Here is a 115,343-nt window from a genome sequence, read left to right on the forward strand (position 1 = left end):
GCAGCTAGATAGAGATGTAAATGCAAGTAAAAATATATTAAAACTTGGTTTGGGCTAAACCATAGTAAATAGAGTAAACCGCTGTCGAATACTGAAATGTATGAGATAAGTTATGCTTGTTCCTAGAAGCTCGGTACTTTAGTGCTGATGTAAGTCACAAAAAAGACACAAAGAGGATTGATTCATATGGAGCTTAGTGTTAAGAATGTGGGAGAAACAAGTGAATATGCGCGACTTTTGAGTAGTCTTTTGATACCAGGAGATATTATTTTGCTGAATGGTGATTTAGGAGCAGGAAAAACAACTTTTACAAAGGGATTAGCTGCTGGTTTGGGAATCACTAAGAATGTTAAGAGTCCGACTTTTAATCTAATTAAGGAGTATCACGATGGTCGTCTACCCTTATTTCATATGGACTTGTACCGTCTTGAAGGAATTGGTGCAGGAGATTTAGGACTTGAAGAATATTTTAATCGAGATGGTGTTAGTGTACTCGAATGGTCGCAATTTGTAACTGAAGATATTCCATCTGATCACTTGATAATCAATTTAGAAAAAGATGATAAACATGATGATTGGCGAAAGATTGAGTTGATTGCTAGAGGACCGCACTACGAACAATTGCTTAACCGATTTGGTGAATTAGCCGTATAAGGTCGATTCAATTTCTTTCAGTATGCTTTTTGTAGAGAAAATCGTGTAGTAGTGGTTAAGTATAAAATCCTGAATAATGCAGCTTTTTGTTGGATATTGCAAAAAATAAGTAGCTTGAGATTAAGGAGTATGGCAGGCTAGATCAAATAAATTTTGATCTGGTCTTTTTCTTATATTTCGTACGTGGCACTCAAATTTTATATAGTAATCTTCACTTGACTTAGGCATGCATCATTTAGTCTAAAGCGGTCGCGCTTACTTTATTATTATGGCAACATATTCGGATTATAATAAGTATTACAAAGTTAAAAAACAATATGTAGTGTGCGTTCATTTCAATAACACTATTTGTTGTATTACATCTCCTATGAGGATACAATATATATATCGAATTAATCGTAGGGAGGAAACATTGTGACTGTAAATGTAGAAGAAAAGAAGAACGTGAAAAAGCCAACATATTTTGTTAAGCGTGATGGTAGTAAGATGAATTTTGCTTCCTACAAGCTTGGAATAGTATTTGATGAAATGGGTCTGCAGAAGCAGAAAAAAACATTGATTAAAGAGATTTTAAAATCGATTGAAAGCATGGCTGAAGTTGATGCGCATGAGGTTCATCGTGCTGTGATTAGTGTGCTCAATAAAGCTGGTTACCAGACTAAAGCCCTCGACTACATAAATGTCTACAAAAAAAATGAGGAGTATTGGCAGGATCAGACCAATCCGGCTAGTAGACTAGAGCGGCTGCAAGTTAAAGATCCAGAATTGGTTCATGAAAATGCAAATAAGGATAGCAATGTCTTCAATACTCAAAGAGATTTGACTGCTGGCGCGGTAGGTAAGACACTTGGTCTGAAAATGATGCCAATGCATATTGCTAAAGCACATTTACGTGGGGATATCCATTATCATGACTTGGATTATACGCCATGGAGTCCAATGACTAACTGTTGCTTGATTGATTTTAAAGAAATGCTTACCAATGGTTTTAAGATTGGAAATGCAGAAGTAGAGAGTCCTCATTCTATTCAGACAGCAACGGCTCAGATGGCCCAAATTATTGCTAATGTTGCTTCAAGTCAATATGGTGGATGTTCAGCCGATAGGGTCGATGAATTGTTGGCACCATTTGCCAAAATAAATTTTCAGAAGCACGTAGTGGATGCTAAGGATTATATTGATGATAATGATAAACTGCATGAATTTGCAAAGAAAAAGACTAAAAAAGATATTTATGATGCAATGCAAGGACTTGAGTATGAGATAAATACATTATTCTCGTCACAAGGGCAGACACCTTTTACAACACTTGGGTTTGGGCTAGGAACATCTTGGATTGAACGTGAGATTCAAAAGGCTATTTTGCAGATTAGAATAAAGGGATTAGGGAGAGAGAAAAGGACTGCAATTTTCCCTAAGCTTGTGTTTACTTTGAAGCAGGATTTGAATTTAAAACCTAAAGATCCTAACTATGATATCAAGGAACTAGCTGTTGAATGTGCTACTAAGAGGATGTACCCTGATATTTTGATGTACGATAAGATAAAAGAATTAACTGGAAGCTTTAAGGTTCCAATGGGGTGCCGCAGTTTCTTACAAGGTTGGAAAGATGAAAATGGAAAAGAAGTCAATTCTGGTAGGATGAATTTAGGGGTTGTAACAGTCAACCTTCCTAGAATTGCGATTGAAGCCCGAGGTGATAAAAAATTATTTTGGAAGATTTTCAATGAGAAGATGAGAATTTGTAAAGAAGCACTTGTCTTTAAAGCAAAACGGGTAGAACAAGCGATTCCAGAGAATGCACCAATTCTCTATCAATATGGTGCATTTGGCAAGCGACTCAAACCAGGAGAGGATGTTTCAACTCTTTTTAAGAAGAGACGGGCAACGATTTCTCTGGGATATATTGGATTGTATGAAGTAGGTACGGCATTTTATGGGTCTGATTGGGAAAGCAATACGGAAGCACATGCTTTTACAGTTGAGATTGTTCGTCAGCTAAAGAAGAATTGTGTGGCATGGTCTGATGAATATGATTATCATTTTAGTGTCTATTCAACTCCAAGTGAATCGTTGACAGATCGCTTTTGTGTGCTTGATACTAAGAGATTCGGTAAAATCAAGAATATTACAGACAAAGAATACTATACAAATAGTTTTCATTACGATGTAAGAAAGCATCCGTCTCCTTTTGAGAAGTTAACATTTGAGGAAGATTATCCAAAGTATGCTTCAGGTGGGTTCATTCATTATTGTGAATATCCTAATTTAAGACAAAACCCTAAGGCACTGGAAGCCGTTTGGGATTGGGCATATGATAAAGTCGGTTATTTGGGCACAAACACACCAATTGATCATTGTTTTAAATGTGGCTTCGAGGGCGAGTTCAAGCCTACTGCTAGAGGGTTTGAATGCCCTGATTGTGGTAATCATGATCCAAAAACATGTGATTGTGTAAAGAGGACTTGCGGATATTTAGGTAATCCGCTGCAACGCCCAATGGTTCATGGCAGGCACACTGAGATTGCATCACGTGAGAAAAATCTTTTTGATGGGACGGGATACAATGGCTGAAAGAATCAAGAAAGAACGTAGGCCTAAAGACCCGAAACCACGAGAATGGCTGGCAAGTGATTTAAGTCAGGAATTTATTGCTGATTACAAAGCATTTAATTTTGTTGATGGTGAGGGTGTTCGGTGCAGTATATACACAAGTGGCTGTAAATTTGCGTGTCCCGGATGTTACAACAAAGTGGCACAGAATTTCCACTATGGGACACGCTATACCCAAGAATTAGAGGACTTGATTATGACCGACATTGGTGCCGAATATTGTCAGGGACTGACCTTATTAGGTGGGGAACCATTTTTAAATACGCAAGTTTGTTTGAAATTAGTTAAAAGACTTCGTGAGGAATACGGTAATACAAAAGATGTCTGGTCTTGGACAGGATATACGTGGGATGAGTTGATGCAAGAATCAGAAGATAAGCTAGAACTGCTATCATTGATTGATATATTAGTCGATGGACGGTTTGAACTTGCAAAAAAGGATTTGACATTGCAATTTAGAGGCAGCTCTAATCAGAGAATAATTGATGTAAAAAAGAGCTTGAAAAGTAAAAAGGTAGTTTTGTGGGACAAGTTATTACGCTAATATGGTTTCTTTAAAGAAGTGAGATGATTTGTGGGGGGCAGGGACAAAAGTTAACTTTTGTCCCTGCCCCCTGTTTATTCCGTATAAACTTGTTCCATAAGTCAACATTCTCCGACTAACTTCGAATTACTCATAACAAAGGACTGGAATCAGAAATTAACTTTTGATCCAGCCCTGATGATTCAACTTCAGACTACACAAACAATCCATTTCAAGAATTAGCGTTTAAAACAAGGATTAACTGTCAAATAAGTCTAATTCTTTATTGAATTTAAGAATAATCGTTTGGATTGGCTGCTAATGGTTGATAATTATCCATCTCGGAGTCTCTATAGTCCCACCATTCTTCGGAGTATCCTACAAAACCGGCTTTTAACATCGCACTATTTAAAATCTGATAGTATCCTTCTTCTTCAAGATTTCGCTTGAAGTTACGATGAGCACGCTTGGAAAAATCATCAAAGCTGCTTTGCATTTTAACCTCATTTTTATTTGTGTCTACCAAAGTTAAATCAAAGGTTACTCCTTTTTGATGACTAAAATTTGGATTAGGTTCAGCCACGAAATGCGGATCAGGGTAAACAACAAATAATTTTTTTTGTGCACTAACTGGGCGATAGGCATCCCAAACCTTCAAGAAATACCCCTGCTTCTTGACTAGTTCGCTTGCAATAGTTAACTTTTGTGCAGTTCCTGTGCGAGCAATTGCGGTTGTAAAATCATAGACTATTTGGTTAGTAAAATTATCAGTTGTCGCATATTTAAGATCAACTATGATATCTGGGTCTAGTTTTTGAATATTTGTAAATCCTTGTTTGCCTGAATTCATTAGAAATCCCTTCCTTTTTAAATTTAATTATTATGAGAAGTAGGACTGAATTATGAGTCAATGTGCATTTTTCTAGAGTAGGAGCTAGTAGAAGAGTCGTCAGAGGTTGTAATGAAGTTGTATTGTGTTAGCCAATTCTTGTATTGAGCAGTGGTTGCCCAACAAGAGATAACTAAGAAATCAAAGTCGTGGTTAAGCGATTGGCAGAATAAGAATGAAAGAGATTCAGCGGGAACATGTTGTAAAGTAGCTAAATATATTTTTTGTTGTTTTTCATCTAGTGAAAAATGACTAAAGAAATAAGGTGTTTCTTTAATTATATCAAGATTACCATTCAAAATAGAGTAATTGAGATTAGATTTAAAGAATTCTTTTTCATAATCGATTGTCATTAGAGCGTGCTGCTGGGGATTACTTTCACCGGTAAACTGAAAGAACTTTTTCCCCTTATTTTGAGCTTTAATATTTTCAATTACGTACGACGAACCGAAAGTTAAATGAAGTTTTTGCATTGTAGTACCTCCTTGTAAGTAAAATAAATATGTTATAATTAATGTAAAGAAAGGATGATTAGTAATGAAAGTCACGGTTTTAGGGATGTATGGTGGCTATCCTTATGCAGGTAAAGGAACAAGCAGCTACTTGATTCAGAAAAATGACTATAATTTACTTTTAGATTGCGGTAGTGGGGCACTATTGAGCTTAGAGCGGTATCTCAATCCGCTAGAGCTTGACGGGGTATTGCTCTCGCACTATCACAACGATCATATCGCGGATGTCGGAGTTTTACAATATTATTGGCAGTTGAATAATCAAGATGTGAAGGGGAAAAAATTGCCACTTTATGGGCATACCGAAGATCAAACGCACTTTGCTGATCTCACTTGGCCGGGTGCAACAGTTGGAGTTGCATACGATCCTGCTGAAGAGCTAGTTTTAAAGTCTTTAAGAATAACTTTTTTAAGAACTAAACATCCCGTTGTTGCCTATGCTGTCAGAATTGAAGATGTTGTAACAAAGGAAGTTCTTACTTATACAGCAGACACAGCGGAAATTCCAGAGATGATTTCATTTGCACATGATTCTGATTTGTTAATTACCGATACAAATTTTAGTGCTGCTAAAAAAGGGAAAAAGTGGCATATGACATCTATTGAGTCTGCAAGGCTTGCTTTGGAATCAGGTTCGAAGAAATTGATGCTCTCACATTTGCCACAAAAAATTTCTGCTAATCAACTGGTAGAAGAGGCTCAAAGTGTTGTAAATAAGCATGTTAAAGTTTTTCCTGCTTCTGTTGGTTTAAAAGTTAATGTTGTGGGAAATGATTCAAAAAGTAGCTAAAATTGTTAAATTTTTTTACTGTATTTCTGAAATATATTTTGCCTACAGGGCTAAAAAGCCATAATTTTGGCTTACGTCTCTATTTTGTTTTTTAAATATCTTATTGTTATCATAACTTTAATCTGTTGAATAATAATTTTGCTATGAAATGAGTAATTACTGGTATTTAGTATAAGTGTTGATGGTTAGGCGACTATATTGAGAATGTATATTTTTTTTAAAAATAAGCAAAGTTTTTAAAAAAATAAGGTGTTAATTTTTTGATACAAGTGTTATAATAACATTGTGAACGATATTAATTTGTAAATTGTTTTTCATGTAAAGGAGCGAAAGAATATGGTTACTTTATACACATCACCTAGTTGCACTTCTTGTCGCAAGGCACGCACATGGTTAAGGAAGCATGATATTCCTTTTAAAGAACGAAATATTTTTTCTGAACCGTTGAATATCAATGAGATTAAACAAATTCTACAAATGACGGAGAATGGGACAGAAGAAATTATTTCTAAACGTTCAAAGGCTTATCAGAAGTTAAACATTGACTTGGATGAAATTCCACTGAAACAGCTATTTACTTTGGTTCAAGAGAATCCTGGACTTTTGAGGAGACCAATTATTCTTGACGAAAAGCGTCTACAAGTGGGTTATAATGAAGACGAAATTCGCAGATTTTTACCTCGTGAGGTTCGTGCGTTAGAATTAAAAAGAGCACAGGAACTTGCAGGATTTTAAAATTCAATAAAATTATTCAATTGTTTGAGGATCTTGGCGCAAGATAATTGCTTTCGCTAAGGTCCTTTTGTACACTTATAGTACATGCAATCTATCCTTTTATCACTGAAGCCTTGAATCAAGACTTCTATAGTAACTTTCTATCCCACTAGTCCTGTTTTTTAGTATAAAGTGCTTTACAATTCTGTTTTTTTAGTTATCATTAAGCGAGAGGGTATTATCGGAAAGGTGGGTGATCTCGATGGAGATGGAGAAAATCAATGATAACACTATTAGGGTGCTACTTGAAACTGATGATTTGACCGAACGTGGAATTACTGTGCTCGATTTGTTAGGTAATCGTAAAGAAATAGAGAGTTTCTTCTATAGTATTTTAGATGAAGTTGATATCGATAATGAGTTCCGTGAAAATGATGCTGTGACATTCCAGCTGTTACCAAATAGGAATGGACTTGAGTTATTTATTAGTAAGGTAAATCCAAAAGATTTAGAAGACTATGAATATGATGATGAACAAGAAGATCAGAATGATTCAAAAGATGATGACAATGAAGTCGAGAATGAGAAAGATCCAAAAGATGACGGCAAGAAGTCAAGGAAGCTTTCAGATGATGTTCGTTTTACTTTCTTGGAACCAGATGGAAGTGAAGGCCAGGATATCACTGAGATGATTCATGATGAATTAATTAAGAATAGAGCCGAAGATAGTGGACAGAAACATCTGGGGAATGATGGAGATGGAGTCTCTGAATATTTGAATGATAAAAATATTCAACGTAAGCATTATGTAATTGAATTTAGTGACTTTGAAGATTTTGTTAGTTTAGCAAAGCTTTTAAAAAGTGAAAGTTTAGCATCTTGTTTATATCTGCTAGATAACAACTACTATTTAGACTTAATTTTCTTTGTAGATCAGATGAGTGACAGCCATATTAAGGATGTTTTGTCTTTGGCTGTTGAATATGGTAAGCGTGTTAGTTTATCTCATGATATTTTAGAAGAACGTGGGAAGTGTATTCTCTCATCTTCTGCTTTTGAGTTAACAAGATACTATTTTAAATAATTTTTGGAAAGATAAACTCTTAGTGGTTAGTGCGTATTTAACTGCTGGGGGTGTTTTTTTGTTAAAAGCATTAGACGGTAGTGGGAGATGGGTTTGGGCTAGCAATGCGGCAAATAATGAAAAATATTTTTGCCCATCTTGTCATGCAGAACTTTCTACAAGAAAGGGGACATTAAAAAGAAGCCATTTTGCACATCGGAAAAATGAATGCGGTGGTTTTTCTGAGGGTGAAACTCCAGAACATCTGCAGGGAAAAACAACACTTGCAAAGTTTTTCGAAAAGGCAGGATATATCTCGGAGATGGAGAGTTATCTACCAAAGCTCAAGCAGCGGCCGGATATTGTAATTCAAAAGGACTTCCAAAAAAGTATAATTGAATTTCAATGTGCGCCATTGGCAACCTCAAAAATGAAAGCACGTAGCGTTGGGTACAGGAAAGCAAATCTCAAATTTCTGTGGATATTGGGACAAAAATATCTCTTAAAGAAAAAGATGACACAACAAGTTGCAAAATTTCTCAAATGGAACAGAGCACGGGGGTATTATTTGATTTATTATTTAGCGAATAGACAGCGATTCAGAGTGATTTATAACATTCAGCAAACAGATTACTTACCATTGAAATACAAAATAATTGAATTTGGTAATGTAATAGCTCTTAAAAACTTTTTTAATAAGAAGGATATTTTTGAGTTTTATAAAATCTCAAAAAATGAACGAATAACGCAATTTAATGCCTTTAAATTAGATATTTTAAGAAGCAAAGGAGAGTTCAGAAGTTTGCAGATTAGATGTTATTTACAGAGACAAGAGCTTGAAAAGCTCAAAAATTTATTATTTGCTAGCAGATATTCACCACCTATCTATGCCACCAAAGAATTATATTGGAAAAGCGATCTTATATTTATGAAGAAATTGAATAATTTTAGCGATAATATTTTATCTCAGAAAATGATTTTGGAACATAAAAATTATTTGTTCGAAGTACCATTGTTAGATATAAATAGACTAATTGATTTACAAGTAAAAGAGATGAATAGGTTTGTTGATAGTCAGGAAATCTAACTATTAATGTATCTTTTTTTGTAGTATTGTATTCCAGCTCTAACTATGATTTCATTAATAAATAATGGTGGGGAGGAATGTAGCATGACAAATGAAATTTCTAAATTAAAAAGCAGAAATGAAGTACCTGAAGAATTGAAGTGGGATTTAAAAAAAGTATATCAAAATGAAGATGAATTTTCTAAAGATATTAATGAGATACAAGTAAAAATTAAAGAAATTGGTAAATTACAGGGAACACTTGCTGATGGTAGTGCTGCTTTTAAAGAAGCATTGCAAACTCGTTTTGCGGTTGAAAGAAGAACGGTCAAAGCGTATGTATATGCAAGCATGCTGAGTGATCAGGATACGAATGACAAGAAAAATCAGGGCTTATTTTCACAAGTACAACAACTCTATGCTAAAGTTGCTGCAGCTTTTTCTTGGTTTGAACCAGAACTGTTGACATTGGGTAAAGTAAAATTGGATGAGTATTACAAAAATGATCAAGAATTGGCAGGATACAAGCAGTATATAAGCGAAATTATGGTAAAGAAAGAGCATTTATTATCAGAAAGAGAAGAGAAACTGCTGGCGGGAGCATCCGATATTTTTGCAACACCAGAAAATATCTTTGGAATATTGAATAATGCTGATCTTAAATTCCCAATTGTCACAGATGAAAAAGGAAATCAGGTTGAATTGTCGCATGGATTATATGGAAAATTATTGGAATCCAGTAACCGTAAAGTTAGAAAAGATGCGTTTCAAGGATTGTACAAGACCTATAAACAATTCGAAAATACATTTGCAACTTCACTTGCTGCTCATGTACACACACATAATTTCCAAGCAAACGTCAGAAATTATCCAGATGCAATTTCGGCTGCATTAGGAGCTAACGACATTCCTGTTTCTGTTTACGATACATTGGTTGAGCGGGTGAATCAGCATCTAGATTTATTGTACCGTTACGTAAAAGTTAGAAAAGAACTATTACAATTGGATTCAGTTCATATGTATGATTTGTATGCGCCGATTACAAAATTACCTGCGGAAAAGTATAATTATGAAAATTCAAAAAAGATAGCATTGGCTGCATTAAGTATCTTTGGGGATGGCTATGTTCAGACGGTTAAAAAAGCATTTGCGAGTCGCTGGATTGATGTTTTTGAGAATACTGGTAAACGTAGTGGAGCATATTCGTCTGGAATGTTTGATACACCACCATACATTTTGCTTAATTGGCAGGATAACTTGGAAAGTCTCTTCACGCTTGTACATGAGATGGGTCATAGTATGCATTCATATTTAAGTAACCATAATCAACCATATCATTACAGCGATTATTCAATTTTTGTCGCGGAAATTGCCTCAACAACTAATGAGAATATTTTGACACAATATTTACTTGATCATAGTGATGATTTGCAGTTTAAAGCCTATATATTAAATCACTACTTAGACGGATTTAAGGGAACAGTATATCGTCAAACTCAATTTGCTGAATTCGAAAGATGGCTCCATGATCAAGATCAGTCTGGATTACCCTTAACTTCACAAGAACTCAATAATAAATATGCTGATTTAAATAAACATTATTACGGGTCTGCAATTACTAATGATTCAGAAATTGCTTTGGAGTGGGCGAGAATTCCACATTTTTATTATAATTTTTATGTGTATCAATATGCTACAGGATTTGCAGCAGCAAGTACCCTTGCAAGTAAGATTACAAAAGAAGGACCTGAAAGCTATCTTGAATTCTTGAAAGCAGGCAGTTCTGCATTACCGATTGATGTCATTAAGCAAGCGGGGGTCGACATGACAAAACCTGATTATTTAGATAATGCCTTTGTGATGTTTGAAAAACGTTTGAACGAACTTGAAGAGGTTTTGGCAGAGTTGAAAAAGTGAAACGGTGAATTTTGACTTATAAAACACGGTTACTTGTAATAAAGCGAGAGGCTGGTTCAAAAGTTAACTTTTGAACCAGCCTCTCGCTTTATAGATAGATAAGTTAAAATTATCTGTTTGACTTCGAACTTTATTTAAATACAATATAATTTCTAAATCGTGTGGAGTGAAGTAACTGAACCCTTGTGTACCTTGTTGTTCTTGCATAACATGATTTCATCATTTAACTTACCCAAACATAGACTTCTAAGGGTATCATAAGAGGAACAATCTGTTAGAGAGACACCAAAATCAATGTTAGCAAGATTATACAATACCATTGTTGAATGGGTAGTGACATTCATCTCGGCAGCCATTTGTTGATCACGCTTGAACGATTCAATTGTAAATTTGGAATGGCGGTCGCTCTCAAACATTTCACTATCAATACCAATAGAAGTGATAATATCGTGAACCACTTCATCCGAGTATTCCCTATTACCATTGAAGACTTCATTTTGAAGATTCAAAAGGAAGCTACGTCCATGCTTCTTACCTTGAAAAAGAGCAGCTTTATAATCAAGAGAAGCCTGGTAGATATTATTGAAGGCTCTATTCCTGATATCAAGATTATTTAGAGGTAAGTTATGTTCACTTAATACATTGGTAACTGTATTGAGATTTAAGAAAGGAATGAACCTAAAACGAATATCAGTATCAAGATTATTTACGAGTTTTATAATATTTTTCTCTGATTGGTAAGACTTTCTTCCAACCGGATTAATAAATAAATACATTTCTAACACAATTTTTCCCCCATATAAACATACATAATCTTTCCTATGACTAAACGCTATCTATACTTTAACAAAAAAAAAAAAAAATTCAATGATTGTGCTTGTTTTTAATTGGAAATAATCAAGAATTCAGTTTTACTTACAATTATTACGTTTACAAGGGAGATATGTTAAACTGGGGGAGATAATTTAATCTAGATTAGAGGGGATTATTTTGAAAGAAGATTGGACAGATTTTTTATTACCTTATAAACAAACGACTTCTGAGTTAAAGGCGAAATTCACAGCGTTGCGCGAACAATTTAGATTATCGCAGCAACATGTTCCAATCGAATTTGTAACTGCACGAGTAAAGCCGATAGACAGTATTGTTGAAAAAATGCAGCGACGCAACATTCTTGAAGCAAATTTGGAAAATGAAATGGAAGATATTGCGGGCATTAGGATTATGTGCCAATTTGTTGATGATATTTATCAATTAGTGAAGCTAATTAGAAAACGAAACGATTTAAGTGTGATTGAAGAAAGAGACTATATTGCAAATGAAAAAGAAAGCGGGTATCGTTCATATCACCTAATTATAAAGTATCCGATTCAGTTGTTAGAAGGGCAGAAGATTGTGTTGGCTGAGATTCAGATTAGAACGCTCGCAATGAATTTTTGGGCCACAATTGAACATTCCTTGAACTACAAGTATAATGGGCAATTTCCTGCTGAATTAGAGGTTAGGTTAAAGAGAGCCGCTGAGGCAGCTTTTCAGTTAGATCAGGAAATGTCAGCGATTCGAGAAGAAATAAAAGATGCACAGCAAGAGTTCTCATATCGAAGAGGTAATGATACAAGAGAATAAACCCAATTGTAAAATATTTTCTTTTATACTATACTCGTGGGATAATGTGTCTTAGTGATTAAATTAAGAACGAATTTAGAAGAGGTCGGCTATGAAAATCGCGATTTTTACAAATGATGGGCGTCAATCGGTAGAAGTAACTCAAAAACTGCAAAAAAAATTTGAGGACACACACTTTGTTATGGATGAAAAGAATCCGAATATTGTGGTGACTGTTGGTGGTGATGGGACTTTGTTGGCAGCCTTTCATAAATATGAAAATATCTTGGATACAGTGCGATTTGTTGCGGTACACACTGGTCATCTGGGATTCTATACAGATTGGCGCGATGATGAAATCGATGACTTGGTTATTAGCTTGCAATCGGACAATGGGCAATCAGTGAGCTATCCTTTGCTGGATATTAGAATTAAGTATGAGGATGATCAAAGACCAGTTAATCTTTTAGCATTGAATGAGGCAACACTGAAGCGAAACAGTGCAACTATGGTAACCGATGTTTTTGTGGGTGGCGATCTATTTGAGAAGTTCAGAGGCGACGGTCTCTGCATTTCTACCCCAACTGGATCAACCGCCTATAATAAGTCATTGGGTGGGGCTGTGATTCATCCCAACTTAAAAGTCTTACAGATGACTGAGATAAGTTCTATTAATAATAGAGTTTTTCGAACTTTAAGCTCACCAATGATCATTGCACCAAACGATTGGGTGACCTTGGTTCCTACGAGTGAATGTGATTATATTCTGACGGTTGATCAGGATAGTTTTCATGGCAGGAGAATTGAACAGATTAGATTTAAAATTTCAAATAAAAGTATACATTTTGCTAAATATCGGCATATGCAATTTTGGCAAAGGGTGCAAGATGCATTTATCGGAGCAGAGTATGCAAATTAGTTGGCATTATGATGGGAATCAGCCAATAAGAGTAAAAACATTTTTAAAACAAAAGCTAGTATCTCGGCGATTATTGGCTGCAGTTCGTTCTGATGGTGGCAAATTACTCATAAATGGTAATGAGGGCAGAAAAATTGATAAGATGGTAAATGGAGATTTGCTAGCAATCAACTTGCCATCCGAAAAAATCAGTTCTTTTCTTGTGCCTTCATTTGTACCAATTAGTATCTTGTATGAAGATCGCGACTATTTGGTTGTGGATAAACCAGCTGGTGTTGCATCTATCCCTTCGGCACTGCACAGGGAAGATTCACTAGTTGCGCGCGTGCTGGGATACTATCAGATTAGGAATTACCAGGGGATCGGACCTCATATAGCAACGCGACTTGATCGTGATACTTCAGGAATTGTATTGTTTGCAAAACATCGTTATGCTCATGCAATGATTGATGAACAGTTAAAGACACATCAAATTAAAAAAATTTATTATGCGATATTACAAGGAAGTATGGCGGCCAAACATTTGCTAATAAACCTGCCAATTGGTAGGATGCCAGGTTCGCTAGTGAAGAGAATGGTTGTAGAAAAAGGAAAAGATGCAAGTACTGAATATTGGAAAGAAGCTGAATTGCAAAGATATGTTCTTTGCAAGGTTCAATTACATACAGGAAGGACACATCAAATTAGAGTTCATAGCGCATTTTTGGGGATGCCACTTGTTGGGGATACACTTTATGGTGGAGTTAATAGGCTTCCGTTACAAAGACAAGCACTGCATTGTCAGCAGGTGACTTTTTTTCACCCCTTTCTAAATAAAGAACTGACAATTACAAGTAAAATTGCAGCCGATATGCAAATGTTTATAGATAATGAATCTAACAGCAAGAGGTGATTAATTCATGGGAGATAGAGAGAAAAGGGATTCCTATAAAAAAGATCAAATTGTTGACTTACTCGATCAGCAACAGGCGACAAAGTTCCGCGAACAATTTTTAATGCTGCATGTGTATGAACAGGCATTAATTTTTGTTGATTTAGATGAAAAACAAAGGTCAAGGGCATACCGCTACCTCACTCCTACCGAATTAGCCGACACCTTTAATGCAATTGAAGAAGAGCCTGAAGACGTAGCAGAATATTTTCAGGAGATGTCAACTAAGTATGCAGCGGGAGTAATTTCCGAGATGTATACTGATAATGCTGTTGATATTTTGGCATATGTAGATAGTACAAGCTTGAATAAGTATTTGCGACTGTTGCCACATAAGGATGCTGCGGAAATCAAAGAAATGCTGCATTATGAAGACAAGACTGCTGGGGCAATTATGGCGACAGAGTTTGTCAAGATTATTGTCAATCAGACCGCAAGATCTGCACTGCATGTTTTGAAAAAAGCAGCAGTTGATGCAGAGACAATTTACTATTCCTATGTAGTTGATGCTGATGACAAACTTATTGGTGTAGTTACATTGCGGGATTTATTAATTAGTGATGATGACTTATTGATTGAGGAAATCATGAATGATCAGGTGATGTCCGTAAAAGTTGATGAAGACCAAGAAGATGTTGCTAAGACAATTCGTGATTATAATTTTCTGGCAATTCCAGTGACCGATTATGATGAGAAGATGATTGGAATTATTACGGTTGATGATATTATTGATGTTATTGATGAAGAATCTGCCGAAGATTATTCTGGACTTGCTGGTGTTGATACCGAAGAAAGTTCAAATAATCCGTTTAAGTCTGCCTCTAAGAGACTACCATGGCTTGTGACATTGCTTTTTCTAGGAATGTCGACAGCAACATTAATATCACATTACGAGCAACTGGTGAGTGAGGCAAGTATCCTAGCAGTCTTTATCTCATCTATTACGGGGACAGCTGGGAATGCAGGCACACAAAGCTTAGCCGTGGCCGTCAGAAAGATTGCATCTAAGGATGATGATGAAAGCCTGATTAGAACAATTATTACTGAACTATTGACAGGACTCATAATAGGAGTAACTACAGGAATAGCAATTTTCCTAATTGTTGGAATTTGGAAAAATAACTTTGTTTTAGGTTTTGTGATTGGTTTGGCTATGATGTGTGCAATTGTTGTAGCAAATTTAGCCGGCAGTATTATTCCGATGGCGATGGATAAGATGGGGTTTGATCCAGCAGTTGCATCTGGACCTTTCATTTCAACATTGAGTGATTTAACTTCTGTTTTAATTTATTTCAACATTGCGAGTTTCTTTTTATCGTTCATTGTAGGAAAATGAAAGAATTATCTTGAAATGGCAGCAAATTAATATAGATTACTATCATACTCTTCTCCATCTGGTTGAACTCAGAGTCTATATGGGAGAAGAGTTTTTGTACTTGTAAAGCAATTAATTGAAATTATTTTAAATTAGTATTAGAAGGATTATTGACATATCTATAATTTTTTGTTTTAATTATAGATATGTTAGGGAGAAAAAAAACATTTTATTTTTTTATATCTTTTTTTACGATAATATCTATTTTTTCTGCTTCTTTGATGTCTGTAAACGCTTCTGCATGGTATGGTGCACGAATAACGTTACCAAGAGCTGGTGGACAGTGGAGAACTGTCAGCAGAAAATCTACTTCCAAGGTACAGGGGTTAAAAGCAAGTGGAAATGCGTATCAGATAGTGGGGAATATTGAAAATGCAGGAAATAAAACCATTGGTTCATGGCAAACTTTTAATGCACATAATACAATTGCAAAATATGTAGCTACATATTCAGCAGGATCCAGTATAAAAGCAGCTTTTCAGACTAATTCATATAATTATTTAACTACGACTGCCTATTTATCTTGGCGACCATAAAATCTAAATATCACACCTAGCTGAAAGCGTAACTGCTAGCACATATAACAGTTACGCTTTTATTAATGGAAAAAATATTGTTAACTAAAAACTACAGAATTATTTGGGAGAATTTATGAAAAGTAAAATTTCTTTATCAAAAGCAGAGTTATATAATTTAAATTTGTTGTATCAATTAGGTGCAATTGTCATCTTTTGTGTAATTACCTTAATTGCTAATTTACGGATGGGTGCGGGCAATCCTATATATATACGTGCACTTGAACAATATTTATCAACAATTAACTTTTTCTCACTGCTATTGCCTTTGTTACCGCTCTTTCTTTCATACAAGATAATAACTCCATATTGGTTTACAGATTTTCGTGAGTGGCAATTAATAAGGGGGAAAACTCCATTTTGGAAAAAACAGTTTATTGCTGTAGCGAAAAATTGTTTACTCTACACTTTTGGGGCATATTTTAGCTCCCTTTTACTTCTTTTGGCTCTTACTGGAAATGTACGCACTTTACCGGTAACAACAGGGATAGTTTCAATTACAGGTCCTTTTTTAGGAACCATTATTCTTTTAGTTACTATATTTTTAATTAATTATGGAATAATGCTACTTCCATTATTATTAACCTTGGTATTACGAAAATCTTGGCAGGTTTTAGCAATTGCAACAATTCTTTATTTTTTTCTACCAATTATTTTGTTTAGTGTCAGTATCCTTCCAGAACAAATGATGCCAATCAACATTTATTATCAGTTGTTGAATTCTTCGCGCTCTGATATTGAAATCATAGTTAGTTCTGTTGCTACAATTGTTGGTTTCATAGTAATTGAAGTCGGACTTATTTTTACAGTAATTCGAATACAAGAGAGGAAGGAATATTAAAATGAGTAATGCGATTGAGCTAGAAAATGTAGCAATCAGTTATAAAAAAGTGAAACTATTACATAATGTGAATTTAGAGATTCAAACAGGAGATATAGTACATTTGCGTGGGGAAAATGGGGTTGGTAAATCAACTTTCTTGAAAACCGTTTGTGGACTTAAGGTTCCAACAAGCGGAACAATTAAAATCAATGATAAAGTGTTGCATCCAGGAACTTTTGCTCCAAGAACAGGAATATTAATTAATACACCAAGGTTCATTAATAATTTGACTGGGTTTGAAAATCTAAGGATTCTTGCGAATATAAAGAAGGAAGTGTCTAAATTAGATATTGAAAGCTATATGAGAACTTTTGGACTTGATCCTAAAAGTAATACAAAGGTTCGGAGCTATTCTGTCGGTATGTTGCAAAAATTAGGATTAATTCAAGCAATTATGGAGAAAAATAATTTGCTTTTGTTAGACGAGCCATTGAACGGATTAGATAGAAGTTCTAAGGAAAAAGTTCTTGAAGTTCTTGAGAGACTCCATAGTGAGAACCCAAGTTTAACGATGTTGCTTGTTTCTCACGAGGATTTCTTTAAAAATATAGCAGATGTTTTTTATGAGATTGATCAAGAAACTATCATTAAAATGAGGTAAAAAATTGATTTTAAGGAAGAATTTTAAGAATTTAAAAATATTTTTGGGCAGTGTCTGTCTTTTCTTTTCACCATTGCTGGTTCACGCTGTTTATTTTAAACAAACGGCCAGTTCTTCAATATGGGATTTTTTTATCGAGACTTCTGGGACTCCTATTGTACTTTTCTTCGTACTTCCATTAGTTCTTTTAGTAATATTTTTTGATGAGGGTAGTTTTTTCATTACTAATTATTTACAGTACTTATCAGCAAGATTTTCTAGTTTAACGGAGATAATTAGTTCATGGATGATTGATGAATTTTTTTTATGTCTTTGGCTCATTCTGTGCTTATTTCTTGGCAGTATAACGACTGCTTTGAGTGAAAATTATAAAGTTACTTTTATGGTAAAACACCCATTTGCTATCCAATCCAATTTATTCAGTGTGTTTTTGCATTTTTGGTTGCTTTATATTTTCGCTATTAGCATATGTTTAGCTTTAAACTGTTTTTTGATAATTTCTAGAAAAAAGCATGTATCTTTTATCCTTGGGGTATTTTTGTCTTTGGTAATAATTTCTTCTTACAAGATAAGGTTAGGGATTTTTCAAAGTTTTCCAACCATTATGGGGAGTGAACTTTTTTTCCCGAATTATCTCTCAGCCTTTATGCCGGCGATTCTTCCATACTGTAGCCTTATATGGGCAGCAATAGAGTATTTTACACTAAGAATAACATTTAGGAGAATCATTCAATGATAAAAAAAGAGTTTAGATATTACATATTATCAATGGTATCCCTAATTTTTATTTGGAGAGTTGTAATTTTTGTGTTACAGAAACGAGTTGCATTTTTACAGCCTAATCCGTTTGAAAGTACTAATTACTTTTCTTTCGCTATTAATCTCAGTTATTGGTGTGCATTTTTATTTCTTTACCGCTTTATTTGGAGTGAACTGTTGGGGAGTATTTTTGTTGAAATTAGAATTGGAAAACGGTGTCTTATGCAGAGAAATGTAAGTATTCTACAGTTAATATTCGCGGCATCTAATACGCTTTCATATATCGTAGTTGCAGTTCTTTTTGGAGATAGGGTCAGTGGGGGTGTGATAAGCCTAATCTTATTAATCACATTTATAATGATTTTTCTTTTGCAAAAGAGTTTTATTTACTGTGTAGACGAAGGTGTAAGTATTTTTGTGCTGGCTACCATGTTACTGTTAATCTTCCATTTTACAGGTTATAGTACTAGGTAGTCGCTTGCAAATATTAATGAGATAATAAAATTATAGTATTCAAGAAAAGAGATTATCGCCAATTGGAAATGGTTAATCTCCAAAATTTCGATAATCTCTTTTTTTTAAATATAGTTGCAAAGATTTAGTTGAAACGTGCAAACGAAACACAGACACCTTCTGGAACAGGAATCTCTTTTTGAAGTAGTGTAAGGGCGCCATCTGTGCTAGAACGTTCAAAAAGAGTAGCGTTGTCAGTATTTTGATTGGTGACAACCACGAAGTTTTCTGTAGCATCTAGTGCAAAGTCACGCGGAAACTCACCTTCTGTTGATGTATAGCCGGAATGGCTGAGTGTGAAAGCAGAAGTAACCTCGAACACAGCAATTGTATTATGACCACGGTTGGAGACATAGACGAATTTTCCATCGGCTGAAATGCGTATCGCTGCGACTCCATTATCGGCCGGATTGAATGTATCAGGAATTGTTAAAAGTGTCTGAAGTAATTCAAATTTACCTGTTTCACTATTGTAGGATAATGTTGATATATGGCTGCTTAGTTCACCCACTAAATACGCGAATTTTCCATTTGGATGAAAAACGAGGTGACGTGGAGCAAAACCTGGAGCTGTTTCAAAGCCTGCTACTAGGGTCAATTGTCCATCGTTACTAATATCATAGGTATAGACCTTGTCAGACCCTAAATCACAGACAACTAAGCGTTTATCCGGAGTCAAATCAGTAAAATGCACTTTTGCTGTATCTTGTTCTGGTAATGGACCATGACCTGTCAGTTTGACTTCGTTAACAGTTGTTAATTTTCCAGTGGTATCAACTTTGTAGACTGTAATTGTACCTTTATGATAGTTTGCAGTAAAGACGAGATTACGGTTTGTATCTAATCCAATATAGCATGGGGGTGCACCAGCAGCTGTTTGTGTGTTCACCAGTTTTGGGATTTTTTTGCCAGAGAAACTCGCAATTCCCCCCAAGTCATTATCTTTTGCAACAGCGAAAACTATTCCGGCAGAATTGCTTTGCAAGTAAGTCGGATTATCTAGTTGAATAAATAATTCTGGAGTAGATATTCTTTTTTCATCTTCATCGAGAATTGCTTCATAGATACCCTTAGAAGCTTTTTTAGTGTAAGTACCAAATAGAATTTTTTGAGTCAATGTATGTCCTCCTTGATATACTTATTATAATTTATAAGTATATCATATCTTGTAAAAACGGTAACAATTACTTAGTAAAGTTTGACGACAATGTGATACAATAAGCAATAGAGTTGAATACTTAGTGGAGAAGGGGTCAGTTAGTATGTTAGAAGCAAAAGTTGTTGAAATTGGACCAGAAGCTATTTCGAAAGGCGATCCATTGATGATTCTTTTTGATGAAACAGCATCAGTTCAACTAAGACGTGTATCCGTAGTACAACACTTTGTAGATTCAAACAGTAAAAAAAGAGAGCTCAAGAATTTAAAAAAAATTAGTATTGATGGCCAAGTTTATGAAATAAAGCATATCGGAGAATTGGTTCAAAGTAATATGGAGATGATTGGTCACGCTACTTTATTCTTTAAAGCGGTACCTGAAGAGCCGCAGCATAGTGGAATTTATTTAGAACCATATACATTACCAAGTGTTGCAGTTGGAAGTGTCATTAAGTATTATTAAACAACGGTTGACAAATGTGCAGACTGATTAAAAATCACAAATAAGTGTTTTACTGTGAGTAATGTGAAGTTAAACAGTGAATTTTGACTTGTGAAACACGTTTATTCGTAATAAATAAGGGACCCGTCAAAAGTTGAATTTTGACCGGTTCCCTTTTTGCTGAGGTGCTATTTCAAAAGTAGTTATTAGATATTATCTCCATTAAAGATTGAGTTCTTCACGATAACATAATCAACTTTCCTTAATGAATTCAGTTCTCTTCCACCTGCATAAGAGATTGAGGATTGTAAATCTTCATGCATCTCACGCAGGGTATCAGCAATAGGCCCACGGTAAGGGACCAATACTTTTTTCCCTTCAACATTCTTGTATTGTCCTTTTTGGTATTGTGATGCTGAACCAAAATATGTCTTGAACTTTTCACCGTTTTGTTCAATAACTTCACCAGGACTTTCTTGATGCCCCGCGAATAAGGAACCAATCATACACATTGAAGCCCCAAAACGAATTGACTTTGCAATGTCACCATTATGACGAATTCCGCCATCGGCAATGATTGGTTTACTAGCAGCTTTTCCACAGAGACGGACAGCTGCTAGTTGCCAACCGCCAGTGCCAAAACCGGTTTTGAGTTTTGTAATGCAAACTTTACCAGGACCAATTCCAACTTTTGTTGCATCGGCACCAGCATTTTCAAGTTCACGAACACCCTCTGGAGTGCCAACATTGCCAGCTATTACGAAAGTTCCTGGCAGCTTTTTTTTAATATACTTAATCATTTCAATGACTGTGTCAGAATGACCATGAGCAACATCGATGGTGATGTATTCTGGAACAGGTCTAAGTGCGGTTAGTTCATCTATTAATTTGTATTCATTTGACTTTACGCCAACTGAGATTGATGCAAAGAGTCCTTTAGAATGCATCATTTGTACAAAGGCAACTCTTTCATTTTCCTCAAATCGGTGCATGATGTAAAAATAACCATTTTGAGCTAGCCAAATAGCAAGTGGTTCGTCAATTATTGTTTGCATATTTGCTGGGACTACAGGAATTTTAAAAGTCATTGGTCCAAATTTAACAGTAGTGTCAATTTCAGAGCGACTTTTAACGATACACTTGTTGGGCACTAATTGAATATCTTCGTAATCGAATACAGACATTTTTAAAACCTCTCATTCTTTATTGAACACATAATTCGGTGATTATGTTTATCAAAACGACAAACACATTGTAAGTTACAGCATTATGTGATAAAAGTCAAATTAATAACATGCAAAGTATGATAAATATTCGTGTTCTGCTTGAGCAAATGACTAAATTCTCGTTGCGGGTTATAATTGGTAAGATGAATTACATTGAGGAGAGTAAATGAAATGGCAAAAAAAGAGAAAATTAAGAAAACAAATGATGAAAGAATCCTTGATCAGCATCATGTACAATATCAGGAAGCTTCTTTCAATTGGTTAGAAAAAGGTGCAGACGCATTAAGTGAGGCTGAAGCTGCAGGAGTATCATCAAAAAGTATTCTGAAAACAATTGTTTTGCAGGGGAGTGATAGTCAAAATGATTATCTTGTGGTTTGTCTGCCATTGGAATTTGAAATTGAATTGAAGTTAATTGCCAATCAGTTGAACAAAAAGCAAGTGCATCTTGCAGACAATAAGAAGCTAATTAATATTACAGGATATGTTCATGGGGCTAATACACCAATTGGCATAAATATTCGCAAGGGTTTTCCAATTTATTTTGATGAACGTATCAAAGAATATGAAGAAATATCTGTTTCAGCCGGTAAGGTTGGCCGCTCAGTCCGGTTGAAGCAAAAAGATTTAATTGAACTTGTTGCAGGTAAATATCTGAGAGTCCAATAGTAGAGGAAGATATAATTGAAAAAAATCGAAAAAAAATTATCTTTTGTTGCACAGAATATAGATATGTTTGTGTGCCCAATTTGTAGGGCAAGTTTTACAGATACTCAATGTTATAGTGTAATCTGTGAAAATGGTCATAGCTTTGATTTTTCAAAGAAAGGGACTTTGTACTTCTTAACACATCAAATAACAAGTGACTATGACGATGATCGGATGTGGAATTCACGGGCAAAAATTCAAGCAGCTGGCTTTTTTGAACCGATTGCCGAAAGAATAACTTCGCTTATTGGTAGCAAAGAAAAGCAGCGCATTTTAGATGTCGGATGTGGTGAAGGATCAACACTTTCATATATTGAAAGAAAGCGGCAAAGTAGCAAGGACGTGATGATTGGTTTTGATATTTCGAAAAAAGCAATAAATTTAGCGGCAAGACGAGAAACTGACGTATTTTATTGTATAGCCGACCTAGCTCAGCTTCCCTTTAAAAAAGGTGCATTTGATATTATTATTGATATGTTTTCGCCTTCAGCATATAGCGAATTCAATCGTGTACTTGCTCATGGCGGTTCATTAATTAAAATTATCCCAAATAGTAATTATTTAATTGAATTGAGACACCTGCTTTACGACCAAGATAATAAGAATTATTCCTATAATAATCAGGATGTATTGGAATTATTTCGGGAAAAATATCCTACTGTAAGGATTGAGCAACTCAAATATACTTTCGAATTAACACCCGCCCTATTCGAATACCTTGTGTACATGACCCCGCTTCATTGGGGGGCTGATTCTGAGAGGTTGAACCAGGTTTTGAGTAACGGATTGAGTCAGATAACTATTGATGTTTCAGTTTTATTTATTAAAAGCTAATAAAAATTAATTTTTTTGTAAGAAAACCTTGAAAACTTAATAAGGGCATGGTAATATAATTGCAAGAAATCGGTTTTTAGTGATTATCGATTTTATCGTTAGTCATTACATAATTGTACTTCATTTAACGTAGCTGTTCGCCGTGCCCACACCGAATAGTTACGCTTTTTTTGTTGTAAATTTTTTGAATGGAGAGCTGTCTAATGACAAATCATATTGTTTTATTTGAACCATTGATGCCAGCAAATACAGGTAATATTGCCCGAACATGTGCAGGTACAAATACGGAACTACATCTAATTGAACCCCTTGGGTTTTCAACTGACGATAAATATCTTAAAAGAGCAGGGCTTGACTACTGGGATAAAGTTAAGATCACTTATCACAAAAATCTACCAGCATTTATGGATTCATTAGGTGTGGATGATGAATTATATTTAGTTTCAAAATTTGCAACTAAGTCATACGTACAAGCAGATTATTCTAGTACAAGTAAGAATCACTACTTCTTGCTAGGAAAAGAAACGACTGGGCTGCCTGAACCATTTATGCGGGCAAATATGGAAAAATGTATTCGCATTCCGCAAAATGATAAAAATATTAGGGCCCTGAACTTGTCCAATAGTGCAGCAATCGTAATTTTTGAAGCTTTAAGACAGCAGAATTTTCCAGCACTAGAACAGACACATCTGTATGAGAATGATAAATTAAAGTAGGCTATATCTGACATTTGTTATGATAAAATTGAATCAGAGATATATCGAGGTGAAAAAGGTGGCACAGAGAAAAAGAAAGCCAAGTATCAAGGCCAAGAAAAAGGAGTCTAATAGAATTTGTGGCGGATTTTTCATTTTTTTTGGTATATTTGGAATTTTTAAATTGGGATTTTTAGGGATATTGTGTCTGAATTTTTTTCGTATTTTTCTAGGAGATGTAGCAGTAATTGGATTAGCTGTGCTCGTAGTACTTGGAGCATATCTCTTGGTTGTTGGAGATGAACCCAAGTTAAGGAAAAATTGGATTCTAGGGTTAAGTGGCCTTATATTGTCCTTGCTGCTAGTCTTACATGCAATGTTGTTTGGCAAGCTAGATTTGCATTCTCATTTTATTAATATTACTTGGCAGTATCTTCAAAGTGATTTGGTGGCTGGTGATATCGGAACAAGTATCGGCGGTGGAATGCTAGGTGCATTTTTATATACCCCAGCTTATTTTTTGCTTTCCCAAGTAGGAACCTACATATTCAGTTCAATTTTTGCTGTATTTAGTTTGTGTATTTTTTTTGAAGTGTCATTTGCCAAGGTTTTACAGGTAATTGGGGTAGCGGTTAACTATTTTATAAAGGGCTGCGGTACTGTATTGAGAAAATTATTTAAAACTATAAAAAGTGGATATATCAAGATAAGGGAACACCATAGGGAATCGCATGAGCAAAAAATTATAAAGAAGCAAAAAAAACTTGCACAGCAAAAGCAAGTAATTGTTGAAGAAAATACTGAACACGAGCAGATAAAGGAACAGGAACATGTTTCTGAAACAGAGTTTGTTAAGACTAACAGCTGGAATACGGAAAGAAATGAAACGAAAGATAAGGCTGATGAGACAGCCAAAGACGAGGATAACGACAATAGAGAAGCGCTTATTACTGGGAATTCAATAAATCCTGACTATAAGTTGCCAGGTACAGAATTGTTACAGGAAGTGGCTGCAGAAGATCAAAGTGATGAATATAAAAAAATTGAGCATAATACGAAGGTTCTTAAAGAAACATTTAAAAGCTTTGGAGTTGATGTTGAAATAAAAAAGGCAATCCTAGGTCCCTCCGTTACTAAATATGAGTTGCACCCTGCAATTGGTGTGAAGGTAAGTAAAGTTGTTGGGTTAACAGATGATTTGGCATTGGCGCTGGCAGCTAAGGATATAAGAATTGAAGCACCAATTCCTGGCAAATCGTTGATAGGAATCGAGGTACCTAATCAGAAAGTCTCAACTGTCTCATTCAGAAGTATAGTTGAAGAACAAAAAAGGCAGCATTCCAAGTTACTTGAAGTTCCATTGGGACGTGATATTGCTGGCAATCTTGTTACTGCTGATTTGGGGAAAATGCCACACCTGCTAATTGCCGGTTCTACCGGTAGTGGTAAGTCAGTCGCAATCAATGGAATTATTACGAGCTTATTGATGAATTGCCCACCTCATTTAGTTAAGTTGATGCTGGTCGATCCAAAAAAAGTCGAGTTGGGTGTTTATAACGGAATTCCGCATTTACTGACTCCAGTGGTGACAAATCCCAAGAAAGCTGCGAAAGCTTTAAATAAGTTGGTTGAAGAAATGGAACGACGCTATGAGCTCTTTGCAAATACAGGTCAGAGAAATATTGCCGGATATAATGAGATGATCGAACGGCAAAATAAAGAGATGAAGACAGCTGAGCAGTTGTTACCCTATATCATAATTGTGGTTGATGAATTATCCGATTTGATGATGGTAGCTTCAAATGAAGTTGAAGATGCAATTATCAGATTAGCACAAATGGCGCGTGCCGCTGGGATTCACATGATTTTGGCAACTCAGCGACCCTCAGTGGATGTTATTACTGGGCTGATCAAAGCAAATGTTCCTTCAAGAATGGCATTTGCGGTCTCAAGTGGAACTGATTCACGAACAATTATTGATTCCAACGGAGCGGAAAAATTGCTTGGCCGAGGAGATATGCTATTCCTTCCAATGGGACTTAATAAGCCAATCAGGGTCCAAGGGGCGTTTATCTCGGACCAAGATGTTACAAATATAGTCGATTTTGTAAAAGAACAACAGTCTGCAGAGTATGACGAGTCGTTAATTGTTTCTGATGAAGAAACACAGCAAGACCAGGCTGATGATGCAGAGGATGAATTATTTGATGAGGTAGTTAAGGTGATTGCGAGAGAACAATCATGCAGTATTTCAATGCTGCAACGTAGATTTAGAATTGGCTATAACCGTGCTGCAAGAATTGTAGATGAGTTGGAAGCTCATGGGATGATAGGTCCATCTGAGGGCAGTAAACCGCGTAAAGTATTTGTACAAAAAGATAAGGATGTAACCACAGAGGAATAATAAGTTATTAGAAGGGAAATTCTGACTTATGGAACACGTTTACGCAAAATAAAGCGGGAGGTTGGGTCAAAATATAACTTTTGTCCCAACTCTTTCGGTATAGTGGATATCCCAAGTCAGATTGTTTTTTATATTTTTTTCACTTATTATTAGTTTTATGAATATTGAGGGAGGAATAATAAGTGCACATAAGCTTGAATTCAGGAGTTAGTCTGTCGTTAATTTCTACCAAACAATTTAAAACAACTAGAATAGCAGTGGATTTGATAGCTCCATTGAAGTCGGAAGCATTAACTAAACACTTGTTGCTGGCTAGTATTTTGGAAAATAGCAGTCAGAAATATCCTAGCCAGAAGATATTATCAGAAGAACTTGCACGTATGTATGGTGCAGGGTTTGGTGTTTCTACGGAGAGAAAGGGAAATATTCACGCGTTAAGCTTTAACTTGGAATGCGTCAATGAACGTTTCTTAGGTACTGCTGATCAATTACTAGAGCAGGGAATCGATTTTTTGAAAGAAATTATTTTTAAACCGCTGTTAGCAGGTAAACACTTTGATTCAAAAACTTTTAACCGACAACGGCAAGTGTTAGCTGATTATATTAGCTCAGCCAAGGATGACAGACAATTATTTGCCACACTTGAATTGAACAATATTTTTTTTAAGGATGACGGACAAGCATGTCCTTCATTTGGAGACATTGAAAGCCTGAATAAGATTACAAATGAAGAACTTTATAAGTATTATCTTGAGTGTATTAACAATGATCAAGTCGAGATAATTATTTCTGGAGATATTACAGTGGAGAAGGCAAAGACATTGGTTTCCAATTTCAATTTTTCTGATAGGCAGCCCAAAAAAGTTCCGTTATTTTATACGCAGCCACCACAAAAAAAAGTTAAAGAACGAATTCATCATCTTGAAATCAGTCAGGCTAAATTAAATCTCGGATACTCGTTACCTGTATATTTTCAAGAAAATAAGTATTATGCCGCTTTGGTTTTTAATGATTTATTCGGGGGTCAGCCGCTTTCAAAATTATTTGTTAATGTTCGTGAGAAAGCTAGTTTGGCATATTATGCAAGTAGCTCATATGACAGTTTTCGCGGATTTCTGGCAGTCAAAACAGGGATTGAAGCGCAAAATAAAAATCAGGTTTTACAGATTGTCAACCAACAACTAGAAGAATTAAAAAAGGGTCATGTTACAGGAAAAGAAATCGAGACTGCAAAGAGGTCTTTGATTAACAGCTATCTAAGTCAGTTGGATCATCAAGGTGTTTTGCTTAGTCGAGCATTGTTTAATGGCTTATTGAATAAAGAGCTCCAAGAAAATGAGTGGATTAAAAGAATAGAAAGTGTGACGGTTGCAGATATCGCCGAGATTGCTAAGATGGTACATTTAGAAGCAATTAGCTTTTTAGATGGAGAAGTAAAGAATGAAAATAATTGATTATCCTGACTTTGATGAAAAAGTATACCAAGAGGTATTAGCCAACGGATTAACAGTCAACATAGTCCCAAAAGTGGGATTTCATAAGACATATGCCAGCTTTACTGTAAATTATGGTTCAGTTGATTCTACATTTATATCTTTGAATGATAATAAGATTACAAACAGACCAGATGGAGTTGCTCATTTTTTGGAACATAAATTATTTGAGAAAGCTGACTATGATGCTTTTGAATTATTTGGACAGTTAGGTGCGGATTCAAATGCATTTACCTCTTATACAAAGACAAGTTATCTTTTTTCAACAGTTGAAAATGTTAGAAAATGTATTGAAACACTGCTTGATTTTGTACAGTCTCCCTATTTTACGAATGATTCGGTCGAGAAAGAAAAGGGGATAATTGCCCAAGAAATCATGATGTATGATGATGACTATAACTGGCGATTATACAGTGGAATAGTTGAGAATTTATATCCAAACAGTCCATTAAGTAAAGACATTGCAGGAACCGTGGAATCAATTAAAAATATCTCTACAAAAGACTTGTATGAGTGTTACCAGGCTTTTTATCAACCCAGTAACATGGACTTGTTTGTGGTAGGTGCGGTTGACCCAGATGAAGTGATCAGCTGGATCAAGGAGAATCAAAGTAAAAAAGAATTTCCTGTTGTTCCTCGAATAATACACAGTAAGTCAATGATAAATGAGAAATATGATATAATTCCTTACCGAATGCTTGAAGTTGATACAAGTCGGCCTAAAGTGGCAGTTGGAATTCGGGGGGATACTGAATTGCCTGCTGGTAAAAAGGGATTAAAATATAAAATTGCTTTAAATCTGGGAATGTACTTGTTAATGGGTGAATCAGCAGAAGCTTATAGTAACTTATATGATGAAGGCTTAATTGATGATAGCTTTGATTATGATATTTCAGTTGGTCGAGGATATCATTTTTGTGTTGTCAGTGGTGAAACTAGCAATGCAGAGGAACTTACCAAGAGAATTATTGATTTGTTAAAGACTGCAAATGAAATAATTAGCAAGCAGACAACAGAATTTATGTTAGCTAAGAAAGAATTTATCGGCAGACAAATCCAGTCAATGAATTCGCTTGAGGGAATTGCAAATCGATATGAAGGAAAGTTATTTGATGGCGCAATGAGTTTTGATGCGGTCAAGATTTTGGAAGAATTGAGATTAGTTGATGTAGTGCAAGCAATCAACGAATTCATTGAGCCTAACAGTGTGAGTGTGTACCAAGTCTTACCGAAAGAAGATGTTTGATTGATGAAGTGGGCACTTGTGGTAGGAGCATCCGGAGATATTGGTGAAAAAATTGCATGCGATTTGGCTGCAGCTGGATGGTCATTATATTTGCATGCAAACATTGGAATTGAAAAAGTAAACAAATTAATCGAAAAGTTAAGTTTAGAGTATCAAAAGCAAGATTTCTTGCGGGTTCAGGCAGACTTTAATAATTTGATGCAAGTTGAAGATATTGTTAAACAATTGTTTGCATTAGACGCATTGATTTTTGCACAAGGGACAACACACTATGGTTTGTTTAGCCAAAGCACATATGCGAATACGGCTGAAATTATACAGATGCAGGTTCTCAACCCATTAAGATTGATTCAGTTACTAGAAAATAAGCTTATAAAAAATAGCTATGGTAGAATTATTTTTCTGGGTTCAGTGTATGGTGGCTCAGGAAGTGCGATGGAAGTAGCATATAGTACTGCTAAAGGTGCATTATCAGCATTTGCAAGAGCTTATAGTAAAGAAGTAGCCTCACTTGGAATTACTGTCAATGTAATTGCACCAGGTGCGGTTGATACAAAAATGAATTCATTATTTTCTAATGACCAAAAAGCAGAAATTGATGAACAAATTCCAATGGGAAGATTTGCTGCTCCTGATGAAATCAGCTATTGGGTCAAAGCAGTTTTAGATGAGCATGCTAAGTATCTTACAGGACAGACAATTTATGTAACTGGTGGATGGCTGAAATAAGTAATTCTTAATTAATATATTTAACTGTCTATGATATACTTAATATAGATTAGATAAATTACGGATATAAGTCAATATTGGAGAGTTAAAAATGGTTGAAATTGGAAAAAGTTTACAAGCTGCAAGAATTGAAAAAGGATATACCTTAGATGATTTACAACAAATTACAAAGATTCAAAAGAGGTACTTGATTGCGATTGAAGATGAGCGATTTGATGCATTACCAGGAGATTTTTATGTCAAAGCGTTTATTAAACAATATGCGGAGTCCGTTGATGTAGATCCAACAGAGTTTCTAAGCACATTTGAGAACCAGAAAGCGACGAATGATAATGTAATTGAAGAACCTGCAAAAACTCGAAGTGAAGTTACTCGTGAGAGTATTCAGAAATCAAACAAGGTTAGTCATTTATTAGGCTATCTCCCGACTATCATTGTTGTTGCAGTAGTAGTTGTGATACTTGGTTCCATTTATTATGTTGCGTGGAGCAACCATCAAAAGGATGCACAGACACAACAGATAGAGAGCAGTTCAAAAGTTTCTGTTTCTTCTCAAAAAGACTCAAAGTCAAGTTCAACTTCTTCGAGCAAAAGTAAGAAGTCGTCTTCCAAGAGTTCTAAGAAAAGTTCCCAAAAGAGCTCTAAAAAAAGTTCTAAAAAATCAAGCAGTTCGAAAGCCAAAAAAGAAAAAATCAGCTTAGCTTCAAGCAGTGGTTCAAAATTTGTCTATACAATGACTAATCCTGCAAGCACGAGTACTGTTAAGATTTCAATCAATGGCAGTAAAGCTTGGAGTGCAGTGTCTGCAAATGGAACACAACAATGGCAAGGAACTCTAAGCAGTGGAGCAAGTCATGAGGTTAGCTTACCAAGTGGGACAACGGCAATTACTATTAACTTGGGGAATTCTGGAGCTACAACGTTGACGATTGATGGTAAGAAGTTCAATTATAAGAAGGACAACAGTTCTTTGACAGTTAGAACGATTACAATTAATTTAGAAGACTAGCATAAAAAAAGGATTGAGGGGCTTATTTTCGAATGAATTTACCAAACAAACTGACAGTTGCACGTATTATTTTAATTCCAATTTTTATGTTAATTTTGCTATTACCATTTGACTGGGGGACAATTGCATTTGGTGGAACAGTGATTCCTACTACACAGATTTTAGGGGCAATCATTTTTGCTGTTGCTTCAATTACAGATTTTGCTGACGGACAAATTGCTCGGAAACAGCACTTAGTAACAAATTTTGGCAAATTTGCTGATCCGTTAGCTGATAAAATGCTTGTGATGACAGCTTTCATTATCCTTGTTTCAATTGGGAAGGTTCCAGCATGGGTGGCAGCAATAATTGTTTGTCGTGAACTCGCAGTTACTGGTTTGCGTTTGATTGTTGTTGAGAATGATGGCAAGGTAATTGCGGCTGCAATGCCTGGAAAAATTAAAACGATGACCCAAATGTTATCGATTATTTTTCTATTTTTAAATAATGTATTTTTTGCAGCTGTAAATATTCCAATAGGTGAAATTTTGTTATATATTTGTTTATTTTTTACTGTGTATTCAGGGATTGAATATTTTGTAAATAGCAAAGAAATATTTGCTGATTCATTTGATAAATAATCGATAGCAACTAATCTTGTATCATTGAATATAAAGATTGGTTGTTATTTTTAAATTTTGCGTATATATAATTTAGTGGGAGGCATTTGGTAATGCATGCAGAAATAATTGCAGTGGGTACAGAAATTCTTTTAGGACAGATTGTTAATACTAATGCTACTTTTGTTGCAAAAAGATTGGCAGATATGGGAATTGATGTTTATTTTGAATCTGTAGTTGGAGATAACGAAGAGCGTCTTTTGAGTGAGATTAAGCGTGCAGAGTCTAGAAGTAACCTTATAATTTTAATAGGGGGACTTGGACCAACAAAGGATGACTTAACAAAACAAACGGTTGCAAAATTTTTAGAAAAAAAACTTATTGAGGATAAACCGGCAATGGCTAAAATTATCCGTTATTATACTGAAACAGGTAAAGTAATGACTGAAAACAACAAAATTCAGGCACTCTACATTCAAGATTCTATTGCTTTGAAGAACGAGACCGGATTTGCAGTAGGGAATTATTTTAAGAATTCAAATGGGACAGACTTTTTACTATTGCCAGGCCCACCTAGTGAAATGAAGCCAATGTTTGTGCACCAAGCACAGCCACAATTACAGGAAACCTATTTTAATGATCACAGATTGTTCTCAAGAGTATTGCGATTTTTCGGAATAGGTGAATCAATGTTGGTTACCAAGTTAGCTGATTTGATAGACGGACAGTCGAATCCGACAATTGCTCCCTATGCGAAAACCAGTGAAGTTACTTTGAGATTGACAGCAAGTAGCAAAACAGAAGACGATGCTATAAAAATGTTAGATAAGTTAGAGAATAAAATAAACAAACGTGTTGGTGAATTTATGTATGGGTACGGCGATGATAATAGTTTGGTTGCAGTTGTAGTTGAACAATTGAAAAAGAAAAAATTTACGATTTCAGCTGCAGAAAGCCTTACTGCAGGAAAGTTTCAATCGACGCTAGGGAGTATTCCTGGTGTTTCTACTACTTTTTATGGTGGGGTAGTCACTTATTCAAACCAAGCTAAAGAACAGTTGCTGGGTGTATCTCATGAGACATTAGAGAATGCAGGAGCTGTTAGTGAACAAACGGCAAAAGAAATGGCTGATTCTGTGAGGAAAAAACTTGGAACAGATGTTGGAATCTCCTTTACTGGAGTTGCGGGTCCTACAGAACTAGAAGGGCAACCAGTTGGAACAGTCTGGATAGGGTTGGCGATAAAAGGTCGCAAAACAGCTGCAAAATTATATCATTTCTCAAGTACTCGGTATTTTATAAGAGAGCGAGCTACATTGTCTGGGTTGGATTATATTAGAAGGTCTCTTTAACACCGAACTTTTGTTCGCTTTTCCTTGCTTTTTTTAAAATTAATCTGTATTATTAAGACTGTAAAGAATTGTTATACGGTATTATTAGGAGGAGTAAATTTGGCTGATGAACGACAAGCAGCTCTTGATGCTGCATTGAAAAAAATAGAAAAAAACTTTGGTAAAGGTTCAATTATGCGTATGGGCGAGAAGGCTGATACACAAATTTCAACAGTTTCAAGTGGTTCGCTTGCGCTTGATGAAGCACTTGGCGTCGGCGGGTATCCTCGTGGGAGAATTGTTGAGGTGTATGGACCTGAAAGTTCAGGTAAGACAACTGTTGCATTGCATGCTGTTGCTGAGGTGCAAAGTAATGGTGGCGTTGCGGCATATATTGATGCTGAAAATGCATTGGATCCAGCTTATGCAACAAAGTTAGGCGTGAATATTGATGAACTACTTCTTTCTCAACCAGATACTGGTGAACAAGGATTAGAGATTGCGGATGCGCTTGTTTCTTCTGGTGCAATTGATATTGTTGTTGTTGACTCCGTTGCAGCTTTGGTTCCGCGTGCTGAGATTGAGGGCGAAATGGGAGATGCACATGTTGGTTTGCAAGCGAGATTAATGTCACAAGCTTTACGTAAATTATCAGGTACTATTAATAAAACAAAAACGATTGCAATCTTTATCAATCAAATTCGTGAGAAAGTCGGAGTTATGTTTGGTAATCCTGAAATTACACCAGGGGGTCGTGCCCTCAAATTTTATTCAACCGTACGTTTAGAGGTTAGAAGAGCTGAGCAAATTAAAGATGGAACAGATATTATAGGTAACCGAACAAAGATAAAAGTTGTAAAGAACAAGGTTGCACCCCCATTTAAGCGTGCAGAAGTTGATATTATGTACGGTGAGGGAATTTCAAAGACTGGTGAGCTTGTTGATATGGCTGTTGAAAAGGACATTGTTAAGAAAAGCGGTTCTTGGTACTCTTATGGCGAAGATCGAATTGGTCAGGGGCGAGAGAATGCTAAACAATATTTGGCAGATAACCCGAAAGTCATGCATGAAGTTATGCTGAAAGTACGGCAGGCATACGGAATTGCAGATGAAAGTGAGACTGCTGAAATTTCAACAGACTTACCATTGGATGAACTAGATAATAAATAGTTTGGAAAAAAATCTAGCATATTATTCATTTTTAAGTGAATAATATGCTAGATTTCTTTTTTTTGCGTAGTTATATGCAAAGTAGCAATTAGTATATTAAATAAATATATATTCTTATTTAATATACTGGAATATAATTTATGCAGGGGGCATAATATAGTATGGAAAATCAGGGGATTATGCAGCAGAATAATTTAAGCTTAATACTTTGCGAATTAAAGAAAAAAGAATTATTTCCTTTATTTGAAGAAGCAAGAGTACATTCAATTGCACGAAGATCTGTTGTATTGCGGTATAAGCGCGGCGAGAGGTTGATGTTTAGCAGCAATAAAAAGCAAAGAGTCTTTTTTTTGACACAGGGAATAATTAACATAAATGTATATAGTTGCAATGGAGAGGCTGTTGGATCATTCTTTTTGGGGAAGAATGAGTTTTTACCATTTTCGATGATTTTGAAAAATACTTTAAAAAATTTTAATATGGTAGCCTGTACGGATATAACAATTGTGGCAATGACGAAAAACACCTTTGAGGAATTGGTGCATAACAATAGTGCAATCGAACATTTTTTGGATAACAAAAAAAGTGATATTGTAGCCGATTTTTTAAAATGTAATATGATAAATTCTTATGTTCAACCCCAGATGAGAGTTATTTTGATGTTACAGCACATGAGTGAAAAATTTGGGGTGGTAGATGAGTCTTTTGAATATGTTGTTCCTAGATGGTTAACGCAGACTAAACTTGCTAGACTTGCTGGAACTACAAGGGAGACTGTTGGAAAAACCTATAGAATGTTGCGTAAGGAAAATTCATTAGCTGGAACAGTTGGAAAAGAGAGACTTACATATTCTTTTTCTAGCAAATATAAAGACTACTTATAATTTAGTATAAGATTCGAAGTGATACGTTTTTTTTGCTATAATGGAGCCAAAATGAATGTACGAGGTTGATCAGCATGAAAAAAGAAATTAGGCAAGCTAAGATTGAACAATTAATCACGCAAAATGATATTGGAACCCAAGAAGAATTGATGGATATTCTGGCTCAAGATGGTATCAAGGCTACACAAGCAACTATTTCGAGAGACATAAGAGAAATGAGAATTATTAAGGAACAAAATGGAAACGGCAGGATTCATTATACTATTTTTAAGGGAAGTTCACCTTCTGAAGAAGAAAAAATGTATGCTGCAATTTCTGAATCAGTGACGGATGTCACATTAGTACAAACAATGAACGTTGTGCATACGTTGCCTAGAAACGCAAATGTTTTATCTGCAATTATTGATGATCTCGGAAAAAAAGAGGTTGTTGGAACGATTGCTGGATATGATACTATTTTGGTTATTAGCAAGAACGAGGAGGATGCTAGGGGGATAAATGATTTATTCACTAAATATTTGAAAATAGGAAGCTCACAAAAATAAAGCAGTTTTTAAATGTTTTTAACTCTTTTGTCTTAAAAATGAGCATTATTTACAAGTATGATAAAATTATAAAATACTTGTAAAAGGATTGGATTAAAACAATGAAAAATGGTTCTTTTTTAGAAAGTTTGTTGAGTAAAATAAAATATTTCTTCAAAAAAATGAATGAATGGTTAAAGAAGAAAGCTCGTCGATACCAGTTAATTCGCTGGATAATCATAGTTTGCTTGACATTATTTTTGATAATGAGTATTTATTTGGTCTTTATTGCCAAGACTGCGAATGTTGGTAATTTGAAAGATGAGTTGCAACAAACAACAGAAATATATGATCATTCAGGGAATAAAGCTGGATATTTGTATTCTCAGAAGGGAACCTGGGAGGATATTGATAATATCTCATCGAATATTACTGATGCTGTTTTGTCAACTGAAGATCGTAATTTTTATCATGAGTATGGTTTTTCATTCAAGGGTATCGGGCGAGCATCATTATTATTATTAAAAAATAAGATATTAGGCAGAAATTATATTAGTGGTGGAGGCAGCACACTTACACAACAATTAGTAAAAAATGCGTTTCTATCACAAGAACAGACATTTTCTCGTAAAGCAAAAGAAATTTTTATTTCAATGCAGGTTGAGAATGAGTATAGCAAAAAAGAAATTTTAGAAATGTATTTAAATAGTGCGTATTTTGGAAATGGTGTCTGGGGCGTGCAGGATGCTGCAGAAAAGTACTTTGGTGTTTCAGCAAAAAATGTGACTGTAGCGCAAGCTGCCACTTTGGCAGGAATGCTCACTAATCCGACAAAGTATAATCCAATTGATAATTTAACAAATGCAACCGAACGGCGAAATGTTGTTCTTGGGTTAATGGTGGAAAATAATAAAATTACACAAACGCAAGCAAATCAATATCAGAAGCTCGCAATGACTGTTAGTGATAATTATCAATATGAATCTGGTTATAAGTATCCATACTACTTTGATGCAGTAATTAGTGAGGCAATTAGCAAGTATGGATTGAGTGAAACTGAAATCATGAATGGTGGATATAAAATCTATACTTCATTGAATCAGACGTATCAGACAAAAATGCAAAGTAGTTTTGCTAATTCAACTCTGTTTCCATATAATGCAAGTGATGGTACCAAGGCGCAGGGTTCTTCAATCGCACTTAATCCGAATACTGGAGGAGTATTGGCACTTGTTGGCGGTAGAGAGGGAACCCATGTTTTTCGTGGATATAACAGGGCAACACAGCTAATTCGTTCACCGGGTTCTACAATCAAGCCGATTGCGGTATATACAACGGCATTGGAATCGGGGTACCATTATGATTCGATATTAAAAGACAAACTACGATCTTATGGAACTAATAAATATACTCCGCATAATATTGATAATGATTATGCAGGTAATATTATGATGTATAAGGCTCTTGCGGAAAGTAGAAATGCTGCAACAGTTTGGCTGTTAAACAAGATAGGTGTTCAGAACGGATATAAAATGGTAAAAAAATTTGGTTTGGATGTTTCCAAAAGTGATGATAATTTAAGTCTAGCATTGGGTGGACTAACCAAAGGTGTGTCTCCATATCAGATGGCTGAAGCGTACACAACATTTGCCAATGGTGGTGTAAAGACTTCACCATATTTAATTACCAAGATAGTTGATGCCTCCGGTAAAACAATAGCAAAAAACAAAATGTCTTCAAAGCGGGTAATCAGTAAGAAGACGTCAAATGAAATGACAAGTATGTTGATTGATGTATTTAATGATGGAACTGGGGTAAATGCCAAACCTGATGGATACACAATTGCCGGTAAAACTGGAACTACGAAGGCAGATTCTGGAACAGCTACTAGTGATAAGGATCATTGGTATATTGGATATACCCCAGATGTTGTTGTCGCAACATGGGTTGGGTTTGATTCATCAAAGTACAGTCTTGATAATGAAGGTACTCGTGGTGGATCTGCGTTATTTAAGAACGAGATGGAAAATATTTTACCATACACCGCCAAAACGTCATTTACAGTCAAGAGTGCGGCGGTTAGACTCGCAAATTCAAAGAGTAGCAGCTCTAGTTCTGCAAATAGCATCTGGAATGGTTTGAAAGATGCGGGAAATAGTGTTTCGAAATCAGCTAGCAGTCTAAAAGAAAAAGCTAGCGGACTATTTAGTGAGGGAAAAGAAAAAATTCAACAATGGTTTGGAAATTAACTTATTAAAATATGGAGTTCTTATGAACTAAAATGGTACAATTAGCATGGTTATTAATAAAGGAGGCTATACTGTGATCAACATATATGATTCAGCAAACCAATTAGAACAAGATTTAAGAAGTACACAAGAATACAAGGATTTAAAAACTGCATATGATGCGGTTAAAGCAGATGAGAGTGCTTATCAACAATTCAAAGAATTCCAAAAAGCTCAAATTGATTTTCAAAATAAGCAGATGCAAGGAAGCACGCAAGAAACTGATCTTGATAATATTAAGGAATTAGGAGCACAAGTTGAAAAAGTCAAAGTAATTATGAATTTGATGAATAAAGAAAGAGCACTAGCACAATTAATTGATGAAATCAATCAAATCATGTTCAAACCAGTAAGCGAGTTATATCAAGGGTAGAGGTTCCTTGAAAAGAGCATGACATGAGACGGCAAAGCTTAAATATTAATTTGGAATTACGAACAATAATGTTTTTGCTGTGGGTAATTTGAAGTTAGACGGAGAATTTTGACTTATGGAACACGTTTACACGGAATAAATAGAGAGCTTTTGATCCCAACCACTTGGACTTGTCCTCAATGCCATACACAGCTAGATAGAGATGTAAATGCAAGTAAAAATATATTAAAACTTGGTTTGGGCTAAACCATAGTAAATAGAGTAAACCGCTGTCGAATACTGAAATGTATGAGATAAGTTATGCTTGTTCCTAGAAGCTCGGTACTTTAGTGCCGACGTAAGTCACATGTAATCAGTGATGAGGGGCTAGGACAAAATATAACTTTTGACCCAACCCTTTTTATTTGTTCGAAATAAGAGGTGATTAACTTGAAATTTATTCATTGTGCTGACTTACATCTTGGTAGTTCTTTTGAAGGATTAAATGGGATTAATGATTCACAACTGAAAATCTTGGCAGCTTCTGGAATAAACGCACTCACAAAGATGATTGAGGTAGCTATAACAGAAAAAGTTGATTTTATATTATTTGCAGGTGATATTTTCGATGGTCACCAAATTAATTTATCCTTACAACTTAAACTTAAAACCCTTTTTGAAGAACTACGGAGACATGATATTTATGTATTTATGGCATTTGGAAATCATGATTTTCAAGATTTAGATAAAGTTAATTTTTATTTTCCAGAAAATGTTTATATTTTCCCAAATCAAGTAACAACAAAGAAGATAGTAATTGCAAATGACGAAATTGCTGTAACTGGCTTCAGCTATGGCGAGCGCTGGGTAAAAAATAAGGTTGTAAACTATCCTAGACATCTTGATGTGAAGTGGCACATAGGAATGCTACATGGTGCTGCAATAGAGGATGATAGCTTACAAAATTATGCACCATTTCAACTAAGTGAGCTGTTAAGCAAAAATTATGATTACTGGGCTCTAGGACATATCCATCATCGACAGATACTCAATGAAAAGCCACCCATCCTTTATGCTGGTTCACTTCAAGGGAGAAATAGCAAAGAAACTGGGACAAAAGGCTTTTACATAGTTGAAGCAAGAAATGGGCAACTTTGTCCAGAATTTAGAGAAATTGCGGGGCTTGAATGGTTAAATATAGATAAACATATTTTACAGGTACAAAGATATGCAAATATAGAAACAGAGCTAGCACAAGAAATAGAGCATAAAGTAAGTAGAATTAAGAAACTAGTAGTAGTTAGTATTAATCTAAAGATAGATACTAAGAATAAAGAATTATTGACCAATCTTCAAAATGAATATCTTTTGCGTACTTTAAGAAGGGGTACAAGCCAAGGAGTTTTTATTCGAAAAATAAATTATAATATAGGTTCTGTTGTCGAGCCTATTCGATTGGACCAAAGTGCTTTAGAAAAAGCCAAAGATAGCGTATTTAGGAAAGAAGCAGTCGATGATTTGCTAGGTAAGTTAAAAGAATTTGAATTTATTGACGATCATTTCAAAGATGAAGATGTAATCAAGGAAATTTTTGAAAAAGCAAAGTTAAATTTGATTGAGGATGTTGATGGCTATGAAGATTTTGGAAGCTAATATTTACGGATATGGGCACTTTGTTGATCGTCATTTTGATATTGCAAATAATTTCCAAGTTATTACTGGTGAAAATGAGTCTGGTAAATCTACTTTCAAGTCGTTTATTAGTTCAATTTTATTTGGATTTCCAACTAAACGTGAAAAAGGAGAGAATTATACACCTAAAAAGGGAAGTATCTATGGTGGCAACTTAGTAATTTTGCAGCAGGGGCAAAATTACTTAATTGAACGTGTTAGTAATGATAAGGGTAATATTTTATCAATAATAAATAAAAAAAATGGCGAAAAGGTTCCAGAAGGTTTATTAACAAAATGGCTATCAGAAATTGATAAACAGCTATTTAATGATATTTATGCTGTAAATCAAACTGGGTTACATGCAATATTAGACTTAAAACCTGAGGAAATTGAGAAGAACTTTTATAGTATCGCAACCAGTGGCAGCCAAGAAGTTTTTGAGATACAAAAAAGAGTTATGAAAGCAGCTGGACAGTTGTATAAGCCTAATGGTAGAGTTCCAAGGCTTAATGTAATGCTGAAGGAGTATGGCAAGCAGGAAAAAGACCTACAGCATTTAATTAATAGAATGGATGATTCTAAGAACCTTGAGGAAAAAATTGAGGAGTTAAAAGAACAAAATACTGCATTTTTGCAAGAAAAAAGGCAATTTGAACAGAAGCTATTGGAACTGCAGCAGTTAAGTGCTGCATGGAACTCATATCAAGAGCTGCTTAGTACCTCACAAAAGATTTCAGATGATAAGGTGAAGGTTACGTTAGCAACGTTTGACAAGATACAACTTCAAAATAATAAAATCAGCGCAATTGAAGAAAATCTCAGCAGTTTAGAAAAACAAATGACACATATAAAATTGCAATTAGAAGAAAAAGATTTCACTAATTTGGATTTCTATTTACAAAATAAAGTAAACTTTGATAAATTATTTACATTGCTGAATTCTTCAGAAGATCAGCCTAAGCAACAAGCGACAAATAATATCGAGGTATTAAGTAGACGCAATAAAGGTTCAAAAAAGAGTGAAGTTAGTATGGTATTTCTCGGTATACTTGGAATATCTATTTTAGTATTATTTTTTATTTCTAATATGGTGCTAAAAAGCATTGGATTAGTAGGAATTGTTGCTGGTATATACGTTTTTAGCAAAACAAACAAAAAAAATTATAATGTCACGATCGAGCCAGTTTCGAAGCATGTTAACTTTGATTTCTGCAAAGAAGAATTGGGACTTTCTGATGATTACGCTGATAATTTGAAGCGAATCTTTAACTTTCAAATTCAAATGAAAAAACAGCAAAGTTGTAAGGATGAGTATGAATCAAAAAAAAGGTTTTTAAGTCAAGAGCGAAGTGATAAGCTATCTAATTTAAGGCAAGAACAAATTCAATTTGATACTCAGCTTGAAAAACTCGGGTTCGATAGTTTTGTAAGTCTAAGAGATACATATTTTCAACAGCAGGATCAAATTGAAACAGAAAGTAAGCTGCACGGCTTAAGGTCACAACTTTCAAGTAATATTATTAAAAAATTAGCGAATTATTCAAGTAGGAATGAGATTGAAGAAAGAAGAGTTCATGTCAGCGATGAATTTGATCTGCGAAAAGCTGAAGCCGAGAAGAAGCTTGAGCAAATAATAAGTTATAAAATTCAATTGAAAAAGATTGGAGATTCAAGTGAGATAGCTATTTTACGGCAAGAAGCAGCCAATCAAAGAGCGCAAATTAATACAAAAATTGAAGAGTGGCTGGCGCTATCTCTCACTGATAGATGGTTGGAAAATTATCTAAGCAAGTTATCAAAACACAGATTACCACAGGTTGTTGAGCTTGCCACTTATTTTTTTGAGAGATTAACTAGAGGCCATTTTACTAGTATCATTTTAGAAGAAAATCAGTTCTCTTTGAAAACGGTTGATAATCAAAACTTTAAGGTTGTGGAGCTATCAAGGGCAACGGCAGAACAATTATATTTATCTTTGCGGTTAGCATTTGTAGTTACGTTTAACAAGAAGATTGGGTTACCAATTATAATAGATGACGGATTTGTGAATTTTGATAGAAATCGTAAAGTCCAAATTATTGATTTATTGTCAGAAATAAGTAATGAAACACAAATATTATGTTTTACAGTCGATATTTCTGTTCTATGTGATAAGGTAAGTAACAAAGGAATCTTGGTTATTTAGAAGATAAAGGGGCGGATTAAATTTGAGTCAAAAAAAAATATATGACTACGCGGTAGATGAAAGCATAGAATTATTCATGTTAGTAAAGTCTGCAGATGTTAGAATTGCAAAGAATGGTAATAAATTTATTGCGTTTATGTTTGCCGACAGCTCAGGTGAAATAAGTGCAAAGTTCTGGGATGCATCTGATGATGATGTTACCTCATTTGTACCAGGGAAAATAGTTTTTGTTAAAGGTAAGCGAGAAGTCTATCAAGGGAATCCTCAGGTCAAGATATTCAAGATGCGATTGGCAACTGAGCAAGAGCCAAACGATGCCAATGCGTTTGTAAAAAAAGCTCCTATTCCTGTGGATGAGATGGCAGATGAATTTAATGCAGCACTTTTTGAAATTACTAATGCGAATTGGAATCGGATAGTAAGGTACCTCCTAACTGAATATCACAATCAATTTTACAGTTATCCTGCAGCCAAAAAAAATCACCATGCATTTGCTGGGGGACTTGCTTTTCATACGTTATCAATGTTGCGTTTAGCACATGCAGTTGTTAAGGAATACGAGGATATCAATGCGCCATTATTGTATGCAGGTACAATTTTGCACGATTTGGGCAAGGTGATTGAATTATCTGGGCCAATAGCAACACAATATACTATAGCAGGTAATTTACTGGGGCATATTGTGCTTATTGATGAACAAATTGTCAAAGCAGCAGATAAGTTGAAAATTGATCTTGAGAGCGAAGATATGATTCTGCTACGGCACATGATATTATCACATCACGGTTTGTTGGAATATGGATCACCGGTGCGACCGCATATTTTGGAAGCCGAAGTATTGCATCAAATTGATCAACTGGATGCCTCTATTCAGATGTTAAGGGGAACGCTTGAGCATACTGAACCTGGAACATTTTCTGAGAGAATTTTTGGGATGGATGGAAGAAACTTTTATCGTGCTACTGAAGATAAAGATTGATTAGTTAAGTGATATACTTCACAACATAAAAGCAGTAAAAGTCTAAGTTCCTTTTACTACCAATAACGAGCAAATCTGATCCTGCATAGAATTTACAGTATAGAATCTGTTCTACAATATCTATTGCTGGCAATAGATTATCATATCTGAAACCTATTAATAGGAAAAAGTATACAGCCTAAAAGTCTTACTCTTGTTTGAGTGGGACCTATTTTTGCAGTATAAAATCCTCACTTAAAGAAATAAAATATTGTTTTGTAATACACGCGTTATAGTTTTGGTAAAATAAAAAAGTTTCAAAAGCTGATGCACAAATAGTGCACATATAACTCTTGAAACTCTTTAAATTAGCATCTTTTATGCCCTCGGCAGGAGTCGAACCTGTACTTGGAAACCCAAACAGCGACCTGAACGCTGCGCGTCTGCCAATTCCGCCACGAGGGCAATGAATGATAACACCTAAATATTATACAACAGACTTATATTAAATAAAAGGGAAAAAACGAAACACTTGCATACTATCCAAATAACATTTAAAATTAAGTGAAGAAAGCGTAATCACTTACATGTCGAAGTTTAAGATTGCTTAATGAATAGATAGTCAGAGTAAAAAGTTATAATATAATGTTATAATAACGTGGGAAGTAAGGGGTGATCTCAATGGAACAAAAATATCGTAGTATTCTAGTTCCCGTTGATGGGTCAAAAAATGCAGAGAAGGCATTGAAGAAAGCGATTGAAATAGCTAAAAGAAATAATGGACGAATCGAAGTCTTGAACGTGATTGATACAAAACAATTTACGAACAACTTTGGTGGAATTATTAGTATGTCAGGTGACATTATTTATTCTACTTTTGAAGCAGTACAGCAATATCTTGAAAAATTAAAAGAAAGTATTGTGCAGGAAGAAAGTTTTGCTAATGTTGGTGTTCATGCAAGATTTGGTTCTCCAAGAGTTGTGATTGCTCGTGACTTTGTAGAAGATTATCCAATTGATTTAATCATCCTGGGGAAAACAGGAATGTCAGCGGTTGGCCGAATATTCGTGGGTTCTGTGACAGATGGTGTTGTCAGGACTGCAAAGTGTGATGTATTGGTTGTAGGCTGAAAGCGAGGTAATGATGATGTCAACATTAGAAATGATTGCTTTAGTTAGTTTAATATTACTAATGGCGTATAACATTAGGCTGGGTCTAGTGGTCAAGAAACTGCGTGATAAGTTGAGTAAGGGTAAAGAGATTGAACTTACGGAATCTACTAATAAAGAAATTGTTGATGCGATAAAGGCAAGAAAAAAATGGACAGTCTTGAGCCAATGCTTATTTTGGATATCGATTGTTATGATGTTATATGGGTCAATGGGACTATTGATTTATTTTCTAGATTTGTATACTATTGCAGTGATTTATATAAATCTGGTAAATCGGAAGGTCTTTACAGAACTTATAAAGTTGTAAATTTAGGGTAAGTAAGGAAAATAAAGCTGGGGTGATTTTCTTAACCTTGGCTTTTTTTCTGAAATAAATTTTATGTTTGAGAGATGTTTTAGAGTTAGGCATTAAAAGGATAAGATGAATTGAGGAATGGTAGATGGGAAATTTTACAAAATATAGTAGGGTTCTAGTTAAAAGTTCGATATCGTTTGTTATTTTATTGGTACTAGCGCAATTAATTGTTCCAATTAGTTGGAAGTTGCTGCTGGATTATTATTTAATCAGTAACTTTTTATTACTAAATCCCTTTAATATAATGAATATAGGACTAAAGGGAGAAGCTCAGGTTGTTGATGATACTATGAGCCGGACAAAAAGAACAGTTGAAGAAACAGAAGAAATAGAGGGAACAGAGGCAGCAGAGCAAATGTTGCAAAGGTCAAAGAGAAAAACGGTCAAAGAAAATGATACACGAGATATTTTATTAAATTCCTTTTTGAGTTTTATGAAACATTGTTTTTTACTAATTGCGGCGCCAATAATTTTTATGCAAAAGTTGTTGATTGATAGCTAAGTGAAATTGTTTTTTTCTGTATTAATAAAAATAAGTGTAAAAGAAATAGACTTACTTTTATTAAGTTTTAATGAGTTATTTCTAAGTAAAAATTAGTTTACTGGTTGACTTCTCTAATATTCTTGATATAATTTTAGTATTTATTAATTTATTGGAGGAGTTTTAATGGGAAAATTTTTAAAAAGATTGCTTTTAAAAGAAGATCCAAAAGTTTATCAAGTTAAGGATGCGCATTTATCTCGAGTGTTGACTGTTAAAGATTTTTTAGCGTTGGGTGTCGGGACAATTGTTTCAACCTCAATATTCACTCTTCCTGGTGTGGTTGCAGCTACACATGCAGGTCCAGCTGTCGTTATTTCTTTTTTATTAGCAGCTGTTGTTGCAGGGCTTGTGGCCTTTGCATACGCTGAGATGGCTTCTGTCATGCCGTTTGCCGGTTCTGCATATTCATGGATAAATGTTATTTTTGGTGAATTTTTTGCATGGATTGCAGGATGGGCACTCTTGGCGGAATATTTCATTGCTGTTGCTTTTGTGGCATCTGGAATCTCAGCAAATTTTCGCGGATTAGTAGAACCACTTGGTGTTAATTTTCCAAAACAGCTCGCAAATGCCTTTGGTACCGAGGGTGGAATTATTGATTTAGTAGCAATGGTTGTGGTTTTGCTAGTTGCTATTTTATTATCAAGGGGTATTTCAGGAGTAGCTCGTGTTGAGAATATTTTGGTTATCCTTAAAGTATTAGCCATTATTTTATTTGTAATCGTCGGAATGACTGCTCTGCATAAAGCTAATTATTTTCCTTTTGTCCCTAAATATCATCAAAATGCAGATGGTTCTGCTTTTGGAGGATGGCAAGGGATATATGCCGGAATTTCAGCGATTTTTCTTTCATATATCGGTTTTGATTCAATTGCTGCAAATTCGGCTGAGGCGAAGGATCCGCAAAAAACGATGCCACGTGGAATTTTAGGATCGCTTTTAATTGCTGTTGTATTATTCGTGGTTGTGTCACTAGTAATTGTGGGCATGTTTAAGTATACTAACTATGCTAATAACGCTGAACCAATCGGTTGGGCTCTTCGACAAAGTGGGCATCCGATTGTGGCAACCGTAGTACAAACAATTGCTGTTGTTGGGATGTTTACAGCTTTAATTGGGATGATGCTGGCAGGATCACGGTTGATTTATTCATTTGGTAGGGATGGAATGCTTCCAAAGTGGTTAGGAAAACTAAATAAGGATAAATTACCAAGTAATGCAACGCTTACACTTGCAACAATTGGTATCATAATTGGTGCATTGTTTCCATTTGCATTTTTGGCGCAATTGATCTCTGCAGGCACATTGATTGCCTTTATGTTCGTTGCCGTTGGAATTTATGCGTTGCGTGCGCGTGAAGGTAAAGATTTGCCAAAACCTAGCTTTAAAATGCCATTCTATCCAGTATTGCCAGCACTAGCCTTTCTTGGCGCTTTTGGCGTTTTTTGGGGGTTAGGTAATGATGCTAAGTTGTATGCCTTATTGTGGTTCCTTATTGGATTAATAATCTATTTTGCATATGGAATTAGGAATTCGTATTTAGGAAAGAAAAGTAAAGAAAAGTAAAAATATAATAGAGGGGGTTGGGTCAAAAATTAACTTTTGACCCAACCCCCTCTCCTACGATAATCTAGTCTACAAAAAAACTAATTGTGGGCCACTTTGCTTGCCATTTTTTGTTAATAACACGTTTTTTGAATTGTTCAAGCAGCACCTTATCAGATTGGAAACGAGGAGTTGGATGTATCTCAAAATTAAAGAGATGGTCCAAAGAAAATGGAGCAATGATTAGAGATTCAGGAGTATTCAAGTTTATTGCAACACTGTTACAAGTTTCGGGTATATTTTTAAGAGCTGTTTCAATATTTTTTCCAAAGGGCTGCATTGATTTTGCATCATTCAAACATATATTTTCGAGATTCCACAGATATTTGGAATATTTCTGTGAGAAGATTGCTTTTTTTGTCAAGAATTGTTCGTATGATTCACTAGCATTTGCATATAACACATCAATATTTTCTAACACTAAATTAGTCTTTTGTGACGACAGATTATTCCAAATAATTGTTCGAAGTACGCCACTACAGACGAATGCAGTGCTCAAGTGCTCTGTTTTTAAAATTTCAAAAATTTCAGCGAGTTCTGTATTAGCAGCTAATGTCTCAAGTAATTGTTGGTTATAGTTCATTAATATCCTCCGTAAAAATTGCTAAGGTTAATTGTAATGTTTTTTTATAGAGAATGAAAGCATCTTTTTTTGAATAATTATTAAATCGTCATTAGTATTAGTGAAAAACGGTTAAAAATTTGGTATATTATTATTGTGAAAGCGTTTCAAATATAATAAGGGGGAATCACTATGTCAAAGATAATTGCAATTAATGCTGGAAGTTCAAGTCTAAAATTTAAGTTGTTTGAAATGAATACTGAACAGGTATTAGCACAAGGTCTTTTTGATAGAATTGGGCTTGCAAAAGGCGCAATCAAGATTAAGTATGGTATTAATGAAAAATTTGAAACTAATGAAGAAATAAAAAATCATTCGTATGCTGTTAAGCGTTTGCTAGAATTGTTGCTTAATCTGGAAATTATTCACGACTTCTCTGAAATAAAGGGGGTTGGTCACCGTGTTGTTGCTGGCGGTGAATATTTTAAGCGATCGGTCACAATTGACAGTAAGGTTATTAAAAAAATCAATTCATTGGCCGAGTATGCTCCCATTCATAATCCCGCAAACCTAATGGGAATCAAAGCATTCAAGAAAATTCTTCCAGCTGCAACTGCAGTAGCTGTTTTTGATACGTCCTTTCATCAGACCATGCCAAAAGAAAACTATATTTTTAGTGTGCCATACGAATGGTATCAAAAGTATGGTGTGAGAAGGTATGGGGCTCATGGGACTAGTCATCGTTATGTTGCAAATGTTGCTGCTGCAATATTAAAGCGTCCGCTGGATGAATTAAAATTAATTAGCTGTCATCTTGGAGCAGGAGCATCCGTTTGTGCTATTAAGAATGGTAAGTCCTTCGATACTTCAATGGGATTTACTCCTTTAACGGGGATTACTATGGCTACCCGTTCAGGGGATACTGATGTTGCAATGTTATCATTTATGATGCAAAAATTAGATATGCATTCCATGCCTGAAGCAATTTATGACTTGAATAAGAAATCTGGATTGCTGGGTATTTCGGGGGTATCCTCTGATATGCGTGATGTTATGGCAAAAAGTGATACAAATCCACGGGCACAGCTTGCTGTCGATATTTTTGTTAAGGATATCGTAAAATATATTGGTTCGTATACTGCTGAGATGGGTGGAGTTGATGGAATAATATTTACAGCAGGAATTGGAGAAAATTCTGCGGAGATTAGAAGTGCAGTTTTGCAAAGATTGTCCTACATGGGAATTGAGGTTGATGAGGAAAGTAATTCAGTTAGAGGGGAAAACATTGTGATTTCTACTAAGGGCTCAAAAGTTAAGGCACTTGTGGTTCCAACTGATGAAGAGTTGATGATTGCACGAGATGTTACCAAGATAATGGAAAAAAAGAGAGTAAAAAGTGCTAAATTGGTATAGATAATTTATTCCTGCAAAAGCAATTTGTAACAAAATCGTAATATAAAACTGTTCACAAATATGACAAAAAGTGTTAGATTATTCAAGTCGATAAATCAACTAATTTGGGGAGGACTTTTGTCATGAGTAACAAGTTTGATATTTTACACGATTATCAAGAGACAGTTGCTAAAATTGCTGAACTTGACGAAGTTTGTACGAGGATTAGCAGCTCAAAGCGGGGACGCCACTTATTAAATGCTTACGATGAAAAAAAACGTGATATTGAAGAAGAACGTGAACAACTTGAAATCATTTTAGAAGCAATGAATGCTGCAGAAGATTAAATCAAAGTAAGCAAAAATAAAGATAGAGTTGAATTAGGAAATCTCATTGCCAGATTTTCTTTTTTTGTGACTATAAAATACGAAATAAAAAAGTTTTTTAGTGATAACTGAATCAATATCTTAGCTTAATACGTATGAATACGTGTTTATTGCAAATAAAGTTCGATTTTAGCTTTGACAATTAGCATATCCTTTGCTAAGCTAAGGCTGTACTTTAGGAGGGATAACGGTGAGCAATGAAATCAGTGTTATAATGGGAAGCTCTTCGGATTGGGAGACAATGAAGGAAGCGGCCAATATAATAGAACAATTTGGTGTCAGTTTTGATAAACAAGTTATTTCAGCACACAGAATGCCACAAGAAATGTTTGCATTTGCCAAGAATGCTGCGGATAATGATGTTAAGGTAATAATTGCTGGTGCTGGTGGTGCAGCACATCTTCCCGGAATGATTGCAGCAAATACAATTTTGCCAGTAATTGGGGTCCCTGTTCAAAGTCACGCTCTTAGTGGAATTGATTCACTATTGTCTATCGTACAAATGCCTGCTGGAATTCCGGTGGCAACGACTGCAATCGGTGTTGCCGGGGCAAAAAATGCTGCATTATTAGCATTACAGATACTTGGAATTACTGACGCCCAGATTGCACAAAAACTTAGGGCCTATCGCAAGGAAATGCACGATAAAGCAATGAAGAGTGGTGAAGAGCTTGTCTAAAATGATCGCACAAGGGCAAACAATCGGAATTATTGGTGGAGGCCAGCTAGGACAGATGTTGGCATTTTCCGCAAAATCTGCTGGTTTTCGTGTACTGATTTTAGATCCAAATCCAGATTGTTCTGCAGGACAGGTTTCTGATGATCAAATTGTTGCAGAATATGAAAATGTTTCTGCAATTGAAGAATTAGCAGCTCGCTCAGATGTTCTGACGTATGAATTTGAAAACGTTGATTTAAAAGCGTTAGAAGATGCTACAAAGATGGTTTCGGTTCCTCAAGGAACAAAATTGTTAGCAATTACTAAAGATAGATTAAATGAAAAAATTTTTTTAGCTGAAAGTGGCTTGAAAGTCACACCTTTTGCAGCGATTAACTCTATTGCTGATTTAAAGATCGAGCTTCAAAAGTTCGGATATCCTGCAGTTCTAAAGACGTGTCAAGGCGGCTATGATGGAAAAGCACAGTTGGTGTTGCACAGTGCTGCAGATCTAACCCAAGCACCTGAACTGATTGGACAAGGTCAATGTATACTTGAAGATTGGGTCTTATTCTCTAAGGAAATCTCTGTAATGGTTGCAAGAAATATCGCTGGTGTGATTTCATTGTTTCCTGTGAGTGAGAATATTCATAGAAATCAAATTCTGCATGAGAGTATTGTGCCTGCAAGAATCGCGCATACTTTGCAAGAAAAAGCGCAACAGATGGCTGAAAGAATCGCAAGCAAGATTAATCTATGTGGTATCCTAGGAGTAGAGATGTTTGTTGGCGAAGATGGTGAACTTTACGTAAATGAACTTGCACCACGTCCACATAATTCGGGTCATTATTCGATTGAAGCCTGCAATTTTTCGCAGTTTGATGTACATAATCGAGCAATCTGTAACTGGCCAATGCCAAAAGTGGAATTATTAAAGCCTGTTGTTATGGTCAACATCCTTGGACAGCATGTTGCTGGTGCAGCAAAGTTAGTTTCTGAGAAATCGCAATGGCATTTTCATGACTATGGTAAGGTTGACGCACGGAATGATAGGAAGATGGGCCATATCACAATTTTGACTAACAATATTGAAGAAACACTTTCTGAAATTGAAAAAACAAAAGTATGGGATTAAAGGAGTAAACTAATGATTTCAAGATATTCACGACCAGAAATGGCAGCAATTTGGGAAGATCAAAAAAAATATGAATGCTGGCTTGAAGTGGAGATAGCAGCAGATGAAGCATGGGCAAAGCTTGGACATATTCCTGCTGCAGATGTTGCAAAAATCCGCATGAATGCTAAATTTGATGTTAAGCGGATTTTAGAGATTGAGGAAACAACACATCATGATGTAATTGCCTTTACCCGCTGTGTGTCGGAATCGCTTGGTGAGGAGAAAAAATGGGTGCATTATGGACTGACTAGTACGGATGTTGTGGATACAGCCTATGGATATCAATTGAAGCAGGTTGACGAGTTGTTACGAAAAGATTTGGCACATTTCAAGGATATTGTTGGCAAACAAGCAAAGAAATATAAAGATACTGTGATGATGGGAAGAACTCATGGAGTCCATGCTGAACCGACTACCTTTGGATTAAAAATTGCACGGTGGTATTCAGAAATAAAACGTGATATTGAACGTTTTGAACATGCTGCTGCTGGAGTTGAAGCAGGTAAAATCAGTGGAGCAGTGGGAACATTCGCCAATATTGATCCATTCGTTGAAAAGTATGTTTGTGAGAAGCTTGGAATCCGCCCACAAGAAATCTCAAGTCAGGTTCTACCACGTGATCTGCATGCTGAATATCTTGCAGCATTAGCTTTAATTGCAACAAGCTTGGAGAAATTTGCGACCGAAATTCGCGGATTACAAAAATCGGAGACACGCGAAGTTGAAGAACATTTTGCAAAAGGGCAGAAGGGATCATCTGCAATGCCGCATAAGCGTAATCCGATTGGTTCAGAGAATATTTGTGGATTAGCACGTGTTGTTCGGGGGCATATGGTGACTGCTTTTGAAGATGTAACTTTGTGGCATGAGAGAGATATCTCACATTCTTCGGCTGAGAGAATTATCTTGCCTGATACAACTATTTTGGTGGATTATATGTTGAATCGCTTTGGTAAAATTTTGGAAAATCTGACGGTTTTTCCAGATAATATGTTGCGTAACATGGACAGAACATTTGGCTTAATCTACAGTGGAAGAGTGTTGCTTAAGTTAATTGATACTGGGATGAGTCGGGAAAATGCGTATGATTTGATTCAACCGAAAACAGCTGAATCATGGGATAAGCAAGTTCAATTTCGACCATTACTCGAGCAAGACGAGCGAATTACTAGTCGTCTTTCAAAAAAAGAATTAGATGATGCATTCGATTATCATTGGCATTTACGCCATGTTGATGAAATCTTTGAGCGTGTCGGCTTAGGTTAACTTTGGAGCAAAGGAATTTATAGATAATTAGCAAGTGAGTCTCATATTAGAGTTCTAATTACTTTGTGATTAGGGCTTTTTTTGTTGATTACTGCTAACGATCTATGTATTAGAGACTAGACTGCCATCTCCTTTTACGTGCAAAACTCAATTACTTTTAGGTAGTATACAACATATAGTTCGGAATAATTAAATAATAGAAATGAATTGTACAGCCAATTTTGATATTTTTACAAGAAAGCAAACATAATATTAATTATTAGAAAATAAAGTTCGGGTTTTACTTATTGACTATTTGCTTTTTTATTGTTAATCTTTAAGTTAATTAGTGATCATTCTCGGTAGTTGTTATTCTTAATATTCGCCTATAGTTGAAAGGATTGAGTTTGAAAGATGGAAAAGATGGTTTATGCAGGAAAAGCCAAACAAATGTGGACAACTGAAAATGAAGAAATTTTGAAAGTAGTTTACATGGATCAGGCAACAGCATTGAATGGTAAGAAAAAAGATCAGATTTCAGGTAAAGGGATTCTAAACAACTATATATCTTCCTTGATTTTTGAATATCTTACGCAACAAGGAATTGAGAATCATTTTATCAAAAGAATTTCAGACACAGAAGAACTTGTTAAGAAAGTTACAATTCTGCCGCTTGAAATGGTCACAAGAAATGTTGCGGCTGGGCATTTTGCGACCCGTTTTGGTGTTGAAGAAGGAAAAACATTTGCGATTCCTGTTGAAGAAACATACTTTAAAAGTGATGAGTTAGATGATCCATTTATGAATAATTCGCAAATCTTGGCGTTAAAAATAGCTACAAAAAATGAGATTGAAAAAATGTGGGATATTTCACGAAAAGTAAATCAATTATTAACAGAGTTATTTAAGAAAATTGATTTGCGTTTGATTGATTTTAAGTTAGAATTCGGCAAACTTAAAGATGGCGAAATCGTGTTGGCAGACGAATTTTCTCCAGATAATTGCCGACTTTGGAATATGAAGGATAATGCTCACATGGATAAAGATGTTTACCGCCGCGATCTTGGCGATTTAACAGTTGTATATGAAGAAGTGTTAAAACGACTTGAAAAAGTTCTTACGGAGGATATGTAATTATGGTGAATGTACGTATTTTTGTAACTTATAAGCAGTCGGTTTTCAATCCCCAAGGAGAAACAATTACAGATGCGATTCACAGTTTAGGCTTTTCTGCAGTAAAAAAGGTAAATGTTGGTAAATTCTTTGACTTGCAGATAGAGCCTAATGATAAAACAGTTGCAGAGATTGTTAGTCAGGTTTCAGAACAATTATTAGTTAACTTTAATTTAGAAACTTATCATTATGAAGTGATGGAGGAAGCGTAATGAAGATTGCGGTTGTGGTTTTCCCTGGTTCAAATTGTGATATTGACCTTTTTGAGGCACTTCATACTGTTTGTGGTGCTGCCGTGGAATACGTCTCACATAAGAATGATAACTTGGACGGTTTTGACGCGGTCATGTTACCAGGCGGGTTTTCGTATGGTGATTATTTGAGATGTGGCGCAATTGCACGTTTCAGCAATATCATGCCAGCAATTGTTGCCTTTGCTAAGCAAGGCAAACCAGTTTTTGGAACTTGTAATGGTTTCCAGATTTTGACCGAAGCTGGTCTTTTACCTGGGGCTCTGAAACAAAATGACAGCTTGAAGTTTGTTTGCAAGACAGTTCCATTAACAGTTGAAAATAATCAGACTCTTTTTACGACACAATATAAAGAAAAAGAAGAAATTGATTTACCGATTGCGCATGCTGATGGCAGTTATTACGCTGATGAAGAAACTTTGGCAGAACTTGAAGAAAATCAGCAAGTTGTCTTTCGCTACGCTGGAGAAAACCCAAATGGAAGTTTGAATAATATCGCTGGTATTACGAATAAGACTGGGAATGTTTTAGGGATGATGCCACATCCTGAAAGGGCAGTTGAAGCAATATTGGGAAATCAAGATGGATTGCGTTTGTTTAAATCATTACTTGAAAATGGGAAGGTCGCTACTGAGGAGGCTGTACGCTAATGGCTGTGAAAGTCGAAATGAGCCCTGTAGAAATAAAAAAGAATAAACCTTATCTTGAGTGGGGATTGACTGAAAAAGAGTACAACTTTATTTCTGAAAAGTTGTTGGGACGATTACCTAACTATACTGAAACCGGACTTTTTTCTGTTATGTGGAGCGAACATTGTTCATATAAAAAATCAAAGCCTGTCTTGCGGGAATTTCCTAACCAGAGTGAACGAGTACTGCAAGGACCGGGAGAAGGTGCAGGAATTGTTGATATTGGTGATGATCAAGCAGTTGTGTTTAAGGCAGAAAGTCATAATCATCCGTCAGCAGTGGAACCTTATGAAGGTGCAGCGACTGGAGTTGGAGGAATAATTCGTGATATTTTCAGTATGGGTGCAAGACCGATTGCAATGCTTGACTCGCTACATTTTGGTGAGATTGACAACCCGCATACAAAGTATTTAATTAATGAAGTAGTCGCAGGAATTGGCGGGTATGGCAACTGCATGGGTATTCCAACTGTTGGCGGTGAAACAACTTTTGATGAGTGTTACACAGGTAATCCGCTGGTAAATGCAATGTGTGTTGGTATTATGGATCAAAAAGATATGCAAAAAGGACAGGCTAAGGGTGTTGGCAATGCAGTTATGTATGTAGGAGCCAAGACTGGACGTGATGGGATTCATGGGGCGACATTTGCATCTGCAGATTTTGCAGACGACAAGGAAACACAACGTTCGGCCGTTCAAGTTGGTGATCCATTTATGGAGAAACTCTTACTGGAAGCTTGTTTGGAATTAACTAGTCAGCATAAGGAATGGTTAGTTGGGATTCAGGATATGGGTGCGGCAGGAATTGTTTCTTCAAGTTGTGAGATGGCATCCAAGGCTGGCAGCGGAATGGAACTAACATTAGATAGTGTGCCGCAACGAGAAACCGAGATGTCGGCATATGAGATTATGTTAAGCGAATCGCAAGAAAGAATGTTGCTGTGTATTCGTGCAGGTTTTGAAGAGAAGGTCAAATTTTTATTTAAAGATTACGGATTAGAGGCAGTTGTCATTGGCCGTGTTACATCTGGGAACAACTATGTGTTAAACCATCACGGTGAGGTTGTTACCGACATCCCTGTCTCAAGTCTGACAGATGATGTTTTAGAAGAACCTAGCGAGGAAAGAAAGCCAGAAAGAATTATCCAGGCTGAAAATTCAACTGACTGGGTTCCAGAAATTCTAGATGTTAAAGAAACATTACAGCAATTATTGGCTCAACCAACAATTGCTTCCAAAGAAATCTTCACACAAACTTACGATTCGCAGGTTAGAACTAATACAGTTGTTGGACCTGGCAGTGATGCTGCTGTTTTACGCATTAGAGGAACAAAAAAAGGGCTTGCAATGACATCTGATGGCAATGGACGTTTTGTATATCTTAATCCATTTGTTGGTGGACAAATTGCGGTGTTAGAAGCTGCAGCGAATTTAATCGCGAGTGGAGCACTTCCTCTAGCAATGACAGATTGCCTGAATTATGGGGATCCAACTGATCCCGAAATCTATTGGGAGCTGCATCAGTCAGTTTTAGGGATGTCAGAGGCTTGTCGTGTATTAAACACCCCTGTAATTTCCGGCAATGTCTCACTTTATAACGAAAATAATGGCGAAGCGATCTATCCTACACCGATGGTTGGAATGGTTGGCTTAGTCAAGGATATTAATAAGCATTTGACTAATACTTTTAAAAATAGTGGAGCCAAGATATTCTTAGTAGGCAAGACGCACGCTGATTTCGCAGGGTCAGAGATTCAAAAAATGGTGACTGGTGAAATCACGGGTACGCTGCATGCCATTGATACAGAGCTTGAAAGCCAGAAGTTCTTCAAATTACTGCAAGCAATCGAAGCAGAGTTAGTGGATAGTGCTCACGATTTGAGTGAGGGCGGACTAGCTGTTGGTTTAGTTGAAAGTACTTTTTCGAGTGGTTTAGGATTAGAAGTTGCATTAAAAACAATGAAAGCACGAGACTTATTCAGCGAGACCCCGGGTAGATTTGTGGTGAGTGTGATTCCTGAAAATGTTGAGAAATTTGTTGAAATAATGGGAAATGATTGTATTGAAATTGGTGAGACAACCGCAAGTCAGCAGATACACTTGAAGTGTCAAAATGCGGATTTTGAGATTCAAGGTGCAAAAGCTCAAAAAATTTGGGAGGAAGCAATACCATGCCTTATGAAATCAAAGGATTAAATGAAGAATGTGGTGTCTTTGGTGTTTTTGGTACGGCAGAGGCAAACCATCTGACATATTTTGGTCTACACAGTCTGCAACACCGAGGACAAGAAGGTGCCGGAATTGTTGTGAGTGATGGCGAGAAGCTGCAACAGTTTAGAAATCGCGGCTTGCTGGCAGAAGTTTTTGCAAATAAGGAGAACTTGGATAATTTGGTCGGAAATGCTGCAATCGGACATGTGCGGTATGGAACAAGCGGTAATAACATTCTTGCTAATGTACAGCCATTTTTATTTCATTTTGGCGATGGTGATGTTGCACTAGCTCATAATGGCAATCTTACGAACGCTGAGACAATTAAACGTGAGCTTGAAAAGGAAGGGGCTATTTTTCAGTCTACTTCAGATACCGAGATTTTAATTCATTTGATTCGACAAAAGAAACATCTGGATTTTATTGATGCACTCAAAGCGAGCCTAAACCAAATTCATGGCGGTTTTGCATTCTTGTTATTACGCGAAGATAGTCTAATTGCAGCATTAGATCCAAATGGTTTTAGACCATTATCAATTGGTCAACTTGCGAATGGTTCTTATGTTGTTGCTAGTGAAACCTGTGCTTTGGACATGGTAGGGGCAAAGTTGGTGCGAGATGTCCAACCAGGTGAACTAATAATCATTGATAAAGATGGACTGCACATTGATCGCTATACTGATGATACTAAGTTGGCAATTTGTTCGATGGAATATATTTATTTTTCACGTCCAGATTCAATTATTCATGGCGTGACAGTGCATAATGCACGCAAGAAGATGGGAAGATTACTTGCTAAACAGTCACCGCTTGATGTTGATATGGTAATCGGTGTGCCTAATTCTTCTTTGTCGGCTGCAAGTGGATATGCAGAAGAAAGCAGATTGCCTTATGAAATGGGTTTGATTAAAAACCAATACATTGCAAGAACTTTTATTCAACCAACACAAGAACTTCGTGAACGTGGGGTCAAGATGAAATTATCTGCTGTTCGTGGAGTTGTTGAGGGGAAAAAGGTAGCGATTATTGATGACTCGATTGTTCGTGGAACTACGAGCAAGCAAATTGTCAAGTTACTGAGGGATGCTGGTGCCAAGGAGGTTCATATGCGTATTGCCTCACCACCCCTACGCTTTCCATGTTTTTATGGGATTGATATTTCAACGCGTTCTGAACTTATGGCAGCTAATTACTCTATTGCTGAAATGTGTAAGGAAATTGGTGCAGACTCACTTGAATTCCTGACTATTCCAAATTTAATTAAAGCAATTGATATTCCCGATGCAAAGTCTGCTCCAAATGGAGGCCTGTGTGTCGCTTACTTCGATGGTAAGTATCCAACTCCCTTATATGATTATGAAGAGGGATACTTGAAGTCATTAAAACATCAGCATGAATTGGAGGTTGGTGTAAGATGAGTAGATATCAAGAGGCTGGTGTGGATGTAAATGCGGGATACGAACTTGTTACTCGAATCAAAGAAGAAGTTGCAAGTACCAAACAACCTGGTGTACTAGAAGGTCTTGGGAGCTTCGGTGGACTATTTGATTTAGGCGAATTAAAGATTAAACATCCTGTCTTGGTATCAGGAACTGATGGTGTTGGCACAAAATTATTGATTGCACAAAAGGCAGATAAGCATGAAACAATTGGAATTGATTGTGTTGCAATGTGTGTCAATGACATTGTTGCACAGGGAGCAAAACCGTTATTTTTTCTGGATTATATTGCAACAGGTCATAATGATCCCAAGAAAATGGCTGCAATTGTCAAAGGGGTTGCGAATGGCTGCCGGCAGGCAAAAGTTGCGCTGATTGGTGGTGAAACAGCTGAAATGCCCGATATGTACGCAGTCGAAGAATATGATCTAGCAGGCTGTGCAACTGGGGTTGTCGAAAAAAGCCAACTTTTAACTAATGAAAAGCCGCAAGCAGGGGATATTTTGATTGGTTTACCATCAAGCGGACTGCATTCTAACGGCTTTTCGCTGGTAAGACAAATTCTTTTTAAGGATAATGAGCTTAAACTTTCAGATAAGCCAACAATCTTCAATGGTAGGTCAATTGAACAAGTGTTGCTTGAACCAACTAGAATATACGTTAAATCTTTGTTACCATTATTAGATGCAGCAATTGTCAATGGAATTAGTCATATTACTGGTGGCGGTTTAATTGAAAATCTGCCGCGAATGTTTAGTGAAAACCTGCAGGCCCAAATTAAGTTCGATTCTTGGCCGGTGCTTCCAATCTTTGAGTATCTAAAAGAGCAGGGTAATTTATCAGATGCAGACTGCCTTGAAGCATTTAATATGGGATTAGGAATGGTAATCGCAGTTTCTCCTGCTAATTTAGAAAGAGCAAAAGATATTTTGACCTCTGAAAAGGAAGAATTTTATGTTGTTGGTGAGTTAGCTGCTAGACCTGTCGATTCTGAAAAAATTAGTTTTAAGTGAGGCAATTGATATGAGAATTGCAATTTTTGCATCAGGCAATGGAACGAATTTCGAAATATTTGCGAGCTTATTTGAGAAAAAAGAACTCCAAGGTGAATTAGCGTTATTATTTTGTGACCACCCGAATGCTCATGTAGTGGAGCGTGCGAGAAAGCACCATGTGACTGTCGAGACATTCACTGTTAAGGAGTCTGGAGGCAAAAAAAAGTATGAAGAAAAAATAACCAGATTACTTAAGCAATATAAGATTGACTTTATAATTCTTGCAGGCTATTTGAGAGTGATAGGAGCTCCGATTCTTGATAATTATGAAGGTAGAATCATTAATCTTCATCCGGCATATTTACCAGAATATCCTGGGCTTCATTCAATTGAACGAGCTTTTGAGGACCAGAAGAAGCAAACCGGTGTGACAGTTCATTATATTGACTCAGGTTTGGATTCTGGTCCAATTATTGCACAAGAGCGAGTTCCAATTCTTGAAGATGATACTGTTGAGTCTTTGGAAACGCGAATTCATGCATGTGAGCATAAATTATATCCTCAGGTCGTAAAATCTATTTTGAATGAATTAATTGAAAAAGGAGAATAATTAAAAATGAAACGAGCTTTGATGAGTGTTTCTGACAAAACAGGATTGGTACCATTTGCACAAAAGCTGATTGAAAATGGTTTTGAAATCATTTCGACTGGTGGAACAAAACGAGTTTTGGAAGAAGCGGGTGTAAAGACTATTTCAGTGGAGGATGTGACTGGCTTTCCAGAAATTCTTGATGGACGCGTAAAGACATTGAATCCATTTATCCACGGCGGTTTACTTGGACGAAGAGATTTGCCAGAGCATGTTGAAACGATGGAAAAGTTGCATATTCAACCTATTGATTTGGTTTGTGTAAACCTCTATCCGTTTAAGGAAACAATTGAAAAGCCAGATGTCACACTTGCAGATGCGATTGAGAATATTGATATTGGCGGACCAAGCATGTTGCGCAGTGCCGCAAAAAATTATCATGATGTGACTGTTGTTGTGGATAGTACAGATTATCAGGTTGTCGTAGATGAATTGGACGAACTTGGGGCCACAAAGTTAGAAACACGTGCTGGATTTGCGGCCAAGGTTTTCAGACATACAGCTGCTTATGATGCGTTGATTGCAGGGTATTTAACTGAAAAAGCAGGAGTTGTTGCACCAGAGAAGTTGACATTAACCTACGATTTGGAAGATACAATGCGTTATGGTGAAAATAGTCATCAAAAGGCTTGGTTTTACAAGGATGCATTGCCAAAAGATTACGCAATCACAAATGCTAAGCAGTTGCATGGCAAGAAATTGTCTTATAACAATATTAAAGATGCAGATGCCGCTATTCGAATTGCTCGTGAATTTGCTGAACCAACAGTTGTGGCACTCAAACACATGAATCCTTGCGGAATTGGCAGAGGAAATTCTCTTGAAGAAGCTTGGGATAGAGCTTACGCAGCCGATTCCATTTCAATCTTTGGCGGAGTAATTGTTTTAAATCGCAAGGTTGATTTGGCAACGGCTAAGAAAATGCATGCTTTATTCCTAGAGCTTATTATTGCACCCGCATATGAAGAAGAAGCTTACGAAGTTTTAGCCAAAAAGAAAAATGTTCGTCTGCTTCAGCTGGACTTTACAAATAAAGATGAGCAGCCTAACAAGGAAACTGTTTCTGTAATGGGCGGTTTACTTGTGCAAGAACAAGATGTCTTGGAAGAGAATCCTGCAAAATGGACAGTCGTAACGGAAAAACGGCCTACACCAGAACAGTTAAAAACGCTTCTATTCGCTTGGAAAGCAGTTAAACACACTAAGAGTAATGCGATTGTTGTCACAAACAATAATCAAACTCTTGGAATCGGGGCAGGACAACCCAACAGAATTGATTCAACCAAAATAGCGATAAAAAATGCGGGTGATATTTTGGATGAGACAGCCGTATTAGCTAGTGATGCATTCTTTCCAATGGATGATTGTGTGGAATATGCTGCAGAACATGGAATTAAGGCAATTGTGCAGCCCGGTGGTAGTATTCGTGATAAAGATTCAATTGCAATGGCTAATAAATACGGAATTACGATGGTAACAACTGGTATCCGTCATTTCAGACACTAAGTTGGGGGATGTAATTGTGAGTAAGAAACTTAATTTGTTGGTGGTTGGTTCCGGTGGACGCGAGCATGCCATCTGTAAATCGTTTAATGAAAGTCAAAATGTTGCTAACGTGTACTGTGCTCCTGGAAATAGCGGGATGGTATCAACTGGAATAAATACTGTAGATATTTCGGAGTTGAATTTCAAGGACTTGGCTGATTTTGCAGTTGAAAATCAAATCGATTGGACTTTCGTTGGACCGGAAAATGCGCTTGTTGCGGGTATTACTGATTATTTCAGAGAGCGTAAACTAGCGATTTTTGGGCCAAATAAGTTTGCAGCTCAACTAGAAGGTTCGAAAGACTTTGCCTTGAAATTCATGGTAAAGCACAATATTCCGACAGCTGATTATCAGACTTTCCAGAGTACGGCGGAGGCTATCTCGGCACTTGCAGACTTTAGTGTTCCCATCGTGGTTAAAGCAGATGGACTTGCTGCCGGAAAAGGAGTTACAATTGCAGGATCAAAGGCAGACGCGCAAAATGTTATTGGTGAGATGCTTGCAAATGGGGAACACCAAATTGTTCTTGAGGAATTTTTGACTGGTCCAGAATATTCTTTGTTTGTTGTGGTTAATGGAACTGATTTTCAGATTTTACCAATGGCGCAAGACCATAAACGTGCATACGATGACGATGAAGGACCCAATACAGGTGGAATGGGAGCTTATAGTCCTGTTCCACAGCTGTCAAAGAAAGATTATCAAGAAATGATTTCAAAAATAGTTGAACCTTCAATTAACGGTCTGAATAAAGATGGTTTTGATTATCATGGTATCTTGTATATTGGGTTGATTTTGACTGATCATGGACCAAAGGTTATTGAATATAATGTCAGATTAGGCGATCCTGAGACCCAAGTCGTATTGCCGCGGTTAAAAACAGATTTTGCAGAAGTAATTGATAATTGCATTAATGACATAAAAATGAAACAACTAGAGATTGATTCACAGGCATGTCTTGGGATTGTCCTAGCTGCGAAAGGTTATCCACATGCTCCTGTTAAGGGACAATTGCTGCCTGATTTTGGTAAAAGACTAGGGATTTCAATTGATTATGCGAATGTGACTGCAAAAGATAACCGATTGTACGGCAATGGGGGCAGGATTCTTAGCGTTGTAGCACTGCAAGACACACTCAGTAACGCGCAAATCAAGGCATATGAATACATAGACAGCCTTGATTTTACTGATTGTTATTATCGTAAAGATATTGGAAAAAAGGCATTAAAGTAAGATATCAGAATCTTAAAATATAATTATACAAAAAAAGTGTAACGAAATGGAGTTGTGACATAAGTCGTGAAAATTTTGACTTATGGAACACGTTTATACGGAACAGGGGGGTGGGTCAAAAGTTAACTTTTGACCCACCCCCCTGTTCCACACTTTTTAAAATAAGAAGTTGTATTAAGTTGAAATAAAGCCGCAAATAATCAGATTGCTAATGCCAAAAGAGCACTTTTAATTGTATTTCCGAGGTCGATGCAGCCTTCTTTAATCTGTTCCTCTGTAATTCCAGTAAAATTAAGTCTAAGGTGATTTGCTTCTTTTGAGGTTGCAAATAAAGAGGAACCTTCCAAAAAGGCAACTTTTTTTGTTTTGTTTAATAAGTCACGTGCATCAAGTGATTCAGGTAAGTCCACCCAAATGAAAAACCCGCCCTTTGGCTTAGAAAAACTGCATTCTGAAGGAAGATTTTCTGAAAGTCCAGTCAGCATTGCATCCATTTTCTGTTGATAAGCAGTCCTTAGTTCAGAGATATGTGCTGCAAGATCATTATGTTCCAGATACTCATCAATGCCTTCCAACAAAATGTTTGAAGATTGGCAGTCATAAGATAATCTTAGTGATGACAGCTGCTTAACAATTTCTTTGGCACCAACTAACCAACCACAACGAAGAGCAGGTGACAGAATTTTTGAAAAACTTCCTAAAGTAACAACATTCTCAGTTAAGTCAAAGGATTTAATTGAAGGAAGTGAATTACCAGCATAACGCAGTTCACGGTAAGGGTCATCTTCAATAACAATGACATTGTATTTAGAAGCTAATTCAGCAAGTCGTCTTCTTTTCTCGACAGACATACAATAGCCTGTTGGGTTTTGGAAATTGGGGATGGTATAAATGAGTTTGATATCATTGTCCTCCAATGTTTCCTCTAAAACATCGATATTCATCCCGTCGTCTTCCATTGGTATTTCATAATAAGTTGGTTTGTGTTCATTAAATGCTTCAAGTCCACCTGCATATGTAGGTGCTTCAACTACAACGCCGTCGAAATCATCGAGAAAGAGCCCTGCGAGAAGTTTAATTCCTTGTTGTGCACCTTGTGTCAGCATAATGTTTTCGGGCATGCAACTTGTGCCAGTTGTCTTAGTATAATTAGCAATTTTTTGGCGTAATGGTTCATATCCTAACACTGAACGATATTGGAAAATTTCAGCGGATGCATTCTTTATTCTACTCTCGAATGCATTGTTAAGTTCTTTTTTCGGAAAAAGAGCAGGATCTGGATAGCCACCCGCAAATGAAATCAAGTCAGCTCGGCCACTCAACGCGAATAATGCGTCAAGGCTAGTAGGTTCTTGATTTATGCGGCTTGAAAAAGTTGGTATCATAATAAATCCTCCTCAGATATTTTACTTGTTTTGTTGATATTTAAAGTGTACCGTTAATTTTATATTAAGTAAAATTCATTTTTTTCAATTTAAGATGAAGAAAATTCACTATTAAAATATAGAGGTGTTAAATATGTCCACATTTTCTTATGCAGTTTTCAGTGAGGTTGCAAAACGCAAAACCTTTTTTGCTGCAGCAACGCAATTAAATGTTACACCTTCAGCAATCAGCCATTCGATTGCAGGTCTAGAAAAGGAACTTGGATTTGCATTATTTATTCGCAACAGAACAGGAGTAAAGCTGACTCCAGATGGACAAAAGGTCTTACCCGTTATTCAGGATATCTTAAATTCCGAGGCAAAGTTGTCAGAAGAAGCAGCACGAATCAATGGATTAAACCAAGGACGAATTAGAATTGGAGCATTTAGCAGTGTTTGTATCAACTGGTTACCAGATATTATTCAGAGTTTCAAGAAGAAGTATCCAGAGATTGAGTTATCAGTTACACAAGGAAATTTTAATGAGGTTGCGGAACAAGTACGGTTAGGAACGCTTGATATCGGTTTTAGTGCCCTGCCAATCAAGGAAAAATTAGAAGTTTTGCCGTTGCATCGTGATCCAATTTATTGTGTCGCTCCAGAAAGTTTTAATCCACAAGCGGGAGTAGTTACGAAAGAAAACATTAAAAATGAAAATTTTATTTTGCAACAAATAGATTACGATCGTGATACAAAAAGGGCCCTAGATACTTATGATGTTTCAGTTAATTCAATTCAATACAGTATTGATGATGCCTCCATTATTGCCATGGTAGAGAGTGGGTTAGGACTAGGCATTTTACCCGAGCTGGCTTTGCAAAAATTATCAGGAAACGTGAATCACTATCCTTTTAAAGAACATTTTTACCGTACAATCTGCTTGATTTCTCATTTTGAAACGAAACAAACGCCTTCGACGAGAGCATTTGTTAATGAGATTCAAAAGTATGTAACAAAACGGTATCCACAAGAGAAAAACGACTAACTGGGTTACTAATGAACCAACTAGCTTTACAGAATTAACAATCTAAGGATATATTCTTTAGATTAAACGGGTGTAAGTCGGCCACCCGATGGTGTAACCACACAAGTAGAAGTCGTAAGACATTTGTACTACTATCCCAAGTAGGATGTTAGTTACAAGGGGGGGGTCAAAAGTTAATTTTGATTCAGTTCCTCTACTTATTCCGTATAAACGTGTCTCATAAGTCAAAATTCTCCGTCTAACTTCGAATTACTCATAGCAAAGTGCTTACTATGTTCGTAATTTCGAGTTAGTACTCAAATTTTCCCGACTTATGGCACACTCCCTAGTCGATATGCTATCATGATAAAATATGATTTCATAAAGTGATATCTATTATAAATTTTGAAGGGGGTAAGTTAATGAGGGAGCTAACCGAAGGAAGTCCAATTAAACTTATTTTAATGTTTACCATTCCATTGTTAGTAGGCAATCTTTTTCAGCAATTATATAGTATTTCGGATACTCTGATTGTTGGACAAACTCTTGGAGTTAATCAATTGGCGGCTGTTGGGGCAACAGGAAGTATCCAATTTTTAATAATTGGTTTTGCTCAAGGATTGACAGCTGGCCTTTCTATCATTACAGCACAATATTTTGGTGCGGGTAATTATCGTAAAGTTCGGCAAAGCTTTGCCATCAGTATTATAATCAGCGCTATTGCAACTGTTATTTTAACTTCTTTGAGTCTTTATTTTATTGGTGATATTTTAAATCTGATGCAGACACCAAAGGCAATTGAAGCTGATGCACAGCTGTTTATCTCAATTATTTTTGGAGGAATCTTCTCTTCTATGGCATTTAATCTATTGGCAAATGTTATTCGTGCACTTGGGGATAGCCGGACACCACTTTATTTTCTGATCGTTGCAGCAGTTGTTAACATTATTCTTGAACTGATTTTTATTTTGGTATTTCATATGGGAGTTGACGGTGCAGGATATGCAACGGTGATTGCCCAAATTTTCTCAGTGATATTATGTATTATTTATATTATGAGAAAGATTCCTTTACTACAGGTCAAGAAAAAAGATTTTACAACTTTCTCAATGAAAGACTTTAGACAGCATCTCTATATTGGATTGCCAATGGCCTTTCAAGCATCAATCATTGCAATTGGCGGTATTATGATTCAATCTGCCTTAAATGGCTTAGGAACAACTGCTGTAGCTGCTACAACGGCAGCAAGCAAGATTGATCAAGTGGCAATTCAACCAATGATGTCTTTTGGGGTCGCGATGGCCACTTTTACTGCCCAAAATTATGGTGCTGGAAAGTATGGCAGAATTATAAAGGGTGTAAAGCAGTGTTTACTGGTTTCTGGTTTATTTAGCATTGTTGCAGGTGCCCTCGTTATCTTTTTTGGGAGGGACTTAGTTGTTTTATTTGTGGGCAATTCAGAAGAAAGAGTATTGCAGTTAGCGCAAGTTTATTTCAATGCTAACAGCAGTCTATATGTGCTTTTAGCAACATTATTTATTTTGCGATATACACTGCAAGGTCTTGGACGCAGTATTATTCCGACCATTGCTGGGATTATGGAGCTATTAATGAGGTGCTTAGCTGCAATTTTCTTAGCAACAACAGTTGGATACGTCGGTGCATGCTTTGCTAATCCGTTGGCGTGGTTAGGTTCTTGTTGTGTATTGATTGTGTCTTATTTTAAAGCAATGCAGATGTTAAAAAAGAAACAATATGAAAAAGATCAGCAAGTATTGTAATTTTTTTAAAAGCATCATGAAAAATCAGTTTAAATTGTTGATTTGCATATTCAAATTTGATATTATGCTAAAGATTATTGAATGAAGGTAGGTAGGTCACATGGAAACAGAATTTGAAATTGGCGAAAAGGTCAAATGCAAAAAATTTGGAACATTGAGTCATGATTTTATCGGTGCAATAGAAAAAATTTATGAGAATTCAGCAATGGTGGCGATTGTGGAACATGATGCTACTGATGAAGTAGCAGTTAATGATTTTCATAATCGAGTAATTGTAAGACTGAAAGACATGAAAAAAGTTGCTGTAAAATAATACTGACATAGAAAGTGTTTTATGCTATACTACTGTTTGTTGTGCGGGTGTAGTTTAGTGGTAAAATTCCAGCTTCCCAAGCTGATGTCGCGAGTTCGATTCTCGTCACCCGCTTTTATAGCAGTTGCCATACAATCCAATTATGAAAACCAGTAGATTAGTGAATTTTTAAGCAACCTTGGGTTGATGTGAGCCAAGGATTGAAACTAATACGAAACGTATTTTCTAGGAAGACAATTAAATAATGAGTGGATTACTAATCAATTAGAGTGGTACCGCGGGTTTATCTCGTCTCTTACATTTTTTCAAATGTAGGAGTTTTTTTATACACAAAAAAGGAGAAGGTTATGGATTACAAAAAATTAGTTACAGATGCATTAGTTAAAGTTTTAGATGGTCAAATTCAAGAAGACAAAGTTTATCAATTACTTGAAAAACCCAAAAGTTTAGAATTGGGTGATTTTGCTTTTCCAGCTTTTCCATTGGCTAAAGTTATGCATAAAGCACCACAGACGATTGCAGCAGAGATTGTAGCACAGATTGATCAAACTGATTTTCAAAAAATTGCAGCAGTTGGGCCATACGTTAATTTCTTCTTAGACAAGCGTAATTTTAGTGCAGATATTTTGCAGCAAGTCATTGGGGAAGGTACGAAATATGGGAATCAGAATATTGGAAATGCGGGAAATGTACCGATTGATATGTCTTCGCCTAATATCGCCAAGCCAATGTCAATGGGGCATCTGCGTTCTACAGTGATAGGCAACTCAATTGCGAAGATACTGCAAAAAACTAATTATAACCCAATCAAAATTAATCACTTGGGCGACTGGGGTACACAATTTGGTAAGTTGATTGAGGCATATAAGCTTTGGGGCAGTGAAGAAGAGGTTAAGGCAGATCCAATCAATAAGTTACTTGAATATTATGTAAGATTCCATCAAGAAGATGTTGCTCATCCTGAATTAGATGAAGAAGCACGTGCGTGGTTTAAGAAATTAGAAGATGGCGATGAAGAAGCCGTTCATTTGTGGAAATGGTTTCGAGAAGAGTCGCTGAAGTCATTCATGAAAATCTATGGCATATTAGGTGTTGAATTTGATTCATACAACGGAGAGGCTTTTTACAATGACAAGATGAATGAAGTAGTTTCGTTGCTTGAAAAACGTCATTTGTTGAAGGAAAGTCAAGGAGCACAAATTGTTGATCTTGAGAAGTATGATCTTAATCCTGCGTTAATCAAAAAGACAGATGGAGCAACGCTGTACATTACAAGAGACTTGGCGGCTGCAATCTATCGTAAGCGGACTTATGATTTTGCACAATCACTCTACGTTGTTGGGAATGAACAGACAAATCATTTTAAGCAATTAAAAGCTGTCTTGAACGAGATGGGTGAGAGCTGGTCAGAGGATATCCATCATATTCCGTTTGGATTGATTACTCAAGGCGGGAAGAAGCTTTCTACTAGGGCAGGCAGAGTTATCTTGCTGGAAGAGGTTTTGGATGATGCAATCAAGTTAGCTGAAAAACAAATTGCAGCAAAAAATCCTAATTTGAATAATAAGGAAAAGGTTGCGGATCAAGTCGGAGTTGGTGCAGTAATATTCCATGACTTGAAGAACGAAAGAATGAATAATTTTGATTTTGATTTGGAAGAAGTTGTGCGCTTTGAAGGTGAAACAGGGCCATATGTTCAGTATTCACACGCGAGAGCAATGAGTATTTTACGAAAAGCGGATAATCCTGAATTAACTGCTGAGCTGACATATCAATTAGAAGATGAAGATTCATGGGAAGTTATTACTAAAATTGCAGCATTCCCAGCTGTAATTAAGCGTGCTGCTGAAGAATACGAACCATCAGTCGTTGCCAAATATTCTTTGCATCTTGCAAAAGCGTTCAACAAGTATTATGCACATACAAAAATTTTGGTCGAAGACAAACAAACGCTTTCAAGGCTTGCGCTAGTGCAGAGCGTTGCAACAGTGTTAAATGAGTCACTGCGTTTGTTAGGTGTGCAGGCACCTGAAGAAATGTAATTGTTGTATTCTAAATTATAAAATAACCAATTGCTTTCCATGTTGGATAGAAAAACATGGACTTATTCAGGTATTTAGACAGAAACAATAATGGGGCTGAATCAAATTTTAATTTTTGACACAGCTCTGTTTTGGTGTATGAATCAGCTTTAATATGGTGGCTAGAATCATTTGTATTATACAAAGTAGCATGTTTTATGTTGACATAACATAGTTTTACAACGTAGAATACAAACGTATGGATAAATTAAAATACATCTAAAAAGTAATGATTGTTTATTTTTTAATCATTTTTTGACGATGTGGAGGTGAAAGTTTGATTTTTGCAATTATTATCCTCGCCATCGCTATTATAACTTTTGGAATTGGATTTGCTGGGGGCATTGTAGCTCATAAGAAGAGTTACGAGAAAACACTCGATATTGCTTCGCAAACTGCGCAAGGGATCTTGAAGAATGCTGAAAAAGAGGCAGAGACACAAAAAAAAGAAGCTATTTTAGAAGCTAAGGATGAGAGTCATCGTTATCGTGGCGAGATAGAAAGTGAATTAAAGGAACGTAGATCAGAGGTTCAAAAACAAGAAAATCGGTTACTACAAAGAGAGGAAAATCTTGATAGAAAAGACGGAATACTTGAAAAACGCGAGCAAAGCCTGATTCAAAAAGAAAATCACATGGAACAGCAACAAAAAGAAATTGAAAAGAAACAAGCAAAAGCTGATTCATTGGTTAATGAACAAGCATTAGAATTAGAAAGAGTTGCAGAATTATCACATGAGGATGCTCATAAGATAGTGATGTCTGAAACAAAAGAAGCATTAAGTCATGAGATGGCAGTTATGATTAAGGATAGCGAAGATGAAGCAAAGGCAAGTGCTGATCGGACTGCCAAAATTTTAATTGCACAGGCTATTCAAAGAAGTGCTGCGGATACAGTTTCAGAAACAACTGTGTCAGTAGTTTCATTACCAAATGACGAGATGAAAGGCCGCATTATTGGGCGTGAAGGCCGTAACATTCGAACGTTAGAGACACTGACAGGGATTGATTTGATTATTGATGATACTCCAGAAGCTGTTGTTTTGAGTGGATTTGATCCGATTAGAAGAGAAATCGCTAAGCTGACGCTTGAAAAACTGATTCAAGATGGTCGGATTCATCCTGCCAGAATTGAAGAGATGGTGGAGAAGTCTACCAAAGAAATGGATGCAAAGGTTCGCGATGTTGGTGAAGAGGCCATTTTTGAATTAGGACTACATTCAATTCATCCTGACTTGATTAAAACAATTGGACGTTTGAAGTTCCGGACCAGTTACGGTCAAAATGTACTTGACCATTCGATTGAGGTGGCTAAAATCACGGGTGTGTTGGCAGCTGAACTGGGTGAAGATGTTAATTTGGCAAAGCGTGCAGGTTTGCTGCATGATATTGGCAAAGCAATTGATCATGAGGTTGATGGTTCGCATGTTCAAATTGGTGTTGAGCTTACTAAGAAGTACCATGAAAGTGACACAGTTATTAATACAATTGCTTCACATCATGGAGATGTTGAGGCTAAATATACAATTGCTGTCTTGGTAGCAGCTGCAGATGCAATCTCTGCAGCTAGACCAGGTGCTCGAAGTGAGTCGCTTGAAAGTTATATCCACAGACTTGAAAAGCTTGAAGAAATTACTAATGCCTTTGCTGGTGTTAAGAAGAGTTATGCAATTCAAGCTGGACGTGAGGTACGTGTGATTGTTAAGCCTAATGAAGTTAGTGACTTGGAATCAACAGTGTTGGCACGGGATATTAAAAACCAAATCGAGGAAGAGATGGAATATCCTGGCCACATTAAAGTTACTGTTATCAGGGAAATTCGTGCGATTGAATACGCTAAGTAAGCAAATGGTTTCTTGTAGTTGTCCTATCTTGTAATAAGAAAATTTTTGAAAAGTTTAAGAATTTGTAAATGCGATTGAATATGGAAGCTGTGACACTGTAACAAGTCTGTCGCAGCTTTTTTGATTGGGAGTGTGCATAAGTCGGGAAAATTTGAGTACTAACTCGAAATTACGAACATGGCAAGTACTTTGCTATGAGTAATTCGAAGTTAGACGGAGAATTTTGACTTATGAAACACGTTTATACGGAATAAGTAGAGGAACTGAATCAAAATTTAACTTTTGACCCAGTTCCTTTTTTGATTGTTCAAATAAAATTAGTAAAAAAGCACATCAAGGTGCACAACAATTCAAGAAAAATGCTAGAATTAAGATTATGAGTTTTGTAGAAAAGAGGAAAAAAATGCGAATTTTGTTCATTGGTGATGTTATGGGGAATTCTGGTCAGAATATGATTGAAGAATATCTTCCTAAATTAAAAAGAAAATTTCACCCACAAGCAACGATCGTTAACGCAGAAAATGCAACAAGAGGAAGAGGAATTAATGAAAAAGTCTACAAAAAGATTCTAAGCTTAGGAGCAGATGTTATTACAATGGGTAATCATGTCTGGGATAATCCAGAAATAAATGAATTTATAGGCAGTGCAAAAAAAATGGTTCGGCCTGCTAATCTACCTGCAGGCAAGGTGCCAGGTGTTGGCCATACGATAATGCAAATAAACCAACAAAAGCTCGCTGTAATTAATATGCAGGGAAGAGTTTTTATGACCCCGTCTGACGATCCTTTTGCTGTTGCAACAGCATTAATTACTGAAATAAAAAAAGAAACAGATTTTATTTTTGTTGATTTTCATGCTGAAACAACAAGTGAAAAGCAGGCCTTTGCCTGGTTTTTTGATGGTCAGATTTCTGCCGTTGTTGGGACACATACACATGTCCAAACAAATGATGCACGAGTTTTACCGCAAGGGACGGCATTTTTGGCTGATGTTGGAATGACAGGACCTTACGACGGTATTATTGGAATGCGACGTGAAAATGTAATTGAAAGATTCCTTAATCAAATGCCAACAAGATTTGAAGTTGATGAAGACGGAAGACAAAGTCTATCAGGATGTATAATTGATTTAAAGGATGATGGGACTGCGAAGAAGATTCAAGCTATTCAAATTAATGCAGATCATCCTTTTGAGGATTAAAAAGGAGTAAAGGAGGCTAAGGGATGCCACAGAAAACAAAGAATACCCCGATGATGGAGCAATATTTAAAGATTAAGGAACAATATTCTGATGCTTTTTTGTTTTACCGGTTGGGTGATTTTTATGAAATGTTTTATGATGATGCAATCAAGGGTTCACAATTATTAGAACTAACCTTGACCACCCGTAACAAAAATGCTGCTGATAAAATTCCAATGTGTGGTGTTCCTCATCATGCAGCACAGAACTATATTGATATTTTAGTTGAACAAGGTTATAAAGTTGCAATTTGTGAGCAGATGGAAGATCCTAAGCTTGCACAGGGAATGGTAAAACGTGAAGTAATTCAGCTGGTTACACCAGGAACAATGATTGATAATTCAGTGAATGAAGCAAAAAAAAATAATTATTTGACTGCACTTCATCAAGAAGGAAAGCTATATGGTTTTGCATATACTGATTTATCCACGGGTGAACTAAAATCTGCAACTTTAAGCTCACTTGAACAGGTAACTAACGAATTAATTAGTTTGCAAACCAAGGAACTGGTTGTGAATCAGACAGTAACAACGGCGACTTTGGAAGATTTAGCGCCATTAAAAATTTTGATTTCACGACAAAATGAGACTACTGAAAATGCTGAATTTAATTATGCGATTCAAGATTTGAAGGATACACTAGAAATTGATACGGTCCGATATTTAATCAGTTATTTGAGTACTACGCAAAAGCGCAGTTTAGGACACTTGCAACGCGCAATTCATTACGAACCAAGATATTTTCTTAAAATGGATCATTATTCAAAGCGAAATCTGGAGCTACTTGAGAACAGCCGTACTGGAAAAAAGGCAGGAACATTATTATGGCTGCTTGATGAGACTAGGACTGCGATGGGCGGTAGATTATTAAAACAATGGATTGATCGACCATTATTGGAAAAAGATAAAATTACAAGACGTTACAAGATGGTCAAGTTACTGCTGGATCATTATTTTGAACGCAGTGCATTGCAAGAAGATTTGACTCAAGTATATGATTTAGAACGGCTTGCTGGCAGGGTAGCTTTTGGCAGTGTTAACGGGCGTGATTTGATTCAGTTAAAGCAGTCTTTGCAACAAGTACCTAAGATTAAATACGTCTTAGAGACGATCAATGATAATTCATTGACACCAATTATTGAAGAACTAGACCCAGTGGAAGATGTAGTTGATTTGATTGAGCAAGCAGTTGTTGATGAGCCGCCGTTATCAGTTACAGATGGTGGCCTGATTAAAGAAGGATATAATTCCGAACTTGATGGCTATACTGATGCTATGAAAAATGGCAAGCAATGGTTAGCACAAATGCAAAAAGAGGAGCGGAATGCAACTGGAATATCAACACTTAAGATTGGATTTAACAGGGTTTTCGGGTATTTTATTGAAGTCTCAAAAGCCAACCTAGCTAAGTTGCCAGAAGAGAGGTATCAGCGCAAACAAACACTGACAAATGCCGAAAGATTTATTACACCAGAACTGAAAGAAAAAGAAGAATTGATTCTTGGTGCACAGGGGAAGGCCACTGACTTGGAGTATCGGCTATTTGTTGATATTCGCGAACGAATTAAAGATCAGATTAAACGTCTGCAAAGACTTGCAAAGGCAATCGCTGCATTAGATGTTGTACAGGGCTTCGCTGTAGTTAGTGAGCGACAGCATTTTGTTATGCCAAAGTTAATTGAAAATGGTAATGATATTGAAGTTACGGATGGCTGGCATCCGGTTGTACAGGAAGTTATGGGTAAACAAAGTTATGTTCCTAATGATGTAGTAATGCCTAAGGACTTGAGTGTTTTATTGATTACTGGGCCAAATATGTCGGGTAAAAGCACTTACATGAGACAGCTTGCGTTAACAGTAGTTATGGCCCAAATTGGTTGTTTTGTACCAGCTAGTTCTGCAAAATTACCGCTTTTTGATCAGATTTTTACAAGAATTGGGGCAGCTGACGACTTGATTGCTGGTCAATCGACATTCATGGTAGAGATGAAAGAAGCCAATCAGGCACTTGCACATGCCACGAAAAATTCGCTTATCTTATTTGATGAGATTGGTAGAGGAACTGCAACCTATGACGGAATGGCACTCGCACAGGCAATTATTGAGTACGTGCACAATCATGTCCATGCTAAGACACTGTTTTCTACACATTATCATGAACTTACAGGCTTGGCGGCAACACTGTCTGAATTGGAGAACATTCATGTTGGGGCAGTTGAAAAAAATGGTGATTTGATATTTCTGCATAAAATGCAGGCAGGTCCAGCCGATAAATCATATGGTATTCATGTTGCAAAGTTAGCAGGAATGCCAACTGAGCTGCTAGAGCGTGCCACTGAAATTCTTACTGCACTCGAGAGGGATGGAAAAGATGCTCCCAAGGCAACGACCAGCTTAGATGTTATCCGAGCAGAACAGAAAGAAAAAGTTCAACCCGATTCGGAGATAGTTGAAGAGGAACAGCTTTCCTTATTTGGTCCCCCAGAAAAGAAGTTAGCAAATAAAAAAGAGAAAATTATGCATAAAATCAAAGATGCAGACTTAATGTCACTGACTCCACTTGAAGCATTTAATAAATTGTATGAATGGCAAAAGGAATTAAGGAAGTAACTAGAAGGTTAGATTGGAGGTGCCTATCTTGGGGAAAATCCATGAATTAACAGATATATTGGCTGATCAGATTGCAGCGGGCGAGGTTGTTGAGCGCCCAGCTTCTGTTGTCAAAGAACTAGTTGAGAATGCAATTGATGCTCACAGTTCACAGATTGATGTTTTAGTGGAAGAAGGAGGATTAACTAAGATTCAAGTTATTGATAATGGAGACGGGATTGTAGATAGCGATGTGGAACTCGCTTTTAAAAGGCATTCGACTAGTAAAATCTTGACGAAAAAGGATTTATTCAAAATCAGAACACTTGGTTTTAGAGGAGAGGCCCTTCCAAGTATTGCATCAGTAGCAGAAGTTGAGTTGGAAACAACTACTAAAGATGCTGCTGGTACAGCTATTAAGATTAAGGGTGGTCAGATTCTTGAAAAGAAGATGGTATCACGCTCGCAAGGAACAACGATCACTGTAGCTGACCTTTTTTTTAATACACCTGCCAGGTTGAAATATCTTAAAAGTATTCAAACTGAATTAGCTGCAATCAGTGACATCATGAATCGTTTGGTGGTAAGCAACACGAATATAGCTTTTTCATTTTCAAGCAATGGTAAAGTTTTGTTGCAGACTGCTGGTAATGGGAACTTACAACAGACAATTAGCGCAATCTATGGTGTTAATAATGCTAGGAAGATGCTGGCTTTTTCGAATGAAGATCTTGATTTTAAGATTAGTGGGTTTGTATCTTTGCCTGAATTAACGAGAGCATCTAAGAATTATATTAGTATCCTGATTAATGGTAGGTATATTAGAAATTATCAACTAACAAATGCGATTATTAAGGGATATGGATCTAAGCTGATGGTTGGTCGCTATCCATTTGCTGTCCTCGCAATTTTCTTGGACCCACTTTTGATTGATGTCAATGTTCATCCTACAAAGCAAGAAGTCAGAATTAGCAAGGAAGAACAGCTTGGGGCACTTATACGAACAAGTATTGCACAAAGAATTGCGCCAGAGAACCTAATTCCCAATGCGTTAAAAAACCTTGAAAAAAAAGAGAAATCCACGGTTAATTTAAAACAATTAGAGATTGATTTGAATGAGTCCTCTAGATTCTACCAAACAAAAAATGGAAAAGCTGGATACTCGCAAAAAACAGAAGAATTCATTGATGGAGAGCCGGTTGTGGAAATAAGCAAGAACGTACAACCGGGTAAGAAAGAAAGTAAGGACATTGTCCCTGATGTTTTTGTAGTTGAAAAGAAAACTGACTTAGCAACTAATTTAGTTGAATGGGATAAAAAGTACGGGATTGAACGCAGTGCAAGTCAAAATAATGCTGAAACTCCGGTAAAAGAAATTGAATTAACAGAGGCAAAAGACAAAAAGAGATTTCCAGACTTAGTATATATTGGACAGATGCACGGGACATATCTCTTTGCACAAAGTGATGACGGTTTATATATTGTTGATCAGCATGCGGCACAGGAACGCTGTAAATATGAATTTTACCGCAAAAAGATTGGTGAAGTTGGAACCAGCCAGCAAAGTTTGCTAGTTCCAATTGTGCTGGATTATTCTACAAGCGATATTTTGTTGATAAATCAAAGCCTTGACAAGCTCGCGGCGATTGGAATCAACCTTGAAGAATTTGGCAGAAATAGTTACATTGTTCATCAACATCCCACTTGGTTTAAAGCAGGACAGGAAGAATCAATTTTGCGTGAATTAATTGATTATATCTTGAAAGACGGTAGGATTGATATTGCGACTTATCGCGAAAAAACGGCTATCATGATGAGTTGTAAAAGGTCAATAAAGGCAAATCATCATTTGGATAACTTGCAGGCGAAAGCATTGTTAGAAGAATTGAAGAGCTGCGAGAATCCATTTAATTGTCCCCACGGACGGCCAGTATTGGTACACTTCAGCAATTCAGATATGGAACATATGTTTAAGCGAATTCAAGATTCGCATCAGAGTCAGCGTGCGCTGGATTAAAGAAGGGAATATTAAGCATGTACGAATATTTTGCTGGATCAATTACAAACGTTACACCTTATTATATCGTTATTGAAATTCAAGGTATTGGCTTCCAAGTCTATGTTGCAAATCCATTCAGGTACCATGTTGATTTAAAAAAACAAAAAAGGGTATATATTTATCAAGCTGTGCGTGAAAACGCAATTACCTTGTATGGCTTTTGGGATCTTTCTGAGAAGAACCTCTTTTTGAAGTTATTAAATGTTTCTGGAATTGGTCCAAAAAGTGCATTAGCTATCTTGGCCAGCGACAATCATTTAGGGTTAGTTGAAGCAATTAATGGCGAAAATGTTGTCTACTTGACTAAATTTCCTGGTGTAGGTAAGAAGACCGCACAACAAATCGTATTAGATTTAAAGGGAAAATTGGATGATCTTAGTGAACAAAGCAACTTGGAGGGACAACAGAGTTTAGACTTAGAGGTTGCAGGTATCCCTAACAATAATCTTGCTGAAGCACTCGCAGCCCTTGATGCATTAGGGTATACTAAGACAGAAACTAGAAAGATAACAAAACAATTAAAGCAGGTGGATGCTGCTTCGACTGACGATTATTTGCGAGCAGCACTTAAATTGCTGATGCATAACTAAATTTAGAAGAAAGGAGGACTTGTAATGGTTGAGAAAGATCGTGTTGTTTCGGGGGATTCGCAATTTGAAGACGATGAGAATGAATTATCTTTGCGACCACGTTTCTTTGCACAATATATAGGGCAGCAGAACTTAAAAAATGAATTGGCTGTGTATATTGAAGCAGCTAAAGCTAGAGAGGAAGCACTTGATCACGTGCTTTTATATGGTCCTCCGGGACTTGGTAAAACTACACTCGCAATGGCGATTGCTAACGAGATGCAGGTACAGATTAAAACAACGAGCGGCCCAGCAATCGAACGTCCCGGTGATCTGGTCGCACTTTTGAATGAACTTGAAGCTGGTGATGTATTATTTATTGATGAGATTCATCGACTCCCAAGAGTGGTTGAAGAAGTTCTGTATTCAGCGATGGAAGACTATTTTGTAGATATTGTGATAGGGCAAGGACCGACCGCACATCCGGTTCACTTTACATTACCGCCTTTTACATTGATTGGAGCAACGACTCGTGCAGGGCTGCTCTCAGCACCATTGAGAGATCGTTTCGGGATAATTGCACGCATGAATTATTACTCTGAAGCGGAACTTGCACAGATTGTTGTTCGTTCTGCTGGAATATTTGATTCAAAGATTACTCCTGAAGGTGCAAAGAAGATTGCATTACGTTCACGTGGAACACCACGAATTGCTAATCGATTGCTAAAACGTGTCCGGGATTTTGCACAGGTAGCAAAAAAGAGAGTTATTGAAGAAGGAATTGTTAGTTCTTCATTGGACCAGTTGCGTGTAGATAATAAGGGGCTTGATGCCACGGACCGTAAGATATTGAAGATGATGATTAGTTTTTATGGCGGTGGTCCAGTAGGGGTAAATACAATCGCAGCAAATGTTGGAGAGGATGTTGAGACAATTATCGATATGATAGAACCTTATCTTCTTCAAATCGGTTTTATCAAGCGTACTCCGAGAGGACGGGTTGTCACAACAGCAGCATATGAACATCTTGGAATTGCAATAGGGAAAAATAATTATTGAAAAGGGTGGCTATTTTGTCAGAGAAACATCTAACAACAGAGGATTTTGATTATGATTTACCACAAGAATTGATTGCACAAACTCCATTGAAAGAACGTGATCATTCTAGAATGCTGATTTTGGATAGTAAATCGGGTGAGTATAAGGATGATATCTTCTATAATGTGATTGATCAATTAAATTCTGGAGATGCACTTGTAATGAATGATTCACGAGTTATGCCTGCCCGTATTTATGGTACAAAGCCGGATACAGAAGGCCATCTGGAGGTACTATTACTTAATAATACAGAAGGAGACAACTGGGAAACACTGGTTAAACCTGCAAAAAGAGCAAAAGTTGGTACTAGAATTAACTTTGGTGATGGGCAGCTCAGTGCAGTAGTCACACAAGAACTGGAACATGGTGGACGTATGATTCGCTTTGAGTATGCTGGTATTTTCATGGAGATTTTAGACAAATTGGGTGAAATGCCATTGCCGCCTTACATTAAGGAAAAATTGGATGATCCTGAAATGTATCAAACAGTTTATTCACGAGAAGTTGGTTCAGCTGCGGCTCCAACTGCTGGATTGCACTTTACAAAGGAATTGCTACAAAAAATTGAAGACAAGGGAATTCACTTAGTTTATTTGACATTACATGTAGGCCTAGGGACGTTTAGACCGGTTAGCGTTGATAATATTGAAGATCATAAAATGCACAGTGAATTCTATCGTTTGAATGCAGATGCTGCAAAAGTACTGAATGATGTTCGTAAAAATGGTGGTAAGATTGTTGCAACAGGGACGACTTCTATCAGAACGCTTGAGACAATTGGTTCCAAATTTGGTGGAGAAATTAAGCCTGATAGTGGGTGGACAGATATTTTCATTAAACCCGGCTACGAATGGAAAGTGGTTCAAGCATTCATCACGAATTTCCATCTACCCAAATCAACACTTGTAATGCTTGTTTCTGCATTTACTGGGCGAGAGAACATCTTGAATGCATATAAGCATGCTGTCGATGAAAAGTATCGTTTCTTTAGCTTTGGAGATGCAATGTTTATTAAATAATTAATTGTTTTTAGAAATGGAGAATTCAAATGACTGAACCGGCGATAAAATATCGTTTAATCAAAAAAGAAAAGCACACTGGGGCGCGTTTAGGGGAAATCATTACACCTCATGGGACCTTTCCTACACCGATGTTCATGCCTGTTGGAACGCAAGCATCTGTGAAATCCTTAGCTCCTGAGGAACTTGATAAGATGGGGGCTAACATAATCCTTTCTAATACATATCATCTTTGGCTAAGACCTGGAGAAGATATTGTAGAAGAAGCAGGCGGCTTGCACCAATTTATGAATTGGAAAAAAGGAATTTTGACGGATTCAGGTGGATTCCAAGTCTTTTCACTTGCAAAGATGCGTGATATTACTGAACAAGGGGTACACTTTAAGAGTCATCTAAGTGGGGAGAACCTGTTCTTGTCTCCCGAAAAAGCAATCCATATTCAAAATGCACTCGGATCGGATATCATGATGAGTTTTGATGAGTGCCCTCCTTTTTTTGAGAGCTATGAGTATATTAAAAAATCGGTTGAACGGACAAGTCGTTGGGCGGAACGTGGCTTAAATGCTCATTTACATCCTGAACGTCAGGGATTGTTTGGCATTGTTCAAGGTGGAGGGCATCAAGAGTTACGTGAGTTGAGTGCGAGACAATTAGTTTCATTGGATTTCCCCGGTTATTCAATTGGAGGTCTTTCTGTTGGCGAAAGCAAGGCAGAGATGAACCATGTCCTAGATTTCACGACACCGCTTCTTCCAGAAAATAAGCCACGTTATCTAATGGGAGTAGGATCTGCGGATGCGCTGATTGATGGGGTAATCCGTGGGGTCGATATGTTTGACTGTGTCTTACCGACGCGTATTGCACGTAATGGAACTTGTATGACTTCACATGGACGCTTAGTGGTAAAAAATGCTGTATATGCACGCGATTTTAGGCCCCTTGATGAGAATTGTGCTTGCTATACGTGTCGCAATTTTACAAGAGCCTATATTCGTCATTTGATAAAAGCAGATGAAATCTTTGGCTTACGTTTAGCAAGTTATCACAATCTTTATTTCTTGTTGAACTTAATGAAGAAGGTGCGCCAGGCAATTTTGGATGACAATCTACTAGAGTTTAGGGAAGCTTTCTTTGAAGAATATGGGTTTAATGAAAAAAATGCACGCAATTTTTAATTTTTTTACAAAAATACTAGCAACTAACACAAATCTTTGCTAAAGTTAAGCTTAGTAATACTAATAGGAGTGAATATAAAATGAACAGTACTTTATCAACAGTTATAATGTTTGTTGCAATCATGGCTTTGATGTATTTCATGATGATCCGTCCACAAAAGAAGCAACAGCAAAAGCGTAAAGAAATGATGAACCAGTTAAAAAAAGGTGATCAGGTAACTACAATTGGGCGTTTACATGGTGTTGTTGACAGTATTAATGATGCTGATCAGACAGTGACACTTGATTGTGAAGGCATTTTTCTGACATTTGACCGAACAGCTATTGGACGTGTCATTCCAGCTGGAGAAGCTGCGACTACCAAGGAAACAACAGTTGTTGAAAAGCCAAAGACGATAGAAAAAACAGAAAATAATTCTGAAGATGAAACAAAGTAATTAACTTTTGACCAGTCCTGACCAGGTCTAACTCGATTAGGTTACAGAATGTTAACGAAAGAAGTATGCTTATCTGTTATATGGGGGTTGCCGCAGAACAATTGTTTTGTGGTGGCCTCGTTTTTTCATTATGGGACTGAGAATATTTTTTCAGGATGTTTGATTATCTGAGAAAAGTTTATTTTTAATTATTAATTTTGGATTAGAATTGAAAGGGAGATAGCTTGAAAGAAGAGGACAAATAAAAAAATAGTTTGCATTTTTCTATTATAAAAATTATGATACCATAACATAAAAGTTAATTTATCATTCGAGATGATTGCCTTAAATTTGAAGATTGAGGAAAATAATGGAAAAATAGTTTCAGGCTGAACCCATTATTAAAAATATATATTTAATCAAAATAAATATATATTTTGCATGAAAAGGCTGCTGTTTGACAATTTTCAGCGATTGTAATATTATTCAATCATCGAATATTTTGATGTTCGAAATATTATTTTTAGTGAGGTGACGAATGTGGCATTCATGGATACACAAGAAATAATGGATTTGATACCTAATCGTTTTCCGATAATTTATATTGATTATGTTGATGAATTGGTTGCAGGTGAAAGCATCGTAGCGACAAAAAATGTTACGATTAACGAATCATTTTTTCGTGGACATTTTCCGGGTAATCCAGTTATGCCTGGGGTACTAATTATTGAAACTTTGGCCCAAGCAGCGTCAATTTTGATTTTGAAATCACCAGAATTTTTCGGAAAAACAGCATATCTTGGAGCAATTCATAAGGCTAAGTTTCGTCGTGTTGTTAGACCGGGTGATGTTTTAAAATTACACGTTACTTTAACGAAGAAGAAAGAAAACATGGGAATTGTCGAAACAAAGGCAGTCGTGAATGGTGAAAATGCATGTGTAGCAGAGTTAATGTTTGTCGTAGCTGAGAGAAATGAAAAAATATAAGCAAAAGGGTTGTTTTTTTACTCATTTACTTTGATAATCAAAGTATGAAATATACAACGAATGGAAGCACAATGGATGAAAAAACAAGTGAAAACGATCAATGATTCCCTAGTTAGGATATATGGAGACATATTGTGGATTGAAGAAAATGAGTTACGACAGAGCCGTTTTAAGAATTTAACAATCAAAGACATGCATGCAATAAATGTGATTACAATGTATGATCAAAAAACTGCATCGCAAGTTGCCAAGGAGCTGCATTTAACTCCAGGTACGTTAACTTCGACAATTGACAGATTAGAAAAAAAGGACTATGTCAAAAGAATTCGGAGTAATGATGATAGAAGAGTAATTCGGTTAGGGTTAACGAAAAAGGGCCGCTTGATGTATCGCGCACATGATGCTTTTCATCGAATGATGATTGACAGCTTTCTAAAAGATGTTGAACCCGATGAAATCAAAACAATTGAAAAAGCTCTACGAAATCTTGAAAGTTTTTTGCGAGAACATTCATAGAGTTAAGGAGTAAAGGTTACGTTGGAAAAAATAAGAATCAATGAAGTTGCTAGTTATGTTCCTTCAAAAATAGTTACAAATGATGATTTAGGGAAGATTATGGATACATCTGATGAATGGATTAGCAGTCGGACAGGTATTCGGCAAAGACATATTAGTCTCAATGAAAATACAGCAGAAATATGTAGTAAAGTCGCAATAAAGCTGCTGCAAGGAAGTTCTTGGAGTCCTGAATCAATCGACCTAATCATTGTTGCAACAATGTCACCTGATAGCTACACACCTGCGACAGCAGCATTGGTTCAAGGAAAAGTTGGGGCTGTTAATGCGGTTGCCTTTGACGTTAGCGCGGCATGTTCGGGATTTGTATACGGATTGGCAGTTGCTGAGGGTTTCTTGTTGCAAGAAGACATCAAAAGGGTAATGCTGATTGGCGGAGAGGTTCTTTCGAAGGTAATTAATTGGTCGGATCGAACGAGTGCTGTCTTGTTTGGAGATGGAGCTGCAGGAATCTTACTTGAAAAAAGCGCAAGCGACTCTGGAATCTTAGCAAAAGATTTAAAGACGTATGGTGAATTGGGTGACAAGTTAGAAGCAGGAAAGACAAATGCAATTGCAGAGTTTCCTAGAATGGGTAAGCATGAAATCTCAGCTTTTTCAATGTCTGGCAGGGATGTATATAAATTTGCAACGCATAAGGTACCATTATCAATCCAGAATGCTGCCGCAAAGGCTGGCATAGAGCTCGAACAAATCGATTGGTTTGTCATGCATCAAGCTAATTCACGAATAGTTACACAGATTGCTAAGAAGTTGCAACAACCGATTGAAAAATTTCCAATGAACATTGCTGAATATGGAAATACTTCGGCAGCAAGTGTGCCGCTGCTGCTGGATGAGTTAGTACAAAAAGGTAAAATCAAGCGCGGTCAAATCGTTGCTTTAAGTGGTTTTGGTGGCGGCTTGACGGTTGGTACACAAATTATAAAATACTAAATAAAACAGGAGTGTTATTAAAATGACAGAACAAGAAATTTTTGAAAAAGTACAAGGTATCGTAGTTGAACAGTTGGATGTAGATGCAGCAGATGTAAAGATGAATGCTGACATTAAAGAAGATCTTGAAGCTGATAGCTTAGATGTTTTTGAAATCATGAACGAACTTGAAGATGAATTAGATATTAAGCTTGAAGCTGACGAGAATGTGAAAACAATTAAAGATGTTGTTGATTATGTCAAAAAAGAAGTTGCCGCAAAATAGTTTGGAGATTCGATTATGAGAATTGGCTTTTTATTTAGTGGTCAAGGAGCACAATATTCCGGGATGGGACTAGACTTTTATCAAAGCGATGAACTTTTTCGTTCATTGATTGATGAGGTCAGTACAAGCGTCGGAATAGATTTGCCTACAGTTTTTAGGAATCAAGCTGACCAACTTGCGCAAACCAAGTTTGTTCAACCTGCAATTGTGGCAATGAGCCTTGGAATATATCGCATGCTGCAAAGAGATTTGCCGAACTTGAATGCTCATGGAATGCTTGGATTGAGCTTGGGAGAATACTCGGCATTGATCGCGTCTGGTGCATTTGATGTTGCAGATGGTTTTAATGTTTTACGAGATCGTGCGGCGTATATGCAGACTGATGCTGATGAAACAGAGGGTGCAATGCTGGCTGTAATGAAGACTGAACACGATGTTATTGCTGAAATATGTGAGCAGGCAAGTACGGTCGATGAGGTTGTTACGTTTGCAAATTACAATTCTCCAAGCCAAGTTGTGATTGGCGGACATAAAAAAGCGGTGGAGCGTGCGCTTGATTTATTTAGAGAGAAGAATATAAGAAAAGTCATTCCATTGAATGTTAGCGGGGCGTTTCATACCCCGCTTTTTCAAAGGACAAGCTTTCAAATGGAAAGACGCTTAGCAAATGTTGAACTTCATAAGTTGACAATCCCAGTGTACAGTAATACTACTGGGGAACTGTTTTCTGTGGATACTATTAAACAAGTACTTGCACAACAAGTTATCTTACCTACACATTTTGGTGAATGTCTGCAGAAAATGATTGCAGTTGACGGCATTGATACAGTTGTAGAACTTGGACCAGGCAAAACTTTATGCAAATTCACTAAGCAAATTGATAAGCAAATTAATAGTTTTAATATAGAAAATATTGCGACCTATACTAAATTTATTACAGCAAATCATGATTAAGAGGTTAATATAGAATGAATTTAAAAGGAAAAACAGTATTTATTACTGGAAGCTCTCGCGGAATTGGAGCTGCAACTGCAATGGCTTTTGCCAAAGAGGGCAGCAAAGTTATTTTGAATGCAAGAAAAGCTATTCCAGCAGAACTGCTTTCTAAGATAGCTGGTCTAGGCGTTGAATATCAGATTGTTTTGGGTGATGTTTCAAACCTAGAAGATGTTAAGCGAATGCAAGAGGAAGTTTTTCAGGAGAATGAACAGTTGGATGTCTTGATTAATAATGCTGGAATTACAAATGATAAATTACTGATTGGTATGAAACAAGAAGATTTTCGCAGTGTTATTGAAACTAATTTGATGGGAACATTTAACTTAACACAACCGCTTTTCAAAAAAATGTTGCGCAAGCGCAGAGGCGTAATCATCAACATGGCTAGTGTTGTTGGTCTGCATGGAAATATGGGTCAAGCAAATTATGCAGCCAGCAAGGCAGCAATTATTGGTTTGACAAAGACAATTGCTCGTGAAGGTGCAATTAGACATATCAGATGTAATGCAATTGCACCTGGAATGATTATGAGTGACATGACAGATGTCTTAGATCAGAAGGTAAAAGATCAGGTTTTAACAGAAATTCCATTGGGACGTTTTGGCGAAACACAGGAAGTTGCACAAACGGCTGTGTTCCTTGCACAAAATGAATATATAACTGGCCAAGTAATTACAGTTGACGGTGGGATGACTATTTAGGAGGTTGTTTGATGAGTAGAGTTGTAATCACGGGAATGGGTGCAGTAACACCTGTTGGAAATGATGTTGAAACATTTATTGCAAATATTTTCTCTGGTAAAATTGGATTTGACAAAATTACTAAGTTTGATGCATCAGAGACAGGAATAACAATTGCTGCTGAGGTAAAAGATTTTGATCCTACGCTGAGAGTCGGCAAAAAGCCTTCTAAACGAATGGATTTGTTTTCTCAATATGCTGTTGATAGTGCTGTCGCTGCAGTTGAACAAGCAGGCATTGATGAGACGAACACTGATTCGTTTGATATGGGCGTTATCTATGGCTCTGGTATCGGTGGCTTGACCACTATCCAAGAACAGGTAACTAAAATGAATGAAAAAGGTCCGCAAAGAGTATCACCACTTTTTGTTCCAACATCAATTGTCAATATGGCGGCAGGTAATATTGCTTTACGCTTTAAGGCTAAGAATATTTGTACAGCTGTCGTGACTGCTTGTTCTTCTGGAACGAATGCAATTGGTGAAGCATTCCGCCAGATTCGTGAGGGACGTGCGCAAGTAATGTTAGCAGGTGGTTCTGAGGCTTCGGTTAATGAAATTGGGATTGCTGGTTTTGCTGCTTTGACAGCATTATCAAAGGAGACCGATCCAACACGTGCTTCAATTCCTTTTGATGTGGATCGCTCAGGTTTTGTAATGGGTGAAGGTGCAGCAACATTAGTTTTAGAGAGTCTAGAACATGCTCAAAAACGTGGAGCTAAAGTTTATGGCGAAGTTGTTGGTTATGGGAGCACATGCGATGCCTTTCACATGACTTCCCCTGATCCAACTGGCGAAGGAGCAGCTCGAGCAATGCAGCAAGCAATTACTGAAGCGGGCATCACACCGGATGCTGTTGGCTATATTAATGCCCATGGAACTGCAACACATGCAAATGATGTAGGAGAATCTGTTGCAATCAATCGAGTTTTTGGTGAAGACAGCCAAGTCAAGGTAAGTAGTACTAAAAGTATGACAGGTCATCTTTTAGGGGCTGCGGGAGCACTTGAGGCAGTTATAACTTTAGCTGCACTTGAAAAAGGTGAGTTACCAATGAATGTTGGACTGAAGACACAAGATCCCGAATGCCACGTTAATGTCGTTACAAAAAATCAACAAGAGGCTCCAGAACTTAAATATGCAATCAGCAATTCACTAGGTTTTGGTGGTCATAATGCTGTTTTGGCATTTAGAAAATGGAGTGAGTAAGTTTGGAATTTATTGAAATACAAAAGTTAATATCAGATTTTAATGATTCACCAATGCGTGAACTTGAGATTGAAACAGAAGGCTTAAAACTCAAATTAAGTAAGAATGAATTATCTAGACAGATGATTCAGCAGTTGCAAACCAATGTAAATCCTCAACGAGAGTCTAAGAAAACGCAGGAGGATTCCAAACCATCTTCAAATCCAACGATTCCAACTCCTGGACTAACCATTGATGCACCAATGGTTGGAAGTGTTTATTTGCAGCCGGAACCTTCAAAACCAACGTTTGTCAAAGTCGGTTCAGCAGTCAAAAAAGGTGATGTTGTTTGTGTTATTGAGGCAATGAAGATGATGACAGAGATAAAGAGTGACGTCACCGGAATTGTTAAGGAAGTTCTTGTTAAGAATGAGGAACTTGTTGAGTTTGGACAACCACTTTTTAGAATCGAGGAGAATTAGAGATGGCATTAGACATTACTGAGATTCAAAAAATTATTCCACATCGTTATCCGATGCTTTTAATTGATCGTGTTGATGAACTGGTCCCTGGTGAATCTGCAATTGCACGGCGCAATGTTACTGCACATGAAGAGATTTTCAATGGACATTTCCCAGGAAATCCCGTGATGCCAGGAGTATTAATCGTTGAAGCTCTTGCACAAACTGGGGCAGTTGCATTATTGTCTTTGCCTGAATTTAAAGGTAAAACAGCCTATTTTGGGGGAATCAAGAATGCTAAATTCAGAAGAGTGGTTCGCCCTGGGGATACAATGATTCTTGAAGTGAAATTAGATAAAATTCGAAATAATGTCGGTCTTGGGAAAGCATTGGCAACAGTTGACGGTCAAAAGGTCTGCTCAGCTGAACTGACTTTTATGATTGGTTAAGGTAAGGTGATTTGATGTTTAAAAAAGTCTTGGTTGCTAACCGTGGCGAAATAGCAGTGCGAATAATCCGTTCATTGAAAGAAATGGGAATAAAGTCTGTGGCGATTTATTCAGATGTTGATCGGGAAAGTTTGCATGTTCAACTGGCAGATGAAGCAGTTTGTGTTGGAACTGCAAAGGCTCAAAATTCATATTTGAATATGAAAAATATTTTGAGTGCTGCTGTAGGGACTGGAGCCGAGGCAATTCATCCGGGCTTTGGTTTCTTATCTGAAAATAGCCGTTTCGTTGAAATGTGTGAAGCTTGCGGGATTGTGTTTATTGGCCCTAAATCTGAAACAATTGATTTGATGGGTAATAAGGCAAATGCACGTGAACAAATGAGGTTGAGCGGTGTTCCAGTTATTCCAGGCAGTGAAGGTTTCATATCTGATGTGGAGGAAGCACAAGCGGTTGCCTTAAAAGTTGGATATCCTGTGATGCTGAAGGCAGCAGCAGGTGGCGGCGGTAAAGGTATCAGGCGAGTTGCAAGTTCTCGTGGACTTGGGAAAGCCTTCGTTGAAGCACAACAGGAGGCGCTTGGATCATTTGGTGATAATCGAATGTATTTGGAGAAAATTATGGAAAATGTTAAACATATTGAAGTTCAGATTTTCCGTGATCAGCAAGGAAATGCAGTATTCTTTCCTGAGAGGGATTGTTCATTGCAAAGAAATAAACAAAAGGTGATTGAAGAGAGTCCTTGTGATTTGATTTCTGCAGAACAAAGAGAGTTTTTGGGAGAGATTTCGATTAAAGCCGCTAATGCGATTGATTATATCAATACTGGAACGCTGGAATACTTAATGGATGAAGAGCATCACTTTTACTTCATGGAGATGAACACGCGTATTCAAGTTGAACACACTGTGACCGAGATGGTAACAGGTATAGATTTGGTCAAAGTTCAATTACAGGTAGCATCTGGAGAGACACTGCCATTTGGACAAAGTGATATTAATTGTCTCGGTCATGCAATTGAATGCCGTATTAATGCTGAAGATCCCGCAAATGATTTTGCACCTTCAGTTGGTAAAGTTACGTATCTGTATTTTCCAGTTGGAAATCTTGGAATGAGAATTGATTCTGCTCTGTATGCTGGAGCAATGATTTCTCCTTTTTATGATTCAATGATTGCCAAAGTTGTTGCACATGGTAAAGATCGAAATGAAGCAATTGCTAAGATGAAACGTTTGTTAAACGAATTGGTTCTTGATGGAATTAAGACAAATCAGCAATTTCATTTAGCAGTATTGTCGGATAAAAGCTTTGTGCAAAATCAATTTACAACGGAATATTTGGAGAAGGAATTTATGACTGTCTGGAAGGGGGACAGGTAAACTATGCAACTATTCAATGAATTAAAGACACTGGGTCAGCAGCATATCAAGGCTGATAAAAAAGCCGGTGAACGTGTTCCTTCGGGGTTGTGGATAGCTTGTCCTAAGTGTCATCAGTCCTTATATCATAAAGATCTTGGAACGTATCAAGTATGTCCAAATTGTGAATATGGTTTTAGAATTACAGCAAGAGAGAGACTTGCTTGGTTAGTTGATGATTTTAAAGAACTTGATGCAGATATGAAAACCACTGATCCACTGAATTTTCCAGATTATAATAAAAAATTAGAAAAAAGCCGTAGAAATACGGGATTAAATGATTCTATTTTGACAGGCATTGCAAAAATTCAAACAGAAGAATTTGCACTAGGGATTATGGATCCTAACTTTATAATGGGTTCTATGGGGACAGTTACCGGTGAGAAAATTACTCATCTATTTGAAGATGCATTGAAAAAAAGATTGCCTGTTATCTTATTTACTGCTTCGGGTGGCGCAAGAATGCAAGAAGGGATTTTTTCATTGATGCAGATGGCAAAGATTTCTGCTGCGGTTAGGCGCCACTCTAATGAAGGACTCCTTTACATCACTGTGCTGACTGATCCGACGACTGGTGGTGTAACCGCTAGTTTTGCGATGCAAGGTGATATTATTTTGGCTGAACCTAGAGTCTTAATAGGCTTTGCTGGAAAAAGAGTAATTGAACAGACCATTCATCAGAAAGTTCCAAATAATTTGCAAGATGCAGAAACAGTTTTGGAACGCGGCTTTATTGATGCAATTGTGCAAAGAAGAGATTTAAAGCAGAAGTTAGAATGGTTGCTGGAATCCCACAGTAAGGGGGGATTGGTCAATGGTTAATATTTTAGATAGGAAAAAGACTGCTGCGCAAATAGTTGCCGGTGCACGTAACCAAGAAAAAATGTCTGCGTATGAGTTAATCAATGGTATTTTTGAGAACTTCTTTGAGTTACATGGCGATCGGCTTTCAGGTGATGATGCTGCAATCGTTGGTGGAATTGCAACCTTGGCTGATAAATCTGTAACAGTGATTGCGACCAATAAAGGTGAGAGTGCACAAGAGCGAATGTTGACACATTTTGGGTGTCCCCAGCCATCTGGTTATCGAAAAGCATTGCGTTTAATAAGGCAAGCTGAAAAATTTGGGCGGCCTGTTTTTATTTTCGTAAACACGGCTGGTGCATATCCTGGAAAATCAGCTGAAGAAAGTGGTCAAGGAGAGGCACTCGCACGTAATTTGTTGGAAATTAGTGAGGTAAAGGTACCGATTATTTCGGTAATTTATGGTGAAGGTGGCAGTGGTGGGGCGCTTGCATTGGCTTGTGGTGATTCAGTCTGGATGGTCGAAAACAGCATGTATTCAGTGTTATCTCCAGAAGGATTTGCTGCAATTTTATGGAAAGACAGCAAACGTGCTGATGAGGCTGCAGAAGTGATGCAGCTCACCCCCGAAAAGTTATTGGCACAAAAAGTTATTGAGGGAATCATTCCTGAATCACACTCGCACAAAAGGGTGTGTCGGGCTATTAAGAAAACAATTGAACAAGAAATGAAAGAATTAATGAGTTTGTCTCCAAATGAATTACTTGTAAAAAGGTACGAGAGATTTAGAAAGTTTTAGATGGTAAGTGGAGGTATAAAAATTGGAAAAGCTACTTAGTGGTAAGAAAATATTAATAATGGGGGTTGCAAATAAACGCAGCATTGCATGGGGATGTGCCCAAGCAATGCTTGATAATGGAGCAGAGTTGATATTTACTTATCAAAATGCACGTATCAAGAAGAGCTTATTGCGCCTTATTTCGGATGAAGAACGTTTAGTTGAATGTGATGTTTCAAGTGATGACAGCATCAAGAATGCTTTTGCAGCAATTAAAGAAAAATTTGGTAAGATTGATGGAATTGTTCATGCAATTGCTTATGCAAATAGGGATGAACTTGCTGGTGATATCATGAACTCTAGTCGAGAAGGCTATGCACTTGCTCAAGATATTTCGGCATTTTCATTGATTGCGGTAGCAAAATATGGAATTGAAATCCTTAATAATCCTGCAAGCATTGTTACGTTAACGTACTTTGGTTCAGAACGTGCTATTCCTAACTATAATGTGATGGGTGTTGCCAAAGCAGCTCTTGAAGCTAATGTACGTTATCTTGCACGTGATATGGCTAAATATGGTGTTCGCGTTAATGCAATTTCAGCGGGTGCAATTAAGACGCTTGCTGTCACGGGGGTAAAGGATCATGGTGATTTATTACGGATTTCCGAAGAAAGAACAGTTGACGGAAAATCTGTAACGACTAATGAAGTTGGAGGAGCAGCGGCATTTTTAGTTAGCGAGCTTTCAACGGGTGTTGTTGGTGATATTATTTATGTCGATAAGGGAGTACATCTTATTTAATTTTTTAAGTTGCTAATCTAAAAAATTGCTGAACACTTGTTTTATCAAAAAATTGCAAGTACACTATACAAAAGAATGTAACAAGTATAGATGAAAGTGGTGCTAGCTATTATGGAAATTGAACAAAAGGCGCTCTTTATTATTTTTGGTGGAACAGGGGACCTTGCAAAGCGCAAACTCTATCCTTCTCTTTTTCAATTATATAAAAAAGGTATTTTAAAGGATAATTTTGCAGTAATTGGTACTGCTAGACGTCCATGGACCGATGAGCATTTACAAGGTGTTGTAAAAGATTCAATTATAGATGATGATGCAGCGCAGAACCAAAAAGACGAATTTGCAGAGCATTTTTATTATCAGTCACATAATGTTAATGATACAGAACATTATGTAACACTGCGCAAGCTGGCAGAAAAATTGGATTCAAAGTATCAAATTGAAGGTAACCGCTTATTTTATTTGGCAATGTCGCCACGTTTTTTTGGTACAATTGCACAGCACTTGAAGTCACAAAGTATCGTAACAGATAAGGGATATAATCGTGTAATAGTTGAAAAACCGTTCGGTCGTGATTTTGAATCTGCGAAAGAATTAAACGATTCGATTAGCAAATACTTTCCTGAAGAATCTTTTTTTAGAATTGATCATTATTTAGGCAAAGAAATGATTCAAAACATAATGGCACTTCGTTTTAGCAATAATTTATTCAGAGCTGTTTGGAACAACCGTTATATTGATAATATTCAAATTACGTTGAGTGAGGCATTGGGTGTTGAAGAACGCGCTGGATATTACGAAACTGCTGGTGCATTAAGAGACATGGTACAGAATCATATTCTCCAAATCGTTTCTTTACTTACGATGAATATGCCTGCTTCCTATTCAGAGTCCGATATTAGGCGTGAAAAAATATATGCTCTTAAGTCACTAAAGAAATATTCTCCAGCAAAGGTTGCTGAAAATTTTGTCAGAGCGCAATACACTGCTAGTGCTGGGCAAGTTGGATATTTACAAGAGAATGAGATTGCTGATGATTCGACCACAGAAACTTTTGTTGCTGGCAAATTATTTGTCAACAACGAGAATTTCTCGGGTGTTCCGATTTATATTAGAACAGGAAAGCGACTTACTCAGAAAACAACGCGAATTGATGTTTCTTTTAAAGAAATGGAAACAAGTTTCTTTGATTCTAAAAAGCTTGGGCGTAATATTTTGACAATCAATGTTGAACCCGAGGGACAAGTTTTCTTACAAACTAATATTAAAAGAATTGGTCAAGGATTTGATTTAGAGCCTAGTCGGATGGACCTGCAGCTTAATAATGAGCATGAGGTTGTCCCAGAAGCTTATGAGAAGCTGTTATTGGATGCATTACTTGGTGATGCAACTAACTTTGCTCATTGGGAGGAAGTTGCGTATGCGTGGAAGTTTGTTGATTCCATTCGTGAAGCTTGGGATGCTGGTAACGGAGCTTTAGCTGAATATGAGTGTGGTTCAATGGGGCCAAAAGAATCAAAGGATTTATTAGCACATGATGGAAATTACTGGGTATTTACCGGTAAGTAAAAAAGCAAGGAACTAGATCAAAATTTAACTTTTGATCTAGTTTTTTTATTGACTCCTAGTTTTTTATTTGTAATCGAACATTTGTTCCTGTATCATCTTATAATGAGATGATACAGGAAAGATGGCTTGTTGTATGACCGAGAAACGAAAAATAATTCATGTTGACATGGATGCCTTTTATGCCTCAATTGAGATGAGGGATAATCCAAAAATCAAAGAGAAAGCCGTTGTTATTGCAAAAAATCCTAGACATACGGGTGGAAAAGGGGTTGTTGCAACTGCTAATTATGTTGCACGCGGAAAAGGAATCCATTCGGCAATGAGTGCGCAAAAAGCAATGGAGTTATGTCCAGATGCTGTTTTTGTAGCACCTGATTTTAAAAAATATCGCGAGGTTTCGGCTCAAATTCATGAAATTTTTCATGAATATACAGATATAATTGAACCAATCGCGTTCGATGAAGCATATCTTGATGTGACACAAAATAAAAAAAGAATTCATAATCCCTTGATTATTGCGAGAATGTTGCAACAAGAGATATTCTCAAAGACGCAATTGACATCATCGACAGGAATTTCATATAACAAATTTCTTGCTAAAACGGCTTCGGACTATCACAAACCAGTTGGAACAACTTTAATTAGAGAAGAAGATGTCTTGTCTTTTTTAGCGCCTCTACCAATTGAGAAGTTTCGGGGCGTTGGGGTTAAAACGGCTGAAAAAATGCATGCACTAAATATTAATACTGGTTTGGATTTATTGAAGAAGAGTGAACTTGAATTAATTGCGAGTTTTGGGAAAATGGGTGAAGCATTCTATCAACATGTACGCGGAATTGATGAACGTCAGGTTGAATGGAAAAGAGAGCGAAAGTCAATGGGCAATGAACGAACTTTTGCTCAAGCATTAAAGAGTACTGCTGAGGTTGAAGAAATGTTTAATCATTTGGCAAGTTTATTAATTGGCCAGTTGATTAAGCGGCAGTTGCATGGCAAAACGATTGTAATAAAAGTTAGAAATAGTAATTTTGAAACGGTTACTAAAAGGCGAACGCTCGATAATTTTTATCAAAATAGTCAAGAGACTTTTGTATTTCATGCGTTACAATTATTTGATGAGGTTCAAAGCGAAATTGATGTTCGCCTCCTGGGGCTGACGATGACAAATTTAGCATCACTGCAATTTGAAAATATTGAATTGCCTTTATGGCAAACGTGACCCGCTTTGTATTTATCCTCTTTTATCGGTATACTAGAGATATTAAAATCTTTTTTGATTAAGGAGAAGTAATGTATGCAGATTGTATGGCATGGGCATTCTATTATTGAAATAATTACAGCAAATGAAACAAACATTTTAATTGATCCTTTTATTACTGGAAATAACTTGACAGACTTGAAAATTGCTGATTGTCACCCTGACTATATTCTTGTGACACATGCACATTATGATCATGTTGGCGATACCATTGAGATTGCTAAAAAAACTGGTGCTCAGGTAATTGCAATCACAGATTTAGCAGCTTATTTGAATGAGCAAGGAGTTACAGCAGAAGGATTGAACTTTGGCGGATCATATTTGACTAATTTCGGCAAGATCAAGTTAGTGCCTGCTTGGCATACTGCAGCACTTCCAATTGAGGGCTCGATTCCGCGGACATTAGGTGTTGCTGCAGGTTTTGAGATGCACATAGATGATAAAGTTCTATATAATTCTGGTGATACTGCGTTATTTTCGGATATGAAGTTGATTAATCGCGGTAGAGGAGTTGACTTAGCTTTTTTCCCAATTGGTGATCATTTTACAATGGGCATTGAGGATGCTGTGATTGCTGCAGATTTTGTGCAGGCAAAGCATGTTTTACCAATTCATTTCAACACTTTTCCTGCTATTAAGCAAGATCCAACAGCATACCTTGCACAATTAAAGGATGGTGTTGGGGTATCAGTTGCAATTGGCGAAAGTTTTGAAATTTAAGGAGAATTAGAATGGCAGTAGAGCAAGAAATATTAGCAAAAATTAAGGAATTTGAAACGATCATTATTCATCGGCATCAAAGACCTGATCCGGATGCTTATGGGTCACAATGTGGGTTGGCAGCCATTTTAAGAGCTAACTTCCCACAAAAGAGGATTTATCAAGTTGGGGAAAAGGTTAATGGATTAGCATGGATTGCTGAACCAGAAGAAGTAACTGATGAACTATACCGTGATGCATTGGTAATTGTAACGGATACTGCGAATCAGCCGAGAGTAGATGACCAACGCTATTTAAATGGGAAAGCCCTAATCAAGATTGATCATCATCCTAACGAGGATCCTTACGGAGATCCTTGTTGGGTTAAAACCAATGCATCGAGCTGTTCAGAGATCATTGTTGATTTTGCAAATGCGAATGACTTGGTGATTCCAGATGATGCAGCGAGAATGCTTTATGCTGGGATAATTGGTGATACTGGCAGATTTATGTATGATGCAACTACTGCGCACACATTGATTGTCGCTGCACAGTTAATTGAGCATGATTTTGATGCTGCACAGATTAATCGCAGGCTTGATAGTATTGCGTTGCCTGTTGCCAGATTAGCAGCCTATGTTTATGAACACATGGAGTTTACTGAAAATGGTGCTGCTTATATTATTTTGACCAGTGAAGTTATGAAACAGTTTGATTTAAAAGATGCAAGTACTGCACCAATTGTTCCGTTAATTGGTAAAGTTGTTGGTGTGAAGTGTTGGACGGTCCTTGTACAGCAAAAGGATGGCTCATTCAGACTGCGGATTCGTTCCAAAGCACCTGTCATCAATGAGTTGGCGAAGGAATATGGTGGTGGCGGTCATCCGTTAGCGAGTGGCGCTTTCATGCATGATGACCAGCAGATTCCTGATTATCTAAAGAAACTTGATGCAATTGCAGCAAGTTATACAGGAGAAGATTAATGAAAGAAACATTTGCGCAATTCGGCTTTAACGATTACATCAATAAGGCTTTGAAGAAAATAAACTTTACTATTCCAACCGAGGTTCAGCAGCGGTTAATTCCATTGATTAAGGACGGTCGAAGTGTAGTAGGACAATCACAAACAGGTAGTGGGAAGACCCATACTTTTCTATTGCCAATTATTAATGCACTTAATCCTTCCGTTGCAGAAGTTCAGGCCGTAATTACGACACCCAGTCGTGAATTGGCTTATCAGATATATGAAGCAACAAAGCAAATTGTAGAAGAATATCCAGCGCAAGAGCTGACGGCAGGTAATTATGTCGGTGGAACTGATAAACAACGTCAGATTGAGAAATTAAAACGTCGGCAACCGCAAATCGTAATTGGTACACCAGGGCGTGTACTTGATTTGGTAAAAAATGGTGCACTTGATATTCATAAGGCACACTTTCTTGTAGTAGATGAAGCTGATATGACCCTTGATTTGGGTTTCTTGAAGGAAGTTGATGCAATTGCTTCAACATTACCTACGGATTTACAGATGCTGGTCTTTTCAGCAACCATTCCAGAAAAACTGAAACCTTTCTTGAAGAAATATATGCAGTCACCTGTTGTAGAAGTTGTCGAAAATAAAGATGTAATCAGTCCAACAATCGATAATTGGTTATTATCAACAAAAGGTCGAGATCGTAATGGGCTGATCTACAACTTATTGACGATGGGACAGCCTTATCTGGCTTTAATCTTCACTAATACTAAAGTAAGAGCTGATGAATTAACTGATTATTTACGAGCACAGGGTCTAAAAGTAGCTAAGATTCACGGCGGAATTGAACCGCGTGAAAGAAAACGTGTGATGCGGGAAGTTCAAAATCTTGATTATCAGTATGTTGTTGCAACTGATCTTGCATCTCGTGGAATTGATATTGAAGGAATATCACATATCATTAATGATGATATTCCAAATGATTTGGAATTCTTCATCCATCGTGTCGGAAGAACTGGGCGAAACGGGATGACTGGAATTGCGATTACCCTATACGCTCCAAGCGATGATGAAAAGATTGATGAACTTGAAGAGATGGGTGTGAAGTTCAAGCCTAAGGCAATTAAGAATGGCGAAGTTGTTGACTCATACGATCGAGACCGGCGTGAAAAGCGGCATGTCAAGAAGGAACGACTTGATGGTAAACTTGTTGGAATGGTTAAAAAGGAAAAGAAAAAGAGAAAGCCAGGATATAAAAACAAAATCAAGCGTGCAATTAAACGTCAAGAGCAGCAAGATCGTAAAATTACTAAGAGGCAAAAAACACGTGCTGAGCGGAAGGAACACTAATTGACTTTTTTTGGCAGATTGGCTATACTTTGAATGTCTCAGGATATATTTATAGTTATTTTAGTTTTTAGAGAGAGTTTGTTTAAGATGAAAGAACTCAACTAGTAATTTGAATGCTCCCTGATTATATGATTTATAGATAATTACGTTAGCTCAACGTTATCGAGTCTAAAGAGGTAAACGACAAACATCGTTGCAAGTAAGGTGGTACCGCGCCAAGAAGGCGTCCTTACTAGCAACGGTGTTTTTATTGTTTTTTTGAAAGGAAAGGGAAGAAATGAAGCAATTATCAAGTGCACAAATTCGACAAATGTATTTAGATTTTTTTAAGAGCAAGGGACATAAGGTAATGCAAAGTGCACCACTTGTTCCACATGATGATCCAACCTTACTGTGGATTAACTCTGGTGTTGCTACAATGAAGAAGTTCTTTGATGGGTCAGTAGTTCCAGATAATCCAAGAATTACTAGTTCACAAAAAAGTATCCGGACAAATGATATTGAAAATGTTGGGCATACCGCCAGACATCATACTTTATTTGAAATGCTGGGAAATTTTTCAGTAGGAGATTATTTTAAGGAAGAAGCAATCACGTGGGCATGGGAGTTATTGACTAGTCCAAAATGGTTTGGAATGAATCCAGATAAGTTGTATATCACTGTTTATCCAAAAGATACCGAAGCAAAACGTATTTGGTTGGAAGAAGTTAAGCTTCCGAAAGACCATGTTTATGAGGTTGAAGACAACTTTTGGGATATTGGTGAAGGACCCAGTGGACCAGATTCAGAAATTTTCTATGATCGCGGGCAAGAATTCAATAACCTTTCAGAAGACGACCCAGAAAATTATCCTGGTGGTGAAAACGAGCGCTATCTTGAAATCTGGAACATTGTTTTCTCTGAGTTCAATCACAAACCAGATGGAACATATGAACCACTACCGCATAAGAATATTGATACGGGAATGGGACTGGAACGTGTTGTTTCTGTTTTCCAGAATGCACGCACTAACTTTGAAACAGATTTATTCTTACCATTGATTGAGAAATCTGCAGAATTAGGGAATGGCACAAAATATGGTGATTCTCCAGTAACAGATGTCTCATTTAAGGTTATTGCAGATCATATTCGTGCCGTAACTTTTGCAATTGGTGATGGCGCTTTGCCTTCAAATGAAGGTCGGGGATATGTTATCAGAAGATTGATCAGAAGGGCAGTAATGCATGGGCAAAAGCTTGGAATTGATGAAGCGTTCCTTTACCGCTTGGTACCAATTGTGGGGCAGATAATGAAGTCATATTATCCGGAAGTCTTGGAACAGTCTGATTATATTGCCAAGGTAGTGAGAATGGAAGAAGATCGGTTTAATGAAACACTGAAAGACGGTCTGCAATTACTGAATGAAATGATTGCTGATGCAAAAGAAAAGGGTTCAAATAAACTTTCTGGTAAGCTGGCCTTCAAACTTTATGATACTTATGGCTTTCCATTTGAATTAACAACTGAATATGTCCAAGAGCAGAATTTTACAGTTGATGAGACTGAATTCAATGAACAGATGAAGCAGCAAAAAGAACGTGCCCGTGCTGCTCGCAGTAATGCTAAGTCGATGGGTGTGCAAAATGGACTTTTGACGGATATTAAAACAAAGAGCAAGTACGTTGGTTATGAGAAGTTGATTACCATGGGAACGCTAAAGGATATTATTGTTAATAATCAATTAGTTGATACCGTTGCTACAGGGTTTGCTGATTTAATTTTCAGTGAGACACCTTTCTATGCGGAAATGGGTGGACAGGTTGCAGATCAAGGTGTAATTATGAATCAAACTGGTGCCGTAGTTGCAGAGGTCACAAATGTTCAGCATGCGCCAAACGGACAAAATATGCATACAGTGAAGATCCTTAGTCCATTAGCTATCAATGAAGATTACAAGTTAATTGTTGACAAGACGTTCCACAATAAAGTACGTAAGAATCATACTGCAACGCATTTGTTAGATCAGGCACTGCGCGATGTTTTAGGAGAACATACACACCAGGCAGGTTCACTGGTTGAACCAACCTATCTGCGCTTTGATTTTACAAATCTTGGTTCAGTGACTCCTGAAGATTTACACAGAGTTGAGCAGATCGTTAATGAAAAAATATGGGCTAATCTTGAAGTTAACACGGTTGAAACAGATTTAGCAACGGCTAAAAAAATGGGTGCAATCGCATTATTCGCTGATAAATATGGTGATTTAGTTCGTGTTGTAAAAATTGGTGACTACTCAATGGAATTCTGTGGAGGTAATCATGCTGTTAATACTGGTGAGCTTGGATTATTCAAGATTGTTGCTGAATCTGGTGTTGGTGCAGGTGTTCGCCGCATTGAAGCTGTTACATCACGGGAAGCCTTTGAATTTTTAGAACAAAAGGGTAACTTGTTACAAGATGTTGCTAATCAATTGAAAATAACTCAAGTTAAGGAAGTCCCTCGAAAAGTTGAAGCACTGCAAGCCCAAATCAAAGACTTGGAGCAGCAAAAAAGTTCATTAGAAGCTAAATTTGCAAAGCAACAGGCAGTTGATATCTTCAATAAAAGTGAGAGAATTGGCAGCTTGACGTTAATTGCTGCGCAGGTTAAAGTCTCAGGAATGGATCAGTTGCGACAGTTAGCAGACCAATGGAAAGAAAAACGTATTTCGGATGTACTCGTTTTGGCAACTTCTACTGCTGAAAATAAAGTCAATTTGATTGTTGCGGCTTCCCCAGCTGCCATTGAAGTAGGCGTAAAAGCAGGTAATTTAATCAAGACAATTTCACCTCTTGTAGGTGGCGGTGGCGGTGGACGGCCTGATATGGCCCAAGCTGGAGGAAAGAAACCGGAGGGAATTATTGCTGCCCTGGAAGCTGCAAAGGAATATTTATTAAAATAGAAAAAACATAACTGCTGATTGGCATCCAGTATAATAATCTTTAGTACAATAAAATGTTTTCTGATAGAGAAAAAAAGTCTTACGTTATTTTTTTCTTGACAAAATTAAAGATTCGATTAGAATGTATCTTATAGTATTAATAATCGAATGAAAACATCTTGAAGGGTAGAGTACAGAATTGAGTTTCTAAGAGAGCTTCTGGTTGGTGTGAAGAAGTGAAACAAGATATTTTGGAAGATGGACTTGGAATGGTGATGGTGAGTGTTAAGCCGTTGACGTGGTTGCAGACGTTATAATTGCAAGGTTGTTATATAGTTTTCTAGAGGCTATATTGCGATTTACTGAGGTGATGATTTATTGTCACAAACTAAGGTGGTACCACGACTAGCTCGTCCTTTTCATAGGACGGGTTTTTTATTTCGATTAAAAAATACTGTGGGGATAGAAAGTGAAAAATAAAAAATTGTAACAAAAAGTGTAAAAATGAGGAGTGCATTCAATTATGAAAAAGAAAAATATTATTATTTGGGCGATTGTAGCAATTGTAATTATTATTGTAGGATATTTTAGTTTTGGTGGGGGACAAAAGAAAGCTGCTAGCAAAACAGTTACTATTGGAATCATGTCAGGTGTTAAACAAGACGATGCAATTTGGAAAGTAGTTTCTAAAACAGCAAAGTCAAAGTACAATATTACTTTGAAATTTAAGAAATTTACTGATTATTCACAACCTAACAAGGCTTTAGCAAATGGTGATGTTGATCTCAATGCTTTCCAACATTACGCATTCTTAGATGCATGGAACAAAGCTAACAAAACCAGCATTGTAGCAATTGGTAAAACAGTTATTACTCCAATTCGTTTGTATTCTGATAAGGTTAAGAAAATTAAAGATATTCCCGAGGGTGCAACAATTGCGGTTCCTAATGATGCAACAAATGAATCAAGAGCATTGTATCTCTTGAAGAATGCAGGCCTGATTACACTGAAAAAAAATACAGCCTTAGCAACAATTAAAACGATTGCTAAGAATCCAAAAAATTTGCAAATCAAAGAATTAGATGCTAGCCAGACTGCACGTTCGTTATCAGATGTAACTGCAGCAGTTATCAATACAAATTATGCGCAAGCTGCAAAAATTGATTACAAATCTGCAATCTATGTAGAACCAGTCAATAAGGATTCAGAACAATGGATTAATATTATTGCTGCAAATAAGAAAGATAGGAACAAAAAAGTGTACAAAGAAGTTGTTAAAGCATACGAAACAGCAAAGACAAAACAGGAAATTAAGAAACAATATGGTACAGCAGAAATTAGTGCGTGGGATATTAAATTAAAATAATTACACTTGTTCATAAGTAGGAGGCTAAGAGTGTATGGCTGGCGAAGCGATTAGATTAGAAAAAGTAAGTGTGACATTTACGCAAAAAGATAAGAAAGTTGATGCCGTAAAGGATGTGACTCTGCATGTTGAAAAAGGTGATATATATGGAATTGTGGGCTATTCAGGTGCAGGTAAGTCAACTTTGGTTCGTGTAATCAACTTGTTACAGCATCCTACCTCTGGAAAGGTTGAGGTTAATGGCGAGATCTTATATGAGAAGGATGCTTCTGGTGAGAAGATTATCAGTGATAAGAAGTTGCGTGAAAGAAGACGAAAGATAGGAATGATTTTCCAACACTTCAATCTGCTTAATGAACAAACTGTAATACAAAATGTTGCCTTTGCGTTAAAACACAGTAATTTGAAAGAAAAGAATATTTTAGAAAAATCAAGAAATTTATTGGATCTTGTTGGTTTAAGTGAAAAAGCAGATGTATATCCTGCACAGCTTTCGGGTGGACAGCAGCAGCGAGTAGCTATTGCGAGAGCATTGGCAAATGATCCAGAGATTTTGATTTCAGATGAAGGAACTTCGGCACTTGACCCTAAAAATACGAGTCAAATTCTTGATTTGTTGAAAGAAATTAATGAAAAATTAGGGTTAACCGTTGTTTTAATTACACATGAGATGGATGCGGTTAAACGGATTGCAAATAAAGTTGCTGTCATGGAAGATGGTCAGATTATTGAACGCGGTGATTTGATTTCGATTTTCACTAATGCTAAGGAACAACTGACACGGGAATTCTTAGGTAGCGGTTCTGCGAAAGCAATTGCGGTATTGCAAGAATCTGAACTTAACAAGTTAACCGAAGATGAGCGCTTAGTGCAGCTCATTTATAAGGGTTCAAAAGTTAGTGAACCAATTCTGGTCAAGCTATACCGTGATTTTAACGTTGAGACCAACATCATCTACAGTAATATCGAAATTCTGCGCGACACACCAATTGGAACAATTTTTGTTGTTCTGAAAGGAACAGAGGATAGTCGTAGTAAAGCAATTAACTATTTGAAGGAACAAGAAGTTATCATTAAGGATGTTAAAGAACGGGATGTGAAGAAGAATGGCTGACCTATTTGCAAAATATTTTCCTAATGTTGTAGCCCAAGGTTGGAGTGGCGATGGCGGTTGGCTAACAGCTATTGGTGAAACCTTCTATATGATTTTTTGGCCAGCAATTTTCGGCGGATTACTGGGACTGTTTTTTGGGGTCGGATTAGTTTTGACTGATACAGATGGAATTTTGCCGAATAAAGCATTTTTTGGAATATTCGACAAGATTGTATCTTTCTTCAGAGCGATTCCTTTTATTATTCTGTTGGCTTTTATAGCTCCCGTTACTAACCTGCTCGTTGGAACGCAGATTGGAACGCTGGGTGCTTTAGTACCACTATCGTTAGGACTTTTTCCTTTCTATGCACGTCAGGTTCAAGTTGCCCTGAAGAGTGTTGATCATGGAATTATTGAGGCGGCACAATCAATAGGAGCGACTTTTTGGGATTTGGTCTTTGATGTCTACCTTAGGGAAGCACGTTCCGAATTAATTCGAGTTACCACTGTGACAATGATTAGTTTAGTTGGCTTAACTGCAATGGCTGGGGCAGTTGGTGCTGGTGGACTAGGAAACATGGCAATTGCTTATGGTTATGGGCGCTTCGCTAATGATATTACACTTGTAGCCACATTTTTAGTATTGGTTATTGTATTAATTATTCAGTTACTTGGTGATTTCTTGGCCAGAGTTTTCAATCATAAGACTGCCTAATTGGTTTAAGCTATAATTAACTTGTTTTCAGTAGTGTTCCGGGACTGGGTCAAAAGTTAAATTTTGATCCAGTTCTTCTATGTTATTACGAATAAACGTGTTTCATAAGTTAAAATTCTCCGTCTAACTTCGAATTACTCATAGCGAAGTTCTTACTATGTTCGCAATTTATAGTTGGTACTCAAATTTTCCCAACTTATGGCACACCACCCATAAAGTGTACTGAAGGTCGGAGGAGTTGAACCAAATCAATAATTGGTTCAACTCCTTTTTATACTTGAAGGAAATGGTAATAACTTATAGGATAAGTAGTAATAAAAATTAACAATTGTGTTACGGTATGATTACAAGCACGTGTTTTGATTGTGACAATCTTTTTTCTTTAGTAAAATAGTATTAGGTTATGCATGCGGAGGTGCTTGCGATGAGTTCGTTAGATAAAACGATGTATTTTGATTTTGGTGATAATCACCAAAAGGATGTACATGAAACTTTAGTAACTGTATACCAAGCTTTAGAAGAAAAGGGTTATAATCCGATTAATCAAATAGTAGGATATCTTCTTTCGGGGGATCCGGCATACATTCCAAGACTTAATGATGCACGTAATCTGATTAGAAAGCATGAGCGCGATGAGATTGTTGAGGAATTGGTCCGCTCTTACCTGCATAAGGAGGATAAGAAGTGACGAGATTAATGGGACTAGATGTTGGATCTAAGACTGTTGGAGTTGCAATTAGCGACTTGCTTGGGTGGACAGCACAAGGAATTGAAATTATTCCTATTGATGAGGATAATGAAGAATTTGGAATTGAACGTGTGAAGGAACTTGTACAGCAGTATGAAGTCAGTGGCTTTGTGGTGGGATTACCCAAGAATATGAACAATACTTCTGGGCCTAGAGTTGAAGCGTCGAAAAAATATGGCGAATTACTCAAAACAACTTTTGAATTGCCAATTGATTTTCAAGATGAGCGGCTTACGACGGTTGCGGCAGAAAGAATGCTGGTTGAACAAGCTGATACGTCACGCAAGAAGAGGAAAAAAGTAATTGATAAGGTAGCAGCAGGTCTGATTTTACAAAACTATCTGGATAAGAAAGGGCCTCTTTTGCAGAACTAATAAAAAATAAGAATATGAGGTATTACATGATGAATGATAATGACAACCTAATGACCTTAGTTGATGAAGATGGAAATGAGACATTATATGAGGTGCTCTTTACTTTTGAGTCGGATGACTATGGTAAGTCGTACATTTTGTTAATTCCTTCTGGAGCACAGCCTGAAGAACAAGTTGATGTTTTAGCGTTCTCATTTGATCCGGACGAAGATGGAGAAGCTGTCGATGCACAGTTACATGATATCGAGAGTGATGATGAATGGGATATGGTTGAGGGTGTACTCGATACATTTTTGAACGATGAGAATATGCAGTAGGGAGTGTGCCATAAGTCGAGAAAATTTGAAGTTAGACAGAGAATTTTGACTTATGAAACACGTTTATACGAAATAAATAGAGAAACTGAATCAAAATTTGACTTTTGACCCAGCTTCTGTCTGATTATTAGTAAAATTTTTTGGGGGCTGGGTCAAAAGTTATACTTTGACTTGGCCCTTATATTTTGGCGTTGTGGTACGCAAGTTAATGAAGATTCAGCTTGAGAAGGCAAAAATTTGAGTATTAATTTGAAATTACAGAGTTGGAATCTATGAAGAAATTATGACCAGTGTCAGTTTTTAGGTATTAGATATAATAAAGATTTTGTTTTTTGATAAATATTGGATAATTACACAGATTTATTATGATAGTATGCTAGAATTAACGTCATATAATTCAATCTGGGAGGGATATAAGAATGTCTGACGAAAAACGCCGGTTCAGGGCAGAAATTGCCGGTGATGATTATACTATTATCGGAAATAGTACAGACGAACATATGGGTACAGTAGTAAAACTTGTTGAAGAACAGTTTGAAGAAATTCAAAGGCTAATGCCAGGTCTAAGTAAGGAACGTGCGGCTGTTTTGTTGGCAATTAATGCCATTTCAGATCAGTTGTATAAAGAAGAAGAGGTTGAAAAGCTACAAGCGTTGTTGGATGCAAGAGAAAAGTAGGTGATTAGATGATATTATCTGTGATCATTATTGTAGTATTGTTTTTGGCTTTTATACATGGAATGCATCGAGGATTACTATTGATGTTGCTGAATTTGGTTGGATTAGTGGTGCTGTTCTTTATTGCACATAGTTTTGCAGGAACGGTTGGTGGCTGGTTACAGCAATTGGTAGAATCCTTCAATCAGAGCTCTGCAACATGGAGTGCGGATCAAGGAAGTTTAAGCGGGAGTTCAACTTTTTACTATGGATTGGCATACTGGTTGATTATGCTCGTAGGTGGATTTGTAGTTTATCGGATAATCAGAACGTTTAATCTAGTAAAGAAGATTCCGGTGATTGGCCAACTAAACGCTTTAGCGGGTGGGGCGGTTTCAATTATATTAACTTATTTAATTATGTTTGCAGCTTTAATTATTATGCAGTCTTGGCCAACTACGAGTGTCAGAGAGACAGTTTCTGAATCGGGAGTGGCTCAATTTATTTTGGAAAAGACGCCTGTGATGTCACAGAATATAAAAGATTGGCTGCAAGAAAATGATAGTAGTGTATAGGGGGAAGTTTTGTGAATAGTAAAACTTTGAAGACTCTAGAGTTTGCCAAAGTAAAAAAAAATCTATTGCCTTTTGTAAGCACTCCAATGGGGGAGAAACAAGCAGCAACACTTGAACCAAGTAGTGATATAGCAGAAATTAAACAGCGAATTGCGCAAACCAGAGATGGTGCAGATATTTTGCGAATGAAAGGCGCAATCCCAGTTCCTAAATTATTGGATGTTTCGCAATCATTAAAGCGCTTAGATATTGCAGCCAGCTTGAATGGCAAAGAATTAGCAGCTATCAGCAAAGTTTTGCGTGCGACAAATGAGGTTAGAAGATTTTTTGTAAAACTCGATGATGATGCAATTGAGTTGATTTCACTAGATGAATTAGCTGATGAATTGCAAGTTTTACCTGAAGTTAACAAACGCTTATTAACTTCAATTGAGGGTGATGGTCATGTAATGGATGAGGCTTCAGCTGCTTTAGCTGGAATCAGACGTTCGATTGCAGCGATTGAGGGTCAATTGAGAGCTCAATTAAATGGATTAGTGCATGGTAGCTCATCCAAGTATCTAAGTGATGCAGTTATTACGATTAGGAATGACAGATATGTGATTCCTGTTAAGCAGGAATATCGTAGCCATTTTGGAGGTGTTGTCCATGATCAAAGTGCTTCAGGGCAAACAGTATTTGTTGAACCAAGGCAGATTGTGGAATTGAATAATCGCTTGAAGCAACAGCAAGCAAACGAAAAAGAAGAAATTGTGCGAATCTTGCGGGAGCTTTCAGAACTGATTGCGCCTTATACGACAGAAATTCGCCAGAATGTACATCTACTGGGTGTTTTTGATTTTGTAAATGCAAAAGCTAAATATGCTGCCCAGATTAAAGCAACGGAACCTTTGCTTTCGGCTGAAAATAGGGTTTATTTGCGACAAGCTTGGCATCCGCTGCTTGATATGAAAGCAGCAGTCAGAAATGATATTATGTTAGGTGATGATTACAAAGCGATTGTTGTCACCGGACCAAACACAGGTGGAAAAACAATTACTTTGAAAACACTTGGTTTAGTTCAGTTAATGGGACAGGCTGGTCTTTTTATTCCAGCTTTCGAAGAGAGCCGAATTGGTATTTTTGACAACATTTTTGCTGATATCGGAGATGAGCAGTCAATTGAGCAAAGTTTGAGTACTTTTTCATCGCATATGACTAATATCGTTTCGATTTTATCTGAGATTGATGATAATTCATTGCTTTTATTCGATGAGTTAGGGGCTGGGACAGATCCACAAGAAGGCGCAGCACTTGCAATTGCAATCCTTGACTATGTTGGTTCTAAGAGCAGTTATGTAATGGCAACGACCCATTATCCAGAGCTTAAGGCATATGGCTATGAGCGTGCGCAAACAATCAATGCAAGTATGGAATTTGATATAGAAAGCTTAAAGCCAACGTATCATTTGTTGTTAGGAATTCCTGGGCGTAGCAATGCTTTAGACATTTCGCAGAAACTAGGCCTTAATGAGGTCATCATAATGCAGGCAAAACAACTAACTGCAGGACAAAATCAAGATTTGAATGATATGATTCAAGACCTGGTTTCAAAGAGACACCAGGTTGAAGAGGAATCAATAGAATTACACAAAAATCTAGAAGAGTCTCGTAAACTCCATAATGATTTAGATAAGAAATATGATGAGTTTGTTAATCAACGAGAAAATTTGCTCGATAAGGCAAAAAGAAAAGGCAACGAAATTGTTGAACAAGCGTCTCAAAAATCTGAAAAAATTATTACTGAGTTACGACAAATGCGACTGAATGCAGGAACAGTTATTAAAGAAGATGAATTAATTTCTGCAAAGACGCGGTTGAATAATCTTGAACAGCCTACGAATTTGAAGAAGAATAGTGTCTTGCGTCGTGCAAGAGAGAAGCAGATTCTGAAGCCAGATGATGATGTCCTTGTGAAATCATATGGACAACGCGGGGTATTGCTGCGCAAAGCCGGAAATCATGAATGGGAAGTTCAGCTGGGAATTCTCAAGATGAAGGTTGCAGAAGATGATTTGGAGAAAATCAAAGTCGAAGATAATAAGAAGACAGCAATTAGAACAAGTGTTAAATCTGCTAATATAGCACATGTATCACCAACCTTGGATTTACGTGGCGAACGTTATGAGGAAGCACTTGTAAAGGTGGATCGATATCTAGATGCTGCGGTTTTGGCGGGATATTCAACTGTGACAATTGTCCATGGAAAAGGGACCGGGGCTTTAAGGCAAGGAATCACTGATTTTTTGTCACAAAACCGAGCTGTGAAAAGTTTTAAATTTGCGGCACCTAATGCGGGTGGAAATGGTGCAACTGTAGTATATTTTAAGTAGTAAGGCAGAAAGCTTGATTTTATCACATAATTTGTTATGATTTACTTACTAAAGAATAGCAGGAGGCGTATTAAATGATTAAAGAATTGACAGACTCAACATTTGAAAAAGAGACAAGTACGGGTGTCACATTGACTGATTTTTGGGCAACATGGTGTGGACCTTGTCGCATGCAGTCACCAGTTGTAGAACAATTATCCGAAGAAATTGGTGATAAGGTAACTTTTGCTAAGGTTGATGTTGATCAAAATCAGGCAACAGCAAGTGAATTTGGAATTATGAGTATTCCTACACTTTTGATTAAGAAAGATGGCCAAGTTGTCGATACTTTGGTTGGTTATCATCCAAAGGAACAGTTACAGGCTAAGTTGGAACAATATATTTAATTTGTTTCTGATTGAAACTCATTAAAAGCAAAAAAGTCATTTGACTTTTTTGCTTTTTTTTATATAATAATTATATAAACAATATTATACGGCATATAATATTGTTGGTTACAAAGTTAGCGGAGGTTAAGCTATGAAAATAAAAATATCAGCTGATTTGCTGGATGGAATGGTTCTGGCATTACTAGCGCAAAAGGATTATTACGGTTATGCGCTAACTCAGGATATACAGGCTGCAATTGCTATCTCAGAATCAACAATGTATCCAGTTTTACGCCGCCTTCAAAAAGATGGTTTTTTAACAACATATGATCAATCTTACCAGGGACGAAATCGACGTTATTATCAGATTACAGTTGAGGGGATTGATCATCTTCATGCAGTAGAGAAGATGTGGGAAAGCTATAAGCTAAGCTTGGATCAGATCTTTTTTGGGGGAAAGGGGGAAAATGGGAATGGATAGCCAAAGATATTTAGCAGAACTGGGGGGACTGTTAAGCGGTTTGTCAACAAGCGAGGTCGAAGCAGCAGTCGGTTTTTATTCTGAATTTATTTCTGACGCAGGAATTACAACAAGAAAAGAAATTGAAACACGACTTGGAACACCAAAGCAATTGGCACGTAAAATAATGGCAGATCACTCAGTTAAAATGGATGATGAAAAAGAAGAAAAAATTAGGCCAGCAAATAAAAGTTCTAAAATGATTTGGCTGATAATTTTAGTAGTATTATCATCACCAGTGACACTTGGAGTTGGTGGAGGTTTGTTGATTGCATTGGTAGCGATTATTCTTTCAATGATAATTATAGTTGTTGTCTTATTCGCTGGTCTAATTGTTGGAATGGCGCTTGCATTGTATCTAGGTGTTTCATTATTGTTTCAGAGTTTAAATACAGGTCTTTTTTATATCGGTGTATTTCTAATAATTTTAGGGCTCTTACTGGTGTTGTTACCAATTGCTTATTGGATTTGTCGCGTTATTTTACAGTGTATTGCGAATTTTGCACGGTATTTGTACAAGAAATTCAGAAGTAGACAAGCGGGTGGTGAGAGAAAATGAAGAAAACGATAGTTATTGGTCTTTGTATTATGCTAATTGGAGTATTTCTTACTGGTTATGGATACATTAAAAACGGTGCTAAATTATTATATCTGGATGGTTGGAAGCCGCAAATACTAATGCAAATTGAAAAAAAACAGGTATTATCGAAGAATACTAGTTTTAAAAAAATAAATATCAAAGATAACACAAATGATATTGTAATTACTAGAGGTGCACATTATCAAGTCAGTTATCAAGGTATTAGAGGATATCAGCCCAGTGTTTCAATTTCTGATGGGAGCTTGAATATTCAGCAAAAAAAGAGTTTGAATAATTATGTTAGTATTTCAAACATAGTTGAAAATGGTGAGAAAATCGTAATTACAGTACCAAAAAAAGTTATTCTACAAGATATTAGTGCAAACCTTGCTGAAGGAGATCTAAATATTCAAAATATTAAGGCTCAAAAGATTGGAGTTAAAAATACTGATGGTGATACGAATATCGCAAATCTTACTGCTGATAGGCTTAAGATAGCTAGTGAAAATGGGGATGTTGATATAACAGCGCAAAGTCAGCTTACTGCTGGAATATTTTCATTAGAAAATGGAGACTTGACTGACCACGAAAGTACGTTTAATAATGTTACAATGACAAACTCTAACGGAGATATTGATCTTCTTGGTTCGACTATTAGTGGCGGACAACTCAAGCTTACCGATGGAGACTTTGAGGGCACAAAGATTGGTGTAACTGGAAACCTCAGTATTAATAATAGTGATGGTGATAATACAATATCACTATTAGATAGCAGTAATACGGGATATTCGATGGTGAATGGAGATGGTGATAATACTTTATTCGGAAAAGATGTTGGAAGCCAAGTTATAAAGGGGAAAAAGAAGCTAACTCAAATTAAACTATCGAATATATCTGGCGATAACGAAATAAAATAAGGTGGGATAAATAATGAAAAATAAAAAATTGATGAAGTCAAAAGATAAAATATTATCAGGAGTTTTAGGCGGACTTGCAGAATATTTAGAATTAGACAAGGCAGTCGTACGCATTATTGGTGCAATTTTGATAATTTTTCCAGGTCAAGTGGTTATTGGTGCAATTATTTATATTATTGCAGCATCTGTTATGCCAGAAGATGATGGTAGCAATCATGGGGATGATCATGTTGTTGAAGGAGAGTTCAGAGACAAAAATAATTAACTAGTAGAGTTAAATGGACATCTGTCTGATGTAGACTATTTGCAAAATAAAAATTGAGGTTGTAGCAAAGTTAGTAATTTGTGCAGCTTCTTTTTTATGCGATTAGTGAGGAAAACTATATGATTTGTCAATATGCTACTTTACTTTTTTACAAAAGTATTACAAAGTTAAGTAGACTTTACAAATTCTTTAAGAAATCTTATAGGAAAATTACTTGTAACAACTTACAAGAGATGTAATCATTATAGTTGTATAAATTGTGAATTCCTTGTGAATTTATTACGAATTTTATATGAACTTGAATTTAGTAACAATCAAGGAATTGGGGGGACTTTGTTTGAAAGAGTTTAGTAATAGGTTGATTAAAAACGAAGTTACAAAATTTCTTTTAAAAACTGTTTTTTATACAGTTATTATATTGGGCTTAGTGTACTTGTTTAGCTATAGTGGCATGAATGGTCCGCACTTTATCTATAATGAGTTTTAAAAAGGGAGATGTTTTTGCTCGTGAACATTATTCAACAAATTGATAAATGGTCCGAAATGATGCCAGATGCAATTGTGTATGATTATCTGGGTGACAAGCGCACATATTTAGAGTTGAGGAAGATGTCGGATTCTTTGGCTCAGAAATTAATAAGTTTGGACTTACCCAAAAAAGCACCTATTTTGGTATTTGGTGGACAAACCTTTGAAATGCTTGTTTCTTTTTTAGCAGTTGTAAAGTCAGGGCATTCATATATACCATTAGATGGGGAATCACCAAACGAAAGAATTATTCAAATTAATGAAATTGCAAAACCAGCAGCATGCATTGCTGTTGAAAAGTTAACGGTAAAATTAGAAGGCCTCACTATCTTAGATAGAGAAGCGCTAGAGCAGACTTTTGATAATGAGACAAAAGATTTTACTGCTGCGAAATATCAAGTTAGCGATGATGATATCTTCTATACAATCTTTACTTCGGGAACTACGGGAGTGCCCAAGGGGGTACAGATAAGTGCTAATAATTTGCAAAGCTTCTTGGATTGGATGAGAAGTGATTTTGGAATTACAGCTGGAAAAACATTTCTAGCGCAACCGGCATATTCATTTGATTTATCTGTAATGTCGCTCTATCCTGCACTAACACAGGGTGGAAAATTGACTGTATTACCGAAGAAAGTAACTGATAATTTTAAAAAGTTATTTGAACTACTGCCAAAATTAGAATTAAATATCTGGGTTTCAACACCCTCATTCATGGATATCTGTTTACTCGATAAGAATTTCAATGAAGATAATTATCCCACAATTACACATTTTCTATTTTGTGGTGAGGAGTTCACGCATAAGGCAGCACAGAAGCTGCAGGAGCGTTTTCCAAAAGCAAGTATTTATAACACATATGGGCCAACTGAAGCTACAGTTGCGGTTAGTCAGGTGCTGATTAATGAAAATGTTCTTGAGCGTTATCCTAGATTACCAATTGGAGTTGCCAAGGATGATACCGAATTGTTGATTGTGGATGAAGATCTGCATGAATTACCAGCTGGAATGTCAGGAGAGCTACTAATAATTGGTCCAAGTGTTTCTAAAGGATATTTGAATAATTCTGAAAAAACGCAGCAAGCATTTGTTGATTTTAAGGGCAAGCATGCCTACCGCACTGGTGACTTAGCTGAAATTGATGATGAGGGACAGCTGTTATATCATGGAAGAATTGATTTTCAAGTCAAGCTTCATGGCTTCAGAATTGAGCTTGAAGAAGTCGATCACCATCTAAACCAGGTCTCATTGATTAAGCAGGCTGCATGTGCGGTTAAGTACGATGTTAATCATAAAGCAACACAAATTGTGGCCTATGTAGTTCCAAAGGAAAACGAGTTTAAATCGGAATTTGCACTAACAAAGGCAATCAAAACAGAACTAACGACTTTGATGATGCCCTATATGATTCCACAGAAATATGTTTATGTAGAGTCATTACCACTTACTAATAATGGCAAGGTGGATCGTAAGAAGATTCTGAACGAGGTCAATAGCTAATGATTAATATGCAACCGTATCAAAATCCAACATATTTTTTGTTGATAGCTTTGACGCTGTTACCAGTAGTTATTGCGAATCTGTGTGAAAAGAAAATTTATTGGTATCAAACACTTATTTCTTTTGGCTTTTTACTATTGTCCTTTGGGGGGATAAAGTGGCACCAAGGAATCGCTTTAATTGTTTATGTGGTTTTAGAAATTATTTTGATTAAGCTATATTTTAATTATAGGTTAAGGTCAAATAACTCATGGATATTCTATCTGACTGTGTTTATAGCTATTATTCCTTTGATAATTGTCAAGATTACACCCGCGATTTATGGTGGACAAGTTTCAATTATCGGTTTTTTGGGAATTAGTTATATTACTTTCAAAATCGTTGGAATGATTATGGAAATTCGTGATGGAGCAATTAAAGAATTTAAGTTGTGGCAAACAATCCAGTTTTTACTATTCTTTCCAACTATTTCTTCAGGTCCGATTGATCGATATCGTCGATTTATCGGAGATTATAATAAGCAGCTTTCGCGGGAAAAGTATTTGGATTTACTTGAAAAGGGAGTTTGGTATATTTTTCTGGGATTTCTTTATAAGTTCTTTATCGCGTACTTTTTTGGAACACTTCTAATGCCACAAGTTGCTCAAAATGCATTAGCACATGGCGGATTATCCTGGTGGCTTGTTGCCTATATGTATATTTGGTCAATGGATTTGTTTTTTGATTTTGCGGGCTATAGCTTGTTCGCAGTTGGAACGAGCTATATTATGGGAATTGCAACGCCAATGAATTTCAACAAACCGTTTGCTGCTCCAAATATTAAGGAATTCTGGAATAGGTGGCATATGACATTGTCATTTTGGTTTAGAGATTACATTTATATGCGACTGGTATTTTTTATAATGAAGAAGAAACTGATTAAAAGTCGCATAACGATTGCTAACTTAGGGTACTTAACATTATTCTTAATAATGGGATTCTGGCATGGAGTAACATGGTATTACATTGTTTATGGTTTATTTCATGCGTGTGCAATCATTATTTGTGATGCATGGTTGCGTTTTAAAAAGAAGCACCGCCAGCAAATTCCAAGTAATCGTTTTACGAAATTATTTGCTATTTTTCTAACATTTAATACCGTTTGTTTTAGTTTCTTGATTTTTTCAGGTTTCTTAAACACAATGATGTTTCACCATATTATGAAATAAAAAGGGAGTTTTTAAAATGAAAGAACAAATTATTGAAATTTTACAAGATTTAACCGGAAGCGATGAGGTTGCAACTAACCTTGATATTAATCTCTTTGGTGCAGGCCTGATTGATTCAATGGCAACTGTGCAATTACTACTTGAATTGCAAACACAATGCGGAGTCGATGTACCAGTTTCAGAATTTGAACGTAGTGAATGGGAAACACCTAACAAGATTATTGCGAAAGTTGAATCATTAAAAGCATGATTATTTTCAAAAGACTATTCTTGATTTTCGGCCCGGTTGTGTGTGCAGCCATAATTGTTCTTGGTTTCTTGTTTTCCCCATTCAGGCCAGATAAAATTTCACAAAGCACGATTCAAAAGGCAGCGCTCTCCCAATCCCCACAGGTTTTTAAGGGAATGGCGGTTAAACGTGCAGCTTTTAAGGAAAATTATGTTCCTTTTTTTGGATCATCAGAACTTTCAAGAATAGACGCACTTCATCCATCAGTATTGGCGCAAAAATATCATCGTAGCTATCGTCCGTTTTTACTAGGAACTGCAGGAACGCAGTCGATAACTCAGTTCTGGCAGATGCAGGGATTTGGCAATGAATTGAATAATAAAAAAGCTGTGTTTATTATTTCACCACAATGGTTTGTTAAAGGTGGAATTGATCCTGCAGCTTTCAATTATTTTTACCCACGACCGGAAATTGTGAATTGGTTACTGAAGGCAAAGCCAACAACTGAAAATAGATACGCGGCTGAAAGATTACTCGCGCTAAATCCTAAAGACTCTACGGATGAAATTGATGATAGTGTTTTGCGGATTGCTGCAGGACAACGATTAACTAGCTTTCAGAAGACCTATTTGCATTCGGTAAAAAACGAACTTGATCATGAAGATCAATTATTTTCAACGATTTCGCTAAATAATCGAGAAGCATTGATTAAAAAAAGAGAAAAGGAACTACCTGCAGTTTATAATGAAGCTAAACTTGACAAGATAGGGTATGAATTAGGCAAGGCCAATACAACAAATAATTCTTTGCGTATTGATAATAATTTTTGGAATCACAAATTAAAACCTGTTTACAAAAAATTAGCAGGGGAACAAAGAAACTTTAGTTATGTCAAGTCTGTCGAGTATTCAGATTTTCAGCTTGTATTAAATGAGTTTGCAAAGCATCATATAAATGTTTTGTTTATCATTCCACCAGTCAATGAAAAATGGGCAAAATATACTGGATTATCAATGTCGATGATTCAAACTTTTAACAATAAGATTACGTATCAATTAAATTCACAAGGATTCACCCACATTGCGAATTTGTCTAAAGAAGGTAAAAAGCCATACTTTATGCAAGATACAATTCATCTTGGTTGGCGTGGCTGGCTGGCCGTTGATCAGTATGTTAATCCGTTTTTGACAAAAAAACAGGCAAA

The 115,343-nt window shown here is 36.6% G+C and carries 113 protein-coding genes, 2 tRNA genes and 1 other annotated feature (1 of these 116 cut by a window edge); of the genes, 107 read left to right on the top strand and 8 right to left on the bottom strand.

What is annotated here, in order from left to right; translation table 11 throughout:
• Nucleotides 1–186 precede the first annotated feature (186 nt).
• From tsaE to nrdG, 3 genes are all read left to right on the top strand, one after another.
• Nucleotides 187–654, top strand: coding sequence for a tRNA (adenosine(37)-N6)-threonylcarbamoyltransferase complex ATPase subunit type 1 TsaE (gene tsaE, locus FFX44_RS03585; protein WP_289977953.1), 468 nt, complete (start codon nt 187–189; stop codon nt 652–654).
• 411 nt (nt 655–1,065) lie between these two features.
• Nucleotides 1,066–3,228 carry an anaerobic ribonucleoside-triphosphate reductase gene (gene nrdD, locus FFX44_RS03590; protein WP_289978643.1) on the top strand — a complete coding sequence of 721 codons (2,163 nt, stop codon included), beginning with the start codon at nt 1,066–1,068 and terminating at the stop codon, nt 3,226–3,228.
• The gene (nrdG, locus tag FFX44_RS03595; RefSeq protein WP_289977955.1) at nt 3,221–3,811 is read left to right on the top strand and encodes an anaerobic ribonucleoside-triphosphate reductase activating protein; all 591 of its coding nucleotides are present in this window, start codon (nt 3,221–3,223) and stop codon (nt 3,809–3,811) included. Before nrdD ends, nrdG begins: the two co-directional genes overlap by 8 nt.
• A gap of 271 nt (nt 3,812–4,082) precedes the next feature.
• Here the strand turns inward: nrdG and FFX44_RS03600 are convergent, their stop codons facing one another.
• Together FFX44_RS03600 and FFX44_RS03605 are read right to left on the bottom strand one after the other, a co-directional pair.
• Nucleotides 4,083–4,640: a M15 family metallopeptidase gene (locus FFX44_RS03600; RefSeq protein WP_289977957.1), complete on the bottom strand. Its 558-nt coding sequence runs from the start codon at nt 4,638–4,640 to the stop codon at nt 4,083–4,085.
• 50 nt (nt 4,641–4,690) lie between these two features.
• On the bottom strand, nt 4,691–5,152 hold the full coding sequence (locus tag FFX44_RS03605) for a hypothetical protein (protein ID WP_289977958.1): 462 nt from the start codon (nt 5,150–5,152) through the stop codon (nt 4,691–4,693).
• A 64-nt stretch (nt 5,153–5,216) separates the two neighbouring features.
• On the opposite strand from FFX44_RS03605, the gene FFX44_RS03610 reads away from it, so the two are divergent.
• The 5 genes from FFX44_RS03610 to pepF all read left to right on the top strand — a co-directional run bounded on the left by FFX44_RS03610 (nt 5,217) and on the right by pepF (nt 10,741).
• Nucleotides 5,217–5,981 carry an MBL fold metallo-hydrolase gene (locus FFX44_RS03610; RefSeq protein ID WP_289977963.1) on the top strand — a complete coding sequence of 255 codons (765 nt, stop codon included), beginning with the start codon at nt 5,217–5,219 and terminating at the stop codon, nt 5,979–5,981.
• A 336-nt stretch (nt 5,982–6,317) separates the two neighbouring features.
• Nucleotides 6,318–6,716, top strand: a complete 399-nt coding sequence (gene spxA, locus FFX44_RS03615) for a transcriptional regulator SpxA (protein ID WP_289977966.1) — start codon at nt 6,318–6,320, stop codon at nt 6,714–6,716.
• Nucleotides 6,717–6,957: 241 nt separating this feature from the next.
• Nucleotides 6,958–7,779 carry an adaptor protein MecA gene (locus FFX44_RS03620; protein ID WP_289977969.1) on the top strand — a complete coding sequence of 274 codons (822 nt, stop codon included), beginning with the start codon at nt 6,958–6,960 and terminating at the stop codon, nt 7,777–7,779.
• Between the two features lie 58 nt (nt 7,780–7,837).
• Nucleotides 7,838–8,845, top strand: a complete 1,008-nt coding sequence (locus FFX44_RS03625; protein WP_289977970.1) for a competence protein CoiA family protein — start codon at nt 7,838–7,840, stop codon at nt 8,843–8,845.
• Between the two features lie 84 nt (nt 8,846–8,929).
• The gene (gene pepF / locus FFX44_RS03630; protein ID WP_289977972.1) at nt 8,930–10,741 is read left to right on the top strand and encodes an oligoendopeptidase F; all 1,812 of its coding nucleotides are present in this window, start codon (nt 8,930–8,932) and stop codon (nt 10,739–10,741) included.
• 152 nt (nt 10,742–10,893) lie between these two features.
• Here pepF and FFX44_RS03635 read toward each other — a convergent pair whose 3' ends face one another.
• On the bottom strand, nt 10,894–11,517 hold the full coding sequence (locus tag FFX44_RS03635) for a DsbA family protein (RefSeq protein ID WP_289978645.1): 624 nt from the start codon (nt 11,515–11,517) through the stop codon (nt 10,894–10,896).
• A 214-nt stretch (nt 11,518–11,731) separates the two neighbouring features.
• Between FFX44_RS03635 and FFX44_RS03640 the strand changes: the two genes are divergently transcribed.
• From FFX44_RS03640 to FFX44_RS03680, 9 genes are all read left to right on the top strand, one after another.
• Nucleotides 11,732–12,367 (top strand): GTP pyrophosphokinase family protein, encoded by a 636-nt coding sequence (locus FFX44_RS03640; protein ID WP_289977974.1) that lies wholly within the window; start codon nt 11,732–11,734, stop codon nt 12,365–12,367.
• 91 nt (nt 12,368–12,458) lie between these two features.
• Nucleotides 12,459–13,265 (top strand): NAD kinase, encoded by an 807-nt coding sequence (locus tag FFX44_RS03645; protein WP_289977978.1) that lies wholly within the window; start codon nt 12,459–12,461, stop codon nt 13,263–13,265.
• Nucleotides 13,255–14,157 (top strand): RluA family pseudouridine synthase, encoded by a 903-nt coding sequence (locus FFX44_RS03650; RefSeq protein WP_289977979.1) that lies wholly within the window; start codon nt 13,255–13,257, stop codon nt 14,155–14,157. Before FFX44_RS03645 ends, FFX44_RS03650 begins: the two co-directional genes overlap by 11 nt.
• A gap of 7 nt (nt 14,158–14,164) precedes the next feature.
• Nucleotides 14,165–15,532 carry a magnesium transporter gene (gene mgtE, locus FFX44_RS03655; protein WP_289977980.1) on the top strand — a complete coding sequence of 456 codons (1,368 nt, stop codon included), beginning with the start codon at nt 14,165–14,167 and terminating at the stop codon, nt 15,530–15,532.
• 260 nt (nt 15,533–15,792) lie between these two features.
• Nucleotides 15,793–16,107: a hypothetical protein gene (locus tag FFX44_RS03660; protein WP_289977983.1), complete on the top strand. Its 315-nt coding sequence runs from the start codon at nt 15,793–15,795 to the stop codon at nt 16,105–16,107.
• A 115-nt stretch (nt 16,108–16,222) separates the two neighbouring features.
• Nucleotides 16,223–16,987 (top strand): hypothetical protein, encoded by a 765-nt coding sequence (locus FFX44_RS03665; protein WP_289977985.1) that lies wholly within the window; start codon nt 16,223–16,225, stop codon nt 16,985–16,987.
• Between the two features lies 1 nt (nt 16,988).
• A complete protein-coding gene (locus tag FFX44_RS03670) occupies nt 16,989–17,630 on the top strand; it encodes an ABC transporter ATP-binding protein (RefSeq protein WP_289977989.1) in 642 nt (213 codons plus the stop codon).
• A 4-nt stretch (nt 17,631–17,634) separates the two neighbouring features.
• A complete protein-coding gene (locus tag FFX44_RS03675; protein WP_289977991.1) occupies nt 17,635–18,366 on the top strand; it encodes a hypothetical protein in 732 nt (243 codons plus the stop codon).
• On the top strand, nt 18,363–18,863 hold the full coding sequence (locus FFX44_RS03680) for a hypothetical protein (RefSeq protein ID WP_289977994.1): 501 nt from the start codon (nt 18,363–18,365) through the stop codon (nt 18,861–18,863). Before FFX44_RS03675 ends, FFX44_RS03680 begins: the two co-directional genes overlap by 4 nt.
• Nucleotides 18,864–18,987: 124 nt before the next feature.
• Here the strand turns inward: FFX44_RS03680 and FFX44_RS03685 are convergent, their stop codons facing one another.
• Nucleotides 18,988–20,019: a lactonase family protein gene (locus FFX44_RS03685; RefSeq protein ID WP_289977997.1), complete on the bottom strand. Its 1,032-nt coding sequence runs from the start codon at nt 20,017–20,019 to the stop codon at nt 18,988–18,990.
• Nucleotides 20,020–20,164: 145 nt separating this feature from the next.
• Here FFX44_RS03685 and FFX44_RS03690 point away from each other — a divergent pair, with 145 nt between their 5' ends.
• Nucleotides 20,165–20,521, top strand: a complete 357-nt coding sequence (locus FFX44_RS03690) for a PTS glucitol/sorbitol transporter subunit IIA (protein WP_289977999.1) — start codon at nt 20,165–20,167, stop codon at nt 20,519–20,521.
• Nucleotides 20,522–20,706: 185 nt separating this feature from the next.
• Here the strand turns inward: FFX44_RS03690 and FFX44_RS03695 are convergent, their stop codons facing one another.
• Nucleotides 20,707–21,684 (bottom strand): GMP reductase, encoded by a 978-nt coding sequence (locus FFX44_RS03695; RefSeq protein ID WP_289978000.1) that lies wholly within the window; start codon nt 21,682–21,684, stop codon nt 20,707–20,709.
• 213 nt (nt 21,685–21,897) lie between these two features.
• On the opposite strand from FFX44_RS03695, the gene FFX44_RS03700 reads away from it, so the two are divergent.
• The 19 genes from FFX44_RS03700 to FFX44_RS03785 all read left to right on the top strand — a co-directional run bounded on the left by FFX44_RS03700 (nt 21,898) and on the right by FFX44_RS03785 (nt 42,830).
• On the top strand, nt 21,898–22,395 hold the full coding sequence (locus FFX44_RS03700; RefSeq protein WP_289978003.1) for a YbaK/EbsC family protein: 498 nt from the start codon (nt 21,898–21,900) through the stop codon (nt 22,393–22,395).
• Nucleotides 22,396–22,410: 15 nt separating this feature from the next.
• The gene (locus tag FFX44_RS03705) at nt 22,411–23,268 is read left to right on the top strand and encodes a methyltransferase domain-containing protein (protein WP_289978004.1); all 858 of its coding nucleotides are present in this window, start codon (nt 22,411–22,413) and stop codon (nt 23,266–23,268) included.
• 203 nt (nt 23,269–23,471) lie between these two features.
• Nucleotides 23,472–23,984, top strand: a complete 513-nt coding sequence (locus FFX44_RS03710) for a tRNA (cytidine(34)-2'-O)-methyltransferase (protein ID WP_289978006.1) — start codon at nt 23,472–23,474, stop codon at nt 23,982–23,984.
• Nucleotides 23,985–24,003: 19 nt separating this feature from the next.
• The gene (locus FFX44_RS03715; RefSeq protein ID WP_289978010.1) at nt 24,004–26,367 is read left to right on the top strand and encodes a DNA translocase FtsK; all 2,364 of its coding nucleotides are present in this window, start codon (nt 24,004–24,006) and stop codon (nt 26,365–26,367) included.
• A 182-nt stretch (nt 26,368–26,549) separates the two neighbouring features.
• Complete coding sequence (locus FFX44_RS03720; protein ID WP_289978014.1) at nt 26,550–27,821, top strand: pitrilysin family protein; 1,272 nt, start codon at nt 26,550–26,552, stop codon at nt 27,819–27,821.
• Nucleotides 27,808–29,106 (top strand): pitrilysin family protein, encoded by a 1,299-nt coding sequence (locus FFX44_RS03725; protein ID WP_289978017.1) that lies wholly within the window; start codon nt 27,808–27,810, stop codon nt 29,104–29,106. Before FFX44_RS03720 ends, FFX44_RS03725 begins: the two co-directional genes overlap by 14 nt.
• Before the next feature lie 3 nt (nt 29,107–29,109).
• Nucleotides 29,110–29,835: an SDR family oxidoreductase gene (locus FFX44_RS03730; protein ID WP_289978018.1), complete on the top strand. Its 726-nt coding sequence runs from the start codon at nt 29,110–29,112 to the stop codon at nt 29,833–29,835.
• Between the two features lie 91 nt (nt 29,836–29,926).
• A complete protein-coding gene (locus FFX44_RS03735) occupies nt 29,927–30,844 on the top strand; it encodes a helix-turn-helix domain-containing protein (RefSeq protein ID WP_289978020.1) in 918 nt (305 codons plus the stop codon).
• Between the two features lie 32 nt (nt 30,845–30,876).
• The gene (pgsA, locus tag FFX44_RS03740) at nt 30,877–31,464 is read left to right on the top strand and encodes a CDP-diacylglycerol--glycerol-3-phosphate 3-phosphatidyltransferase (RefSeq protein WP_289978022.1); all 588 of its coding nucleotides are present in this window, start codon (nt 30,877–30,879) and stop codon (nt 31,462–31,464) included.
• A gap of 92 nt (nt 31,465–31,556) precedes the next feature.
• On the top strand, nt 31,557–32,795 hold the full coding sequence (locus FFX44_RS03745; RefSeq protein WP_289978023.1) for a competence/damage-inducible protein A: 1,239 nt from the start codon (nt 31,557–31,559) through the stop codon (nt 32,793–32,795).
• A gap of 99 nt (nt 32,796–32,894) precedes the next feature.
• The gene (gene recA / locus FFX44_RS03750) at nt 32,895–33,944 is read left to right on the top strand and encodes a recombinase RecA (RefSeq protein ID WP_289978025.1); all 1,050 of its coding nucleotides are present in this window, start codon (nt 32,895–32,897) and stop codon (nt 33,942–33,944) included.
• A gap of 161 nt (nt 33,945–34,105) precedes the next feature.
• Nucleotides 34,106–34,828: a Crp/Fnr family transcriptional regulator gene (locus FFX44_RS03755; RefSeq protein WP_289978026.1), complete on the top strand. Its 723-nt coding sequence runs from the start codon at nt 34,106–34,108 to the stop codon at nt 34,826–34,828.
• Nucleotides 34,829–34,902: 74 nt separating this feature from the next.
• Nucleotides 34,903–35,373, top strand: a complete 471-nt coding sequence (gene argR, locus FFX44_RS03760; protein WP_289978028.1) for an arginine repressor — start codon at nt 34,903–34,905, stop codon at nt 35,371–35,373.
• A 101-nt stretch (nt 35,374–35,474) separates the two neighbouring features.
• Complete coding sequence (locus FFX44_RS03765) at nt 35,475–37,601, top strand: PBP1A family penicillin-binding protein (protein WP_289978030.1); 2,127 nt, start codon at nt 35,475–35,477, stop codon at nt 37,599–37,601.
• 73 nt (nt 37,602–37,674) lie between these two features.
• On the top strand, nt 37,675–38,013 hold the full coding sequence (locus tag FFX44_RS03770) for a YlbF family regulator (RefSeq protein WP_289978034.1): 339 nt from the start codon (nt 37,675–37,677) through the stop codon (nt 38,011–38,013).
• A 150-nt stretch (nt 38,014–38,163) separates the two neighbouring features.
• Entirely contained in the window at nt 38,164–38,259 is a 96-nt protein-coding gene (locus tag FFX44_RS12635; RefSeq protein WP_354669247.1) for a zinc ribbon domain-containing protein, read from the top strand.
• A gap of 174 nt (nt 38,260–38,433) precedes the next feature.
• The gene (locus FFX44_RS03775) at nt 38,434–39,645 is read left to right on the top strand and encodes a DNA repair exonuclease (protein WP_289978036.1); all 1,212 of its coding nucleotides are present in this window, start codon (nt 38,434–38,436) and stop codon (nt 39,643–39,645) included.
• The gene (locus tag FFX44_RS03780) at nt 39,626–41,851 is read left to right on the top strand and encodes an AAA family ATPase (protein ID WP_289978040.1); all 2,226 of its coding nucleotides are present in this window, start codon (nt 39,626–39,628) and stop codon (nt 41,849–41,851) included. Before FFX44_RS03775 ends, FFX44_RS03780 begins: the two co-directional genes overlap by 20 nt.
• Nucleotides 41,852–41,873: 22 nt before the next feature.
• Entirely contained in the window at nt 41,874–42,830 is a 957-nt protein-coding gene (locus tag FFX44_RS03785) for an HD domain-containing protein (RefSeq protein ID WP_289978043.1), read from the top strand.
• A gap of 360 nt (nt 42,831–43,190) precedes the next feature.
• Here the strand turns inward: FFX44_RS03785 and FFX44_RS03790 are convergent.
• Nucleotides 43,191–43,274: transfer RNA gene (locus FFX44_RS03790), tRNA-Leu, on the bottom strand.
• Between the two features lie 216 nt (nt 43,275–43,490).
• Here FFX44_RS03790 and FFX44_RS03795 point away from each other — a divergent pair.
• From FFX44_RS03795 to FFX44_RS03810, 4 genes are all read left to right on the top strand, one after another.
• Nucleotides 43,491–43,940: a universal stress protein gene (locus FFX44_RS03795; protein WP_289978046.1), complete on the top strand. Its 450-nt coding sequence runs from the start codon at nt 43,491–43,493 to the stop codon at nt 43,938–43,940.
• Between the two features lie 16 nt (nt 43,941–43,956).
• Complete coding sequence (locus FFX44_RS03800; RefSeq protein ID WP_289978049.1) at nt 43,957–44,289, top strand: hypothetical protein; 333 nt, start codon at nt 43,957–43,959, stop codon at nt 44,287–44,289.
• A 133-nt stretch (nt 44,290–44,422) separates the two neighbouring features.
• A complete protein-coding gene (locus tag FFX44_RS03805) occupies nt 44,423–44,839 on the top strand; it encodes a hypothetical protein (RefSeq protein WP_289978052.1) in 417 nt (138 codons plus the stop codon).
• A 165-nt stretch (nt 44,840–45,004) separates the two neighbouring features.
• Nucleotides 45,005–46,447, top strand: coding sequence for an amino acid permease (locus FFX44_RS03810; RefSeq protein WP_289978055.1), 1,443 nt, complete (start codon nt 45,005–45,007; stop codon nt 46,445–46,447).
• Between the two features lie 64 nt (nt 46,448–46,511).
• Here the strand turns inward: FFX44_RS03810 and FFX44_RS03815 are convergent, their stop codons facing one another.
• Complete coding sequence (locus FFX44_RS03815; RefSeq protein ID WP_289978058.1) at nt 46,512–47,069, bottom strand: nucleotidyltransferase family protein; 558 nt, start codon at nt 47,067–47,069, stop codon at nt 46,512–46,514.
• 171 nt (nt 47,070–47,240) lie between these two features.
• On the opposite strand from FFX44_RS03815, the gene FFX44_RS03820 reads away from it, so the two are divergent.
• The 14 genes from FFX44_RS03820 (at nt 47,241) to purD (ending at nt 62,091) form a co-directional block, all read left to right on the top strand.
• Nucleotides 47,241–48,461, top strand: a complete 1,221-nt coding sequence (locus FFX44_RS03820) for an acetate kinase (RefSeq protein WP_289978063.1) — start codon at nt 47,241–47,243, stop codon at nt 48,459–48,461.
• A gap of 122 nt (nt 48,462–48,583) precedes the next feature.
• On the top strand, nt 48,584–48,787 hold the full coding sequence (locus tag FFX44_RS03825) for a hypothetical protein (RefSeq protein WP_289978064.1): 204 nt from the start codon (nt 48,584–48,586) through the stop codon (nt 48,785–48,787).
• 229 nt (nt 48,788–49,016) lie between these two features.
• Nucleotides 49,017–49,505 carry a 5-(carboxyamino)imidazole ribonucleotide mutase gene (purE, locus tag FFX44_RS03830; RefSeq protein ID WP_289978067.1) on the top strand — a complete coding sequence of 163 codons (489 nt, stop codon included), beginning with the start codon at nt 49,017–49,019 and terminating at the stop codon, nt 49,503–49,505.
• The gene (purK, locus tag FFX44_RS03835) at nt 49,498–50,619 is read left to right on the top strand and encodes a 5-(carboxyamino)imidazole ribonucleotide synthase (protein ID WP_289978068.1); all 1,122 of its coding nucleotides are present in this window, start codon (nt 49,498–49,500) and stop codon (nt 50,617–50,619) included. The genes purE and purK overlap by 8 nt, the downstream gene beginning before the upstream one ends.
• A 12-nt stretch (nt 50,620–50,631) precedes the next feature.
• Nucleotides 50,632–51,927 (top strand): adenylosuccinate lyase, encoded by a 1,296-nt coding sequence (purB, locus tag FFX44_RS03840; RefSeq protein WP_289978070.1) that lies wholly within the window; start codon nt 50,632–50,634, stop codon nt 51,925–51,927.
• 393 nt (nt 51,928–52,320) lie between these two features.
• On the top strand, nt 52,321–53,040 hold the full coding sequence (gene purC / locus FFX44_RS03845) for a phosphoribosylaminoimidazolesuccinocarboxamide synthase (RefSeq protein ID WP_289978073.1): 720 nt from the start codon (nt 52,321–52,323) through the stop codon (nt 53,038–53,040).
• A gap of 2 nt (nt 53,041–53,042) precedes the next feature.
• Nucleotides 53,043–53,291: a phosphoribosylformylglycinamidine synthase subunit PurS gene (gene purS / locus FFX44_RS03850; protein ID WP_289978077.1), complete on the top strand. Its 249-nt coding sequence runs from the start codon at nt 53,043–53,045 to the stop codon at nt 53,289–53,291.
• Nucleotides 53,291–53,980 (top strand): phosphoribosylformylglycinamidine synthase subunit PurQ, encoded by a 690-nt coding sequence (gene purQ, locus FFX44_RS03855; RefSeq protein WP_289978078.1) that lies wholly within the window; start codon nt 53,291–53,293, stop codon nt 53,978–53,980. Before purS ends, purQ begins: the two co-directional genes overlap by 1 nt.
• A gap of 5 nt (nt 53,981–53,985) precedes the next feature.
• Nucleotides 53,986–56,214, top strand: a complete 2,229-nt coding sequence (gene purL, locus FFX44_RS03860; protein ID WP_289978647.1) for a phosphoribosylformylglycinamidine synthase subunit PurL — start codon at nt 53,986–53,988, stop codon at nt 56,212–56,214.
• Nucleotides 56,190–57,647, top strand: a complete 1,458-nt coding sequence (purF, locus tag FFX44_RS03865; protein WP_289978079.1) for an amidophosphoribosyltransferase — start codon at nt 56,190–56,192, stop codon at nt 57,645–57,647. Before purL ends, purF begins: the two co-directional genes overlap by 25 nt.
• Nucleotides 57,644–58,681: a phosphoribosylformylglycinamidine cyclo-ligase gene (gene purM / locus FFX44_RS03870; RefSeq protein ID WP_289978081.1), complete on the top strand. Its 1,038-nt coding sequence runs from the start codon at nt 57,644–57,646 to the stop codon at nt 58,679–58,681. Before purF ends, purM begins: the two co-directional genes overlap by 4 nt.
• Before the next feature lie 10 nt (nt 58,682–58,691).
• Nucleotides 58,692–59,273 (top strand): phosphoribosylglycinamide formyltransferase, encoded by a 582-nt coding sequence (purN, locus tag FFX44_RS03875; protein WP_289978082.1) that lies wholly within the window; start codon nt 58,692–58,694, stop codon nt 59,271–59,273.
• A 6-nt stretch (nt 59,274–59,279) separates the two neighbouring features.
• Nucleotides 59,280–60,818, top strand: a complete 1,539-nt coding sequence (gene purH, locus FFX44_RS03880) for a bifunctional phosphoribosylaminoimidazolecarboxamide formyltransferase/IMP cyclohydrolase (RefSeq protein ID WP_289978083.1) — start codon at nt 59,280–59,282, stop codon at nt 60,816–60,818.
• A gap of 16 nt (nt 60,819–60,834) precedes the next feature.
• The gene (gene purD / locus FFX44_RS03885) at nt 60,835–62,091 is read left to right on the top strand and encodes a phosphoribosylamine--glycine ligase (RefSeq protein WP_289978086.1); all 1,257 of its coding nucleotides are present in this window, start codon (nt 60,835–60,837) and stop codon (nt 62,089–62,091) included.
• 200 nt (nt 62,092–62,291) lie between these two features.
• Here the strand turns inward: purD and FFX44_RS03890 are convergent, their stop codons facing one another.
• On the bottom strand, nt 62,292–63,476 hold the full coding sequence (locus tag FFX44_RS03890) for a PLP-dependent aminotransferase family protein (protein WP_289978088.1): 1,185 nt from the start codon (nt 63,474–63,476) through the stop codon (nt 62,292–62,294).
• A 133-nt stretch (nt 63,477–63,609) separates the two neighbouring features.
• Between FFX44_RS03890 and FFX44_RS03895 the strand changes: the two genes are divergently transcribed.
• From FFX44_RS03895 to dltD, 52 genes are all read left to right on the top strand, one after another.
• On the top strand, nt 63,610–64,500 hold the full coding sequence (locus FFX44_RS03895; protein ID WP_289978090.1) for a LysR family transcriptional regulator: 891 nt from the start codon (nt 63,610–63,612) through the stop codon (nt 64,498–64,500).
• A gap of 401 nt (nt 64,501–64,901) precedes the next feature.
• Entirely contained in the window at nt 64,902–66,260 is a 1,359-nt protein-coding gene (locus FFX44_RS03900; protein ID WP_289978091.1) for an MATE family efflux transporter, read from the top strand.
• 100 nt (nt 66,261–66,360) lie between these two features.
• Entirely contained in the window at nt 66,361–66,573 is a 213-nt protein-coding gene (locus FFX44_RS03905; RefSeq protein WP_289978094.1) for a DUF2187 domain-containing protein, read from the top strand.
• A 43-nt stretch (nt 66,574–66,616) separates the two neighbouring features.
• A tRNA-Gly gene (locus FFX44_RS03910) sits at nt 66,617–66,687 on the top strand.
• A gap of 233 nt (nt 66,688–66,920) precedes the next feature.
• A complete protein-coding gene (gene argS, locus FFX44_RS03915) occupies nt 66,921–68,615 on the top strand; it encodes an arginine--tRNA ligase (RefSeq protein ID WP_289978095.1) in 1,695 nt (564 codons plus the stop codon).
• A gap of 316 nt (nt 68,616–68,931) precedes the next feature.
• The gene (rny, locus tag FFX44_RS03920) at nt 68,932–70,497 is read left to right on the top strand and encodes a ribonuclease Y (protein WP_289978097.1); all 1,566 of its coding nucleotides are present in this window, start codon (nt 68,932–68,934) and stop codon (nt 70,495–70,497) included.
• Between the two features lie 403 nt (nt 70,498–70,900).
• The gene (locus FFX44_RS03925) at nt 70,901–71,698 is read left to right on the top strand and encodes a TIGR00282 family metallophosphoesterase (protein ID WP_289978100.1); all 798 of its coding nucleotides are present in this window, start codon (nt 70,901–70,903) and stop codon (nt 71,696–71,698) included.
• 23 nt (nt 71,699–71,721) lie between these two features.
• A complete protein-coding gene (gene mutS / locus FFX44_RS03930; protein ID WP_289978102.1) occupies nt 71,722–74,346 on the top strand; it encodes a DNA mismatch repair protein MutS in 2,625 nt (874 codons plus the stop codon).
• A gap of 28 nt (nt 74,347–74,374) precedes the next feature.
• Complete coding sequence (mutL, locus tag FFX44_RS03935) at nt 74,375–76,342, top strand: DNA mismatch repair endonuclease MutL (RefSeq protein WP_289978106.1); 1,968 nt, start codon at nt 74,375–74,377, stop codon at nt 76,340–76,342.
• 17 nt (nt 76,343–76,359) lie between these two features.
• Nucleotides 76,360–76,974, top strand: a complete 615-nt coding sequence (ruvA, locus tag FFX44_RS03940; RefSeq protein ID WP_289978109.1) for a Holliday junction branch migration protein RuvA — start codon at nt 76,360–76,362, stop codon at nt 76,972–76,974.
• 24 nt (nt 76,975–76,998) lie between these two features.
• Nucleotides 76,999–78,012 (top strand): Holliday junction branch migration DNA helicase RuvB, encoded by a 1,014-nt coding sequence (gene ruvB, locus FFX44_RS03945; RefSeq protein ID WP_289978111.1) that lies wholly within the window; start codon nt 76,999–77,001, stop codon nt 78,010–78,012.
• Nucleotides 78,013–78,026: 14 nt separating this feature from the next.
• The gene (queA, locus tag FFX44_RS03950; protein ID WP_289978113.1) at nt 78,027–79,070 is read left to right on the top strand and encodes a tRNA preQ1(34) S-adenosylmethionine ribosyltransferase-isomerase QueA; all 1,044 of its coding nucleotides are present in this window, start codon (nt 78,027–78,029) and stop codon (nt 79,068–79,070) included.
• A gap of 29 nt (nt 79,071–79,099) precedes the next feature.
• A complete protein-coding gene (tgt, locus tag FFX44_RS03955) occupies nt 79,100–80,245 on the top strand; it encodes a tRNA guanosine(34) transglycosylase Tgt (protein ID WP_289978114.1) in 1,146 nt (381 codons plus the stop codon).
• Between the two features lie 80 nt (nt 80,246–80,325).
• Nucleotides 80,326–80,682, top strand: a complete 357-nt coding sequence (gene yajC, locus FFX44_RS03960) for a preprotein translocase subunit YajC (protein ID WP_289978116.1) — start codon at nt 80,326–80,328, stop codon at nt 80,680–80,682.
• Nucleotides 80,683–81,201: 519 nt separating this feature from the next.
• Nucleotides 81,202–81,648 (top strand): 3-hydroxyacyl-ACP dehydratase FabZ, encoded by a 447-nt coding sequence (gene fabZ / locus FFX44_RS03965; RefSeq protein ID WP_289978118.1) that lies wholly within the window; start codon nt 81,202–81,204, stop codon nt 81,646–81,648.
• A 75-nt stretch (nt 81,649–81,723) separates the two neighbouring features.
• On the top strand, nt 81,724–82,164 hold the full coding sequence (locus FFX44_RS03970) for a MarR family transcriptional regulator (RefSeq protein WP_289978120.1): 441 nt from the start codon (nt 81,724–81,726) through the stop codon (nt 82,162–82,164).
• Between the two features lie 21 nt (nt 82,165–82,185).
• On the top strand, nt 82,186–83,160 hold the full coding sequence (locus tag FFX44_RS03975; protein WP_289978122.1) for a beta-ketoacyl-ACP synthase III: 975 nt from the start codon (nt 82,186–82,188) through the stop codon (nt 83,158–83,160).
• Between the two features lie 22 nt (nt 83,161–83,182).
• Complete coding sequence (locus tag FFX44_RS03980) at nt 83,183–83,425, top strand: acyl carrier protein (RefSeq protein WP_289978125.1); 243 nt, start codon at nt 83,183–83,185, stop codon at nt 83,423–83,425.
• A gap of 15 nt (nt 83,426–83,440) precedes the next feature.
• On the top strand, nt 83,441–84,379 hold the full coding sequence (locus FFX44_RS03985; protein ID WP_289978128.1) for an ACP S-malonyltransferase: 939 nt from the start codon (nt 83,441–83,443) through the stop codon (nt 84,377–84,379).
• Between the two features lie 14 nt (nt 84,380–84,393).
• Nucleotides 84,394–85,125: a 3-oxoacyl-ACP reductase FabG gene (fabG, locus tag FFX44_RS03990; RefSeq protein WP_289978134.1), complete on the top strand. Its 732-nt coding sequence runs from the start codon at nt 84,394–84,396 to the stop codon at nt 85,123–85,125.
• Between the two features lie 11 nt (nt 85,126–85,136).
• The gene (fabF, locus tag FFX44_RS03995) at nt 85,137–86,372 is read left to right on the top strand and encodes a beta-ketoacyl-ACP synthase II (RefSeq protein ID WP_289978136.1); all 1,236 of its coding nucleotides are present in this window, start codon (nt 85,137–85,139) and stop codon (nt 86,370–86,372) included.
• Nucleotides 86,373–86,374: 2 nt separating this feature from the next.
• A complete protein-coding gene (accB, locus tag FFX44_RS04000; protein ID WP_289978138.1) occupies nt 86,375–86,833 on the top strand; it encodes an acetyl-CoA carboxylase biotin carboxyl carrier protein in 459 nt (152 codons plus the stop codon).
• 2 nt (nt 86,834–86,835) lie between these two features.
• Nucleotides 86,836–87,261, top strand: coding sequence for a 3-hydroxyacyl-ACP dehydratase FabZ (gene fabZ / locus FFX44_RS04005; protein WP_289978139.1), 426 nt, complete (start codon nt 86,836–86,838; stop codon nt 87,259–87,261).
• Nucleotides 87,262–87,275: 14 nt separating this feature from the next.
• A complete protein-coding gene (gene accC / locus FFX44_RS04010; protein WP_289978141.1) occupies nt 87,276–88,640 on the top strand; it encodes an acetyl-CoA carboxylase biotin carboxylase subunit in 1,365 nt (454 codons plus the stop codon).
• A gap of 3 nt (nt 88,641–88,643) precedes the next feature.
• Nucleotides 88,644–89,501 carry an acetyl-CoA carboxylase, carboxyltransferase subunit beta gene (gene accD / locus FFX44_RS04015; protein ID WP_289978142.1) on the top strand — a complete coding sequence of 286 codons (858 nt, stop codon included), beginning with the start codon at nt 88,644–88,646 and terminating at the stop codon, nt 89,499–89,501.
• Nucleotides 89,494–90,282 carry a carboxyltransferase subunit alpha gene (gene accA, locus FFX44_RS04020; RefSeq protein ID WP_289978143.1) on the top strand — a complete coding sequence of 263 codons (789 nt, stop codon included), beginning with the start codon at nt 89,494–89,496 and terminating at the stop codon, nt 90,280–90,282. Before accD ends, accA begins: the two co-directional genes overlap by 8 nt.
• A gap of 22 nt (nt 90,283–90,304) precedes the next feature.
• Nucleotides 90,305–91,063: an enoyl-ACP reductase FabI gene (gene fabI / locus FFX44_RS04025; protein WP_289978145.1), complete on the top strand. Its 759-nt coding sequence runs from the start codon at nt 90,305–90,307 to the stop codon at nt 91,061–91,063.
• A gap of 111 nt (nt 91,064–91,174) precedes the next feature.
• The gene (gene zwf, locus FFX44_RS04030; protein ID WP_289978147.1) at nt 91,175–92,629 is read left to right on the top strand and encodes a glucose-6-phosphate dehydrogenase; all 1,455 of its coding nucleotides are present in this window, start codon (nt 91,175–91,177) and stop codon (nt 92,627–92,629) included.
• Between the two features lie 133 nt (nt 92,630–92,762).
• Entirely contained in the window at nt 92,763–93,848 is a 1,086-nt protein-coding gene (gene dinB, locus FFX44_RS04035; protein ID WP_289978148.1) for a DNA polymerase IV, read from the top strand.
• A gap of 75 nt (nt 93,849–93,923) precedes the next feature.
• Nucleotides 93,924–94,607, top strand: a complete 684-nt coding sequence (locus FFX44_RS04040; protein WP_289978150.1) for a metal-dependent hydrolase — start codon at nt 93,924–93,926, stop codon at nt 94,605–94,607.
• 11 nt (nt 94,608–94,618) lie between these two features.
• Nucleotides 94,619–95,569: a bifunctional oligoribonuclease/PAP phosphatase NrnA gene (locus tag FFX44_RS04045; RefSeq protein WP_289978152.1), complete on the top strand. Its 951-nt coding sequence runs from the start codon at nt 94,619–94,621 to the stop codon at nt 95,567–95,569.
• Nucleotides 95,569–96,909 (top strand): DEAD/DEAH box helicase, encoded by a 1,341-nt coding sequence (locus FFX44_RS04050; RefSeq protein WP_289978154.1) that lies wholly within the window; start codon nt 95,569–95,571, stop codon nt 96,907–96,909. The genes FFX44_RS04045 and FFX44_RS04050 overlap by 1 nt, the downstream gene beginning before the upstream one ends.
• Nucleotides 96,910–97,186: 277 nt before the next feature.
• Nucleotides 97,187–99,829, top strand: coding sequence for an alanine--tRNA ligase (gene alaS / locus FFX44_RS04055; protein WP_289978156.1), 2,643 nt, complete (start codon nt 97,187–97,189; stop codon nt 99,827–99,829).
• A gap of 149 nt (nt 99,830–99,978) precedes the next feature.
• Nucleotides 99,979–100,229 (top strand) — a binding site (T-box leader).
• Between the two features lie 102 nt (nt 100,230–100,331).
• A complete protein-coding gene (locus tag FFX44_RS04060) occupies nt 100,332–101,174 on the top strand; it encodes a MetQ/NlpA family ABC transporter substrate-binding protein (RefSeq protein ID WP_289978158.1) in 843 nt (280 codons plus the stop codon).
• A gap of 34 nt (nt 101,175–101,208) precedes the next feature.
• The gene (locus FFX44_RS04065) at nt 101,209–102,288 is read left to right on the top strand and encodes a methionine ABC transporter ATP-binding protein (protein WP_289978160.1); all 1,080 of its coding nucleotides are present in this window, start codon (nt 101,209–101,211) and stop codon (nt 102,286–102,288) included.
• On the top strand, nt 102,281–102,982 hold the full coding sequence (locus tag FFX44_RS04070; RefSeq protein ID WP_289978162.1) for a methionine ABC transporter permease: 702 nt from the start codon (nt 102,281–102,283) through the stop codon (nt 102,980–102,982). Before FFX44_RS04065 ends, FFX44_RS04070 begins: the two co-directional genes overlap by 8 nt.
• 424 nt (nt 102,983–103,406) lie before the next feature.
• A complete protein-coding gene (locus FFX44_RS04075) occupies nt 103,407–103,670 on the top strand; it encodes an IreB family regulatory phosphoprotein (protein WP_057868933.1) in 264 nt (87 codons plus the stop codon).
• Nucleotides 103,667–104,104: a Holliday junction resolvase RuvX gene (ruvX, locus tag FFX44_RS04080; RefSeq protein ID WP_289978169.1), complete on the top strand. Its 438-nt coding sequence runs from the start codon at nt 103,667–103,669 to the stop codon at nt 104,102–104,104. The genes FFX44_RS04075 and ruvX overlap by 4 nt, the downstream gene beginning before the upstream one ends.
• A 29-nt stretch (nt 104,105–104,133) precedes the next feature.
• Complete coding sequence (locus tag FFX44_RS04085; protein ID WP_289978649.1) at nt 104,134–104,421, top strand: DUF1292 domain-containing protein; 288 nt, start codon at nt 104,134–104,136, stop codon at nt 104,419–104,421.
• Between the two features lie 419 nt (nt 104,422–104,840).
• Nucleotides 104,841–105,098: a cell division protein ZapA gene (zapA, locus tag FFX44_RS04090; protein WP_289978172.1), complete on the top strand. Its 258-nt coding sequence runs from the start codon at nt 104,841–104,843 to the stop codon at nt 105,096–105,098.
• An 8-nt stretch (nt 105,099–105,106) separates the two neighbouring features.
• On the top strand, nt 105,107–105,652 hold the full coding sequence (locus FFX44_RS04095) for a CvpA family protein (RefSeq protein WP_289978173.1): 546 nt from the start codon (nt 105,107–105,109) through the stop codon (nt 105,650–105,652).
• 11 nt (nt 105,653–105,663) lie between these two features.
• Nucleotides 105,664–108,024, top strand: a complete 2,361-nt coding sequence (locus tag FFX44_RS04100) for an endonuclease MutS2 (RefSeq protein ID WP_289978174.1) — start codon at nt 105,664–105,666, stop codon at nt 108,022–108,024.
• A gap of 74 nt (nt 108,025–108,098) precedes the next feature.
• Complete coding sequence (trxA, locus tag FFX44_RS04105; protein ID WP_289978176.1) at nt 108,099–108,410, top strand: thioredoxin; 312 nt, start codon at nt 108,099–108,101, stop codon at nt 108,408–108,410.
• 133 nt (nt 108,411–108,543) lie between these two features.
• A complete protein-coding gene (locus FFX44_RS04110) occupies nt 108,544–108,873 on the top strand; it encodes a PadR family transcriptional regulator (protein WP_289978178.1) in 330 nt (109 codons plus the stop codon).
• Nucleotides 108,866–109,471 carry a DUF1700 domain-containing protein gene (locus FFX44_RS04115; protein ID WP_289978180.1) on the top strand — a complete coding sequence of 202 codons (606 nt, stop codon included), beginning with the start codon at nt 108,866–108,868 and terminating at the stop codon, nt 109,469–109,471. The genes FFX44_RS04110 and FFX44_RS04115 overlap by 8 nt, the downstream gene beginning before the upstream one ends.
• Nucleotides 109,468–110,409 carry a DUF4097 family beta strand repeat-containing protein gene (locus tag FFX44_RS04120; protein ID WP_289978183.1) on the top strand — a complete coding sequence of 314 codons (942 nt, stop codon included), beginning with the start codon at nt 109,468–109,470 and terminating at the stop codon, nt 110,407–110,409. Before FFX44_RS04115 ends, FFX44_RS04120 begins: the two co-directional genes overlap by 4 nt.
• Nucleotides 110,410–110,422: 13 nt before the next feature.
• On the top strand, nt 110,423–110,674 hold the full coding sequence (locus FFX44_RS04125) for a PspC domain-containing protein (protein ID WP_289978185.1): 252 nt from the start codon (nt 110,423–110,425) through the stop codon (nt 110,672–110,674).
• A gap of 337 nt (nt 110,675–111,011) precedes the next feature.
• Nucleotides 111,012–111,161, top strand: coding sequence for a teichoic acid D-Ala incorporation-associated protein DltX (locus FFX44_RS04130; RefSeq protein WP_289978186.1), 150 nt, complete (start codon nt 111,012–111,014; stop codon nt 111,159–111,161).
• Nucleotides 111,162–111,175: 14 nt separating this feature from the next.
• Nucleotides 111,176–112,702, top strand: a complete 1,527-nt coding sequence (dltA, locus tag FFX44_RS04135) for a D-alanine--poly(phosphoribitol) ligase subunit DltA (RefSeq protein ID WP_289978188.1) — start codon at nt 111,176–111,178, stop codon at nt 112,700–112,702.
• The gene (gene dltB, locus FFX44_RS04140) at nt 112,702–113,910 is read left to right on the top strand and encodes a D-alanyl-lipoteichoic acid biosynthesis protein DltB (protein ID WP_289978190.1); all 1,209 of its coding nucleotides are present in this window, start codon (nt 112,702–112,704) and stop codon (nt 113,908–113,910) included. The genes dltA and dltB overlap by 1 nt, the downstream gene beginning before the upstream one ends.
• 16 nt (nt 113,911–113,926) lie before the next feature.
• Nucleotides 113,927–114,160 (top strand): D-alanine--poly(phosphoribitol) ligase subunit DltC, encoded by a 234-nt coding sequence (dltC, locus tag FFX44_RS04145; RefSeq protein ID WP_289978192.1) that lies wholly within the window; start codon nt 113,927–113,929, stop codon nt 114,158–114,160.
• Nucleotides 114,157–115,343 carry the 5' portion of a D-alanyl-lipoteichoic acid biosynthesis protein DltD gene (gene dltD / locus FFX44_RS04150; protein WP_289978195.1) on the top strand. 61 nt of this gene lie beyond the right edge of the window, so only the first 1,187 of its 1,248 coding nucleotides appear in the window; the start codon lies at nt 114,157–114,159; its stop codon lies beyond the right edge, outside the window. The genes dltC and dltD overlap by 4 nt, the downstream gene beginning before the upstream one ends.

The organism is Lactobacillus sp. UCMA15818, assembly GCF_030400225.1.
Classification (GTDB): domain Bacteria; phylum Bacillota; class Bacilli; order Lactobacillales; family Lactobacillaceae; genus Liquorilactobacillus.

Coding starts and splice junctions, on each gene's coding strand:
- argS (WP_289978095.1), top strand. CDS start 66,921: ATGGATTACAAAAAATTAGTTACAGATGCATTAGTTAAAGTTTTAGAT.
- FFX44_RS03670 (WP_289977989.1), top strand. CDS start 16,989: ATGAGTAATGCGATTGAGCTAGAAAATGTAGCAATCAGTTATAAAAAA.
- zapA (WP_289978172.1), top strand. CDS start 104,841: ATGTCTGACGAAAAACGCCGGTTCAGGGCAGAAATTGCCGGTGATGAT.
- FFX44_RS03970 (WP_289978120.1), top strand. CDS start 81,724: ATGAAAAAACAAGTGAAAACGATCAATGATTCCCTAGTTAGGATATAT.
- FFX44_RS03815 (WP_289978058.1), bottom strand. CDS start 47,069: ATGAACTATAACCAACAATTACTTGAGACATTAGCTGCTAATACAGAA.
- FFX44_RS04115 (WP_289978180.1), top strand. CDS start 108,866: ATGGATAGCCAAAGATATTTAGCAGAACTGGGGGGACTGTTAAGCGGT.
- FFX44_RS03725 (WP_289978017.1), top strand. CDS start 27,808: ATGAAAATAATTGATTATCCTGACTTTGATGAAAAAGTATACCAAGAG.
- FFX44_RS03820 (WP_289978063.1), top strand. CDS start 47,241: ATGTCAAAGATAATTGCAATTAATGCTGGAAGTTCAAGTCTAAAATTT.
- argR (WP_289978028.1), top strand. CDS start 34,903: ATGAAAAAAGAAATTAGGCAAGCTAAGATTGAACAATTAATCACGCAA.
- FFX44_RS03890 (WP_289978088.1), bottom strand. CDS start 63,476: ATGATACCAACTTTTTCAAGCCGCATAAATCAAGAACCTACTAGCCTT.
- accC (WP_289978141.1), top strand. CDS start 87,276: ATGTTTAAAAAAGTCTTGGTTGCTAACCGTGGCGAAATAGCAGTGCGA.
- FFX44_RS04095 (WP_289978173.1), top strand. CDS start 105,107: ATGATATTATCTGTGATCATTATTGTAGTATTGTTTTTGGCTTTTATA.
- FFX44_RS03765 (WP_289978030.1), top strand. CDS start 35,475: ATGAAAAATGGTTCTTTTTTAGAAAGTTTGTTGAGTAAAATAAAATAT.
- purS (WP_289978077.1), top strand. CDS start 53,043: ATGGTGAATGTACGTATTTTTGTAACTTATAAGCAGTCGGTTTTCAAT.
- FFX44_RS03780 (WP_289978040.1), top strand. CDS start 39,626: ATGAAGATTTTGGAAGCTAATATTTACGGATATGGGCACTTTGTTGAT.
- FFX44_RS03610 (WP_289977963.1), top strand. CDS start 5,217: ATGAAAGTCACGGTTTTAGGGATGTATGGTGGCTATCCTTATGCAGGT.
- purM (WP_289978081.1), top strand. CDS start 57,644: ATGAGTAGATATCAAGAGGCTGGTGTGGATGTAAATGCGGGATACGAA.
- FFX44_RS04045 (WP_289978152.1), top strand. CDS start 94,619: ATGGCAGTAGAGCAAGAAATATTAGCAAAAATTAAGGAATTTGAAACG.
- pgsA (WP_289978022.1), top strand. CDS start 30,877: ATGAATTTACCAAACAAACTGACAGTTGCACGTATTATTTTAATTCCA.
- FFX44_RS03665 (WP_289977985.1), top strand. CDS start 16,223: ATGAAAAGTAAAATTTCTTTATCAAAAGCAGAGTTATATAATTTAAAT.
- FFX44_RS04120 (WP_289978183.1), top strand. CDS start 109,468: ATGAAGAAAACGATAGTTATTGGTCTTTGTATTATGCTAATTGGAGTA.
- FFX44_RS03895 (WP_289978090.1), top strand. CDS start 63,610: ATGTCCACATTTTCTTATGCAGTTTTCAGTGAGGTTGCAAAACGCAAA.
- purB (WP_289978070.1), top strand. CDS start 50,632: ATGATTTCAAGATATTCACGACCAGAAATGGCAGCAATTTGGGAAGAT.
- FFX44_RS03925 (WP_289978100.1), top strand. CDS start 70,901: ATGCGAATTTTGTTCATTGGTGATGTTATGGGGAATTCTGGTCAGAAT.
- FFX44_RS04110 (WP_289978178.1), top strand. CDS start 108,544: ATGAAAATAAAAATATCAGCTGATTTGCTGGATGGAATGGTTCTGGCA.
- FFX44_RS03985 (WP_289978128.1), top strand. CDS start 83,441: ATGAGAATTGGCTTTTTATTTAGTGGTCAAGGAGCACAATATTCCGGG.
- FFX44_RS03745 (WP_289978023.1), top strand. CDS start 31,557: ATGCATGCAGAAATAATTGCAGTGGGTACAGAAATTCTTTTAGGACAG.
- FFX44_RS03805 (WP_289978052.1), top strand. CDS start 44,423: ATGGGAAATTTTACAAAATATAGTAGGGTTCTAGTTAAAAGTTCGATA.
- FFX44_RS03735 (WP_289978020.1), top strand. CDS start 29,927: ATGGTTGAAATTGGAAAAAGTTTACAAGCTGCAAGAATTGAAAAAGGA.
- FFX44_RS04060 (WP_289978158.1), top strand. CDS start 100,332: ATGAAAAAGAAAAATATTATTATTTGGGCGATTGTAGCAATTGTAATT.
- FFX44_RS04050 (WP_289978154.1), top strand. CDS start 95,569: ATGAAAGAAACATTTGCGCAATTCGGCTTTAACGATTACATCAATAAG.
- purC (WP_289978073.1), top strand. CDS start 52,321: ATGGAAAAGATGGTTTATGCAGGAAAAGCCAAACAAATGTGGACAACT.
- FFX44_RS03755 (WP_289978026.1), top strand. CDS start 34,106: ATGGAAAATCAGGGGATTATGCAGCAGAATAATTTAAGCTTAATACTT.
- FFX44_RS03795 (WP_289978046.1), top strand. CDS start 43,491: ATGGAACAAAAATATCGTAGTATTCTAGTTCCCGTTGATGGGTCAAAA.
- FFX44_RS03905 (WP_289978094.1), top strand. CDS start 66,361: ATGGAAACAGAATTTGAAATTGGCGAAAAGGTCAAATGCAAAAAATTT.
- FFX44_RS03980 (WP_289978125.1), top strand. CDS start 83,183: ATGACAGAACAAGAAATTTTTGAAAAAGTACAAGGTATCGTAGTTGAA.
- purN (WP_289978082.1), top strand. CDS start 58,692: ATGAGAATTGCAATTTTTGCATCAGGCAATGGAACGAATTTCGAAATA.
- FFX44_RS03715 (WP_289978010.1), top strand. CDS start 24,004: ATGATAAAATTGAATCAGAGATATATCGAGGTGAAAAAGGTGGCACAG.
- purF (WP_289978079.1), top strand. CDS start 56,190: ATGCCTTATGAAATCAAAGGATTAAATGAAGAATGTGGTGTCTTTGGT.
- mgtE (WP_289977980.1), top strand. CDS start 14,165: ATGGGAGATAGAGAGAAAAGGGATTCCTATAAAAAAGATCAAATTGTT.
- FFX44_RS03710 (WP_289978006.1), top strand. CDS start 23,472: ATGACAAATCATATTGTTTTATTTGAACCATTGATGCCAGCAAATACA.
- purH (WP_289978083.1), top strand. CDS start 59,280: ATGAAACGAGCTTTGATGAGTGTTTCTGACAAAACAGGATTGGTACCA.
- FFX44_RS04085 (WP_289978649.1), top strand. CDS start 104,134: ATGAATGATAATGACAACCTAATGACCTTAGTTGATGAAGATGGAAAT.
- FFX44_RS04070 (WP_289978162.1), top strand. CDS start 102,281: ATGGCTGACCTATTTGCAAAATATTTTCCTAATGTTGTAGCCCAAGGT.
- FFX44_RS03825 (WP_289978064.1), top strand. CDS start 48,584: ATGAGTAACAAGTTTGATATTTTACACGATTATCAAGAGACAGTTGCT.
- spxA (WP_289977966.1), top strand. CDS start 6,318: ATGGTTACTTTATACACATCACCTAGTTGCACTTCTTGTCGCAAGGCA.
- FFX44_RS03800 (WP_289978049.1), top strand. CDS start 43,957: ATGTCAACATTAGAAATGATTGCTTTAGTTAGTTTAATATTACTAATG.
- FFX44_RS03730 (WP_289978018.1), top strand. CDS start 29,110: ATGAAGTGGGCACTTGTGGTAGGAGCATCCGGAGATATTGGTGAAAAA.
- dltB (WP_289978190.1), top strand. CDS start 112,702: ATGATTAATATGCAACCGTATCAAAATCCAACATATTTTTTGTTGATA.
- FFX44_RS03810 (WP_289978055.1), top strand. CDS start 45,005: ATGGGAAAATTTTTAAAAAGATTGCTTTTAAAAGAAGATCCAAAAGTT.
- accA (WP_289978143.1), top strand. CDS start 89,494: ATGGTTAATATTTTAGATAGGAAAAAGACTGCTGCGCAAATAGTTGCC.
- FFX44_RS04040 (WP_289978150.1), top strand. CDS start 93,924: ATGCAGATTGTATGGCATGGGCATTCTATTATTGAAATAATTACAGCA.
- FFX44_RS03660 (WP_289977983.1), top strand. CDS start 15,793: ATGTCTGTAAACGCTTCTGCATGGTATGGTGCACGAATAACGTTACCA.
- FFX44_RS03700 (WP_289978003.1), top strand. CDS start 21,898: ATGGCAAAAAAAGAGAAAATTAAGAAAACAAATGATGAAAGAATCCTT.
- pepF (WP_289977972.1), top strand. CDS start 8,930: ATGACAAATGAAATTTCTAAATTAAAAAGCAGAAATGAAGTACCTGAA.
- fabG (WP_289978134.1), top strand. CDS start 84,394: ATGAATTTAAAAGGAAAAACAGTATTTATTACTGGAAGCTCTCGCGGA.
- FFX44_RS03690 (WP_289977999.1), top strand. CDS start 20,165: ATGTTAGAAGCAAAAGTTGTTGAAATTGGACCAGAAGCTATTTCGAAA.
- trxA (WP_289978176.1), top strand. CDS start 108,099: ATGATTAAAGAATTGACAGACTCAACATTTGAAAAAGAGACAAGTACG.
- FFX44_RS03650 (WP_289977979.1), top strand. CDS start 13,255: ATGCAAATTAGTTGGCATTATGATGGGAATCAGCCAATAAGAGTAAAA.
- FFX44_RS03635 (WP_289978645.1), bottom strand. CDS start 11,517: ATGTATTTATTTATTAATCCGGTTGGAAGAAAGTCTTACCAATCAGAG.
- dinB (WP_289978148.1), top strand. CDS start 92,763: ATGACCGAGAAACGAAAAATAATTCATGTTGACATGGATGCCTTTTAT.
- FFX44_RS03900 (WP_289978091.1), top strand. CDS start 64,902: ATGAGGGAGCTAACCGAAGGAAGTCCAATTAAACTTATTTTAATGTTT.
- FFX44_RS04125 (WP_289978185.1), top strand. CDS start 110,423: ATGAAAAATAAAAAATTGATGAAGTCAAAAGATAAAATATTATCAGGA.
- mutS (WP_289978102.1), top strand. CDS start 71,722: ATGCCACAGAAAACAAAGAATACCCCGATGATGGAGCAATATTTAAAG.
- alaS (WP_289978156.1), top strand. CDS start 97,187: ATGAAGCAATTATCAAGTGCACAAATTCGACAAATGTATTTAGATTTT.
- ruvA (WP_289978109.1), top strand. CDS start 76,360: ATGTACGAATATTTTGCTGGATCAATTACAAACGTTACACCTTATTAT.
- purQ (WP_289978078.1), top strand. CDS start 53,291: ATGAAGATTGCGGTTGTGGTTTTCCCTGGTTCAAATTGTGATATTGAC.
- tgt (WP_289978114.1), top strand. CDS start 79,100: ATGACTGAACCGGCGATAAAATATCGTTTAATCAAAAAAGAAAAGCAC.
- accD (WP_289978142.1), top strand. CDS start 88,644: ATGCAACTATTCAATGAATTAAAGACACTGGGTCAGCAGCATATCAAG.
- nrdG (WP_289977955.1), top strand. CDS start 3,221: ATGGCTGAAAGAATCAAGAAAGAACGTAGGCCTAAAGACCCGAAACCA.
- tsaE (WP_289977953.1), top strand. CDS start 187: ATGGAGCTTAGTGTTAAGAATGTGGGAGAAACAAGTGAATATGCGCGA.
- FFX44_RS03620 (WP_289977969.1), top strand. CDS start 6,958: ATGGAGATGGAGAAAATCAATGATAACACTATTAGGGTGCTACTTGAA.
- fabF (WP_289978136.1), top strand. CDS start 85,137: ATGAGTAGAGTTGTAATCACGGGAATGGGTGCAGTAACACCTGTTGGA.
- ruvB (WP_289978111.1), top strand. CDS start 76,999: ATGGTTGAGAAAGATCGTGTTGTTTCGGGGGATTCGCAATTTGAAGAC.
- fabZ (WP_289978139.1), top strand. CDS start 86,836: ATGGCATTAGACATTACTGAGATTCAAAAAATTATTCCACATCGTTAT.
- FFX44_RS04065 (WP_289978160.1), top strand. CDS start 101,209: ATGGCTGGCGAAGCGATTAGATTAGAAAAAGTAAGTGTGACATTTACG.
- FFX44_RS03605 (WP_289977958.1), bottom strand. CDS start 5,152: ATGCAAAAACTTCATTTAACTTTCGGTTCGTCGTACGTAATTGAAAAT.
- FFX44_RS03645 (WP_289977978.1), top strand. CDS start 12,459: ATGAAAATCGCGATTTTTACAAATGATGGGCGTCAATCGGTAGAAGTA.
- yajC (WP_289978116.1), top strand. CDS start 80,326: ATGAACAGTACTTTATCAACAGTTATAATGTTTGTTGCAATCATGGCT.
- FFX44_RS03695 (WP_289978000.1), bottom strand. CDS start 21,684: ATGTCTGTATTCGATTACGAAGATATTCAATTAGTGCCCAACAAGTGT.
- FFX44_RS03680 (WP_289977994.1), top strand. CDS start 18,363: ATGATAAAAAAAGAGTTTAGATATTACATATTATCAATGGTATCCCTA.
- FFX44_RS03600 (WP_289977957.1), bottom strand. CDS start 4,640: ATGAATTCAGGCAAACAAGGATTTACAAATATTCAAAAACTAGACCCA.
- zwf (WP_289978147.1), top strand. CDS start 91,175: ATGGAAATTGAACAAAAGGCGCTCTTTATTATTTTTGGTGGAACAGGG.
- dltC (WP_289978192.1), top strand. CDS start 113,927: ATGAAAGAACAAATTATTGAAATTTTACAAGATTTAACCGGAAGCGAT.
- FFX44_RS04075 (WP_057868933.1), top strand. CDS start 103,407: ATGAGTTCGTTAGATAAAACGATGTATTTTGATTTTGGTGATAATCAC.